90 protein-coding genes, 1 pseudogene, 1 riboswitch and 1 other annotated feature are annotated in these 104757 nt (G+C 37.4%); of the genes and pseudogenes, 14 read left to right on the top strand and 77 right to left on the bottom strand.

Annotated features, from left to right (window positions below):
- Nucleotides 1-660: 660 nt before the first annotated feature.
- The 21 genes from KTB61_RS10405 to KTB61_RS10310 form a co-directional block, all read right to left on the bottom strand.
- Complete coding sequence (locus KTB61_RS10405; protein WP_216697446.1) at nt 661-1191, bottom strand: DUF6597 domain-containing transcriptional factor; 531 nt, start codon at nt 1189-1191, stop codon at nt 661-663.
- Between the two features lie 14 nt (nt 1192-1205).
- The gene (locus KTB61_RS10400; protein WP_330656371.1) at nt 1206-1895 is read right to left on the bottom strand and encodes a Rossmann-fold NAD(P)-binding domain-containing protein; all 690 of its coding nucleotides are present in this window, start codon (nt 1893-1895) and stop codon (nt 1206-1208) included.
- Between the two features lie 11 nt (nt 1896-1906).
- On the bottom strand, nt 1907-2146 hold the full coding sequence (locus KTB61_RS13285) for a hypothetical protein (protein WP_330638176.1): 240 nt from the start codon (nt 2144-2146) through the stop codon (nt 1907-1909).
- Nucleotides 2147-2383: 237 nt separating this feature from the next.
- Nucleotides 2384-3691: an FAD-dependent oxidoreductase gene (locus tag KTB61_RS10395; RefSeq protein ID WP_216697445.1), complete on the bottom strand. Its 1308-nt coding sequence runs from the start codon at nt 3689-3691 to the stop codon at nt 2384-2386.
- Between the two features lie 181 nt (nt 3692-3872).
- The gene (locus KTB61_RS10390) at nt 3873-6929 is read right to left on the bottom strand and encodes a glycosyl hydrolase 53 family protein (protein WP_216697444.1); all 3057 of its coding nucleotides are present in this window, start codon (nt 6927-6929) and stop codon (nt 3873-3875) included.
- A 259-nt stretch (nt 6930-7188) separates the two neighbouring features.
- Nucleotides 7189-8295, bottom strand: a complete 1107-nt coding sequence (gene aguA, locus KTB61_RS10385; protein ID WP_216697443.1) for an agmatine deiminase — start codon at nt 8293-8295, stop codon at nt 7189-7191.
- Nucleotides 8296-8297: 2 nt separating this feature from the next.
- The gene (locus KTB61_RS10380; protein ID WP_216697442.1) at nt 8298-9665 is read right to left on the bottom strand and encodes an APC family permease; all 1368 of its coding nucleotides are present in this window, start codon (nt 9663-9665) and stop codon (nt 8298-8300) included.
- A gap of 15 nt (nt 9666-9680) precedes the next feature.
- Nucleotides 9681-10538, bottom strand: coding sequence for an N-carbamoylputrescine amidase (gene aguB / locus KTB61_RS10375; RefSeq protein ID WP_216697441.1), 858 nt, complete (start codon nt 10536-10538; stop codon nt 9681-9683).
- A 217-nt stretch (nt 10539-10755) separates the two neighbouring features.
- Complete coding sequence (locus KTB61_RS10370) at nt 10756-11499, bottom strand: helix-turn-helix domain-containing protein (protein WP_216697440.1); 744 nt, start codon at nt 11497-11499, stop codon at nt 10756-10758.
- 907 nt (nt 11500-12406) lie between these two features.
- Complete coding sequence (locus KTB61_RS10365; protein ID WP_044921757.1) at nt 12407-12715, bottom strand: hypothetical protein; 309 nt, start codon at nt 12713-12715, stop codon at nt 12407-12409.
- A 245-nt stretch (nt 12716-12960) separates the two neighbouring features.
- Entirely contained in the window at nt 12961-13089 is a 129-nt protein-coding gene (locus KTB61_RS10360) for a cysteine-rich KTR domain-containing protein (RefSeq protein ID WP_080786855.1), read from the bottom strand.
- Nucleotides 13090-13217: 128 nt separating this feature from the next.
- Nucleotides 13218-14582, bottom strand: coding sequence for an MATE family efflux transporter (locus tag KTB61_RS10355; RefSeq protein WP_216697439.1), 1365 nt, complete (start codon nt 14580-14582; stop codon nt 13218-13220).
- Nucleotides 14566-15015, bottom strand: coding sequence for a MarR family winged helix-turn-helix transcriptional regulator (locus KTB61_RS10350; RefSeq protein ID WP_044921762.1), 450 nt, complete (start codon nt 15013-15015; stop codon nt 14566-14568). Before KTB61_RS10350 ends, KTB61_RS10355 begins: the two co-directional genes overlap by 17 nt.
- Before the next feature lie 88 nt (nt 15016-15103).
- Nucleotides 15104-15478, bottom strand: coding sequence for a TnpV protein (locus tag KTB61_RS10345; protein WP_044921766.1), 375 nt, complete (start codon nt 15476-15478; stop codon nt 15104-15106).
- A 4-nt stretch (nt 15479-15482) separates the two neighbouring features.
- Nucleotides 15483-16898, bottom strand: a complete 1416-nt coding sequence (locus KTB61_RS10340) for a plasmid recombination protein (protein ID WP_278247770.1) — start codon at nt 16896-16898, stop codon at nt 15483-15485.
- Between the two features lie 243 nt (nt 16899-17141).
- Nucleotides 17142-17369, bottom strand: a complete 228-nt coding sequence (locus tag KTB61_RS10335) for a DUF5348 domain-containing protein (RefSeq protein WP_055066584.1) — start codon at nt 17367-17369, stop codon at nt 17142-17144.
- A gap of 117 nt (nt 17370-17486) precedes the next feature.
- Nucleotides 17487-18824, bottom strand: a complete 1338-nt coding sequence (locus KTB61_RS10330; RefSeq protein ID WP_044925412.1) for a virulence-associated E family protein — start codon at nt 18822-18824, stop codon at nt 17487-17489.
- Nucleotides 18769-19443, bottom strand: coding sequence for a CHC2 zinc finger domain-containing protein (locus KTB61_RS10325; RefSeq protein ID WP_044925415.1), 675 nt, complete (start codon nt 19441-19443; stop codon nt 18769-18771). The genes KTB61_RS10330 and KTB61_RS10325 overlap by 56 nt, the downstream gene beginning before the upstream one ends.
- A 186-nt stretch (nt 19444-19629) precedes the next feature.
- Nucleotides 19630-19800, bottom strand: a complete 171-nt coding sequence (locus KTB61_RS10320) for a hypothetical protein (RefSeq protein WP_216697438.1) — start codon at nt 19798-19800, stop codon at nt 19630-19632.
- Nucleotides 19801-19818: 18 nt separating this feature from the next.
- A complete protein-coding gene (locus tag KTB61_RS10315; RefSeq protein WP_044925418.1) occupies nt 19819-20871 on the bottom strand; it encodes a site-specific integrase in 1053 nt (350 codons plus the stop codon).
- Between the two features lie 13 nt (nt 20872-20884).
- Nucleotides 20885-21076, bottom strand: a complete 192-nt coding sequence (locus KTB61_RS10310; RefSeq protein WP_009243123.1) for a helix-turn-helix domain-containing protein — start codon at nt 21074-21076, stop codon at nt 20885-20887.
- A gap of 210 nt (nt 21077-21286) precedes the next feature.
- Here KTB61_RS10310 and KTB61_RS10305 point away from each other — a divergent pair, with 210 nt between their 5' ends.
- Both KTB61_RS10305 and KTB61_RS10300 read left to right on the top strand, forming a co-directional pair.
- A complete protein-coding gene (locus KTB61_RS10305; RefSeq protein WP_044925421.1) occupies nt 21287-21820 on the top strand; it encodes a helix-turn-helix domain-containing protein in 534 nt (177 codons plus the stop codon).
- Nucleotides 21821-21837: 17 nt separating this feature from the next.
- Nucleotides 21838-22665 carry a DUF2971 domain-containing protein gene (locus tag KTB61_RS10300; RefSeq protein ID WP_044925423.1) on the top strand — a complete coding sequence of 276 codons (828 nt, stop codon included), beginning with the start codon at nt 21838-21840 and terminating at the stop codon, nt 22663-22665.
- Between the two features lie 454 nt (nt 22666-23119).
- On the opposite strand, the gene KTB61_RS10295 is transcribed toward KTB61_RS10300, so the two are convergent.
- The gene (locus tag KTB61_RS10295; protein WP_083655179.1) at nt 23120-23950 is read right to left on the bottom strand and encodes a methyltransferase domain-containing protein; all 831 of its coding nucleotides are present in this window, start codon (nt 23948-23950) and stop codon (nt 23120-23122) included.
- 240 nt (nt 23951-24190) lie between these two features.
- The gene (locus KTB61_RS10290; protein ID WP_216697437.1) at nt 24191-25246 is read right to left on the bottom strand and encodes a radical SAM protein; all 1056 of its coding nucleotides are present in this window, start codon (nt 25244-25246) and stop codon (nt 24191-24193) included.
- A 1216-nt stretch (nt 25247-26462) separates the two neighbouring features.
- On the opposite strand from KTB61_RS10290, the gene KTB61_RS13380 reads away from it, so the two are divergent.
- The gene (locus KTB61_RS13380; RefSeq protein WP_142798928.1) at nt 26463-26633 is read left to right on the top strand and encodes a replication initiator protein A; all 171 of its coding nucleotides are present in this window, start codon (nt 26463-26465) and stop codon (nt 26631-26633) included.
- 111 nt (nt 26634-26744) lie between these two features.
- Here KTB61_RS13380 and ant(6) read toward each other — a convergent pair whose 3' ends face one another.
- From ant(6) to KTB61_RS10250, 7 genes are all read right to left on the bottom strand, one after another.
- Entirely contained in the window at nt 26745-27617 is an 873-nt protein-coding gene (gene ant(6), locus KTB61_RS10280) for an aminoglycoside 6-adenylyltransferase (RefSeq protein WP_002582178.1), read from the bottom strand.
- Nucleotides 27618-27670: 53 nt separating this feature from the next.
- Nucleotides 27671-28438: a nucleoside phosphorylase gene (locus tag KTB61_RS10275; protein WP_216697436.1), complete on the bottom strand. Its 768-nt coding sequence runs from the start codon at nt 28436-28438 to the stop codon at nt 27671-27673.
- Nucleotides 28439-28539: 101 nt separating this feature from the next.
- Complete coding sequence (locus tag KTB61_RS10270; RefSeq protein ID WP_075680049.1) at nt 28540-30123, bottom strand: plasmid recombination protein; 1584 nt, start codon at nt 30121-30123, stop codon at nt 28540-28542.
- 364 nt (nt 30124-30487) lie between these two features.
- Nucleotides 30488-30727 carry a complexin-2 gene (locus KTB61_RS10265; RefSeq protein ID WP_075680050.1) on the bottom strand — a complete coding sequence of 80 codons (240 nt, stop codon included), beginning with the start codon at nt 30725-30727 and terminating at the stop codon, nt 30488-30490.
- Between the two features lie 101 nt (nt 30728-30828).
- A complete protein-coding gene (locus tag KTB61_RS10260) occupies nt 30829-31776 on the bottom strand; it encodes an AAA family ATPase (RefSeq protein ID WP_216697435.1) in 948 nt (315 codons plus the stop codon).
- A 152-nt stretch (nt 31777-31928) separates the two neighbouring features.
- Nucleotides 31929-32996: a tyrosine-type recombinase/integrase gene (locus KTB61_RS10255; protein WP_216697434.1), complete on the bottom strand. Its 1068-nt coding sequence runs from the start codon at nt 32994-32996 to the stop codon at nt 31929-31931.
- A gap of 14 nt (nt 32997-33010) precedes the next feature.
- Nucleotides 33011-33199, bottom strand: coding sequence for a DNA-binding protein (locus KTB61_RS10250; RefSeq protein ID WP_154428383.1), 189 nt, complete (start codon nt 33197-33199; stop codon nt 33011-33013).
- 164 nt (nt 33200-33363) lie between these two features.
- On the opposite strand from KTB61_RS10250, the gene KTB61_RS10245 reads away from it, so the two are divergent.
- Entirely contained in the window at nt 33364-33855 is a 492-nt protein-coding gene (locus tag KTB61_RS10245) for a helix-turn-helix domain-containing protein (RefSeq protein ID WP_154428381.1), read from the top strand.
- 197 nt (nt 33856-34052) lie between these two features.
- On the opposite strand, the gene tuf is transcribed toward KTB61_RS10245, so the two are convergent.
- From tuf to rpoB, 8 genes and pseudogenes are all read right to left on the bottom strand, one after another.
- Nucleotides 34053-35246, bottom strand: coding sequence for an elongation factor Tu (gene tuf / locus KTB61_RS10240; protein ID WP_216697433.1), 1194 nt, complete (start codon nt 35244-35246; stop codon nt 34053-34055).
- A 151-nt stretch (nt 35247-35397) separates the two neighbouring features.
- A complete protein-coding gene (fusA, locus tag KTB61_RS10235; RefSeq protein ID WP_216697432.1) occupies nt 35398-37509 on the bottom strand; it encodes an elongation factor G in 2112 nt (703 codons plus the stop codon).
- 69 nt (nt 37510-37578) lie between these two features.
- Nucleotides 37579-38049 carry a 30S ribosomal protein S7 gene (gene rpsG / locus KTB61_RS10230; protein WP_192846105.1) on the bottom strand — a complete coding sequence of 157 codons (471 nt, stop codon included), beginning with the start codon at nt 38047-38049 and terminating at the stop codon, nt 37579-37581.
- Nucleotides 38050-38283: 234 nt separating this feature from the next.
- Nucleotides 38284-38700, bottom strand: a complete 417-nt coding sequence (gene rpsL / locus KTB61_RS10225; protein ID WP_075759918.1) for a 30S ribosomal protein S12 — start codon at nt 38698-38700, stop codon at nt 38284-38286.
- Between the two features lie 963 nt (nt 38701-39663).
- Nucleotides 39664-42189 (bottom strand): HD domain-containing phosphohydrolase, encoded by a 2526-nt coding sequence (locus KTB61_RS10220; RefSeq protein ID WP_216697431.1) that lies wholly within the window; start codon nt 42187-42189, stop codon nt 39664-39666.
- Nucleotides 42182-43816: pseudogene (locus KTB61_RS10215) on the bottom strand (GH3 family domain-containing protein). The gene KTB61_RS10220 and the pseudogene KTB61_RS10215 overlap by 8 nt, the downstream one beginning before the upstream one ends.
- Nucleotides 43817-44551: 735 nt before the next feature.
- On the bottom strand, nt 44552-48163 hold the full coding sequence (gene rpoC / locus KTB61_RS10210) for a DNA-directed RNA polymerase subunit beta' (protein WP_075759914.1): 3612 nt from the start codon (nt 48161-48163) through the stop codon (nt 44552-44554).
- 31 nt (nt 48164-48194) lie between these two features.
- Nucleotides 48195-51992, bottom strand: a complete 3798-nt coding sequence (gene rpoB / locus KTB61_RS10205) for a DNA-directed RNA polymerase subunit beta (RefSeq protein ID WP_075759913.1) — start codon at nt 51990-51992, stop codon at nt 48195-48197.
- Between the two features lie 473 nt (nt 51993-52465).
- Here rpoB and KTB61_RS10200 point away from each other — a divergent pair, with 473 nt between their 5' ends.
- The gene (locus KTB61_RS10200) at nt 52466-54049 is read left to right on the top strand and encodes a glucose-6-phosphate isomerase (protein ID WP_075759912.1); all 1584 of its coding nucleotides are present in this window, start codon (nt 52466-52468) and stop codon (nt 54047-54049) included.
- A gap of 112 nt (nt 54050-54161) precedes the next feature.
- Here the strand turns inward: KTB61_RS10200 and KTB61_RS10195 are convergent, their stop codons facing one another.
- The 19 genes from KTB61_RS10195 to KTB61_RS10105 all read right to left on the bottom strand — a co-directional run bounded on the left by KTB61_RS10195 (nt 54162) and on the right by KTB61_RS10105 (nt 70809).
- Complete coding sequence (locus tag KTB61_RS10195; RefSeq protein ID WP_075760577.1) at nt 54162-55109, bottom strand: 2-hydroxyacid dehydrogenase; 948 nt, start codon at nt 55107-55109, stop codon at nt 54162-54164.
- A gap of 159 nt (nt 55110-55268) precedes the next feature.
- Nucleotides 55269-55634, bottom strand: a complete 366-nt coding sequence (rplL, locus tag KTB61_RS10190) for a 50S ribosomal protein L7/L12 (protein ID WP_075759903.1) — start codon at nt 55632-55634, stop codon at nt 55269-55271.
- A 40-nt stretch (nt 55635-55674) separates the two neighbouring features.
- Nucleotides 55675-56184, bottom strand: coding sequence for a 50S ribosomal protein L10 (gene rplJ / locus KTB61_RS10185; RefSeq protein ID WP_075759902.1), 510 nt, complete (start codon nt 56182-56184; stop codon nt 55675-55677).
- Between the two features lie 39 nt (nt 56185-56223).
- Nucleotides 56224-56355: a sequence feature (ribosomal protein L10 leader region), on the bottom strand.
- Between the two features lie 32 nt (nt 56356-56387).
- Nucleotides 56388-57713 carry an MATE family efflux transporter gene (locus KTB61_RS10180; RefSeq protein WP_075759901.1) on the bottom strand — a complete coding sequence of 442 codons (1326 nt, stop codon included), beginning with the start codon at nt 57711-57713 and terminating at the stop codon, nt 56388-56390.
- 155 nt (nt 57714-57868) lie between these two features.
- Nucleotides 57869-58561, bottom strand: a complete 693-nt coding sequence (rplA, locus tag KTB61_RS10175; protein ID WP_075759900.1) for a 50S ribosomal protein L1 — start codon at nt 58559-58561, stop codon at nt 57869-57871.
- A gap of 92 nt (nt 58562-58653) precedes the next feature.
- Complete coding sequence (gene rplK, locus KTB61_RS10170; protein WP_075759899.1) at nt 58654-59079, bottom strand: 50S ribosomal protein L11; 426 nt, start codon at nt 59077-59079, stop codon at nt 58654-58656.
- A gap of 89 nt (nt 59080-59168) precedes the next feature.
- Entirely contained in the window at nt 59169-59717 is a 549-nt protein-coding gene (gene nusG / locus KTB61_RS10165) for a transcription termination/antitermination protein NusG (protein WP_075759898.1), read from the bottom strand.
- 15 nt (nt 59718-59732) lie between these two features.
- Nucleotides 59733-59930 carry a preprotein translocase subunit SecE gene (gene secE / locus KTB61_RS10160; protein ID WP_075759897.1) on the bottom strand — a complete coding sequence of 66 codons (198 nt, stop codon included), beginning with the start codon at nt 59928-59930 and terminating at the stop codon, nt 59733-59735.
- A 30-nt stretch (nt 59931-59960) separates the two neighbouring features.
- Nucleotides 59961-60125 carry a 50S ribosomal protein L33 gene (gene rpmG, locus KTB61_RS10155; protein WP_230973717.1) on the bottom strand — a complete coding sequence of 55 codons (165 nt, stop codon included), beginning with the start codon at nt 60123-60125 and terminating at the stop codon, nt 59961-59963.
- A gap of 565 nt (nt 60126-60690) precedes the next feature.
- A complete protein-coding gene (locus tag KTB61_RS10150) occupies nt 60691-61824 on the bottom strand; it encodes a hypothetical protein (protein WP_216697430.1) in 1134 nt (377 codons plus the stop codon).
- 231 nt (nt 61825-62055) lie between these two features.
- Nucleotides 62056-62553, bottom strand: a complete 498-nt coding sequence (queF, locus tag KTB61_RS10145) for a preQ(1) synthase (RefSeq protein ID WP_075760574.1) — start codon at nt 62551-62553, stop codon at nt 62056-62058.
- A gap of 83 nt (nt 62554-62636) precedes the next feature.
- Nucleotides 62637-63821 carry an MFS transporter gene (locus tag KTB61_RS10140; protein ID WP_216697429.1) on the bottom strand — a complete coding sequence of 395 codons (1185 nt, stop codon included), beginning with the start codon at nt 63819-63821 and terminating at the stop codon, nt 62637-62639.
- Nucleotides 63822-63843: 22 nt separating this feature from the next.
- Entirely contained in the window at nt 63844-64998 is a 1155-nt protein-coding gene (locus tag KTB61_RS10135) for a tyramine oxidase subunit B (protein WP_216697428.1), read from the bottom strand.
- 39 nt (nt 64999-65037) lie between these two features.
- Nucleotides 65038-65859: an ABC transporter permease gene (locus KTB61_RS10130; protein ID WP_216697427.1), complete on the bottom strand. Its 822-nt coding sequence runs from the start codon at nt 65857-65859 to the stop codon at nt 65038-65040.
- Between the two features lie 3 nt (nt 65860-65862).
- Entirely contained in the window at nt 65863-66735 is an 873-nt protein-coding gene (locus KTB61_RS10125) for an ABC transporter permease (protein ID WP_216697426.1), read from the bottom strand.
- Nucleotides 66719-67858 (bottom strand): ABC transporter ATP-binding protein, encoded by a 1140-nt coding sequence (locus KTB61_RS10120; protein ID WP_216697425.1) that lies wholly within the window; start codon nt 67856-67858, stop codon nt 66719-66721. The genes KTB61_RS10125 and KTB61_RS10120 overlap by 17 nt, the downstream gene beginning before the upstream one ends.
- A 91-nt stretch (nt 67859-67949) precedes the next feature.
- Nucleotides 67950-68291 (bottom strand): P-II family nitrogen regulator, encoded by a 342-nt coding sequence (locus tag KTB61_RS10115; protein WP_075759888.1) that lies wholly within the window; start codon nt 68289-68291, stop codon nt 67950-67952.
- Nucleotides 68292-68312: 21 nt separating this feature from the next.
- Nucleotides 68313-69389 (bottom strand): ABC transporter substrate-binding protein, encoded by a 1077-nt coding sequence (locus KTB61_RS10110; protein ID WP_216697424.1) that lies wholly within the window; start codon nt 69387-69389, stop codon nt 68313-68315.
- Between the two features lie 253 nt (nt 69390-69642).
- Nucleotides 69643-70809 carry an iron-containing alcohol dehydrogenase gene (locus KTB61_RS10105; protein ID WP_216697423.1) on the bottom strand — a complete coding sequence of 389 codons (1167 nt, stop codon included), beginning with the start codon at nt 70807-70809 and terminating at the stop codon, nt 69643-69645.
- A 408-nt stretch (nt 70810-71217) separates the two neighbouring features.
- On the opposite strand from KTB61_RS10105, the gene KTB61_RS10100 reads away from it, so the two are divergent.
- Genes KTB61_RS10100 through KTB61_RS10090 form a run of 3 tightly spaced genes read left to right on the top strand, consistent with a single transcriptional unit; the run spans nt 71218 to nt 73506 of the window.
- Nucleotides 71218-71472, top strand: a complete 255-nt coding sequence (locus tag KTB61_RS10100) for a TM1266 family iron-only hydrogenase system putative regulator (protein ID WP_075759885.1) — start codon at nt 71218-71220, stop codon at nt 71470-71472.
- 9 nt (nt 71473-71481) lie between these two features.
- The gene (hydG, locus tag KTB61_RS10095) at nt 71482-72900 is read left to right on the top strand and encodes a [FeFe] hydrogenase H-cluster radical SAM maturase HydG (RefSeq protein ID WP_075759884.1); all 1419 of its coding nucleotides are present in this window, start codon (nt 71482-71484) and stop codon (nt 72898-72900) included.
- A gap of 9 nt (nt 72901-72909) precedes the next feature.
- Entirely contained in the window at nt 72910-73506 is a 597-nt protein-coding gene (locus KTB61_RS10090; RefSeq protein ID WP_216697422.1) for an NUDIX hydrolase, read from the top strand.
- Here KTB61_RS10090 and KTB61_RS10085 read toward each other — a convergent pair.
- From KTB61_RS10085 to KTB61_RS10065, 5 genes are all read right to left on the bottom strand, one after another.
- Entirely contained in the window at nt 73471-75105 is a 1635-nt protein-coding gene (locus KTB61_RS10085; RefSeq protein ID WP_216697421.1) for a putative manganese-dependent inorganic diphosphatase, read from the bottom strand. The two genes, KTB61_RS10090 and KTB61_RS10085, sit on opposite strands and share 36 nt — an antisense overlap.
- Nucleotides 75102-76199 (bottom strand): sensor histidine kinase, encoded by a 1098-nt coding sequence (locus KTB61_RS10080; protein ID WP_216697420.1) that lies wholly within the window; start codon nt 76197-76199, stop codon nt 75102-75104. Before KTB61_RS10080 ends, KTB61_RS10085 begins: the two co-directional genes overlap by 4 nt.
- Before the next feature lie 25 nt (nt 76200-76224).
- Nucleotides 76225-76926 carry a VanR-ABDEGLN family response regulator transcription factor gene (gene vanR / locus KTB61_RS10075; RefSeq protein ID WP_216697419.1) on the bottom strand — a complete coding sequence of 234 codons (702 nt, stop codon included), beginning with the start codon at nt 76924-76926 and terminating at the stop codon, nt 76225-76227.
- Nucleotides 76927-76936: 10 nt separating this feature from the next.
- Complete coding sequence (locus KTB61_RS10070; RefSeq protein WP_075759879.1) at nt 76937-77962, bottom strand: hypothetical protein; 1026 nt, start codon at nt 77960-77962, stop codon at nt 76937-76939.
- 67 nt (nt 77963-78029) lie between these two features.
- Nucleotides 78030-78863: a patatin-like phospholipase family protein gene (locus KTB61_RS10065; RefSeq protein WP_216697418.1), complete on the bottom strand. Its 834-nt coding sequence runs from the start codon at nt 78861-78863 to the stop codon at nt 78030-78032.
- A 322-nt stretch (nt 78864-79185) separates the two neighbouring features.
- On the opposite strand from KTB61_RS10065, the gene KTB61_RS10060 reads away from it, so the two are divergent.
- From KTB61_RS10060 to KTB61_RS10050, 3 genes are all read left to right on the top strand, one after another.
- Nucleotides 79186-80001: a Cof-type HAD-IIB family hydrolase gene (locus KTB61_RS10060; RefSeq protein ID WP_216697417.1), complete on the top strand. Its 816-nt coding sequence runs from the start codon at nt 79186-79188 to the stop codon at nt 79999-80001.
- Between the two features lie 34 nt (nt 80002-80035).
- Nucleotides 80036-80147, top strand: a riboswitch (TPP riboswitch).
- 123 nt (nt 80148-80270) lie between these two features.
- Complete coding sequence (gene thiC, locus KTB61_RS10055) at nt 80271-81572, top strand: phosphomethylpyrimidine synthase ThiC (RefSeq protein WP_075759877.1); 1302 nt, start codon at nt 80271-80273, stop codon at nt 81570-81572.
- Between the two features lie 27 nt (nt 81573-81599).
- The gene (locus tag KTB61_RS10050; RefSeq protein WP_216697416.1) at nt 81600-82955 is read left to right on the top strand and encodes a sodium-dependent transporter; all 1356 of its coding nucleotides are present in this window, start codon (nt 81600-81602) and stop codon (nt 82953-82955) included.
- Between the two features lie 122 nt (nt 82956-83077).
- On the opposite strand, the gene KTB61_RS13275 is transcribed toward KTB61_RS10050, so the two are convergent.
- The 4 genes from KTB61_RS13275 to nadA form a co-directional block, all read right to left on the bottom strand.
- A complete protein-coding gene (locus KTB61_RS13275) occupies nt 83078-83578 on the bottom strand; it encodes a YcxB family protein (protein ID WP_216697415.1) in 501 nt (166 codons plus the stop codon).
- Nucleotides 83579-83648: 70 nt separating this feature from the next.
- Complete coding sequence (gene nadC, locus KTB61_RS10040) at nt 83649-84506, bottom strand: carboxylating nicotinate-nucleotide diphosphorylase (protein WP_330390910.1); 858 nt, start codon at nt 84504-84506, stop codon at nt 83649-83651.
- Nucleotides 84478-85782 carry an L-aspartate oxidase gene (locus KTB61_RS10035; RefSeq protein WP_075759875.1) on the bottom strand — a complete coding sequence of 435 codons (1305 nt, stop codon included), beginning with the start codon at nt 85780-85782 and terminating at the stop codon, nt 84478-84480. The genes nadC and KTB61_RS10035 overlap by 29 nt, the downstream gene beginning before the upstream one ends.
- A 43-nt stretch (nt 85783-85825) precedes the next feature.
- Complete coding sequence (gene nadA / locus KTB61_RS10030) at nt 85826-86734, bottom strand: quinolinate synthase NadA (RefSeq protein ID WP_075759874.1); 909 nt, start codon at nt 86732-86734, stop codon at nt 85826-85828.
- 151 nt (nt 86735-86885) lie between these two features.
- Between nadA and KTB61_RS10025 the strand changes: the two genes are divergently transcribed.
- Nucleotides 86886-87800 carry a nucleotidyltransferase family protein gene (locus tag KTB61_RS10025; RefSeq protein ID WP_075759873.1) on the top strand — a complete coding sequence of 305 codons (915 nt, stop codon included), beginning with the start codon at nt 86886-86888 and terminating at the stop codon, nt 87798-87800.
- A 92-nt stretch (nt 87801-87892) separates the two neighbouring features.
- On the opposite strand, the gene KTB61_RS10020 is transcribed toward KTB61_RS10025, so the two are convergent.
- The 6 genes from KTB61_RS10020 to mltG form a co-directional block, all read right to left on the bottom strand.
- Nucleotides 87893-88297 (bottom strand): 3D domain-containing protein, encoded by a 405-nt coding sequence (locus tag KTB61_RS10020; protein ID WP_075759872.1) that lies wholly within the window; start codon nt 88295-88297, stop codon nt 87893-87895.
- 280 nt (nt 88298-88577) lie between these two features.
- Nucleotides 88578-89402: an Mrp/NBP35 family ATP-binding protein gene (locus tag KTB61_RS10015; protein ID WP_216697414.1), complete on the bottom strand. Its 825-nt coding sequence runs from the start codon at nt 89400-89402 to the stop codon at nt 88578-88580.
- A 4-nt stretch (nt 89403-89406) separates the two neighbouring features.
- The gene (rpe, locus tag KTB61_RS10010; RefSeq protein WP_075759870.1) at nt 89407-90063 is read right to left on the bottom strand and encodes a ribulose-phosphate 3-epimerase; all 657 of its coding nucleotides are present in this window, start codon (nt 90061-90063) and stop codon (nt 89407-89409) included.
- A gap of 162 nt (nt 90064-90225) precedes the next feature.
- Nucleotides 90226-91866, bottom strand: coding sequence for a Na/Pi cotransporter family protein (locus KTB61_RS10005; protein WP_216697413.1), 1641 nt, complete (start codon nt 91864-91866; stop codon nt 90226-90228).
- Nucleotides 91867-92150: 284 nt separating this feature from the next.
- Complete coding sequence (nifJ, locus tag KTB61_RS10000) at nt 92151-95672, bottom strand: pyruvate:ferredoxin (flavodoxin) oxidoreductase (protein WP_216697412.1); 3522 nt, start codon at nt 95670-95672, stop codon at nt 92151-92153.
- Nucleotides 95673-95914: 242 nt separating this feature from the next.
- Entirely contained in the window at nt 95915-96805 is an 891-nt protein-coding gene (gene mltG / locus KTB61_RS09995) for an endolytic transglycosylase MltG (protein WP_075759867.1), read from the bottom strand.
- A gap of 251 nt (nt 96806-97056) precedes the next feature.
- Here mltG and KTB61_RS09990 point away from each other — a divergent pair, with 251 nt between their 5' ends.
- Together KTB61_RS09990 and KTB61_RS09985 are read left to right on the top strand one after the other, a co-directional pair.
- Nucleotides 97057-97542: a peptidylprolyl isomerase gene (locus KTB61_RS09990; RefSeq protein ID WP_075759866.1), complete on the top strand. Its 486-nt coding sequence runs from the start codon at nt 97057-97059 to the stop codon at nt 97540-97542.
- Between the two features lie 23 nt (nt 97543-97565).
- The gene (locus tag KTB61_RS09985) at nt 97566-98378 is read left to right on the top strand and encodes an HAD family hydrolase (protein ID WP_075759865.1); all 813 of its coding nucleotides are present in this window, start codon (nt 97566-97568) and stop codon (nt 98376-98378) included.
- Nucleotides 98379-98514: 136 nt separating this feature from the next.
- Here KTB61_RS09985 and KTB61_RS09980 read toward each other — a convergent pair whose 3' ends face one another.
- From KTB61_RS09980 to KTB61_RS09960, 5 genes are all read right to left on the bottom strand, one after another.
- Nucleotides 98515-101187 carry a YfhO family protein gene (locus tag KTB61_RS09980; protein ID WP_216697411.1) on the bottom strand — a complete coding sequence of 891 codons (2673 nt, stop codon included), beginning with the start codon at nt 101185-101187 and terminating at the stop codon, nt 98515-98517.
- Nucleotide 101188: 1 nt separating this feature from the next.
- Nucleotides 101189-102121, bottom strand: a complete 933-nt coding sequence (locus tag KTB61_RS09975; protein ID WP_075759863.1) for a glycosyltransferase family 2 protein — start codon at nt 102119-102121, stop codon at nt 101189-101191.
- A gap of 165 nt (nt 102122-102286) precedes the next feature.
- Nucleotides 102287-103147 (bottom strand): L-serine ammonia-lyase, iron-sulfur-dependent, subunit alpha, encoded by an 861-nt coding sequence (gene sdaAA / locus KTB61_RS09970; RefSeq protein ID WP_216697410.1) that lies wholly within the window; start codon nt 103145-103147, stop codon nt 102287-102289.
- Nucleotides 103148-103149: 2 nt separating this feature from the next.
- A complete protein-coding gene (gene sdaAB, locus KTB61_RS09965) occupies nt 103150-103821 on the bottom strand; it encodes an L-serine ammonia-lyase, iron-sulfur-dependent subunit beta (RefSeq protein ID WP_075759861.1) in 672 nt (223 codons plus the stop codon).
- 21 nt (nt 103822-103842) lie between these two features.
- A complete protein-coding gene (locus KTB61_RS09960) occupies nt 103843-104571 on the bottom strand; it encodes a copper homeostasis protein CutC (protein ID WP_216697409.1) in 729 nt (242 codons plus the stop codon).
- Nucleotides 104572-104757: the final 186 nt, after the last annotated feature.

Here is a 104757-nt window from a genome sequence, read left to right as displayed (position 1 = left end):
TTGTTTGTAATTCCATTGGTATCTAGCCCTTTCTACATTTAAGACTGATTTTATTATAAGGGAATTTTTTGAAAATTTCAACCAGATACTATACGTTTTTATTGCCGTTCGAGGTATAATTGTATATAAGAATATAATTTAAGGAGGATATGATTTGTGAATATTTGGAAGAAAACAAATATGACAAATCAAGACCAGAAACGCCCAAGGAAAACGTTTGCGAATATATTTATTTCAAGGTTGAATGATTATCATTGAGACGAACTTGAAGAGTGCGTAATGGATAGGGTGGGATTGCGAGAATGAGTTTGAGTTGGCAAAAGCTTTTTATAAAATAGCCCAAAATGAAAGAGAGGAATACTATAGACTCGAAATCTGTTGATAATTTAATTGATTCAGCCAAAACCCAAGCGCCAGCAACACGAGCAATGCAGCGTGAAATGGTGCGATGTGGGATTGGACGAGAGTAGGCGTATGAGCCGGAAATTCCGGCTCTATTTTCTACTAGGGCACGGCTTCGGCAATTCATCTCACCACTTATCCCTCTACGGGCTTGAAGTGGGAGTATTCTTGCTAGATCGTTTGATAAAATCACTGGGACTTCGTTTTGCCATTGTTCGAAATTCTCTAATCATATGGGACTGATCATAGTATTTTTCATTACATATTTCCGTAAAATGAATTCCTTTCAAATGCTGCTGTTCTAAATACTGGACAGTATTCTGAAACCTCATCATATTCCTTACCATATTGCTCCATAAAGATATAAATCTGATTTTCAAACGATTCAGCCATACAGATCCGTTTTTCCAAATACGGATTTTTAATCATCTCCTGCAAAGGTGAAACTAATTCGATCAGTTCTCCTAAACGAGCATCTACTACCAAAGGATTCATCCCCGGCAGAAAACGCAAACCAAAATATTCATATCCAGGATGGATTTCTACCGGATGCGGCGTCATCAGACTTCCATAAATCTCGGCCCCATATTTTCCACTTTTTTTATCACGAAAGAACATCAGATCCACACAGCCATCTGGAAAAGACGTGGGTATCTCATTTATATCTTCTTTAGCCTTAAAATAATAAAAATGTGATATACCATACTTTGCGATCACTTTTTTATAATAGTGATCTGCCACCATGACCATATATGGTTGACGTGGTATTAATATACTTTGTTCTTTCATGAAAAGCTCCTAACTTAAGCCATTGTCGGCTCATTCCATAAATTCAATTCTATTCCTATATGTTTTTCCTTCGCATTTTGATATACACGTTTTCCCCATGCAACATCTTCTACCGGCATTCCTCCCACAGAATATAAGATAATTTCATCATCACTGGTTCTGCCCGGCTTGTCTCCACTGATGATATCTCCTATATTGGTAATCTCATCGGGACTCATTTTCCCCTCGTGGATCATATCTGTAAATTTGGAACCTATAATTGTAATATCGCCAAATGTCGGATATGGAAATTCTTCTGCCCAGGCATCATATAACGCCTGATTATCAACAATTTTTGTGCATCTGTTTGCAATAAAATCATCATCGAAATTTACAGTTGCAGGAAGGCAGAATAAACAACCTGGTTTAATCCATTCTTCTTTGATAAATACATAATCTTTTACCAGCATAGGACTGGATGTTGCAACACCAACAATGTCACACTCTCTAACTGCATCTTCGTTACTGTCTACCACCTGGATCGTTGTAAACTGTGGACATTTTTCATTTACAAATTCCAGAAAAGCATCTATCGTTTCTTTTCTTCTTCCCTTAATCTTTAGGGTATCTAATGTAGGACATGCAATTGCAAAAGCCTCAACCATCGCCTTACTTACGGTTCCAGGACCAATAATCCCTAAGACTTTCGCATCTTTTTTTGCCAGATAACGAACTCCTACTCCAGGAACAGCTCCGGTCCGTTTTTTGGCATATTGGGAAAAACTGGATCATCTGGAAATGATACCATTGCTCCATGAGAATTATGATTGGATCCTGCCATCATATAATCCCCCTTTGCAAGTAACTGTAACACTTCTTCCATTGTGTCAATACAGCCTGCCATATCTGTGACCCCTGCTTTAATCATATCTGGCTCACTTAAATATAAAAAATCAATTTTCCTTTTATTATCCATAAATTATCCCTCCTGAATTTTTTATTGTATAAAGAATCTGACGGCATTTCTTATACAAAAAAAGAAGACAACAGCATCTGCTATCGCAGACACCATTGTCTTCCTGATATCTATTATTTTATTCTTTTTTTTACAAAATAATTGTAAAAAACGGACAATTATTATGAATTAACTTTTTTATTGAAGCTCCATTATATATCTTTGCAGATTTCACGTCAAGTTTTGCCTTTTTATGTTTTATTTTGAGATATGCAGCAAATCCCCGTTTGCCGGATTGTTCAAAAGGACCCCTGTTTCATCAAATCTGGACCCATGACAAGGACAATCCCAAGAATGTTCTGCAGAATTCCATTTCAACGCACACCCCATATGGGGACATCGTTTTTTAGAAATGGTCAATAAATTTTTTATTGATTCACAAGTGTTAAATAGTAATTGGGGCTTTACCATATTTCTGGAAGGATTATAAATCTCTTCATAAGGACTTTTCTTTTCTAACACCATATCCGTTAATATCATCGCCGCTGTCATAGCTGATGTAATTCCCCATTTACGAAAACCTGTTGCCACATAACATTCAACCATTCTATTGGAATATTTTCCAATATAAGGAACCTGATCTAAAGTCATACAATCCTGAGCTGCCCAAAAACTGTATTCCCTGGTCTCAGGATAATATGTTTCTGCAAAATTTCTTAATTCTATCCAGTTCCCTCCTTTTTTCCCTGTCCTATGGCCACCTCCGCCAATCAAAAGCAAATTTTTGTAATTTCGAAAAGACATGCCTTCTTTTGCATCATCTACATACATTCCATTAAATTCCTTTGCATTTTTTAAAGCAATCACATAAGACCGATGTTGATAAAGTTTCAAAAAGTACATACCATGTTTATTATCAATGGGAAAATGTGTGGCAAAAATAATTTTCTGAAATGTAATATTTCCATTTTCAGTAACTGCTTCTTTTTCTTTTAACTCTTTAACAAAGGTATGTTCATATATTTTTAGATTTCCGGAAATTTGAGAAAGAAACTTGAGAGGATGAAATTGCGCCTGATCAGGAAATCCAATAGCTCCTGCCACAGAAAAAGGAAGTTCTGTTGTCTCCGAAAATTCTATTGGATATCCCATAATTCCAAGAGCCCAGGCTTCTTTTTCCAGTTTTTTTCTATGATCCATAGAATAGACATAGGATGTTTTCTGCTGAAAATCACATTCAATATGCTTACAAAGTTCCGCATATCTTTTTACCGACTCCTGATTTGCTTCCAAATATAACTTTGCTCTTTCAATTCCGAAATTCTTTAAAAGTTCATGATAAATCAGACCATGTTGTGAAGTGATTTTAGCAGTTGTATTTTTTGTTGTTCCCGAGCATATAGTCCTGCCCTCTGCCAGTACATAGTCAATTCCGTGCTTCTGTAAAAAATATGCACATAAAATTCCAGTAATACCACCGCCAATAATCAAAACATCTGTCTTAATATTTCCCTTTAAAGTTTGAAAATGCGGCATATTAATATTCTCTGTCCAAATAGAATCCATAAATCAACCACCTTTTTTTGCATCTGCATACTTTTTCTGCGTCTAAGGCATAGTATATTTTAAGTATCCTAATAATATACAACAAAAAATGAAAGAACAAATCGAACAAGATCTTTCCTGATGAAATAAAAAACTGTCGTTTTATAGATGTTCCTCTATAAAAACGACAGTTTTTTTAACTTTATTTAATTGTTGTTACTGCTTTGGAATTAATATATCCAATCCATTTACCTTTGCTGGTATATAATGACAAATACTTATACCCATTTTCATGTTTATATAAATATTTTGCTACATAAGTTTTCTTATATGGCTTCGTTTTTGATCTACTCCATTTAAAATTCTTATATAATTTATATTTTGTCTTGGTAACACGGACCTTTTTCCCATATTTATACGCTTTTCCCTGCAAAGGATCTTTTGCAGGTCGTATTTTTTTAGCAGCTTTGGAATTGATGTATCCAACCCATTTTCCGCTTAATGTATAAATAGATAAATATTTACGCCCATTTTCATGGTTATATATATATTTAGCCACGTAGGTCTTGTTATATGGTTTTGTTTTTGACTTTTTCCATTTGAAATTTTTATAAACTTTATATTTCTTACTTTTTATTTTTACACGATAGTTATATTTTTTTGCAGGACCTTGTGGAGTTCTGGTATAGGTTATTTTCTTACGCAGTACCCCATCCTTGGTTCCTGTAATTTTTAATTTATAACTATTTTTCGGCGGTATATATCCATTAATTTTTGGAAGTGTTATGGTTTTACTTTTACCTACATCTATCTTTACAAATCTCTGATTGGTAATTACATTTCCCTTTTTATCCTGTATACAAAGTACTGTTGTCTGTTCCTTACCCTTTGAAACAGAATCTTTATAAAAATTTAAAGATTGCAATGGATATCCGTTCATATCAAATAAAGTCTGATTATCCCAGGATGTACCACCCCAGGCAGGCTGATCATTATAGTACAATTTACTATCTGAGAAGTATCCCACTGCACCTTTCGATGCCCATCCTGTACCATATATATCTGCCATTTCTTTATTATATTGCCAGTTATTCCATCCTGCCTTTACCGGAATCCATGCAGCCTCCCAGTAAAAAGCTCCCAGCCCGTTGGCTTGTGATGTAACAGTCTTATATAAGTCTGTCAGCTCATCCACCTGTCCCTGAGGCCCAACAGAATATGCACTTGTATTATGACTCTCTCCAATGGAATTTGGTGTTCCATCTGCATCTTTTAAGCTGTTCACCCATCCGGTCTCCAAAACAGCAAACATTTTTCCATAAGATGCTGCAAGATTCTGCACATCTTTTAATGTTTTTGGTGTATTAGCTTTAGAGGATGTGGACCAGTATGGATAGTAGGAAGAACCTAATACATCATAATCTACCTTATCCCTTTTCCATGCATTCATGATATTCGTATATTTTTTTACATTTGGAGTCTCAATATGTAATGCTACCAATGCATCGGGCGCACATTCCCGCACTGCTTTAATACCTGCGTTCAGGTAACTGTCTACCAAAGCAGATTTATTCTTGTCTCCCCAAACAGTATAATAGGAACCACCTTGATCTCTGTCTGTTATAACTCCAAGCATACCATTGGTTATTTCGTTTCCTACCTGAACCATGCCAATTTCAGCACCGGTTTCTTTGAATTTATTTATGGTATCCTTTGTAAAATTATAAACATTGGCACGCATTTTAGATGGATTCTTTTCATCATTTTCCCATGCCTTTGGTACAATCTGTTGTGACGGATCTGCCCAGAAATCAGAATAATGGAAATTTAAAAGAATTTTTATATCATATTTTGCTGCTTCTTGTGCAATTTCCAAACCTCTTTTTATGTCGTTTGCTCCACCACCATATGTTTCTCCATTTTCATTATAAGGATCATTCCATATTCGAATACGTACATAATTTACACCACTTTCATGTAATGTCTTCAGCAGTGGAGCTTCTTTTCCTTCATAATCATAAAATTTTACTCCGGCCTCTTTCAATGCAATATAGGAGGATATATCAATACCACGCATGGTAGAATCTGACATGGTGGATATTTTAGAAATTTTAACTTTTTGATCTTTTAATCCCGTTTCTCCACCAAACTGATATGGATCTCTGTAAGTGGTTACATCAACCTTATTTCCCTTAGCGAAAGCAAAAACTGCCAGAGAGGTCTCTGCAATTCCATATTCATCAAAAAATGAATTCCAGTCACCTACACATTCTGCTTTATCATAAATGATACCACCTGCATTATTTTCATCAATCGTACTTTTCAGCAATTGATAAATATTATCTGCCTGAGATTGTACAGAAATATTTTTATCAGAATCACTAATGCGAGGATAGCTTACATTAGATACAATCAATTGTGTATCTTTTTGAGCATTTTTCTCTACTCTTTCAAAGGTTGAACGTAATGTATTCATATATTCCAGAGTGCTTTCATCCGGATAAAGATTGACTCCCAGATAATCATACTTCACATTATTCCATTGATCATTTAATTTTTCCAGCACCCACTCAACATCTGCCGCTGAATCCGGTGCAGCAATACTAACTGCTGTCTTAACATCAGGATATTCATCTTTTACTGCATTGGTAATCTTTCCAATTACCTGCCAGCCTTTCCAGGCATCATCTCCGGTGAATCCAAGAAAGTTCCAGTTGAATTCATTTCCGATGGTAACCATCGTTGGCATCGCTTCGGCGTTTTTCAATGTCTCAATCGTATTCTCTGTATATTCCAAAGCCTTGGTTTCTACAGTATCTTTATCCCATCCGGCAGGAAATTTCTGCGCATTTGCATATGTCATCTCGTCAGAATACAGCAATACAACATTTGTATTAAGTCCTGCTTGTTTTGCTGCTTTTAATGTCTTCTTTGCATTTTCTAAAGATAAATATTCATTATCTCCCGTAGGATTCACTGCAACCTTTACAGAGATTGTGTTTATTCCCTGCGTTTTCATAAAAGTGAAAATATTAGATATCTTTTCATCTTTATAATTATAATAAATCTTATTCCACTCCAGATTCTGCTGGTAATGTGTGAAATCAGCTCCCAATACAGTATCCGAGCTTATACCATCAATTTTTTCGTATTCCTTGATTGACTGAGCTGCTTTGACTGTTTTCGGGCAATACAAAAAAAGATTGGCAATCATCATAATCACTAAACACAGTGATAAAAATTGTTTTACTTTTCTCATACTTTTCCTCCTTATATTATTTCAAGACTCGCTTGCGAGTCTTGGCGCGGAATTCGGGTCTGCATAGCAGACATACTTCCAATCCGAATTCCTGCGCATCCTCGCGGAGCGTATATCAGATGGGGGATTGAAACCCGCCACTGATACATAATTGTTGCTCACCGCCTACAGAGGCGGGAGTCATCCCTCATCTGATATAAATTTATTATAAAATTCATATATAATATGTCGAGCATATCCTCAAGTTTAATCTTTGAATCTATTTATTTTTCACTTTTGGCTGCTGCTGTGTAATACAGTGGATATTTCCACCACCATATGCAACTTCTTCTGTCCGTACTCCTACAACTTTTCGTTCAGGAAAGATTGCCTGAATCTGTTCCAGTGCCAGAGCATCATTTTCATCTCCATACTGTGGTACAATAACTCCTCCATTAACAATCAGGAAATTCATATAAGATGCGATAGAAATTTCACCGTCTTCTCTTGGAATGGTTCCTTCCATTTTATCAATGGTGTCTGCACCCTTTAAATATACAGGATTTTTAGTAACACAGACTTTATGTACCTTAAGCTTACGTCCTTTGGCATCCACTGCCTGAGACAGTGTTTCATAAGCAGCCCTTGCTTCTTTGTAAAATGGATGTTTTGGATCATCGCTCCAGATGCATGCCACTTCTCCCGGACGGATGTACTGTACCACATCATCAATATGTCCGTTGGTTTCATATGGATCCACACCATCTTTAACCCAGATAACCGTTTCACAGTTAAGATAATCTTTCAGCATCTGCTCAATTTCCTCTTTCGTCATATGTGGATTTCTTCCTTCGCTCAACAGACACATTTCTGTAGTAATAACTGTTCCTTCTCCATCCACATGGAAAGATCCCCCTTCCAGAACAAATCCTTCAGTACGATAAGAATCGATTCCTTCCATCTCACATACTTTCTGTGCAACCTGATCATCCTGATCCCATGGGAAATACAGTCCGTCCACCAGACCTCCCCATGCATTGAAAGTCCAGTCACATCCTCGGATCTCTCCATTGTCATTGATGACAAATGTCGGTCCACAGTCACGAATCCATGCATCATTGCTTGTCATTTCCACAACCCGGATGTTATCTGGCAGCTGCGCTCTGCAGTTTCCATACTGAGCAGGAGATGCGCAGACAGTCACAGGTTCAAACTGACGAATAGCTTTAGCTACTTCCATAAATGTTTTCTGGGCTGGTTTTGCCCCTTCTCTCCAGTTATCCGTGCGTTCCGGCCAAAGCATCCAGATTTGCTCCTGTTCCTCAAATTCTCCAGGCATACGGAATCCATCCTGTTTCGGTGTTGTATTTAAAATTCTTTTTGACATAACTAGCAACCTTCCTTTCTGCAGTTTTTTCGTTTCATACATACAATAATTTCTCCTATAAGAATACACAAAATAGCTCCTATGGTAATCGGCAGCACTCCTTCCAGAGTTTCCCTATCTAAAGATAACGGAACTGCTGTAAAAATTAATGAAATCACCAGCATAATCATAGGCACAATGGCAATGATGTGAATTGCAGCCGGTCCGCCCGGCACCTTAAACGGCCGCGGACGATCTCCATCTATGTTACGAAGCTTCAAAAATGCTGGAAATACCGGCACATAAGCCAGCAGGAACATAACAAGATTCAGTGCGAAGAAACACCAGAACAATTCCTGATTAGGAATAAACGGAGCAATGATCAAAATAAGACTTGCAACAATCCCGTTCATAATAGATGCCCCGACCGGCATATCATTTTTTGCACTGCGTATACCAAATACAGACGGCATATCACCATTATCTGCCGCATATGCTGCAACATTATTAACACCCAAAGACCAGGAAATCATATTTCCAAACAGAGTAAGCAGAAATGCTATTGCAACCACAGTTACAATAATTCCTGTAGGATGTCCGGTCAGCAGCTGAATACTATCCAAAAGTCCTGTGCTGGTACTGATCTGATCTGTAGGAATCGCTACTCCGATACCAAATGCCATAAAAATATAAATGGCAGCAATAGCAACTCCTCCAATAATGATTGCCTGTGGTATCTGCTTTTTGGGATTTTCCATATCGTCTGCAAAGGTACATACAACTTCAAATCCCAGACAATTAAAAATAATAACGGAAATATAAGATAAACTATCCAGGTCAAAGCTTGGCAACAAAGATTTCAACGTGTAGGTGTTGGCCATTCCATGATTGACAGCACCGTAAATTCCGAGAATTCCAAGGGTCAGTGCAATAAGTACCTTAATCACAGCTGCACCATTTAAAATCCATGTGCTGTCACAGACCGGGAAAAAACTGATAAATATGACAATCCATATAAAAGCCAGTTCAATAATCAATGACGGAATCACTCCCATCTGTATTCCAGTCAGCATGCCGATGGTATCCGGAAACATCATTGCCAGAGATGCCATCCATAAAGGGAAATTAATCCAGTAATACCAGGACACCCGTCCGCCCCAACGCTTTCCATAGGCCTTAGATACCCAATCATAAATTCCTCCCTCTCCTTCATAGGTTGTTCCAAGCTCTGCTGAAATCAATCCATACGGAAGAAGAAATGTAATCAATAAGAAAATCCACCAGAAATACTGTGAATTTCCAACGGCCGCCACCGGTGCTGCTGCCTCCGCAACAAACACAACGCAGATAACCGTCATAACCGCATCCATTAAATGAAATTCTTTCTTCATACTACTGTCCTTTCCTTATCTGCCGTGACTCATTAATGTCTGATACATTTCCGGACGACGATCTCTGAATACACCCCAGTTTCTTCTGGTTTCTGCAATCTCATCCAAATCAAATTCTGCAGTTAGAATACCTTCGGATTCTCTATCCATTCCTTCAATAATATCACCATGTTCATCGGCAATAAAAGAAGAACCATAAAATGTCATTTCCGTACCATCTTTTTCGGTACCAACTCGATTTGATGCAATTACCGGCATAATATTTGCTGCCGCATGTCCCTGCATGCAATGACGCCAGTGCGGCATGGAATCATGCTGAAGTATCGGTTCATTTCCAATAGCTGTCGGATAAAATAACATTTCTGCGCCAAGCAGTGCCATGCTTCTTGCACATTCTGGAAACCACTGATCCCAGCAAATACCTACACCAATGGTTCCGAATTTTGTCTTCCAGACCTTGAATCCTGTATCTCCCGGTGTAAAATAAAATTTTTCTGCATATGGAAGACCATCTGGGATATGGGTTTTACGGTAAATTCCAAGAACCGTTCCATCTGCATCAATAATAGCAATGGAATTGAATGCTGTATTTCCTGCTTTTTCATAAAAACTGACAGGAATTACTACATTTAATTCCTTTGCAACTTTTTTAAAACGGGCAATGGCCTTATTATCTTCTGGAGCAGAAGCAATATCAAAATATTTAAAATCCTGTCTCTGACAAAAATATGGTGTTTCAAATAATTCCTGCAGCAAAATAATATTGGCTCCACAAGCTGCTGCTTCTTTTACCATACTCTCTGCTTTATTCAGATTTTCTTCCAGATTCCATGTACACGCCATTTGTGTGGCTGCTACTTTAACTTTCCTCATGATTCCTTCCTTTCCTGTGTGATTTGCCGCGTCTGAAATTCTCAGGATGTTTCACTACGACAAAAAAGAGGCAGCTCTCCCCAGTAGGAAAAACTGCCTCTTTGCAATTTCATTTTGTTGATATTCTGATTATATGAAATTATCAATAGGTTTACAATTCTATATTTTGATCATTTTTTTCTATTTTTATCCAGTTATATAGAACTAAAGTTCTATTTTATACTTCAATCATATCATACAGCTGAATTCTCTGACCAATTCCCAGCTTTTGATAAATATGATGGCAATGCTTTCGCAAGGTACTGACCGAAATCTGTAATTCCTGTGCAATCTCTTCTGCACTGCTGTCATGTAGCAGCAGTTTCAACACTTCTGTTTCTCTTCCGCTTAAATTATACTGATCCACACATTGGACAATGGTCATCTTACTGGTTCGGTCTTTTTCAAATTCCTGATGAAGACGCAAAGCCAGATGCTCTTTCAGCATATCCAGTACAAAAAGATCTTTATACAAAAAATCTTCTTTTCCCTTTTCCCGGAAAAAAGACATAATCCCAAGGAACTGTTCCTGATAGCTTAAATTCAGATGCAGGGAAAAATGCCATCCCTGAACATCATATACTGACTGGTAGTAAGTGGTATTGACACGTATTTCCTCTGGAATCAAATCACTTTCCCGGTATGCAATATTCTTTCCCGTAAGCATCAGACCTTCTGAATAATCCAGATTCTTAAATTCATGAATATAATCCTCCATGTCTTCTAGAGTATAACCAATTCCCACTGGTCGTTCCAGTTCATTTTCCATAGAGACAGATGCCAGATAAAAAGATGCACTGTCAAAATCAATCAGATATCTTAAGTGCTTCATAACCTGCATCCGCATCTCGTCAATATCTTCCATACTATAAATTTTATAAATAATTGAATTTAGTATCATCCAGTCATTGTTTTTCAGCATATGTATGTCCTTCCTGCAAGACTATTACTTAAATGTCATTTACCCCATAATCTACTCTTTGATAATTTTGTTTTGAATGCCTTTAATGTACTGTTTTTCTCGAAAAAAGTCAATATATACTGATTTACATTTCCTCAACTAAAGTTTACAAGCCTATCTTTAAAGAATATGGTTTTTCAATGGCATATTTCATTATTTTCTTCTCTTAAAATGACATATTAATACATAAATTCAAGACTCTCTCGCGAGTCTTGGCGCGGAATTCGGGTCTGCATAGCAGACATACTTCCAATCCGAATTCCTGCGCATCCTCGCGGAGCGTATATCAGATGGGGGATTGAAACCCGCCACTGATACATAATTGTTGCTCACCGCCTACAGAGGCGGGAGTCATCCCTCATCTGATATATAGATCAAAGGAATATCATATCCCACAATAACTAATCCCAAGCAAAATTTATTTTAGACATTTCACGATCCTCTAATATATTTTATTGTATTTAAAAGAACAAAACGGACAAGTCCGCTATCAACTCCCTGTATCCTTCAATCATGAGGGACTTGCTCCGCTTTGCGTGCCGATGTGCAGCAGTTTTAACTGCTTTCCTTTGCACATCGTGCACATCCACGCGGAGCGTTTTTTATTACATAGGAAATTCAAAGAAATTTCCTATGTAATAAAAAAAGAGCTTCCCGATTTCTCGGAAAGCCCATAAAATCAATGTTTTTTATGATTATTCGATGATAGATGCTACTCTACCTGATCCTACTGTACGTCCACCTTCACGATATCAGACCGGTGTATTGCGGTATACGAATAGTGATTTTTTATGTGATTTGTGTGGAAAAATCCGGATTTTCCGTTGTGTCCGTGTGGTTTTCCGGAATTTTTGTTATCATGGTGTTATCACTGTATTTTTAGTTTTTCTGGCATATTTTTTCTTACATTCGTAATCTCTTTATTTAAATCTTTTATATATTCTTTACACACATCTATATATAATCCTGTTTTATATTCTGGTTTTTCCAAAAACTGTAATTCAATTGGATACTTTGTAATCTCCGTAAGTAACTTTACAAATATACTTTTCAAATTATTTTGACTCTCATCATCATTAAGACATACTTCTGCAACTTCTTCAAAGCCAAATACTAAATAATCTTTATTTTCTCTTTTCTCCAAATGTACATTAATCACTTTACTTTCCTGATTCATAAATATCCTTCCTATCATAAAATGCATTTTTACCGCCCTCAAGAGTATGCATACTTTCTTGAGTCCAGTTTTTAGTGTCTGTTTCATCATTTATATTTCTAAGTTCATCATAAAAAGGATTACCAATATACGTTTTATATACTCCATTCTCATGAGTTCTTAGTATACTAATATACGGAAGTGTGCCAACTGCAATATTAGCATTATGTGTTGCTATAATTACTGTTTTTCTCCGTTTTGCAAGATCAGTTAAGTGTTTGCTGTTTACACTTCGGACAGTAGAGTGGAAAGTTCTTTAATTCGGTATCTTCTTGCATTATCGTTCGGGTTTTATTTCCACAGATAGGACATAGAACCCATTTTATAGTTTCCATATTTTTCTCAATCCTTACTTCTAAATATTATCCTACTAAATTTATAAAATTTATCGCAACGGTTTTTAAGTTTTTGCTTCTTGATTACTTAACGGCGGAAAAAGAATGTTTTCACATAGAGCTGTTGTTTACATGTCATTTTTTTGTTTTTTTAATTCTATACCCACCAGTACAACAGATAGCATAAACGCTGAAAAATCAGCAACAGGTCCCGCAAGCAATACTCCCATAATTCCGAAACGAAGCGGGAGCAGCAGGGTAAGCGGAATCAACACAAAGGTCTGCCTTGTTAATGCCAACAGAGCACCTTTTAACGATTTTCCTATTGCGGTAAAAAAACTGGAAGAAAGCAACTGCACACCATTTACCAACACCATGAAAAGATAGGTACGCATGAACAAAACAGCAAATTCAAAATACAGCTCGTTCCCATCTCCGAATAGCGAAATGATAGATTGCGGGAAAAATTGAAATGCGATGAAAGCAATTGTGGAAACAACAAGGTTCCATTTTACCGCAAGCAGGTAAGCCTCCCGTACACGATGGTATTGCCTTGCCCCATAGTTGAAGCCGATAATCGGCTGTGTTCCCTGCGAGATTCCTACAACAATCGCAAGGATTATGGCATTTGTTTTCATAACGATTCCGCAAGCAGCTAAGGGAATATCTGTTCCATATTTTGTTAATGCGCCGTAATAAGTCAACGAATTGTACTGAATGATTTGAATCACGGTAACTGCAATCTGGTTTGAGCTGCTGCTGATTCCCATGCTGCAAATTTTCATACTTTCTTTGATGTCCAATAAAAACGACTCTTTTTCAAAATGGATTGTTTGGAAACGCCATAGATAACGGAGTGCGAGTATGAAGGAAAAAATTTGCCCAATAACTGTTGCCCAAGCTGCGCCGGCAATCCCCCAATCGCAAGCAAAAATAAAAATAGGGTCAAAAATGGTATTGATAATAGCTCCCATAACCATGCAAACCATTGAATACTTTGGTTTTCCATCTGCTCGAATCAAATTGCTCATACCATTCGTTACAATAAGAAACGGCATTCCAATCAATGTTATGCTGGCATACTGCTTTGCATATGGAAATACATCTGTCGTTGCCCCAAATGCCTTTAGGAGTAAAGACAGAAAAGCTTCACCAACCAATAAATAAATAATTCCGAAAATCCCCATCAGAACAATACCATTTCCCGCTGCTTTGGCGGCAGCTTTCGGCTCTTTGCGTCCAAGACAGAGGGAAACACGGGAAGCACTGCCAATTCCAACCAGCAGTGCAATAGCAAGGCAGATGGTAGAGAACGGGTAGGCAACATTGGTTGCTGCATTTCCCAGATAACCGACCCCTTGACCAATAAAAATCTGATCCACAATATTGTAGATTGAGCCGACAAGAGACGCCATAATACTGGGAATGGCAAAATCTTTCAACAGTTTTGAAATTTTTTCATATCCTAGGGGATTCTCAGTCATTAAATTCATCCCCCTTTCTTTCTATACGGAGTTCCGCTGTAATATTTTCACCTGCCTGAATCAGCAAATCAATAAAGAGGTTTTTATCAGATTCCCTGAAGCCTTGCAATAAAAGAGCTTCTGTCTTTTCACATACCGTCTGTATCTCATCAATTACAGACAGCGCACGTTCCGTAGGATACAGCTTACACGTCCGCTTATCCTTATCATTTGGGGAACGCATAATCATTCCCTGCTTTTCTAATGCCGCAACTGTCCGTACAATATTGCTCGGATGAACATAAAACATATCAATTAAAGAATCCTGTAAAATGCCAGGCGAACGACAGATTTTAATCAAAAACATATATTGGCTGTTGTTGATTCCAAAGGGGGCAAGCTGTTTATCCAAATAGATTTTGTAAAATCGGTCTGTTACTGAAAGCCATTTTAATAGTTTCATAGATATATTCCTCCTAACCACCAGTATTATAATACAATATGCGTGCGCACGCAACTACTTTTAACATTATATCTGCCGCTTTGTCCTCCTAAACACAAATCAATTCTACATCTATAATCTCTACTACTCTGCTACGAATATTATTCATTTTCCTAACCCATTCCATCTGATCCTGCATCTTCAGTTTTTCTGTCACGCCCCACTGCTCAGCCATCTGTTCCACCAGCATTTCAACTTTTTCTCTCGCTTCTTTATCGACCTGATTCAAATGCTCCGTCAATTTCCCGGTAAGTACCAGATACTGATACCTTGCACTCCTGTGTTCCTTCAGAAACTGTTTTCGCATTATTCCATATTTCCCATATGTAGGTTCTTCCTCATTGATTTCCAGATCCGGCAGATAATAATCTCCATGCAATGTGTAGCTCAGTCCGTTCTTTTCATCATAAATCTGTTTCTTCATATTCTTACAACTCCATTCCTCTGTATTTTGCTTTGTTCTTTTTTATCTGTGCATTGTATTCTTCACTTTGTTCTTTCGCCCATGGTATGCGATCACTTATTTTTTTCGGCATTTGTTCTTTCTGCTTTTTCGCTTCAAGTTCCGCCTGCATCCGGATATCGTCCTGCACCAGTCGTTCTACCATATCTTTCCCCAACATGCGTAAAAGTCGGTTATATCTGTCTGCAATTCCCTGCAGAATTTCTTTCTCACCGGATAATTTCTGATAATCCTTCTGAACTTCTGCCAGTTCCTTTTTAGTGTTCTCGTGCTCCTGCTTTTTCTTCTGAAACTTACTTTTCCACTTATCTCTTTCTCTGGTAAGTTCTTTAACCTGTGCAGCCATCGCACCAATTTTATTCTTCATTTCAATGAACAAGGGTTTTATTTTCTTATCCCGATAAGTTACCGCACGTTCCAATGCTGTAGCTTCCGGCAAAAATGTTTTGATCATTCCATATTCTTTTATTTCCTTACTGACATTATCCATCACCGGTTGCAGGAATTCTCTTCTGTCCTCCAGTTTTTTCAATTCCGTTTCTGCGTTCTCGGCACGTTTTTCTGCTATTTCTTTATCTTTCTGGAACTGAATTTTTTCTTCTTCCAGTAGTTTAATATCTGCCCTTGCGTCCGCAATCTGAGAAATCAATCCTTCGTTCTCTGCTGTCAGATTTTCTTTTTCCTGCTCCAGTTCCTGCACTTCCTTTTTACGTTCCTTTTTCTTGAAATTATAAACGTCCAGATGCTCTTCATGTGTACCTTTCTGTTCCCATTCAATTCCACGTTGCATTGCGATTTCTGCCAGCACTTCTTTTTCATGATTTATCCACTGATTCAGTTCTGTATCATGCTTATTTCCGCCTTGAAATCCAAGACTTTTTAATGCCTGCTTCAGTGAAACTCTAGTATCCATTCCTTTTCCCTTCCAGTTGGTCACATAAGGGACAAAATCGATATGCAGATGTGGAGTAGCTTCGTCCTGATGCAGATAGCAACTAAATACCCGAAGTGTCGGATTCCGCTTCTGGAAATCTTTCATATATTCGTCCAATACCTTTACAGCCAGATTTCCTTCTGTTGTTCCCACTGCCATATCCTCTCGATTTCCAATCTGGAATATCACTTCATGGAACAACTTTTCCTGTTTGCTCTGTCGGATTTTTTCATAATAATTTGCAATCTGCCGGTCCTTTCTTTTCCCGACATTGTATCTCTCCGTAGCATCGTCAAACAGTTCCTTATAAACTTCTTTCAGATTCTCATTCTTATAACAAATGTTCAATTGCACTCTGTCCGGATCTACATTTTCTGCTACAAAATCCCGTCTGTTATGAGCCAGTGAACCGGCTCCGATCATGCCACTGATTGTCCGTTTCATCATAAATTTTCTCACCTCTTTTCTACTCGAGTGCCAGACATGGCACATAATTTTTATTTACGCCAGTTATGGCGATATTTAAGAAATTTTCGCCGGATACGGCGGTTTTGTTACTTTTGTCAAAAGTAACGCAAAAGCACTTTCGACAGCCGTACCGTCCATCAAAAGTCCCCTTGCGCCCTGCCGGGGGCATAACGTCCTTATGGACGTCTGTTCTGCACCGACCGAAGTGGATCATAGATCTGTTTATTCTGGTATCCTCGCCTGCACATATTCCAAATCTCCACAATAAGGTGTTCCCACCAGATACCATTCTCTTGCCAGATTCATCTCCATTCTGGTCTGTACCCATTCATCATCTACCAGCACTTCCAGTCCTTCTCCGCAGTGAAATCCTGTATCAATCCATAAATCTGATGATAATAATCCATATCTTCCATTGCTGCTGTTATATCCTAATCTTCCCTGTTTCATCATTTTCTGCTCCTTTCCAGTCTGTAAACGAAATTTGTAAACGGAGTTCAAAAGATTTTAAAAGTTAACGTTTTAAGTTTTTTCTTCAAGTTCCGTTTACATCGTTTACAATAATCTTTACTCAAACGGTATTTCCAACTGTTCCGGTACTTCTATAAATCCGTCTTTATCTTTCTTCACCGAATCTTTCATCCGTTTCCATGACCGCTGTATTCCATATTCCTTTCCGAATCGATGTGTACCATGTGGTTTCCAGCCTACAATCGCATTGTTCATAATATTGGCAATTTCTTTACCTTCCCACTGTTTCATTTCTCCGGTTCGATGTAGCGCTTCATCGAACAGAATTCTTGTACATACATAATCGTCATCGTAGTCATCAAGAAATTCCTGTATGATTCCGGCATTGGTATCTTCCGGCATAAATTCTTTCTGCAGACGCTTTGCCTCTTCCTCAATTTCCTTTGTAAATCCTAAGAACACATTTCCCTGTCGATACAGTACCATTGCCTCTGCCCAAGCCTGTTCGATATAGGCTTTGCTCTCTGCCTCATTGTCCAGAATATGAACTTCTGCTTTCGACATATCTGTCATCACCGGAGCAAATCTTCTGTTTCCGGTTCTGTCCAGCGGAAGGAAATTCAAATCATTTGAAGTACCGCAAAATACACACTGTCTCGGTCTGTCTTCCGGGTGAACTTCATAAGGTACTTTATAAGTTTCTTTCTGTCTGCTCAGAAACGATTTTATCTGTTCAATATTCTTTGCTGTGATAGTTGCCTTCATTTCTCCCATTTCGATAATCCAGTGATTTTGCAGTTTTCTGTAAATATTTTCATCATCCAAATGATCCAGATTGTCGCTGAACCATTCTTCTTTTATCGCTAGATATTTGAAAAATGTGGACTTTCCGGCTCCCTGACTCCCAACCAAACACAACATAATATCATATTTTATTCCCGGTTCATAAATTCTTGAAATCGCTGCCAGCATGTGCATTTTCATTACTCCGATTGTATATTTGCTCTTTTCTGCTCCCAGAAAATGTGGAAGCATATTTTCTATTCTTGGAATTCCGTCCCAGACCAGACTCTCCAGATAATCTCTAATTGGGTGATATTTATTTTCATTGGAAACAATATCTATTCCTGCTTTGATCACACGCTCACTTGTCAGTTCATAATTTTCTTCCAGATACATCTTCAAATTATTTTCATCAGTATCTGTAACCGTAGGACTGTTATTCCTCCGCTCCCAGGGAACCTCTTTTACAATGTCCATCCTTCCAGAAAGTTCATTTCGTTTAATCGCTTTTTTCAATACCGGATCATTTTGAAGTACGGTTACACAATTTCTAATTGTCTGCTTTGTTCTTCCTTTATCCGTATGCTCCAACATATTATTGACATCTTCTGTTGTAAGCATTTCCTCGTTCACAATATCTTCTAATTCCATCAAGGACTTCTCGCTGATATTCGTTAATTCTTTCTTCAATTTTTTCAACCTCCCTTCTCTTCATCTTGAAAAACTCTACAATCTCTTCTCCTGTTCCAAACATCAGCACGTCCAGATAGTCATTTATCTTTCTTTCATTTGCCAATGCCTCCGTAAATAATTCGTGCCACTCTTCATCTGGTTCTGGTTTGTAAATCTCTTTCCAGAACTGAATCCATTTCAGATATCTGATCAGCACGTCTGTTGCATGTTTCAACCACTGCTCCAGTTTTTCTCTGATCATCACAACTTTAGGTTTCTTTGATATCAAAGTATTCCTGCTTTGGTGCATCCTTTTGTATTTGTTTCTGTCTTCGATTTTTATATCCAGTCCAAAATCTTCTATCATCTTTTTCGCAGCTTCATACTGTGATATTCCAAATAACCTTGCTGTAAAATCTATCGCATCACCGCCCACTCCACATGCAAAGCAGTGATATATTTTATCGGCCTTCATACTTGGGTGTCGGTCTTTATGAAACGGACAACACGCCATTCCATTTCTTTTTACTTTAATCCCGTAATGCTCCGCAGCCTGTCTGGCTGTCACACATTCTTTTACCTGTTCAAATAATGTCACTTCTACCTCCTGCCCCTCCGGACAAGTCTCTGATGAACAGATATTCGGGAATTGTTGTATCGTTCAATTCGTGATATACTGAATCTGCCAAGATGATATATCAGTGAATCTGATTATCAGAGAACTTGCTCAGATATTTTGTCTGGGCTTTTTCTTTTTGTCTGTTAGTAGCCATAGTTCCACTCCTTATACGAATCTCCTTGTTGGGATAATGATAATTTCAAATTTGCTTCCATCCTCTAATTCAAGAAGAATCGCATAATCCGAATCTCGATCCGATAAAATGGAACTTATCTTCAGCTTCTTACTATAATTGAGCGTATCAAATATTTTTCTGACTACTTTCTTTGTTTTCATGTGTCTTTTCCTCCATATTTAACGTTTGTTGTCCAACATCTCAGCTACCTTTTTTTGCTGTGACGGATACAGGTGACCATAAGTGTTTAATGTCATCTGAATATCTTTGTGCCCCAGTCTTTCCTTGATGATCAGTGGCTCTACACCCTGATAAATCAGATATGCTACATGGCTGTGACGGATATCATGCACTCTGATTGGTTTTACACCGGTCAATGCTTCATACTTCTTAAGCCGTTTCTGCAGTGTTCTCGCCACAATCGGAAATAACCGCTGATTTTCCGGAAATCCATAATGCTTCTTCGCATACTCCTGCACCTCTTCTTTAAGAAAATTAGGAATATCAATGGTACGGACTGAATTTTCTGTTTTTGGAGTATCAATCACATCTCTTTTCCTGATCCGGTTATAAGTCTTATTGATATGCAAAAGATTACCACTCATATCAAAGTCTGAAAGACTCAATGCCAGAAGTTCTCCTTCCCTGATTCCTGTCCAGAACAGGATTTCAAATATCAGATAATCCTCACTCTCTGGCTCAATCCCGGCGATAAAGCTGTCATATTCTGCTTTCGTCCAAAATTCCAGCTTATTAGCATCCGATTTCCCCATCTTTTTTACTTTCTTACATGGATTTTCCTTCAGATTGTAAATTTTCTGTGCATGATTAAACAGTGCATTTAACTGATTCTGAATCATACGCTCATAAGTCTTGCTGTAACCTTTTTCCTGAATGGTGTTCTGCCACTGGATAATCTCTGCCGGTGTGATCTCATTCATTTTTCTTGTTCCAAAATACGGAACAATGTGCTTGTTCATCATGTGCTGCTTGTTACGGATTGAATTTTCTTTCAGTTCATTCTTTTTATCTTCAAAATAGACTTGAATAAAACTGTTCATCTCCATTTTCATATCCGCTGCAGTCTTTCTTATGAATTCCTTTTCATAATTCAATGCTTCTTTCTTTGTCTTGAACCCTCTTTTCAGCTTCTGCGTTTTCTTACCTGTCCAGTCAATATAGCGGAAGCTCACATACCAGGTTCCCTGTGTTTTGTCCTTGTAAGCTGACATCTTAAAACCTCCTTCACACTGCTCTCTGAGAGCATCCATAAAATTTTGTTTCCCAGTAGGGACGTGGAATCTTTCCACGAACTGCCACATATCCTTCCTTTGCCAGTTCATCATTAAGCTGCTTCAGAATGGAATATGCTTTACTGCGTTTCACGCCTAATTCTTCCATGACATCATCAACAGTCATCATATAATTAGTTCTCATAGCGTCCTCCTTTCCAGTCACTTTTGTGACTCTTTCGTTGTTCTCTTATAATAATTCACTTTTGTGAATTTGTCAATAAACATTTGCGAATTTATTTTTTCCATTCCATACCTATTGCTTGCGTATCGGCAATTTGTTAAATCTCACTCTTTTGTATCATTCACTTTTGTGCTAGAATAGAAGCACAAATATTATTAAGGAGGCAGCATTATGGTTGGCAAAAAAATCCGGGCATTCCGGGAATTTAGAGGATACAGTCAGATACAGTTAGCCGAGCTGTCCGGCATTAACGTAGGAACAATCAGAAAATATGAACTGGGAATCCGGAATCCGAAACCGGATCAGTTAGAAAAGATTGCAACTGCACTGGGATTAAATGTAAGTGTTTTTCTGGATTTTAATATTGAAACAGTCGGAGATGTACTCTCTCTGTTGTTTTCTATTGATGATTCGGTGAACCTCTCACTTGCTGAAACACCTGAGCAGAAGGTTGCACTGACATTCGAAAATCCTACAATGCAGGACTTTTTCAGGAAATGGTGTCAATTTAAAAATGTCTATGAAAAGGAAAAAGCTGAAATATTAGCTATTGAAGATGAAGATAAAAGACAGGCAGAACTAGATAAGTTGAACGCTACCCAGGATGAATGGAAACTGCGTGCTATGGGAACCACGATAGGTTGTCATACCATCGTTAAGAAGGGTACTGAAGGCAATGACATCAAGACATATAATCTGACATAAGGAGGTATTAAATCATTTTGCAAAACACACCTGATTATTTATATCATTATACAAGTATTGAAACTCTTGCATTAATTTTAGCAAACCACACGTTTAGATTAACTTCCTTAGATCAAATGGATGATCTTCAAGAAAAAGAAGCATTTGATTTAAAAAATGCTGGTCAATTTTGCTATATAAGTTCTTGGACTGATGATGAAACAGAGAATATCCCTATGTGGAAAATGTATAGTTCTCTAAGTTCCGGAGTAAGAATTAAATTAAAAGCAAATCCATTTAAAGAATTTGAAAATACACCTTCGTCAATATCGGAGGTTACACATCAAACGGTAACTGATAATTCAAATGGATCTTATTTAAAATCTATAATTCCTATTGCAGATATGCTCAAAAACGGATTTATAGCTCCTGGAGCATTGGGTAATAACATTTTACATAAAGTTGAATATACTTCTGATTCAGACAAGCTATATCCTAAGTTATTAACCCAAGACGGTGATAAATTTAGTATTGCTTTAGGTAATCTTGGTAAGCATAAGAATATCCATTGGGCCTTCCAACACGAATGGCGATATATTTTATTACTCATGCCTCTAAATCTAAATCAGGCAGTTGATAAATCAATTCAAGAATTTCAAACAACCAGTACCAAGATTTTACTTGGTCAAGCCAAACAAACTTTTCCTTTTTATGATCTAACCCTAGACGAAAATGCTTACGCACAAATGGAAATTACATTAAGTCCCAAAATCAGTGCCGGAAATCGTCTAATTATAAATTCACTTATAGAAAAATATAATCCATCTGCAATACTTCACGAAAGTTCTTTAGTTGGTTTAATTTAAGATTTTGTTATCATTCTGTTATCACAAACGGTTGTCAGGATACTCTCCCGGCAACCGTTTTTCTACGCTGTTCGTTATTCTTTTCCGCCCTTTTATATATTTCCAGGCAACAGAAAAACCCGTAGAACCGAAGTTCTACGGGTATCGTACGTTTGGACACAACGTTATCTTACGATAACAAATCTATATTCAGATTGTATTACTCGATGATTGTAGCAACACGTCCTGATCCTACAGTACGTCCACCTTCACGCTCCCGGTTTTGGATTTGTCGCTATCTTCTACCATGCTTTTTGTTGATTTTATGCTATTTTTAGGCACTACATACATTATGTATTTTTATTTCCCAAAATTATTGGAGCCATTTTGGAGCCATCTAAACTCTAGCACATCAACCTCTATTTGTCTATCTTTTTATTGCAACAATTCTTATGAAAACTGAAAGTTTCAAGCGTTATAGACTTCCCACAAATATCTCTGCATCAATCGTCAAAGTTTTTAGCTTTTTGAAATCAATCTCAGTTTTATCTACATGGAAGAGCAGTGGGGTCATGTCTGCAAAAATTTTAATATCCTCTAACGGCATTTCATATGATTCTGAAACTCTTTTTTGGTAAATAACAGAATACTGCTTCTTGAATAAGTTAATCACATTCTCATTGGAATACTCTTGATTTTTCAAATGTTCTTTTGCAATGTTTCTGAACTCCATCAGATGTTTATTCCCAGGAATAACCTTTACAATATAGCCGCTATCCGTCAGAACTCTATTGAACTCCAAATAATTAGCTGGTGTAAATATGTCCAGTATACAGTCTACTGAGTGGTCTCTAATTGGCATATTTTCCAAATCACCCACAAACCACTTTATAGACTTACTACCGTCTCTTTTTGAAGCAAGGGAAATGGCATCTTTTGAAATATCAAAAGCAACTATATCTGCTTGAAATAGTTCTTTGATTTTTCTAGAATAATATCCTTCACCACATCCGACATCAAGAATAGTTGTTATGTTTTCAAGCTTGCTCAATATATGTGTTATCTCCGTAAGAATATGTGAATAGTATCCCTTTTCTAAAATATCCATTCTGCTTTCAAAAGAAGTTCTGCTATAATGCTTAGATTGCTTTTGATTTAATGCAAAATTCACATATCCTAATTTAGAAATATCGAAACAATGCTTATTACTACACAGCAAACTATTGCCTACCATCTTTAACTTTCGTTTACATATTGGACAACGAAAAAGCTTTTCGCTGTCATTAAATCTAATAATTTTATTCATGACATCCTCCATTATTACATTCTTGCCCGAAAGCGAGTTATGTAATACGGATGTACCGCAACACAACTCGCGGTATTATCTTAATCTCATATATGCTGTCATCTTATCACCTCCTCAAATTCAAGTTTGTATAACTATTTTATTGCATTATAGCATACTTTGGTCTGCTTTTCCCACTCCAGAGAAAATTTCTTTGTCGATAATTATCCTACCTATAGGAATATTTTTATTCACCAATACTTATCTCGGACAGAGATTTTTCTTTTGCGTAGAAGAAGACTTATTATTGTTTTGTTTATTCTTAGAAAATTTGTGAGAATTAAAGTCTGTTGGTTTTGAGCTGTTTTGTTTATTCTTTTTGTTTGTGTTACTAACTAACTGACCGCATGCAGCTTTGATATTATTGCCTCGTGATTCTCTCATTTTTACTTCTAAACCAGCCGCTTCAAGTCGCAATTTAAATGCAACTAATTGTTGTTTGTTTGGCCTGTTAATATTGCAATTTGCGGTATCGTTATATTGTAAAAGATTTATTAAAACATTTTTTTCACGAAACCATCTTCCCAACTGTCTTACATCAGCTGCTTTGTCATTTAGTCCGGGAATTAATAAATAAGCAATTGTAACTTTTCTATTATGTCTCTCAGAATATGATAAAACTGCCTCAACAATCTTATTTATATCATAACCCTTCATGTGGGGGATAATAATATCTCTTGTTCTTTGATTTGTTGCATGAAGAGAGAGGGTGAGTTGTATCTTCAAATGCTCTTCCCTTATTTTTTTTAATTGCTCTAAAGGACCTACAGTCGAAATATTGATTCCATCTGTGGGGAAATTAAGCCCATTTCTATCTCTTAATATATGAATCGACTTAATTACATTATCATAATTAAAAAATGGTTCACCCATTCCCATATATACAATTCTGTTGACTTTTTCTTTCAGTAATGTTACTTGCTGTACAATTTCTGAAGGAGTTAAATTTCTTATAAACCCATTACTTCCAGATGCACAAAAAATGCAACCTACAGGACAGCCTACCATTGTACTAACACATACAGTTACACCTGTTTTTCTCTTGATGCAAACAGTTTCAACGCAGTAACCATCCTTTAATTTGAAAGAGTATTTTCGTGTATCACCGCCATTATAAATATCATTAATGCTCATTGTTTGATATTTCTTCTGAGGTTTTTCTTTATAAAGGGCATGCATAAGTGATCGCGCCTTTTTTTCTCCAACACAATCACAAATTTCTTTATATGTATAACCGTAAGGGTCCGAATTTATCATTTCTTCAGTGATAATTATTGTGTTTTTGTTTTTTTTTCATATCATCATACCTTTCGAGAAATATAATAGCAAAATACGATAAACTACCATTATTATAATAACATTTCAAAAGCAAAAAATCAATATTCTACTCATTTATTTTACTTTTAAAAAACAAAATGGCTAAAACTTTCATAGAAAATATAAAAAAGAAATTTAATAATACTGTCTAAAACTTGTATAGAAATAAAATGAAATTATTGTTTTCTATACAAATCACATACCCTAAGTTGTGATTAATTTTTCGTGGTGTCGGTGAAAACCGACACCATCTTTTCTTTTTCGTAAAAGTTCTTGACAAGTAAACAAATGTTCTGTATAATAATAAATTGGTAAATAATGTATTTGCCTTACAACTAAATATAATCTGAAACACATATTTTTACTTATTGGCTTTATGCCAACACATATTATCTGACCGACCAAGTATAGTCCGATACTCGGTTAGTAACATACGGACAATCAGAGCTTAAAGTTTAAGCCGTTACATAGTTTCAGTGCAAACTGTGCGAGAGGATGAAATGCCCTCCCGCTATTTGTGCTATCTATGTGACGGCTTTTTTTGTTGTGCAATTTTAACGAAAATAAAAAAGTTTCATAAAAAGTCGTTTTTTCAGGCTTTCAAAATGCCTACCAAGTGAAGGGCGTTTTTGTGCAACGCTACAAACTTTCAACTTTTTGAAAAAAGTTTTGAAAAAACGTACAAAAATCGGCGTTTTAAAAGTCACCCCTTGAGGGATATTTTCTCTCGTGTACCTTGACAACTGAATGACCGTCCGAAAGTGATACGACTTTGCGATGATATGAGCGAGGCAACGCTGCGGTGAAATTCCGGGGCAGGAACTATTTCGGGTGAAACGGCAAAAAGAGGCTTTTGATATGTGGTTAATGAAATAATCCTACCGACAAAACAAAACGCATTACAGACGAAAAAATCATCAAAAATCAACCCGAAAAGCTACAGTAAAAAGGAGTGTGATAGTTATTCCGAGAATGAGTAAAAGTAAAAAATCAGAATTGAGCCTGTTCCTGAATGAACGAAACAGAATCTGCTACAACGAGCTTTGCAGAAGATGTGTCAAAAGCTGCAAGCAAAGTTTCAGAGCTGTGGTTATATCCTGCAATTATGTATCAAAAAGGAGCGTGAAAGATAGTGGATAACGAAGCCTTTTTCAAAATGCCGAAGGTGTTATTTACGGATAAATACAAAAGCTTGTCTGCCGAAGCAAAGCTTTTATATGGCTTGATGCTCGACAGAATGCATTTGTCAGCAATAAACGGTTGGTGTGATATAAACGGAGAGGTCTTTATATTTGTCTCTGTCCGAGATAAGTATTGGTGTGTATAACTGACCCTTTTATTCATTTTCTATGAATGCCCATAGGCAAATAAAAAGGAGCAAGGTGTATTTCAACCTTGCCCCTATGTGTCAGTATTCAGTTCACCAAATTGGAATTTGTCAATACCTATTACCATAAAGATATTTATTTGAAATTCTCTTTTGTGTTTCCAAATATTTTGTAACGTTTTCATCATAATCAGGATAATTATAACCAAGTGAATCTGCCACTTTTTTAGATATTTTTTTGAACAAACATAGACACAAATCAAACGATTTCCACATTTCTTCATACGAACTCATTGAATATGTATTTAGTAAGTTATCCCACAATTCTTTTGAAATATGCTTATCTAAAAATTTATAGTTTTTACCCAAACTGAAATTAAATCCTTTTTCAGTACCGACATACCAACTAATCATCCTAAGAAGCTCATGACGTAATACTTCATTCATATGGTCTATTGCAAATAGTATTTCACCACGAAGTAAGCCCTTGGATACATATGTTGCAACATTCCAAAATTCGTTACAACAGTCATCAAACTTTCTTTCTGTTGGACACTTAATGTAATAATCTTCATCTGTGGGAACTATTTCTGTTTTAATCATATTATCTTTATCTAACATGATTTTTACAAGTTTATCGCGAGTAAGATACTCCTCAAGCATTGAAACAGGTAACAAAGTTAAATCAATCTTTACACCATCATCAAAAAGCATTATATAAGAAAATCCTTTTTCTTCTGGAGGAAATAATTCCATATCTTCAGGTTTTTGCATCATAATTCTGTTACCAAAAACACTAAGCCAGTCATCGCTTTTCAAAAATTCTCCCATATCTATAACAAAAAAAGTAATATCATAATCTTGAAGATTGTCTTTTGGTATATTAACATTAGTGCGAGACCCCTCAAGAGTTACAATTCTAATTCTCTCATCTTGAAAAGCAAAATTCAAAACTAAATCGTATATTTCTTTTTCAGTCCTCATTTCATTCACCTCAATAAAATTATATCACAAAAAAAGATTGATTCTAACTGTTCTTATAATTTGATAACCGCATCAAGGCAGAGCGTAAGTGCATATTCGTATGCATTACCGCCCCAGTTTCTTTCGTCGTATTTGTCAACATCTGCAAGACTGTCTGCGGTATAAAGTATCATACCCCAGGTTGCCCCTCTGAAATCAGCACAGGCCGCCAGAGCAGAACATTCCATTTCTACAACTGCACAGCCTTCACTTTTGCGATAAGCCACCTTTTCTTTGGTTTCACGGAAAAATCCATCCGTTGACCAGGTTATAACCTCCTGATATTTCATACTATGCTCAAGAATGGTTTCTTCAATTGCTTTTCTTGCCTTCTCGCTGATTTCCACAAATCGAGTAGGGGGCGCATAGTGATAAGATGTTCCCTCATCACGCAGAGCCTTGTTTGGTACGAGGAATGTACTTTCGGGGAACTTTTCCAGAGCACCGCAACTACCTGCCGAGATTACCTCTCTTACACCATAACCAATCAGCCAATCAAGTATCTGTGTGGCTGCTGCCGCACCAACGGGTGCTTGACAAAGCACAATGTCCTCACCCTTGTATTTGGTGATGTAAATGGGATAATGCTTCGTTGCACTCTCAAAAGTGGATACCTGTTTGGTATCACTTTTACTGGCATATTCATCTATGTAAGCACCAAGAAATGCGAACACACATTTCTTGGGTAAGTTCAAACCAAGATTTTCATGAGTGGGATTAAGAACTGCTGTCTGCTCTGTATCAAACTCCAAAATCGGTATTTCGTTTTTAATAATAGCCATACTATCTCTCCGTCAAATTCAAGTTTGTCGAACTGTTTAACAGTTCTTTTTACACCCCTATTATACACGATACCATAAAAAATAGAAACCCTTTCGGATTTCTATCTTCCTCGCCCCCTGTATATTCTTTGTACTTCTTGCTCTATCTGATTTTCACTTGGCATATTCTCGCAAACATTCTCCTCTATCTTAGAGCCAATGTCCAACTTATCAACTAATCGGTCAACTGTTCTGTCTATTGCTCCGGTTAAGATTTTCTTATCATTGTCATTTAACTGAAACCAATGTCCACGCATCATTTCATTGATAGCTTTGTAAATTGGTTCTACAAGCCATTCTTTCAATGTGTCAAAAATCTCTCTTTTGATAAATCCAAGCATATTGGATACGAGGTTCTTTTGCACTGTCTCTACAATCTCCTCTTTCGCTTCTTCAAGAACCTGCTGACCTTCCTCTGTCTCTAATAATCTTGCAGGATCTTGAAGTAGCTCCTTATGTCGCTGCACCAGCTCATTATATCCCAAGATATGTTTTCCATCCTTATCTTTGTACCCATCTCTTAACGCCTCATACTCATCCCACATCTTTGAATACCTATCTTCGACACTTGCTACCTCTGCAGTCTTTTCTTCCTTTGCTTGCTCCAAGTCTTTTATATCAGCTCTTAATTCCGAGTGCTTTTCTTCCAATTCTGAAACACCCCTGAATATATCTCCCGAAAAGTCTGGGTCTCCGTTTATTAGGAATTCTTTTTCACACTTCAAATCTGCAATCGACCAATCTTCAAAAGGCATATCATACGCAGAGTCTTTTCCATTACCATTGATTAGATAATCCTTCTCCTCTTCCAATTCTTCGACCTCTTCACGAGCTTTCTCTACGATTTGTTCCGCTTCTACCTTAGCATCTTCTACAATCGCATCCTTTTCTGCCATTGCTCTTTTATACATCGCTACCGGCATATGCTGTTTTTCTCCATCCTTATAGGCTCTTGCATATTTATGACGTACCAGAATCGGTTCCATAATATTATCCTTAATATCATCTTGCCATCTTGTCATAGATAGGCGGTCTCCCTTTTTCTCTGAACGTTCAAAACCATCACAAGCTAATGCCTTTGTAAGTGATACCTGATGCGATAATCCCTGCTTATAGCCCTCTCCAATCGGCTGAACTAGGATATGCATATGTGGTGTTCCCTTGGGTTCATCCATATGCACCGTAGCAAGAATAATCCTCATATGAGGATAGGATGATTGATAAGATTGAATGAACTCCTCAAACATCGCATGCACTTCCTTACGAAGTTTAGGCTTCTTTACCACTTCGTTAACATCCATAGTTTGGTGGTCACCAAACTGTATTACATACTCATACGCAAGCTGACCGGCTGTGTAATTCTGTCTCGATTTCTGCATATTATTTTGCTCTTCAATGTAGTCCGCTGCATAATCATAAGACTTCATTCTATCACTTCTACGTTGCTTAGCATTGTATTCTTCAATATACGGTTTCATATATTCGTTTGTATATTCCGCAAGAGATTTCCCACCGAGTTCATTTATCAAAACTGCGTTGTATACCGACATAGATGGGTCAACATTGTTCGGCGTATATTCTCTTAGGTCATGTTCTATTGCAGTTTTTCCTCTGCTTACAGATACTGTTTGTGCACTTGCTGGCATCTAATTCCTCCTCTCTGTTCTGTAATTTTGGTGAGTCCATAACTGGCTCTGACAGTTATGGCTCAATACCAGACTTGACATCCTACGGACATCAAGTCGTATTTCGCTCCTATGCGGAGTGCACAAAGCTGCCGCCTTGACTGCATCTCATAGGGCGTTGCCCTGGCGATGCCTTACCCATTCTCAATGGGAGTTACACTCCCAGGCGAAGCCTTCCCTTGTGCAATCATTGCCTAACGACTATCAGTAAGCTGATACTCGAAGCCAATGATTTTGTCGTCGCACACCATCTGCTTTCTTCCTTGACTATACTTACAAGTACGTGCCACGTACTTGTTATATATCGCTCAAAGTGAAAATCTCTCTACCATCGAAAGCTCGTAGGCACTCCTTTTGCATCAAGATATTTTTGGCGTGCTTCCTCTTTCTCCGCATCCGTTGGAGCTGTTTTATATGTACTGTATAATTGTCGCAACGCCACAGCATCCAACTTCCTATTTAGTTCTTTCTTTATCTCTTCACAATCCACTTCCATATCAAGCACAAAACATTTTACGAGCGTAATAAAAAGCCTCTGTGATATCTGAATTTGTTTCTCTTTCATACGTTCCTCCCAAAATCAAGAATTCAAGGTTGCAAGATTGCAATGTTATATATACTTTGCATTCTTGCATTCTTGCACTCTTGCAATCTTCCCTACTCATATCAAAAACCCCAATGCCATTTATCGCCAACTTTGGTAGCTGTTATTTCCAACTCTTCTTTGGCGGTAAATAGCGTACGCCTTTTGATACCATCTACTTCTGCTGCTTCAAAGATTTCTGTACTAGGCTTTGGACCATCCGACAGAAACTCTGTTAGAAAATCTTTGGCTGCTTTCAGCTTTGTAACCTTTGGTTCTCCACTAAGCAATTCCTCTACGGTCAGTTCGATAGGCCCTTCCCACATAAAACCATTGTCTTTGTCTAATCGAAAGGCAATCGACTGTCCTTCCGGTGCAAGGCTACTTTTATCGTGTGCAATTACTCTGCAGGTTGGGTCATCCTTTACCCTACCGACAATCAGCACGCTTCTTGCAGTTGCTTGAAAGTCGATAGAGCCAAGTCCTCTGTACGTAGATTTACTACCGCTTGCTTTGTTCATATGCCCGATAAGGATGATTGCACAGTTGTATTTCTCCGCTATATCACCTAAGTGTTTCATTACCGGACGAATCTCATTTGCACGGTGCATATCCACTCCAGAGCCAAGATATGCTTGGATAGGGTCAAGAATCACAAGCTTCGCTCCAGTCTGCTTTATCGCCTCTTCGATGCGTAAATCTGACATGCTAAGTCCTTGCTCTGATTCATCAATAACAAGCACTTTAGAGCAATCTGCCCCTGCAGCTTCTAGTCTCGGTTTTACTGTGTCTGCCAATCCATCTTCCGCAGTCTGATAGATAACGTTCACAGGTTCACGTTCCTGATCATCCTCCGGAAGTTTCTCACCTTTAGTCAAAAGTGCTGCTATCTGCAATACCGCTGTTGTTTTACCTTCCCCCGGGTCGCCTTGTATAATCGTTAGCTTCCCGTAAGGAATATATGGATACCAAAGAAACTCTACTTTCTTGGTTTCCACATCTGCCATGTTAATAATCTTTAAATTGTCCATTGTTATTCCATCATTTCCTTCCTCTAAATTGCGTAAAATCCTTTAAAATCAACAAAAACGGTTGATAGACGGAATAACCTCTGCTATAATTATCTTGTTGAGAGATAACAGAGGTTATAGCGTTATCAGTTGAGTCTTTATGGTTGCCGCCATTAAGACTCTTTTTTATTTCTTCTGTTTGCATCAAGAAGCATCGCCACCTTCTTCTGTTCATTCGGATATAAATGTCCATAGGTGTTAATCGTAATCTTAATATCCCTATGCCCTAATCGTTCCTTAATCAAAATAGGTTCGATACCTTGGTTAATCAGATATGCGACATGTGAATGTCTAAGGTCATGCACACGAATATCCTTTACTCCTGCTTTTGCAATCTGACGTTTCAATTTATTCTGTACCGCTCTTGCACAGATTGGAAACAATCGCTCATCATCCGGAAATCCATATTTCTTATCACAGAACTCTTTAATCGCATCCCTTAAGAACTCCGGAATATCGATTGTACGAATTGATTCCGGTGTCTTTGGTGTCGTAATTACATCTTTTCCATCAATACGATAATAGGTCTTTGTGATATGCAATTTACAGTTCACGAAATCAAAATCCCCTTTTGTGAGTGCAAGCATTTCCCCTTCTCGAATACCTGTCCAAAATAAAATCTCAAACATTAGATAATAGTGGTCGCTTTCATCCATTGTCTCAAGAAATGTCTCATACTCATCCACCGTCCAAAATGTCAAACTTCTAGGAGCATCCTTTCCCATGCGTTTAACCTTTTTACATGGATTATTGCTCAAATCATAAACATTCATTGCATGAGTAAATAAACTCGTCAGCTGATTGTTAATCATTCGCAAATAGCTTTCTGAATACCCTTTCTTATACATCTCATTCTGCCACTTGATGATTTGAGGAGCCGTGATATCACACATCTTCATGTCTCCAAAGTATGGAATAACATGTCGCTCCATCATCTGCTTTTTACTTCTGACACTTCTCTCCTTAAGTTCGTTCTGCTTATCCTCAAAATACTGTTCCATGAAGTCCTTTAGGAGCATATTCATGTCGCCTTGTTCCTTTAAGGTTCTTTCGTTTTCATACAATTTAGCCTCTCGCATGGTTTTAAATCCACGTTTCTTACGTCTCTTCTTTTTGCCATACATGTCTACCTCGTACCACTGGGCAACCCATGTTCCCGTTGTTTTGTCTTTACAAGCCATAATCTTCCTCCTTTCTACGATGCTTCAAAGCCATAAAATTTTTCTGCGAAGAATTTGCGTGGCACTTTGCCAGCTTCTACTTCGTATCCCATGGATGCAAGTTCAAGATTCAATTTCTTGATAACCTTGTATGCATGGTCTCTGGAACATTCCAGATAGTCCTTAACATCATCTGCCGTTAATAAATACTTTGTACGATTCATGGTCTCACCTCCTTTTTAGAATGTACGATTTTCGTACTGTTTATATTGTCATTATAGTGTACGAATTTCGTACTGTCAATCATTTTTCGTACATTTTTAAATTTTCTATGTACTTTTTTCGTACACCATGTTATAATCCATAAGTAGAAAGGATGGTGTTAGCCATGGGAGACGGACAAAGATTAAAGGAAATCCTTGAACAGAAAGGTAAAAGTGTACGTTGGGTTGCGAGAGAAACCACTATAAGCCCAACGACTATATACTCAATCATTCAAAAAGATACTTCTATTCGTTTTGATTTCGCATTACGAATTGCCAATGCTTTAGGTATCGAAGTATCTGAGATTTGCTCAGATGCATCTCTCAATTCAGAGAATTGGGACAAAAACGATTCTATCACTCTACCAGAACTTCCATCCGGCATGGATGAAATTTTGGATGGGAACCGAATCAAACGATACCTCAAAAATACCTTATATCCACTTATGTGTTTGTTTGGGAAAAATAATATGCCTAAATTAGATGAACATCTGACAAACTACTATCAGTTATCAGATGAAGGCAGAAATGATGTAGACCAATATATCAAAGCACAGCTGTCTATCAAGAGAGACCCTGACCGTGCAGCTGATATAAAGAAAATAACAAAATGGTAGGAATTGAATCCCTTAAGTGTCAAAACTTAGGGGATTTTTTATGTCCAAAGATTGACGAACACAAGTATTATCACGTATCATGGAGCCATTTTGGAGCCACTAATCAAAATTTATTACGTGCAAACGTAAAAAAGGCTCTCCGTGTAAAAACACGGAAAGCCTTATAATTACTAGCTTTGTGACACTATCAATTGAAATTATTCAACGATAGTAGCAACTCTACCAGAACCTACAGTACGTCCACCTTCACGGATAGCGAAAGATAATCCCTGAGCCATAGCGATTGGGTGAATTAATTCGATAGTCATTTCTACGTTATCACCAGGCATGCACATTTCTGTTCCTTCTGGTAATTCGATAACACCTGTTACGTCTGTTGTTCTGAAGTAGAACTGTGGACGGTAGTTGTTGAAGAATGGAGTATGACGTCCACCTTCATCTTTTGTTAATACGTAAACCTGAGCTGTGAATTTTGTATGACATGTGATTGATCCTGGCTGACAAAGAACCTGTCCTCTTTCGATTTCATCTCTCTGAACACCACGAAGTAATGCACCAATGTTATCTCCAGCCTGAGCTTCGTCTAACAGTTTACGGAACATTTCTACACCAGTTACAACAACTTTTCTTGTTTCTTCTTTGATACCAACGATTTCAACTTCGTCAGATACGTGAAGTACACCACTTTCTACTCTACCTGTAGCAACTGTACCACGTCCTGTGATAGAGAATACGTCTTCTACTGGCATAAGGAATGGTTTGTCTGTGTCACGTTCTGGATCTGGGATATAGCTGTCAACAGCATCCATCAGTTCCATGATTTTATCTCCCCATTCTCCGTTAGGATCTTCAAGAGCTTTTAAAGCAGATCCCTGGATTACAGGAATGTCATCTCCTGGGAATTCGTATTCATTTAATAATTCACGAATTTCCATTTCTACTAATTCTAATAATTCTTCATCGTCTACCATGTCACATTTGTTCATGAATACTACGATGTAAGGTACACCTACCTGACGAGAAAGCAGGATGTGTTCTTTAGTCTGAGCCATAACACCATCAGTTGCAGCTACTACAAGGATAGCACCATCCATCTGAGCAGCACCAGTGATCATGTTTTTAACGTAGTCAGCATGGCCTGGGCAGTCAACGTGAGCGTAGTGACGTTTTTCTGTTTCATACTCAACGTGAGCTGTAGAAATTGTGATACCACGTTCTCTTTCTTCTGGAGCTTTATCGATATTTTCGAAATCAACTGCTGCGTTTCCTTCTACACGAGCTGAAAGAGTTTTTGTGATTGCTGCTGTTAAAGTTGTTTTACCATGGTCAACGTGTCCAATGGTACCAATGTTACAATGAGGTTTGCTTCTCTCAAACTTTTCTTTAGCCATTTTAAATGTCCTCCTTATTACGCCCTTAGGGCAATACAATAATGATTTTACTACTTCAAAATAGTTGCCCCCAAAAGGGCTGTCCTAAATTTGATTATATTTCATTTACTTAAAGATTTCAAGCCTATTTTCTTGAAAATAGGGTTATTTCTTATTTATCAGCAAGTACTTTTTCCTGAACATTCTTTGGTACTGGTTCATATTTTTCAAAGAACATAGAATAGTTACCACGTCCCTGTGTTCTTGAACGCAGGTCTGTTGAATAACCAAACATTTCAGAAAGTGGTACAAATGCACGAACCATTTTTCCTCCGGCGATGTCATCCATACCTTCAATACGTCCACGACGTGAATTGATATCACCAATTACATCTCCCATGTATTCTTCAGGCATTGTGACTTCGACTCTCATGATTGGCTCAAGTAAGATAGCTCCTGCTTTCTGCATAGCTTCTTTAAATGCCATAGAACCAGCGATGTGGAATGCCATTTCACTGGAATCGACATCATGATAAGATCCATCATATACTGTAGCTTTAACACCAAGTACTGGGAATCCTCCTAAGATACCAGACTGAGCTGCTTCTTCGATACCTTCTCCAACTGCAGGGATATATTCTTTTGGAATAGATCCACCAACAACTGTAGATTCGAACTTGAACAGTTCTTCTCCGTTGGCATCCATAGGTTCAAAGTGTACTTTACAGTGTCCATACTGTCCACGACCACCAGACTGTTTAGCATATTTAGAATCAACATCAACAGCTTTTGTAAATGTTTCTTTGTATGCTACCTGAGGAGCACCTACGTTAGCTTCTACTTTAAATTCACGAAGCAGACGGTCAACGATGATTTCCAGATGAAGTTCTCCCATTCCGGAAATAATTGTCTGTCCTGTTTCCTGATCTGTATGAGCTCTGAATGTAGGATCTTCTTCAGCCAGTTTTGCAAGGGCTTCAGACATTTTACCCTGATCTCCCTTAGTTTTAGGTTCGATCGCTACGTCGATAACTGGTTCTGGGAATTCCATGGATTCCAGAATAACTGGATGCTGTTCATCACAGATAGTATCACCAGTTGTTGTTGATTTAAATCCAACAACAGCTCCGATATCACCAGAATATACTACATCTAATTCTTCACGTTTGTTAGCATGCATCTGAAGGATACGTCCAACACGTTCTTTTTTGTTCTTTGTTGCATTCAGTACATAAGAACCTGATTTCATTGTTCCAGAGTAAACTCTGAAGAAAGCAAGTTTTCCTACGAATGGGTCTGTCATAATCTTGAATGCTAAAGCTGAGAATGGTTCATCATCAGATGAATGTCTTTCAACTTCGTTACCATCTTCATCCACACCTTTGATCGCTGGGATGTCTGTTGGTGCTGGCATATATTCAAGAATTGCATCCAGAAGTTTCTGAACACCTTTGTTTCTATATGCAGAACCACAGCATACAGGAACAGCTTCACATTCACATGTAGCTTTTCTTAATGTAGCTTTTAAAGCATCAATAGATGGTTCTTCACCTTCAAGGTATTCCATCATTAAATCATCATCCAGTTCACAGATTTTTTCAATCAGTTCTGTATGATAAAGTTCTGCATCTTCCTGCATATCTTCTGGAATATCAGTAATGGAGATATCTTCTCCCTTTTCATCATTGTAGATGTAAGCTTTCATTTCAAACAGATCAATGATTCCCTGGAAATCGTCTTCTTTACCGATTGGCAGCTGAAGTACAACTGCATTAGCTCCTAAACGATCTTTGATCTGGTCTACTGCACCGTAGAAGTTAGCACCTAAGATATCCATCTTATTAATAAATGCCATTCTTGGTACATTGTATGTGTCAGCCTGACGCCATACGTTTTCGGACTGAGGTTCAACTCCGCCCTTTGCACAGAACACACCTACGGCACCATCAAGTACACGCAGAGAACGTTCTACTTCTACTGTAAAGTCAACGTGACCTGGAGTATCGATAATGTTAATACGATGTTCTTCAGCTCCTGCTTTTGGTTTGCAGTTTTCCTGAAGAGTCCAGTGACATGTTGTAGCAGCGGAAGTGATTGTGATACCTCTTTCCTGTTCCTGTTCCATCCAGTCCATGGTAGCAGTACCTTCATGAGTATCACCAATTTTATAGTTAACACCAGTATAATAAAGGATACGTTCAGTTAATGTTGTTTTACCAGCATCAATATGAGCCATAATACCAATATTTCTGGTTCTCTCTAATGGATATTCTCTTCCAGCCAAGGTTTTTTCCTCCTATTGTTTTTACGTGGAAGCATCCACGACAATCGCACAATAAATCTTTGAAAAAGATTAGAATCTGTAATGAGCGAATGCCTTGTTTGCTTCTGCCATTTTGTGCATATCTTCTTTTTTCTTTACAGATGCTCCAGTATTGTTTGCAGCATCAAGAAGTTCTTTTGCAAGACGTTCTTCCATTGTTCTTTCTCCTCTTTTACGTGAGAAAGTTGTTAACCAACGAAGTGCTAAAGCCTGTCTTCTGTCAGGTCTTACATCGATAGGTACCTGGTAAGTAGCTCCACCGATACGTCTAGCCTTTACTTCAAGAACTGGCATGATATTGTTCATAGCTTCTTCGAATACTTCGAGAGCTGGTTTACCAGTTTCCTGTTCTACACGGGCAAATGCTCCGTATACGATTTTCTGAGCAACTCCTTTTTTACCATCTAACATAATGTTGTTAATTAATTTTGTCACAACCTTATTGTTGTAAATAGGATCTGCTAATACGTCTCTTTTCGCAATATGTCCTTTACGTGGCACGGTTCTTCCCTCCTTAATAATAATTAATTCATCGGTACTCATACATTACTATGCGAAGCATACCTGACCCAGAGTCGGTCATAAAATACGGAATACTCCGTGAGTATACTTTGATTGCATGTTCGTGCAGGACTTTTATATCTCCTGTAACCTTTTGTAGGAAACAATAAAGTTCCGGCACAACTATACAAGGTAGCGCATATTTACGCTGCTTTGTACCAATTTAGTTTTGTTCTATTTTTTCTTAGGTCTTTTTGCTCCATATTTAGAACGAGCCTGCATTCTGTTAGCTACACCAGCTGTATCCAGTGTACCTCTAACGATGTGGTAACGAGTACCTGGTAAGTCCTTAACACGACCACCACGAATCAGAACAACACTATGTTCCTGTAAGTTATGTCCTTCACCTGGGATATAACTTGTTACTTCGATTCCGTTAGAAAGACGAACTCTGGCAATCTTACGAAGAGCTGAGTTAGGCTTTTTAGGAGTTGCAGTCTTAACAGCTGTACAAACACCTCTCTTCTGTGGAGAGCTTGTATTTGTTGATTTCTTCTTCAAAGAGTTAAATCCTTTCTGAAGTGCTGGTGCTGTAGACTTCTTTACAGATGTCTTTCTCCCTTTTCTAACTAATTGGTTAAAAGTTGGCATTGATTTCACCTCCATACATGTTTTCTACTGTGGTTACTTAAATTCACCTGGTTTCCACATGTCTCTTTAAACCTCTAAAAAGACACGCTAGGATATTATAAATCTCTAGCGTGTCTTTGTCAATACTTTTCTCCGGAATTATTATTGTACTTTTTTTAATAATTTATTTTGCGGATATCGGGAAAATCTCTGCCATCTTTCCTGCTGCTAACAGAATGCTTTCTCGTCACACTCTGTCTTTCGCTTCCTGCAGCTTCTTTGTTTTCATGGCTATTTCCGTCTTCTCACTATTTTCTTATCATTGGATCGATTTCTTTACATCTGATCCTTCCAATAACATTATCCTTGGAGAATTGTTATGAGTTCTGATTTTAAATGCTCCACCGGTCAGTCGATACAATGATAAATCTTCTTTTCCTGATTTTCTGAATCCTGCTGATTCTCTATACTCTATTTATCTTTGAATCCTTTTTCATTCTCATAGAATCTTTCTTATCTGTTTGGATATTGTTTTGATTCTCCCTTGATTCTTCGACCTGCTCAAGTATCTGAAAATCTATGATTCTTATTCTCTTTGTATCTCCTTCTCCATGAGGTTGACTCCTTACCGTTCTATCCGTTCAAAGACTTGTATGATCCATCCTATGGATTACAATATCTTGTTAAGTCAGTCTCATCTTTCTCTATTCCAATACTCAGATGATCGACTGCCGGTTTTAAAGATTCTAACCACGAATCTCTGGGAGCACTCTAGGCAACTTCTCCTTTCTATAAAAACTTATCTCTTTTTGTTGTCTTTATTATATCAATTTCTGATTAATTTGTCAAATTAAAAGTATATTCAGATTATTTAAGATTTCACCTGGTAAATTCAATTTATTTGCATTCAATTGATATATAATTTATATGGTATTGAAAAATTTTTTACCGGCAAAAAAGACAGGTTTTGTAAACCTGCCTTTTCTATTCCATTAATTCTTCGTGCTTTTTCGCATTTGTTCTGCATTTAATTCTTCCATCTCTGACAGCCTGTATCAACAACTCTGACAATCTTGGATCAAACTGTTTTCCCGCTTCTTCTTCCACTATTCTTAATACTTTTTCAAGAGGGAAACCATCTTTATAACTTCTTTTTGACAACATAGCATCAAAAGAATCTGCAATGCACAGCATTCTTCCCATCAGAGGGATATCTTCTCCCTTCATCCTTCTTGGATATCCCTTTCCATCATATCGTTCATGATGCCCCAGAACGGCTGGTATTACATAATCAAGAGATGGCAGATGTCTTATGATTCCAATGGAATTTTCCACATGAGTTTTAATAATTTCATATTCATCTTCTGTAAGTTTGCCTGGTTTATTAAGAATATTTTCGGGAATACCTATTTTCCCTATATCGTGCAGTAGTCCCGCTTCTCGCACAATATCAATGCAATTTTGATCCAATCCGTATATTTTCGCCAGTTCACCGGCATAATATGCCACATTTTTGGAATGATTAAACGTATAGTGATCCTTTGTATCAATGGCAGCGGTCAGTGCATATATCGTAGATGCATATTCTTTATAAGCACTTTTTCTCTGTTCCTGTTTCCCTTCGGTTCTTCGTTTTGATTCTCCTTCTGTATATATAAATACACCGTTTTTCCCTGAACGTTTCACATTATATACAGCCATATCAGTATTATGAATCAATTCTTTTTCTGTAGCTGCTGAATACGGAATTGCACTGATTCCACAGCTGACTGTCAATACTCTGAAAGAATAATCCTTTCGATTGGAATTCATCTGTCTGATCTGCCCGCTGATATTTTCTGCCAGATGTTTTGCCTCATATAAATTCTTTCCCGGAAGAATGATTCCAAATCTTTTCCCCTCATATCGGGCAACATATCCATTTTCTCCAACTGTAGCCCTGATAATCTCAGAAACCCTTATCAGTGCAGCATCTCCTTCCTGGTTACCGTACAGCTGATTATAAAGTTTAAAATCATCAATATCCACCATAACCAAAGCCAGAGAATCTTTTTTACATTTCATATATTCACTGTGCAAAAGCTCATAGAAACATTTCCGGTTGTATAATCCTGTAAGCTCATCTTTTCTGGCTTCTTCATAGGCTTTTTCGTATAGCCTTGAATTCTTCACTGCAATGGCAGAAATAGATTCAACAGATTCCAGAAAATTAAGATCCTCAAATGTAAATTCTTTATACTTTTCTTTATGTTCCAGCATGACAATTCCAATAAGATCATCTTCATCTTTTAGCGGAAGAAAACACTCTATCTTCCATTCAGATAAAAGCCTTTTTTCATCTTCCCACATGGACTTATAGGCAGATGTACATTTAAAATCTTTCATAAGGAGACTTCCATCATGATTCTGTAAATATCGTACTACCGGATGATCTTCTGACATTCGCAACGACCTTCTGTCCAGTCTGCTGGTTGTATGAAATACTTCATAATTATGATTATCATCTGCAATACAGATATATACCTTTTCAACCTGTACCGTTTTCTGGATTACTTCAACCATGGCATCCAGAATTCCTCTGATATTAAGGGACTTAGATACCTGCATACTAAATTTTCTTAGATTTTCTGTTTGTGCCAGTTCTTCTTTTTCACAGATTTTATCAAAAAACATTTGAATTACATGATAAAATGTCATTGAAACAATCATGACGATCAATATAATAATAATTCCAGAATATTTTTCTGACACATTTTCCCCAATAAAATCTTTTAAAGGCGTTGCCATATAATAATACAAAATCACCACAAGACCCATAGAGAGAATATAGCAGTTTCCTTTTGATATTAAAAGAGTCAGCTTACATATCCTCTTAGCATATAGTGCATAAAAAATAAAAATGATATTAATGATTCCTGATAGCAGGTCTATAGGAAATCCTTGAAAAAATGGTAACAAAAGACAAACATGCCCCACAAAAAGAACCAGAATTCCTATCAAAATCGGAGTCAGCTGTTTTGTTACAAAATCGTTTCTCTTCCAGTAGAAAATCGTCACCTGCATCATTCTTAAAATTACAATGACACAAAATGCAAACAAAATCACAACCTGCCAATGCATCGTATAAACAAAAGTAATTTTTCCGTTATCTTCTATTGGTCTCGGTGTTGCCAGAATCCATTCTGTAGCTGCATTTACTACGAGAATCACAGTCGTTATTACAAATAAGATTTTCTTATTTGTCCGGTTAACTGCAAGAAATTCCTCAATAAAATTTAAAAAGCCTAGTGGCATAAATAACATTCCGGCCAGTGATATATGAAACCAGAACCTTACAGAAGGCCACATCATTTGCCTCATGGCAAAAGAACCACCGGTCCAGGCAATCATAACGATCAGGAGATAAATAAATGAGTTAATTAATTTTGTTTTTTTTGCTGCCACAAATGCCATTAAGAAGAATACATATCCTATCAGAGCAGTAATTGGAATAATCGAAAAACTATTCATAGCTGATACCTCCTCTTTCTGCTACATAATCTTCCAAAAGAACAGCTGTTTCCTGATAAGGAGGATTCACTCTCCTGACCAGCTGTTTTCCACGGCTTTCAAATTTATCAAAAATCCCGCATTTTAAAATCGTTATTTCCAGTGGGTCTATTCCTAAAATTCTCTTTAAATCTTTATAGTCCTGATCCAAATATTTAAAATATACACTTAAATGATTTTTTAAGATTTCTTTGTTGATCGCAATAGTTTCCAGACTTTCTTTTTCCATTTCCACATATAAATGCAGATATGGACGATTGTTTTCTGTATATTCTTTCAAAGCCACCCAGTTTTTAATCGGCAGACCAGATAACTGAATCACATCCGAAATTGAATTTTCTGAAATTCGTGTAAACCCTCCAATGTCAATGATTGTAGGTATACGATCCACATACTGAAAACGAGGAATAACTGTCTCATCTTCTTTATTCTTAAGCCCTACACACCGATACACATCGCCTACACGATACCTCGCAAAAGCTCCGCCCTTTAAAACTGTAATAGCAATCTCATATTTTTCTCCAGGTATAACTTCATCCATTAAAAATGTTTTTGGCTGGTATTCCGGATCAATAAAACTTTTTTCCATTTCACTTTCCGGAATAAATTCATAAAAACATGCATCCGGAAAGAAATACATGCCATTGCGCGTCCAGGTTTCCGTCCCGATACAGGTTGGCTCTGTTCCTGCAAAGAGTTCCATTGGTCGAACTCCCCATAATTCTTCAAGATCATCTTTATAACAGTAATTATCTGTTCCTGCACACATAAATCCTTTCAGCTTAAATAAATCCTTTGGTTTCAGCTGACGATTTTCTTTTCGGCATTTTTGTTTTGCACGAATTAGCTTTATTATCATTGATGGAGAAAGTTTAGAAAGCGTTTCGATCATTCCCTTTTTTTCTCCACCCTTTTTCTGCATGTCTGCAATACTCATACTTACGAAATATGCTACACTGCCAAGTCCAAAGAAAAATTCAATTCCTTCGCTTAGCCCCATTTTAAATCCTTTTACATTTCGTTCTCCAAAAGACATTTTTACAGCATCTTTCACCGGTGGCAGAAAACCAATATTAATCTGATCTTTTAATGCGAGAGGAAAAAGACCTGTAGCATATGGAAGAGGTGCCAATGCATATAGAATATTATCAGTTACTTTAACATCAAATTCACCCTTTTGATTACTTGTGGATAAAATCAGGCAGGCAAGTACGTTATGTGTATAAGTATCCAGCATACTCCTTGTATAAGGAGCAACTTTTATAGGATGTTTTCCGCCTTCCCATGTGGTCTGAATCCATATAATCGGCTCATCCGGCAGCATTTCTTTCTGTTTCGACAGTAAAACATCTGCATAATCCTCATAAGTGGTTAAAGGAACCATTTGACGAAATTCATCAATATCACGCGGCATTTTACCGTCTAAAATATCCTGTCCAAGTTTTGAATTGCACCACAAAGACATCTATTCCATTAACAGACGTTTTTGAATGTGCATATAATCTTCCATAGAAAGATCAAGAAATCCACAATATTCATCCCAGATTTCCTTTCTATCCCTTTCTCTTAACTTTTCTTCGAACTTCATCATCTCTCCCCTTTCCGGAGTATATTGTATTCCAGCATTTTTTTATGCTATCCTTCGTCGGAATAAGAAAAGGTGTTGTGTTTTTATATTCATCATATCCGGCAAGTGTTTTGGGAAAAGTCCAGCAATCCTGAAGCACTACATATGCTATATTCAAAATGCTGTATACAATTCCAATTAAAATAACTGTGAAAGAATTTAAAAATCCTCCCAGAAAAACATAAAAGAAAAACATCCAAAGGACTCCTGGATGCCTGCATAACGAATAAATCCCACCTGTATATACACAAGCAGGACCTTCCATCTCCCTATAGGTTTTATCAAAAGGAAGGGCAAAAAAAAGTGTATAAATAAATAGCAGAAATGAAATAATCGTGAGCAATAAACATATCCACTGTATCATATGAATCCTTTCACTGGAAAAAAACTTGATGGTAAATAAAACAGTAGAGACTGCCAATATCATACAACCGGCAAAAAAACTTTTATGCAAAACCTTATCCTGCCATAAAACACTGTTTATATCGTACAGAAAAAACAGTCCAAATGCCAAAACGCCTAATATCATGTATATCATATTTTTATTTATCCTTTGTCATACCTTCCGAGTCTCATATAAATTATCAATTTAACCTTATCATTTTCATAGTTTTTTTGCAATAAAAAACAAGAAACAGAGTAAATTTCTGGAATTATACTCTGTTTCTAATTTTATTTCTTATTTTTTCAGTTAACTTATTCCTGGAAATCTAATTCTTCGTCAAAACTGATTTCGTCATCAAAATCAAATTCATCACCAATTGTGAAATCTTCCACATCTGTGCTGATCTTAACGTCACGATAACGTTTCATACCAGTACCGGCCGGAATCAGTTTTCCAAGAAGTACGTTTTCTTTCAGACCTACCAATGGATCGACTTTTCCTTTGATTGCTGCATCTGTCAGAACCTTTGTTGTTTCCTGGAAAGATGCTGCAGATAAGAAAGAGTTTGTTGCCAGAGATGCTTTTGTAATACCAAGCATAATCTGTTCTGCCTGTGCAGGCTCTAATCCTTTTTCTACCATTTCCTTATTTGCTTTTTCCAGTTCCAGAACGTCTACCATTGCTCCTGGCAGATAATCTGTATCTCCACCATCTTCAATGCGGACTTTCTTCAGCATCTGACGTACGATAACCTCAACGTGCTTGTCATTGATATCTACACCCTGCAGACGATATACTCTCTGCACTTCACGGATCATATAATCCTGAACGGCACGAATACCTTTGATTTTCAGCAAGTCATGAGGGTTGATAGAACCTTCTGTTAATTCATCTCCAGCTTCCAGAATCTGTCCTTCCATTACTTTCAGTCTGGATCCGTATGGAATCAGATAAGTCTTAACATCTCCAGTTTCTCTGTTGGAGATGATAACTTCACGTTTTTTCTTTGTATCCTTGATCTGTACTTCTCCACCGAATTCAGCGATGATAGCCAGACCTTTTGGTTTACGTGCTTCAAACAGCTCTTCAATACGTGGAAGACCCTGTGTGATATCATCACCGGCTACACCACCGGCATGGAATGTTCTCATTGTAAGCTGTGTACCAGGCTCACCGATAGACTGGGCAGCAATAATTCCGACAGCTTCTCCAACCTGTACTGCCTGACCTGTTGCCATGTTGGAACCGTAACATTTTGCACAGGCTCCAATTGGTGATTTACAGGTAAGCATTGTACGAATCTTAACTTTTGTATGTCCGGCTTCCACAACAGCTTTAGCACGTTTTGGTGTAATCATATGGTTTGCTTTTACCAGAACATCTCCTGTTTCAGGATCTTTGATTTCTTCTGCTGCATATCTTCCTGTAATACGTTCTTCAAGACTTTCAATAACTTCCTGTCCATCCATGAATGCTTCCACATACATTCCAGGAATTTCATTTTTATCTTCACAGCAATCCTGTTCACGAATGATCAGATCCTGTGATACATCTACCAGACGACGAGTCAGGTAACCTGAATCGGCTGTACGAAGAGCTGTATCGGACAGACCTTTACGAGCACCATGAGCAGAAATGAAATATTCCAGTACATCCAGACCTTCACGGAAGTTAGACTTGATTGGAAGTTCAATGGTACGTCCTGATGTATCGGCCATCAATCCACGCATACCTGCCAGCTGTTTAATCTGCTGGTTAGAACCACGGGCACCAGAGTCAGCCATCATGAAGATATTATTCAATTTATCCAATCCTGTGATCAGTTTGTCTGTCAGAACTTCATCGGCATCAAACCATGTTTTAACAACTGCTTTGTAGCGTTCTTCTTCTGTCATTAATCCACGTTTGTACTGTTCTGTAATAAATTCTGCCTGATTCTGAGCATCTTCCAGAATCTGAGGTTTTTCAGGTGGCACTGTCATATCAGAAATGGATACTGTCAGGGCACCTCTTGTAGAGTATTTATATCCGATGGCTTTAATGTCATCCAGCACTTCTGCTGTCTTTGTTGCACCATGAATATTGATACATCTGTCCAGAATCTGTTTTAACTGTTTCTTTCCTACATGGAAATCGATTTCTAAAGCTAAAGCATTTTCCGGTTTACTTCTATCTACAAATCCTAAATCCTGTAAAATAATTTCATTAAACAGGATACGTCCCAGTGTACAATCAACAACCTGAGAAATAGGATTTCCATCTTTATCTACTCCTGTACGTCTTACTTTAATACGTGCATGAAGCGTAATAACTTTATTTTCATATGCAAGATATGCTTCATTTTCAGACTTAAAGTATTTTCCTTCACCTTTATCTCCTTCTTTTTCCAGAGTCAGGTAGTAAATACCAAGTACCATATCCTGTGAAGGAACGGCTACCGGACCACCATCTGAAGGTTTCAGAAGGTTATTTGGTGATAACAGAAGGAAACGACACTCTGCCTGTGCTTCCACAGATAATGGAAGATGGACAGCCATCTGGTCACCGTCAAAGTCGGCATTGTATGCAGTACATACCAGCGGATGAAGCTTAATTGCTTTACCTTCTACCAGAATTGGTTCAAATGCCTGAATACCAAGTCTATGAAGTGTAGGGGCACGGTTTAACATAACCGGATGTTCTTTGATAACATCTTCCAGTACATCCCATACTTCCGGCTGCAGTTTTTCAACCATTTTCTTAGCAGATTTAATATTGTGAGAAAGCTTTCTTTCTACCAGTTCTTTCATAACAAATGGCTTAAACAATTCAATTGCCATTTCTTTTGGAAGACCACACTGATAAATCTTCAGTTCCGGTCCAACGACGATTACAGAACGTCCGGAATAGTCTACACGTTTTCCAAGAAGGTTCTGACGGAAACGTCCCTGTTTACCTTTCAGCATGTCAGATAAGGATTTAAGAGCTCTGTTTCCCGGTCCTGTTACAGGACGTCCACGTCTTCCATTATCGATCAGAGCATCTACTGCTTCCTGCAGCATTCTCTTTTCGTTTCTTACGATAATATCTGGTGCTCCCAGTTCCAGAAGTCTTTTCAGACGATTATTTCTGTTAATAATTCTTCTGTACAGATCATTTAAGTCAGATGTTGCAAAACGTCCTCCATCCAGCTGTACCATAGGACGGATATCTGGCGGAATAACCGGCACAACATCAAGGATCATCCATTCCGGACGGTTGTCAGAGTTGCAGAATGCTTCTACAACTTCCAGTCTTTTGACGATTCTTGCTCTTTTCTGTCCAGTTGCTGTTTTAAACTCATCTTTCAGTGCTTTTGCTTCTGCTTCCAGATCAATAGCTTCTAACAGTTCTTTTACTGCTTCTGCACCCATACCTACACGGAATGCATCACCATATTTATCATAAGCTTCTCTATATTCTTTTTCTGTTAATACCTGTTTGTATGCAAGATCAGTATCTCCTGCATCCAATACGATATAGCAAGCAAAATATAAAACTTTTTCCAGAGTTCTAGGTGAAATGTCAAGCATTAATCCCATACGGCTAGGGATTCCTTTAAAATACCAGATATGGGACACTGGCGCTGCCAGTTCAATATGTCCCATTCTTTCACGACGTACATTTGCCTTTGTAACCTCTACGCCGCATCGGTCACAGACAACACCTTTGTAACGTACTTTTTTGTATTTTCCACAGTGACATTCCCAGTCTTTGGTTGGTCCAAAGATCTTTTCACAGAAAAGCCCGTCTTTTTCAGGCTTTAATGTACGATAGTTAATCGTCTCAGGCTTCTTTACTTCTCCTCTTGACCACTCACGGATCTTTTCTGGAGAAGCCAACCCGATTTTAATTGCATCAAATGAAATTTTGTTGCTTGAATATTCATTGCTTGATTCTATCATTAAGGCTGCTCCTTCCTAATTGCACATCCATCTATAAGATCGTATCATCTTCACCTTCTGAAAGTTCTCCCTGTTTGTATCCCAGGGCACCTAAAGTTGCTTCACTTTCTTCATAATTGTTAAAGACGCTGTCTCCTTCAATCATTGGTGCCAGATCCTGATCAACGTCTCCGCCATCAATATCTTCTCTGATTTCAACTTCAGAAGCATTTTCGTCTAATACTTTCACATCCAAAGCCAAGGACTGGAATTCTTTCAGCAGTACTTTGAAAGATTCCGGAATACCAGGTTCTGGAATATTGTCACCTTTAATAATTGCTTCGTATGTTTTAACTCGTCCAACCACATCATCAGATTTTACAGTCAGGATTTCCTGAAGTGTATAGGATGCACCATAAGCTTCCAGTGCCCAAACCTCCATTTCTCCAAAACGCTGTCCACCGAACTGTGCCTTACCACCCAGAGGCTGCTGAGTAACTAATGAGTAAGGACCTGTAGAACGGGCATGAATCTTATCATCAACCAGATGATGCAGTTTCAGGTAATGCATGAAACCGATAGTTACAGGACTGTCAAATTCTTCTCCTGTACGTCCGTCACGAAGTCTTACCTTTCCTGTTGTATCAATCGGAACACCTTCCCATTCTTTTCTGTGGTCTCTGTTTTCATATAAATACTGCATAACATCGTCATTAACTTTGTCACGCCATTTTGCTTCAAATTCTTCCCATGAAGTATTTGCATAATCATTTGCCATCATAAGAGTATCTGCAATATCATTTTCATCGGCCCCGTTAAATACTGGTGTTGCCACATTAAATCCTAATACCTTTGCAGCCAAAGATAAGTGGATTTCCAGCACCTGTCCGATGTTCATACGTGATGGCACACCCAGTGGATTCAGTACGATATCTAGTGGACGTCCGTTTGGCAGATAAGGCATATCCTCTACTGGTAAAATACGGGAAATTACACCCTTGTTACCATGACGACCAGCCATCTTATCTCCTACGGAAATCTTTCTCTTCTGTGCAATGTAAACACGAACACTCTTGTTTACTCCTGGTGGAAGCTCATCTCCGTTTTCTCTTGTGAAGATCTTTGTATCCATAACAACACCATATGCTCCATGAGGAACTCTTAAAGATGTGTCACGGACTTCTCTTGCCTTTTCACCAAAGATTGCACGAAGCAGTCTTTCTTCTGCTGTTAATTCTGTTTCTCCTTTTGGAGTTACTTTACCAACCAGAATATCTCCGGCACGCACTTCTGCACCAATACGAATAATACCATTATCATCCAGATCTTTCAGAACATCTTCACTTAAACCGGCAAGATCTCTTGTGATTTCTTCCTGTCCTAATTTAGTATCTCTAGCTTCTGCTTCGTATTCTTCAATATGAACAGATGTGTAAACATCTTCCTGTACAAGACGTTCACTTAACAGTACCGCATCTTCGTAGTTATAACCTTCCCATGTCATAAATCCGATCAGCGGATTCTTACCAAGAGCCATTTCTCCATTACATGTAGAAGCTCCGTCAGCTAAAATGTCACCTTTTTCTACTCTGTCTCCAACAAAAACAATCGGTCTCTGGTTCATACAGTTACCCTGGTTGCTTCGTGCAAACTTGATAACATTATACTCATCTCTTCCACCATCATCATTTTTTACAACGATTTTAGTACTTGTGGATCTTTCAACTACACCTGAATTCTTTGCAGTAATACATACTCCTGAATCATATGCAGCTTTTGACTCCATACCTGTTCCAACTACAGGTGCTTCTGTTGACAGAAGTGGAACTGCCTGACGCTGCATGTTGGATCCCATCAGCGCACGGTTGGCATCATCATTTTCCAGGAAAGGAATCATGGATGTAGCTACAGAGAATACCATCTTTGGAGAAACGTCCATTAAATCAAGATTTGCTTTATCAAACTCAGATGTTTCTTCACGGTAACGTCCGGATACATGAGTATGAACAAAATGCCCTTCTTCATCCAGAGGTTCGTTCGCCTGTGCTACAATAAAATTATCTTCTTCATCAGCTGTCAGATAAACAACTTCATTGGTAACAATCGGATTTTCAGGATCAGTTTTATCAAGCACACGATATGGAGCTTCAATAAATCCATATTCGTTGATTCTTGCATATGTTGCCAAAGAGTTGATCAGACCGATGTTAGGACCTTCAGGTGTTTCGATTGGACACATTCTTCCATAATGTGAGTAATGTACGTCTCGAACTTCGAATCCGGCACGGTCACGGGACAGACCTCCTGGTCCCAATGCTGATAAACGTCTCTTATGAGTCAATTCAGACAGCGGATTGTTATGATCCATGAACTGGGATAACTGAGAGCTTCCAAAGAACTCTTTTACTGCCGCTGTTACAGGTTTGATATTAATCAGAGACTGTGGTGAAATAGATTCAATATCCTGTGTTGTCATCCTTTCACGAACAACTCTTTCCAGACGGGACAATCCAATACGGTACTGGTTCTGAAGCAGTTCTCCTACAGAACGGATACGACGATTTCCCAGGTGGTCAATATCATCATCATTTCCAATTCCATATTCTAAATGAATATTATAGTTGATAGAAGCTAAAATATCTTCTTTTGTAATATGTTTAGGAATAAGTTCATGAATATTTTTCTTAAGAACCTGTTTCAGTTCCTCTCCTTCATATCCTTCTTCCAGAATCTTTTCCAGAGCAGGATAAAATACATGTTCATGAACACCGATTTCTTCCGGATTGAAATCTACATATTCTGCAAGATTAACAGCCATATTAGATAACACTTTTGTATTACCGTTTTCTGTCTGAATCATCACACTTGGCACTGCTGCATTCTGGATCTGATCAGCCAGTTCCATACTTACAACTGTTCCTGCTTCTGCGATAATTTCCCCTGTTGTTGTGTCCACAACATCTTCTGCCAGCATAAATCCGGCAATACGATTACGGAATGCCAGTTTTTTATTAAATTTGTAACGTCCTACTTTTGCCAGATCATATCTTCTTGGATCAAAGAACATACTATTGATCAGGCTCTGTGCACTATCGACAGATAATGGTTCACCCGGACGGATTTTCTTATATAATTCAAGAAGTCCATCTTCATAATTATCAGAAGGATCTTTCTCGATACTTGCAAGAATCTTTGGTTCTTCTCCAAATAATTCTTTGATTTCTGCATTCGTTCCGATACCTAATGCACGGATCAGCACTGTGATCGGTACTTTTCTTGTTCTGTCTACACGAACGTTGAACACATCATTGGAGTCTGTTTCATATTCCAGCCATGCACCACGGTTCGGGATAACAGTTGCTGAATATAACTTCTTACCGATCTTATCATGAGCAATTCCGTAATAAATTCCAGGAGAACGAACCAACTGGCTGACAATAACACGTTCCGCACCATTAATAATGAAAGTACCAGTTTCTGTCATCAGTGGAAGATCGCCCATAAAAATGTCATGCTGCTTAATTTCATCTGTTTCCTTATTAAGAAGTCTTACCTTCACTTTTAAAGGAGCTGCATATGTTGCATCTCTTTCTTTACATTCTTCTATAGAATATTTAATATCATCCCTGCATAACTGATAGTCAACAAATTCCAAGCTCAACTGATCACTATAATCTTCAATTGGAGAGATGTCTTCAAAGACTTCTGCTAATCCTTCATCTAAGAACCAATTATATGAATCCTTCTGAATTTCGATCAGATTCGGTACTTCAAGGACATCTTCCTGCCTGGCATAGCTGATTCGCATCCCGGTACCTGATTTTATTGGCTGTATTCTGTTCTTTTCCATGGACGTTTTTTCACCTCTTGATCTAAAGCTGGTTTATATACTACATATTGTGTAAAACCCTCATATTTGCCAGGTTTTAACACAATTTAAAAATGAATTTCCTAAACACCATGGGCATACAAACCCACAGTAAAGCATTTTCTTATATTATCATAGTGATTTTGCCATGTCAACAACTTTTTTCCATTTTTCCCTTGACTTTTTCCACATTTAGTGATAAGAGTTTATTTTCTACCATATTTCCAAATTAAATATGTTATCAGGTTGTGTATGAATAACTGTCTCTTTTTGTCGCATATGGTCTAAATCCAAAAACAATTTAGTAAGTACAATCCATTGAAAAAAGAGACTATTTCTAGTATAATAAATTTAGAATTGTGATGGAAAAACATCCTTTGTTTGGGACTCACCATTGGTATTTGCATCTATTCATCCAATCAATGAACAACCATATTATTAAGGAGGAACTATTTATGGCAACATGGAACAATCTTGACACATTAGGGTCTTATGAAAAACTTACCGGTCTGAAAGGTCGAGTAAACATTATCGAAGCAATGTCCGGTGAAGAAGGTGCTGACCGCGTATCCCGTTATAATGCACCTATGGCAGCTGGTCTTAATTTCAACTATGCTGCAAAAGAAATTGATGACACTATTCTGGATGCACTTGCTGAACTGGCAGAAGAACAGCAGTTAATTGAAAAATTCCAGGAATTATATAATGGTGCAGTTATCAATACCGGAGAAAAACGTCTGGTTCTTCATCATTTAGCTCGTAGACAGTTAGGAAATCCTGTTATTGTTGATGGTGTAGACAAGCGTGATTTTTATGTTTCCCAGCAGGAAAAAGCAGCTGAATTTGCAAAGAAAGTTCATTCTGGTGAAATCACAAATGCTGCCGGTGAAACATTTACAACCGTTGTACAGATTGGTATCGGAGGAAGCGATTTAGGTCCTCGTGCTTTATACATTGCTCTTGAAAACTGGGCAAAAGCAAATGATACATTTAAAATGGAAGCAAAATTCATCAGTAACGTGGATCCGGATGATGCTGCTGCCGTTCTTAACTCTATTGATGTATCCCGTTCTCTGTTTATCGTTGTATCAAAATCAGGAACAACATTAGAGACCCTTACAAATGAAGCTTTTGTAAAAGAAGCCTTAAAGAAACAGGGACTGGATCCTAAAAATCACATGCTTGCCGCAACAAGCGAAACATCTCCTTTGGCACAGGGTGATGATTACCTTGAATCATTCTTCATGGATGACTTTATCGGAGGTCGTTATTCTTCATCTTCTGTTGTTGGTGGAGTTGTTCTTTCACTGGCATTTGGTCCAGATATTTATGCAAGAATCCTAAACGGAGCAGCAGATGAAGATGCACTTGCAAAGAACAAAGACGTTTTGAAAAACCCTGATATGTTAGATGCTTTAATTGGTGTTTATGAACGTAACGTTCAGGGATATCCTTCTACCGCTGTTTTACCTTATTCTCAGGCATTAAGCCGTTTCCCTGCACATTTACAGCAATGTGATATGGAATCAAATGGTAAAAGTGTAAACCGTTTTGGAGAACCTGTAGATTATGTAACCGGACCAGTTATCTTTGGAGAACCTGGTACAAACGGACAGCATTCTTTCTATCAGTTATTACATCAGGGAACAGACATCGTTCCATTACAGTTCGTTGGATTTAAAAAGAGCCAGTTAGGTACAGATGTTGTAATCGAAGACAGCACTAGCCAGCAGAAACTTTGCGCTAACGTAGCAGCCCAGATCATTGCATTTGCCTGTGGTAAAGATGACGAAAACCCTAATAAGAAATTTGCCGGTGGACGTCCTTCAAGCATCATTATCGGAGATCAGTTAACACCAGAATCACTTGGTGCATTATTAGCTCATTTTGAAAACAAGATTATGTTCCAGGGATTCCTGTGGAATCTGAACAGCTTTGATCAGGAAGGAGTTCAACTTGGTAAGATTCTTGCAAAACGTGTTCTTGCCCATGATACAGACGGAGCATTAAAAGCATTCAGTGACTTATTGGATATCTAAACCGATAACAAATAAAAAAGATGAAAAACAGGAGATGTTCCAAGTACACATCTGTGCGGAACATCTCCTGTTTCCTTTTTAACTTTTTTAGAAAACTTTTATGTCTATTTCTTTAGAATGACTGTACATTCACCGGATTTCCTTCTAACCATTTTTTCACATTATCAAAATTCATAACCGCCCGTTTCTCCAAAGCTTCCTTTGTAGCAAATGCCACATGAGGAGTTGCAATAAGATTTTTGGCATGGAATAATGGATGATCTTTCGGTACGGGTGGTTCTGTCTCAAAAACATCAACTGCTGCTCCGGCAATTTTCCCTTCATTTAGTGCATCAGCCAAAGCCTCACTATCCACCACAGGTCCTCTGGCAGTATTGATCAGTACCGCACTCTTTTTCATTAATGCAAGATTCTCCTTATGAATCAATCCTTTCGTACTTTCATTCAAAGGCACATGCAAGGATACGATATCACATGTGGAAAGCAACTCTTCTAATGAAAGATATGTAATACCATCTAAATCTTTCTTTGTTCTGGAATATGCATATACTTCACATCCAAAGGCTTTGGCAATATTGGCTACATTTGTTCCGATCGCCCCTGTTCCTACAACACCAAACTTCTTTCCTTCCAGTTCAAATCCCACCAGACCTTCTTTCGTTCCTTCTTCTCTTACTACCTGATTACATGGAATAATATTCCGGTACAACGAAATAAGCAGTCCGAACACCAAATCTGATACAGCAGCAGTAGAATATCCTGCACAATTGCAGACAGTAATATTACGTTCTTTACAGGCTTCCATTGCAATATGATCAATTCCGGTAAATGCCACTGCCAGTAATTTTAACTTCTCACATCCGCGGATTACTTCGCTATTTAATGGCAGGTTTGCCACCATAATAATATCTGCATCTTTTCCTCTTTCAATCAGACTTTTCGTATCTGTAGTTCTGGTTGGATAAGAAATAATTTCTACAGATTCCCCTAAAGCTTTTTTTGCAACATCCATCAAAAAAGCTTCTTCTACACCCAATGGTTCAATAATAACTAGTTTCATAATCTTCATACTGTACCTCTTTCCCCTTTGTTAGCCTTTTTCTTTGCTGTACCATATTTCCTATTATAGTATAATTCATTAGGTAAAAAAATGCCGTACCAACTTACGTCAGTACGGCATTTTTAACCTTCTAAATCAATCGGAAGTTTTTTCTCTTAATTATTTAAGAGTAACTTTTGCACCCTGTTCTTCTAATTTAGTCTTGATGTCTTCAGCTTCTGCTTTAGATACAGCTTCTTTAACTACTTTAGGAGCTCCGTCAACTAATTCTTTAGCTTCTTTTAATCCTAAACCAGTGATTTCACGAACAGCTTTGATGACTTTAACTTTAGCTCCACCAACTTCTGTTAATTCTACATCAAATTCGTCTTTTTCTTCAGCTGCTTCTCCAGCTCCAGCTGCTCCAGCTACTACAACACCTGCTGCTGCAGATACACCGAATTCTTCTTCACAAGCTTTTACTAATTCATTTAATTCTAATACTGATAAACCTTTGATAACTTCAATAATTTCCTGAGTTGTCATTATAATTTCCTCCTAATATTATTTAATTCTTTGCTGATAATTATTCAGCTGCTTCTTCTGCAACTTCACCGTCTTTTTCAGCGATCTGCTTAATAACACGAGCAAAGTTTGTAATTGGTGACTGGATGCTTCCAAGGAATTTTGCAAGTAATTCGTCTCTTGATGGAATGCTTGCGATAACCTGGATACCATCTTTGTCATAGAATGTTCCTTCTACTACTCCAGACTTTAATTCTAAAGCTTCAACACTCTTTGCATATTTAGCAAGGATTCTTGCAGGAGCTGTTGCATCTGTCTTAGATATAGCGATAGCAGTAGGTCCTGTTAAATCTCCAGATAATGAATCAAATTCAGTATCTTTTACAGCAAAACGAATCATAGTATTTTTATATACTTTGTATTCTACGTCTGCTTCTCTTAATTCCTTACGCATAGCTGTGTCTTCTTCTACAGTAATTCCACGGTAGGATACTAATACTGCGGACTGAGCATCTGTAAGTAATTCTTTGATTTCGTCTACAATTGGTTGTTTTAATTCAACTTTTGCCATTTTATTGGTGCACCTCCTTGATTTATTTTCGTGTACCGCTCGAATATAAGAAAACCCTCTGTCTGCAAAGACAAAGGGCATAATTAGCTTCATACTAATATTCTCCTCGGTAGGTTGTTCTACGTTACGCCATATGGCACCTACTGTCTTCGGCAGTAATACTTTAATAAGATATCATATTTGTTCTTTTTTGTCAACTACTTTTAATATTTTTTCAATTCTTTTTTCCCACAGTAAATCGATACACAGGTTCCGATAAACCATCCTACCGGCCAAGCCCACCAGATTCCTATATATCCAAATGGTATTGAAAACAGAAAAGATAAAACTACTCTGGCAATTAAGTCCGCAAATGTAGATGCCATAAATCCTTTCATCGCTTCCATTCCACGTAATGCTCCGTCATAAATAAATTTTATACAGATTATCATATAAAACGGTGTTACAATATGCAGAAATCCTACACCTACTTTAATACCATTTAACGATTCCTGTGTCTTTCCATCCATAAATAGTTCCATTAATGGATTTGCCATGAAATAGCAGACAAGGAAAAATATTACCGACATAGAAAAAATCATTTTTAAACCGATTTTAATTCCATCCCGCATTCTCTCTGTTTTTCCAGCACCCAGATTCTGGGCAATGAAACTGGATATGGCATTGGATACCGTACTTAATGCTGCAAGAATAAATATCTGTATTTTAAATGCTGCAGAATATCCTGCAACTACGATAGCTCCAAAACTGTTGATCCTTCCCTGTACAAACAGCTGTCCGATAGACACAAATGACTGCTGCATAATACTTGGAACCGCAATCGTCATAACCTTTCTTAATAAAAGAGTATTAAATTTCTTATATGCAGGAGTTTTGATTTTCTTAACTTTTATAAACACTGTTATAACAGCTAATACCGAAGCAATTCCCTGAGCTATAAATGTTGCCCAGGCAACTCCTGATACTCCCATATGAAAACAGGTTACAAACACTACATCAAGAATAATGTTCAGTACAGATGAAAATATAAGGAAAACCAAAGGGGTCATGGAGTCTCCCAAAGCTGTAAAAATTGAAGTTGCCGCATTATACAGCATCAGAAAAATAATCCCCCAGATATATATTTTCAGATATAATGCCGCATCTGAAAATATATCTGTCGGCGTTGACAGAAGTTTCAGCATTCCATTACATCCAATGCTGCCCAAAACAGTTAATATCACACTCATAATGACCACTGTTATGACAGAAGTAGAAATGGTACTTTTGACCCTTTTATATTTCCTGGCTCCAAAAAAGTTTGATATAACAACATTTATTCCCATACCGGTTCCAACAGCAACAGCAATAAATATTGCTGTTATAGGCTGAGAAGCGCCTACGGCTCCTAAGGCATTGACACCTATGTACTTTCCGGCAACAATACTGTCTACAACACTATATACCTGTTGAAAAATCATGCTGAAAAGCATTGGAAGGGTAAACCTTAGAATGACCTGAAACGGATTTCCTGTAGTTAGATCCTTCATTTTTTTCCTCTCATTCTTTTTTCGTTTTTAATTTAAAATATCTCTGGATACAGAATAAAGCGGACAAGTCCGCTTTTTATATCTAACATTTCTTAGTATTTTTATGTAACAATAAACCCCTCTATAAAACTTATAGAGGGGAAAATCGTTAAGATTTAAGCAAATTTTGTTGAATCTACTTTCACTCCAGGTCCCATTGTTGAAGAAATTGTTACATTTCTGAAATACTGACCTTTTGCTGCTGCAGGTTTTGCTTTGATAATTGCATCGATTAACGTTTGGAAGTTGTCCGCTAACTGTTCTTCACCAAATGAAGCTTTTCCAACTGGTACGTGGATAATATTAGCTTTATCTAATCTATATTCGATTTTACCTGCTTTGATTTCTTTAATGGCTTTTGCAACATCCATTGTTACAGTTCCAGCTTTAGGGTTTGGCATTAAACCTTTTGGTCCAAGGTCACGACCTAAACGACCAACGACACCCATCATGTCTGGAGTAGCTACAACAACATCGAAGTCATACCAGTTTTCTTTCTGGATTTTTGGTACTAATTCTTCAGCACCAACGAATTCTGCTCCTGCTGCTTTTGCTTCTTCAGCTTTTGCATCTTTAGCAAATACAAGAACTTTTACTTCTTTACCTGTTCCGTGTGGCAGTACAACTGCACCACGAATCTGCTGGTCAGCCTGACGTCCATCTACTCCAAGGCGGATGTGAGCTTCGATTGTTTCATCGAATTTCGCATTCGCTAATTTTTTAACTAAAGAAATTGCTTCCTGTGGATCATAAGCTGTTGATTTATCCACTAATTTCTTAAGTTCTACGTATCTCTTTCCTTTTTTCATTCTAAAATACCTCCTGTGGTAATATCGGGAGCAAGCCCTCCCACTTTTTTTACTATTATTTAAGGTAGTTACACCTGACTGGCATTCAATGCCTATTCTTCTACAGTGATTCCCATACTTCTTGCTGTTCCGGCAATCATGCTCATAGCAGCTTCAATAGATCCTGCATTCAGGTCTTTCATTTTTGTTTCAGCGATCTTCTGAATATCTTCTTTAGAAATAGTAGCTACTTTCTTTCTGTTTGGTTCACCTGATCCAGACTGAATATTACAAGCTTTCTTTAATAATACTGCTGCTGGTGGAGTCTTTGTTATGAAGCTAAAGCTTCTGTCCTGATATACTGTAATAACTACAGGAATAACCACATCTCCCTGATCAGCTGTTCTTGCGTTAAATTCTTTTGTGAACTGTACAATGTTTACACCATGCTGTCCAAGTGCTGGTCCAACTGGTGGTGCTGGTGTTGCCTTTCCTGCTGGGATTTGAAGTTTAATATAACCTTCTACTTTCTTTGCCATAATCGTTAACCTCCTGATTATTGTGGTAATTACGGGATAGCCCTCCCACTTTGTCTCAAACAAAAAATATCATTACTTTTTGCTTTTCGTTACACTTTCTTAATATCTAAGAAATCAATTTCCACAGAAGTAGCTCTTCCGAACATCTCTACTTCAATGGTAACTGTTTGCTTGTGTTCATTGATTGCAGTGACTGCACTTGTTGTTCCTTCCCAAGCACCGGAAGTTACAACGATCATATCACCAATTTCTACATCAATTTCAACTTTTTCACGTTTTGGTGCTTCTTCCTGTGCTCCTCCACTGACCTGGATTCCTAATGGTTTCATTTCAGCAGGAGTAAGCGGCACCGGTTTTGATCCAGGACCGACAAATCCTGTAACACCTCTGGTATTTCTTACTACATACCATGTGTCATCATTCATTACCATATGAATTAATACATATCCCGGAAACATTTTCTTAGAAACTTGTTTTTTCACACCATTTTTCAGCTCTACCACATCTTCCAGCGGTACACGAACCTCTAAAATCTCATCTTGAAGCTTTCGATTCTCAATGGTTTTTTCAAGGTTTGCCTTAACTTTGTTCTCATATCCTGAGTAAGTGTGAACAACATACCAATTTGCTTCTGCCATATATTCTCCTTACCTCTATCCTACCAATGCCTGAATTCCATATTGGAGTCCCATGTCAAGAACTGCAACAATGATTCCGATAATAATAGCACAGATAACTACAATTGCTGTTTCTCTTACGATTTTTTCCTTTGTTGGCCAAATGATTCTTGCAAATTCTGCTTTTAATTCTTTAAACCATTCTGACTTTTTCGCTTTGTTAGTTTTTTCCATACTCCACTTCCTTAAGCTATTACCGGGAAACTATTTAGTTTCTTTGTGTAATGTGTGTTTCTTACAGAATTTACAGTATTTTTTTGTTTCCATGCGTTCTGGATGAGTTTTCTTATCCTTAGTCATGTCATAGTTACGCTGTTTACATTCTGTACATTCTAATGTGATTTTTGTGCGCACAACTTCCACCTCCATTATTATTGTTAATTAAAATAAGGCATAAAAAAAAGACCTTCTTCCAACGCTAAAGTCTAGCATATTGAGTATATCATGGTCTTTTTCTCACGTCAATACTTTTTTAATTTTTGAACAATTTAAAAAAATAGCTTTGTAATCAAACAAAGCTATTTCAAAAAGAGAGGATTAAAAAATATATATGAAAAACTATGGTTTAAGTATAATCATATACGCACTTCTAATCAATATACTATATATAAACATTTATAAACAAAGTATTAAATTCTATAAAAAACTCTTGAACAGGTCTTTTTTGCAAAACTTCCTATAAAACAAAAATGACCCCGCTTTCGTTGCGGGGTCTAAATGAAAAGAGAGGATTAAAATATATATATGAAAAACTATGGTCTTATTATATTCCCAACCCTCTCCTTAATCAATGTACTGCTTATAAACAATTCTAAAGAAAAAATAAAATTGTGTTAAAAATGCAAAAACAACATATATCCGGAACACCTTTTTCTTTTTATTTCGGATTATATACTTGTTTAATCTTATTAAATTGTTATTCAATATCTAAAAACTATTTTGTGTATTTTATTTTATATCCACCTGTGGTGCTCTTAGAATATTTGTACATCTTAATATAGTATGTTCCCTTTTTTGCTTTTGCATAAAAACGTTTTCCATTTTTTATGTTTTTAGTTTTAAAACGCGTCCTTCCAGAAATCTGGCAATAAATGGTGCCTTCCTGCCCTAAAGATGTAATATCAATATAAGTCGTTCTAGCCTTCGATTTTTTAGTACCATATGAACTATTGGCTTTCTTTCCTGCATAATGAAGAAATACAACATTTCCTGTCGGGCACTTTGTTTGTAAACGGTATGTACCTGCACTTAATCCTGCATATGTCATATAACTTTTATTTGAACTTGTGTATTTTGGTGAAGTTATATTTCTCCATGCACCATTACTGTACTTTTGAATCACATATTGTACAGAATATGGACCACCATAATAAGCCTTTCTATACATTCCAAGTGCTGCAACTCCACGATTACTTAATTTAAAATACTCATAATTAAATGCTCCATTTCCACCCACTGCAATGCCTAAGCTATTAAGATACCGATTATTATTTTTAGGAACAACACTTGTTAAAAATCCTGCATTAATTGTACTATTTGCATCATATGGCTTTGATGTAACCATTGCGTAAGTACCTGCCGGGACATTAGATACCCATAATTGTCTACCATTCCCAATTCCTTTTTGGAAAACTTCAGCATTTGCAATATTACTTCCATCTAAATTAACCAACGTAAGTAGAGTATCGGAATTATTAACTTTGCAATAATATTTGATAATGGCAGTTCCAGAATAGTTTACCTTGACTCTACCAGCAATTATATTTCCTGCACTAGTTGAAGATCCCAGAACACCATCTTGTGGCTGTTTATTGTTCATAAAAGAATACCAATCTGATACATTCCATATATTTCTAGCAATGACCGGCTGAGACTCTCTTACAGATTTTGTCTTATTCTCATCCACTTTTTTTAAAGGAATGCTAACATCATTATGTTGTTCTTCTGTTGTAAAAGGAGTATTAATTGCTATAACTGACTTTTCACTTGCTCCTACAATGACCGTTCCCAGCGCCATCGACACTGCCAATGCCGCACAAACTGCTCCTTTTAAAAATCTTTTTACCATACCTTTCCTCCTTAAAATAAATATCCTTAAAATATTTGTTCCCTCTTTTTAATTCAAGACTCGCTCGCGAGTCTTGGCGCGGAATTCGGGTCTGCATAGCAGACATACTTCCAATCCGAATTCCTGCGCATCCTCGCGGAGCGTATATCAGATGGGGGATTGAAACCCGCCACTGATACATAATTGTTGCTCACCGCCTACAGAGGCGGGAGTCATCCCTCATCTGATATACTATCGATTATCGATCTTCTCCGGATACAAGTCATGGTTTGCCAGTCGATTCCAGGCTACTTCTTCCCATTTTGTCCCTGGTTTTCCATAGTTGCAATAAGGATCGATAGAAATTCCTCCTCTTGGAGTAAATTTACCCCAAACTTCAATATATTTTGGTTCCATTAACTTTATTAGATCTTTCATTATAATATTCATACAATCTTCATGGAAATCTCCATGGTTTCTGAAACTGTACAGATATAACTTTAAGGATTTACTCTCAACCATCTTCTCTCCCGGTACATAGGAAATATAAATAGTTGCAAAATCCGGCTGTCCGGTTATAGGACAAAGACTTGTAAATTCCGGTGCATTAAATTTGACAAAATAATCATTATCCGGATGCTTATTAGGAAACGTTTCCAGAACCTCCGGTGCATAATCATCTGGATATTTCGTTTTCTGATTTCCCAGTAAAGTGATATCCCCCAGTTCCAAATCATTTCTTCCGCTCATTGTTATATTCCTTTCCAAATTTCTGATATTCTGATTAATCTCATTATAACAAAAAAAGGCCATAATGCCATCTTAAAATGACATTATGGTCTACTTTTTTCTGACATTGCAAGACTCATAATAAAAATTCCTGCAGCACCAAACATAATACCGGATCCAAGTAGTGCTTTTAGTCCTAATACAGACATGATCCATCCACAAATCATAGAGCCTACTCCCGTTCCAATCCCATTTACCGCAACCGTAATCAAAGTAGTACCCTTTACAACATCTTCCGATGGAAGCTGTTCCATGACAAAAAAAACACTTCCTGCATAAAACAAACCAAATCCTAACATCTCAAAAATCTGATCAAAATAAATAGCATAAACATTTGTGGCAAAAAATAAAACTGCTGCTTTCAACGTATTCGAAATAGTGAAAATCATCAATAACCGGTTTAATCCAACGATTTCTTTCATCTTCATAAAAAAGACAGCGGTTGGAATCTCAACAATAGCCAGTACAAAACACACAATTCCGTATTCACTTTCTCCACCCCCGGTTGCTTTTACAATATCAATCAAAAAACAGCTTCCCGTATTATAGCAGATGGTCGTTAAAACACAAGACAGGAGAAATAATGTATATCCAGGATAATTTTTTAATAAATATCCAATACTATGGGCTTCCACTTTCTGTTTTTTATGATTTGCCTGCTCTACTACTTGAGCCGGTTGGATGGTTAAAATAATCATGAACAGCAGAAAAGAAATTCCCATTTGAACGAGAAGGAGTTTTGCTGCACCGTACTGATCAGCATATCTGCCTAGAAAGATACTGGACACTGCCCATGTAAAAGAACCACATCCTCTTGCCATTGTATAGCTGATATTCTTTCCTGAATTTATATATTGAATAGACATTGCATCAATAAAAGAAACAATAATATTGATCGTTGAACCAAAGATTAAAAACAACAAAACTGCTGCCATAAAATTTTCCGGACAGAAATAAAATACACCGGTCGCAAAAATTCCTATTATCAGACCTACACCGATAATGTACTTTAAAGGAATCTTATCTGCATGGCGGTCGGAAAAATCTGCAACCCACATCTGTACAAATATAGAAGAGATATGCTTTACCGCAAGCAAAATTCCAATTTCCATACTGGAAAATCCTTTTGCCTGCAGAATTGGTGTCATAAATCCGGACATGATCGCTGCAAGTATCCAATACGCCCCTTGCACGCAACAATAATGTACCTGTAATCGTTTATTAATCACTTTTTCCCTCTTCTTTATATGATTATGCAAAATACGGCTGATCCCATAATTTCAAACTTGTTCCATATCCTAATTCCACTGCCCGGTCATAACAGGTCTTTCCCCAGGCTACATCAAGGATTGGCATACCACCAACACTAACTAAAAACATTTCGTCTTCTGAAGTTCTTCCCGGAACAATACCACGTATGATATCTCCCAGATGTCTTACGTCTTTTGGTGATATTTCCCCATCCTCAATCATATTTACAAAATACATTCCCGGAATACCTGAGGATAATCTCTTTCCTGTTTTTTCATCAAATTCTTCAAACTCATCCACATATTCTTCGTACATTTTAATATTATCCACAACTTTCGTCATATGATCCCTGGCGAATGTTAAGTCTGTCAGTCCCATACTTCCAGAAGAAATAAATACCACGCCCGGTTTAAACCATTTTGGATCATATACCGGCCATTTTCTGATTGGTGTGGACACTCCCTCACTGATGATATCCGCATTTCTTACCGCTTCTTCCAGTGTTGCACATACCGTTACTTCCTTCACATCCGGATATTTCTCTTCAATAAATACCTTCAAGTCCATAGCCGTTTTGGATGTTGGGGTACTTCCTTTGATCTTTACCGTCTCTATTCCCGGAAATTTTGATAAATATGCCATAATACTTGTTTTATTTACCACACCTGCTCCAATCAGTGCAATGACTTTGGAATCTTTCCTTGCAAGATATTTTGCCACCAGCCCGGGCATTGCACCTGTTCTCACAGCACTTAAAAGATTGGCTGACATATAAGCAATGGGCTGCCCTGTCTCCAGGTCATTTAAAGTTACCATTAATATGGATCTTGGAAGCCCTTTTTTTGCATTTCTTCCGTTGGAACCATACCATTTTTCACCACATAAATGATATTTCCCTCCAAGATATGCAGGCATAGATACAAAACGTCGATCTCTGGAGTCATTTAAAGGGAAATTTTTAATGTTAGACTCATCCGGAAATGTTACATATAACCCATGGGAGTTATTTTCTTTTCCTCCCATACGGTAGTCACCTTCACTTAATAAGGTAACTACATCCTCCATAACATCCACACATCTTCCCGCATCCAGTACTCCGGATTTGATCATATCTTCTTCGTTTAAATATAAAAACTCAATTTTTGTATCACTCATATCCAAACCTCTTTTCTGTCTCATTACGTTGTCAATGTTCTAGTTATAAGCTAATTTATTTTTTCTTCCCTTCACAAACAAAATAATTCCATAAACCAATAGAGCAATCAGAAATGCTGCCAGGACTACAGTAGAAAGTGCGTTGATTTCCGGCTTAATTCCTTTTTTCAGCATAGAGTATACTCTCATTGGAAGTGTTACAGTGGTGGCATCTGCCAGGAAACTTGATACAATCAAATCATCCAGTACCAGTGTGAAAGACATAAATGCTCCAGACATTACTCCAGGCATTACAGCTGGCAGTATAACGTGCAAAAAGGTATAGGCTCTGTTTGCTCCCAAATCAAGGGATGCTTCTTCAATAGAAGGATCCATACCGACCAGTCTTGACTTAACTGTAATATATACATAAGGAAGTACCAATGTTGTATTTCCCAGAATCATAGCTGTAGGTCCCAATTGAAACCCGCCCATCTGCAATGCTATAAACGTTGCAATAGCAAGTACGATTTCCGGGACAACGATTGGCAGATACATGGAATTTGTAATCAATCCCTTACCATGGAATTTTGCCTTATGTAACCCTACAGCTCCCAAAGTTCCTATAATGATAGCAAGAACTGTAGAAACAATGGCAATCCATACCGTAGTTCCAAATACACCCCACAATTCTGTATCTTGAAACAGTTCTGTATACCATCTGGTTGTAAATCCACCCCAGGTGTTATTATTCTTTCCGTCATTAAAAGAGTAAATTACCATTACGATAACCGGAATATAAAAGAATGCAAGCATTAGCAGTGCATAAAAATGTCCAAATCCGGCAAATATTTTTTTCTTCAGCATTCTTGGATTTTTCATTTCCTACACCCCCAAATCATCCAGATCTCCGCCCATCTTACTGTAAATTGCTACCATAATCAGAATAATAACCGCCAGAATAATTGATAATGCTGATCCGAATGGCCAGTTTCTGGCTACTGTAAACTGATTATAAATAATATTACCAATCATAATATTGGTACCTCCTCCTAACATGTCAGTAATCATGTAATATCCAATAGAAGGTATAAATACAAGAATAACTGCAGCAAACATTCCAGGCGCTGTTAAAGGAAGAGTTACATTTAAAAATGTTTTAACAGGTCCTGCTCCAAGGTCTTTAGAAGCTTCCAGAAGGCTTTTATCCATTTTCTCAATGGAAGAATACATTGGAAGCACGGCAAATGGTAACAGTGAGTATACCATACCTACAACAATGGCAAACTTGTTATACAATAGATTTAGTGGTTGCTGAATTAGTCCAATATTTAAAAGAAATGTATTAATGATTCCTGTCTTATTAAATAATGTAACAAAGCTGTATAAAATAACCAGCTCGCTTGCCCAGAACGGAATCATCATCAACATAAGCATGGCATTAGATGCACCGGGTTTTTTTCCTGCCACATAGTATGCCAACGGATAGCCTGTAAATACTGTTGCAATGGTAGAAATTGCTGCAATCACCACAGAATCTTTTACAACCTTCCAGTATACCGGTTCTAAAATTGTCTTATAATTATCCAGTGTAAATTTATACTGGATTGTTCCAAGCGGTCCTTTAGTCATGAAACTCATAAACAGCAGTACAAGAAATGGAATAATAATAAAGATAACAGCATAAATACTAATTGGCCCTGCCTGGACAAATTCCGCAACTCTTGCTGCAACTGTTTTTTTACTTTTCTGCTTCATTCCAATCGCCTCCTAAATCTCTGACAGTATCTGTGTCAACGATGCTTCGGCTCTGATTTTCTACGGCTACACATTTATTCAGATGCCAGTATAGATAAACTTTATCTCCGATTTCTGCAAGATCTTCGGCATTGAAACGATTGATTTTAATCTCATCTCCATTATTTAACTGAACCATCATTTTAATAAGATTTCCTACATAAATCGTATCCTTTACGATTCCTCGTAATGAAAAGCCTTCCATTGGCTCTTTGGAAAACATCATATGTTCAGGACGTACGGAAATAGAAAATGTATCTCCGGATTTGTAGTTTTCTGTTTTAACCAGACCATTTCCTGCTTCTGAACCTACTTTCAGTACACCGTCTCCCATATCTTCCAGTGCTACAACATCAAGAATATTAGATTCTCCGATAAATCCTGCAACAAATTTTGTTTTTGGCTCTTCATAAATTTTTCTAGGTTCATCAATCTGCTCCAAAACACCCTGATTAATGATTGCAATTCGGTCACTCATAGTCAAGGCTTCTTCCTGATCATGCGTAACATATACAAAAGTGATATTTAATTTTTTCTGCAAACGTTTTAATTCAATCTGCATCTGCTTTCGAAGTTTCAAATCCAGCGCACCTAAAGGTTCATCTAAAAGTAATACTTTCGGACGATTGATCAACGCTCTTGCAATGGCAACACGTTGCTTTTGGCCACCTGACATCTGGTCTATTCGACGTTTTCCGAAGCCATCCAGTTCTACCAGCTTCAGCATTTCATCTACTCTTTCTTTAATTTCAGCTTTTGGCACTTTTTTGACTTTTAAACCATATGCCACATTGTCAAAAACATTCATATTAGGAAACAATGCATAGTTCTGAAATACGGTATTTACATCTCTCTGATAAGGCTCTTTCTTCTCAACACTTTCGCCCTCGACTTTAATAGAACCTGATGTCTGAGATTCAAATCCGGAAATCATTCTTAAAGTTGTTGTTTTCCCACATCCGGAAGGACCCAACAAAGTCAGGAATTCTCCTTCTGCAATTTCCATATTCATATTTTTTACAACGTGGTTATCGCCATACCATTTTTCCACATTTTCCAGTGAAACAATTATTTTATCCTTCATATCAATCTCCTCCTTGCATTAAATCAGCCATAAAAGGCAATGAGGCCAATCCCCTTAAGGACTGACCTCATTGCCAGAATTTGATATATTTTTAATTTAATGCAGCATCTCCACGTTCATTGGTTCGGATTCTTAAAGCATCACATACATCATAAACAAATACTTTTCCGTCACCAGTTTTTCCAGTTCCCATTGCACTTGTGATATCTGCCATAATATCAGTTAAAGCTGAATCTTCCACAACAGCAAACACCATGATCTTTGGAAGCAGATTAATATCATCTCCGGTGATATTCAGTTCTTCTATATATCCTTTCTGTCTTCCACATCCCATAACTGACATAACGGTCATTCCCTGACTGTTATGGACTGTAAGGACTTTCTTTAAATCATTTAATTTTTCAGGTCTTGTAATAATTTCAATTTTCTTCATAACGACTCTCCTTGCTGTTTATTATTTTTCACTCATGAATTTTGTGTAGTACTTATCCATAAGCTCAATCTGTTTATCATTTACCGGTGCCATCCACATAGCTTTCTTGAATTTAGATGGAAGATTAAATGCCGGATTATCCATATATCCATCTGGCAGATATTTTTCACAATCCATACATGGCATATCGCCCCATTCCTGTATACTGACTGCCTGAACTTCCGGCTCACTTAAATAGTTCATTAGCAAATGAGCTTCTTTTGTCTTTTCTGTTTCTTTTGGTATTGCCAGTGTTTCCATAAAAGATTCAGATCCGGTTTCAAGATCAGCAATAGCAAATTTATCCCAGTTTTTCTTATCCTGCATCAGCAATGTGTAGTCCCACAAGAATCCTACAGAACATTCTCCCTTTAACATCTGATTTTCACCTGAAGATCCAACAAATGTTTTTACATTTGGTTTAATCTTTGTCAGTATATCAGCTGCTTCTTTAATTTCTTTCTCATTATTTGTTCCTGCACTGTATCCCAATGACTGAAGCGCCATACCAAACAGGGAAATAGTTGAGTTAACCATACATATCTGATTTTTTAATTTTGGATTTGCAAGATCAGAGAATTTTGTAATCTTAATCGGACATGTTTCTTTGTTATAAATAATTGTTGTAAAACCTTTTCCAAAAGCAGGTATTGTATATTCGTTTTTCTCATCACCTACAACACCCAGACACTCTTTGTAAAAATTCTTATAATTTGGAATCTGATCTTTGTCCAGTTTCTGTACCAGATCATTTTTAACAAATGATTCAACATAGGCTGATTCAATATCAATCAGATCATAATCTGCTCCACCATTGAGCATTTTAGATAATAATTCATCTGTATTATTGATATAAGTTACGTTAACATGGATTCCATATTTTTTCTCAAAATCCTTAAATACCTGTTCAGAATACTGAGAATCCCAGGTAATAAAATTGATTTCTTTTGCATAACCATCTTTTGTTTTTTCTTCCTTTTTCCCGCATCCTGCCAGACCTCCAACAGCCATCGCCATGGTCATGGTAAGTGCAAGAATTTTCAACATCGCTTTTTTCATCTTATTCTCCTCCTTGCTGTCTGTTAACACTATGTCTCTCGCCTTGTCTTTGGAATTTAGAAGAACCAAGCGGAGCGATTTTTATTTCATAGTTATATTGCAAAACAATTTTTTAATGAAATAAAAAAGACGCCAGAGAAGACTTATGTCTCCTTTGACGTCTGTAAAATATCTATGCCTTATTTTATATTCTCTTTATCAACTTTTGTCAAGGTATTTTTTTATTTTTATTATACCAATCTATGACCAGCCATTAAAAACATTCATCATAAATATGAATTATATCTTCTTTTGTTAAAGGCACAATATAATCATCCAGTCCATCTCCCAGTGCCTTTTCTGCCATTACTTCAAAGTTCTCTTTTGTCTCAATACCGATAGATCGCAGTGTATCGCTTAATCCCATAGAATCAAAGACTTCTTTTGTTTTTTCAATGGCCTTATTGGCAATTTCCATTTTATCCAGTTCCCGATCAATACCAAACACATTGATTCCATAATTTACAAAGATATCCACAGTCTTATCGTTGAGAATGTGTTTCATCCACACAGGGATTAAAATTGCCAGTCCATGTCCATGAGTAACATCATAATATGCACTTAACTGATGCTCCATGGCATGTATCGGCCATGCTGCAGATTTTCCACATGCGATCATTCCATTGATTGCCCAGCTGGAGGTCCACATAAGATTTGCTCTGGCATCATAATCATCTGGTTTCTCACAGGCAATCGGTCCGTAATGTATACAGGTTTTTAATAATGCTTCCATAATTCTGTCCTGCATAAAAGTACCCTGGATTCCACAGAAATATACTTCAAAAATATGTGCCATTATATCTGCCGTTCCTGCTGCTGTCTGATATTTCGGCACAGAGTATGTATATTCAGGATCAAGAATAGAGTATTTTGGATAAACCAGAGGGCTTCCGATTCCTATCTTGTCTTTGGTTTCTTCATTGGATATAACCGCAAATAAATCCATTTCTGAACCTGTAGCTGCCAGTGTCAATACAGAAATAATCGGTAAAATTTCCGTTGCCTGGCTAAAATCACAGATAAGATCCCATGGATCACCGTCAAAATAATATGCCGCTGCAATTGCTTTAGCACAGTCAATTGTGCTTCCGCCACCAATAGGAAGAACAACCTGAATACCGTGCTCCCTGCACATGTCAGCCCCTTTTGCAACTGTTGTAATTCTCGGATTAGGTTCTACACCTGATAACTCTTCATGAGAAATATCATTTTCATCTAACAGATGAATCACTGTATCATACAATCCTGTTCGTTTGATACTTCCTCCTCCATATACGATCAATACTTTATTGCCAAATTCTTTTACAAATTTGGGAAGCTTCGCAATTTCACCTTTTCCAAAGGCAATTTTTGTTGGAATATCATAATAAAAATTCTGCATAGATCCTCCTAATAAATAAAAAAGTGAGCGCATACTATGCCCCCATTGACCTCTGATATCTATAAAGCTTTAACCAGCTTTTATTGAGATTGAGTATAACATACAAATTTTCCAAAGACAATAAGTAAATTGACTTTTTGCACATCTTCCGATACAATAAATGATAGCAAAACAATCATTCTGAAGCCAAGGTTTTTCCTGATGCCAAGTTTGATTTCCATACTGATACATGGACCTTTTCAGGTCTTTTTCCAGTATCATTATAGAAAGATTTCACATGGCATATCCTCTTGGGATATGCCTTTTGTTATTACACAGGAAATTCCCTTGAATTTCCTGTGTAACAACAAACGCTCCGTGAAAGATGCGACCAGGTGTCCGGGAAAAATAAAAATGGAGGATTTTACCATGAATGAACCAACACGTATTGCTCTGATCGGTATTATTATCGAACAGGCAGACGCTGTAGAACCAGTTAACAAGACATTGCATAAATACAGTGAATATATTGTAGGACGTATGGGCATCCCATATCGTGAGAGAGACATCAATATTATTTCTGTAGTATTGGATGCACCAGAAAAGACCATCAGCACCTTATCAGGACAGCTTGGCATGATTCATGGTGCCACTGTAAAATCAATGTTCACCAAAAAAAGATAGGAGAGGAAAATGTATAAACCAGAATCCGGCGTTGCTGAAGAATTTATTGATGATCAGGAAATCAAAGATACAATAGCATATGCTGACGCCAACAAAGATAACAAAGAGTTAATTTTATCTATTATTGAAAAAGCAAAAAAACTAAAAGGAATTTCTCACCGTGAAGCTTCCGTGCTTCTTGCCTGTGAAGATCCTGAATTAATACAAAAAGTTTATGACCTTGCCATTAAGATCAAAGAAGAATTTTACGGTAACCGTATTGTTATGTTTGCCCCACTTTATCTTGCAAACTACTGTGTTAACGGATGTACTTACTGTCCATATCATTACAAAAACAAAAATATCCGAAGAAAAAAACTGACCCAGGAAGAAATCAAAAAAGAAGTTATTGCTCTTCAGGATATGGGACATAAACGTCTGGCTCTTGAAACCGGTGAAGACCCTGTAAATATTCCTATTGAATATGTTTTGGAAAGCATTAAGACTATTTACAGTATTAAACACAAAAATGGTGCTATCCGACGTGTCAATGTGAATATTGCCGCAACAACAGAGGAAAACTACAAGAAACTAAAAGATGCTGGAATTGGTACATATATTCTGTTCCAGGAAACTTATCATAAGGATACCTATGAAGTCCTTCATCCTACAGGGCCAAAACATGATTATGCATATCACACAGAGGCTATGGACCGTGCCATGACTGCCGGTATTGATGATGTAGGTATTGGCGTATTATTCGGACTGGATATGTACCGCTATGATTTTGCAGGTCTTTTAATGCATGCAGAACATCTGGAAGCTAAATTTGGTGTTGGTCCTCATACTATCAGTGTTCCACGAATCCGTCCTGCAGAAGATATCAATCCTGATGATTTTGAAAATGCAATTAACGATGATATTTTCGAAAAAATCGTTGCTATTCTTCGTGTTGCCGTTCCATATACCGGAATCATCGTTTCCACCCGTGAAACCCAGGAATCCAGAGAAAGAGTTCTTCGTGTCGGTGTATCCCAGATTAGTGGTGCTTCTTCCACAAGTGTCGGAGGATATGCAGAAAAAGAAAAACCAGAAGATAACTCTGCACAGTTTGAAAGAAATGATGAACGTACATTGGATGAAATCATTGGATGGCTTATGGATCTTGGACACATACCTAGTTTCTGTACCGCATGCTACCGTGAAGGACGTACCGGGGATCGTTTCATGACCCTTGTAAAATCCGGTCAGATTGCCAATTGCTGTGCTCCAAATGCTTTAATGACTTTGAAAGAATATCTTGAAGATTATGCTTCAGATGAGGTAAAAGAAAAAGGAGAAAAATTAATCAGACAGGAACTGGCGAAGATTCCAAATCCGGTAGTAAAACAGAAAGCAACCGAATATATTGAAAATATCCATGAAGGTAAACGTGATTTTAGATTTTAGGAGATAGCTATGTTTGAACATTTAAATATGCATGTTCCAAAACGAATAGAAGAAGATCTTGAGAGGGTATCTGCAGTGCTCATACCTCTCATAAAAAAAGAAGACGGATATCATATTTTGTTCGAAGTCCGCTCCCATAAATTAAATCATCAGCCAGGAGAAGTCTGCTTCCCTGGCGGCCGTCTGGAAGAAGGAGAGACATCTCTGGAAGCAGCTATAAGAGAAACCAAAGAAGAGCTTCAGATTGATTCTTCCAATCTGAAGCTCTATGGTCCTCTGGATTATTTTATATCTCCTTCCAAGATACGAATTGAACCGTTTCTTGGTGAACTTATCCATTATCATGGACAGTTTAGCTCTGACGAGGTTGACTCTGTTTTTACTGTCCCTCTGCGATTTTTTCAGAAAACACAACCGGCTCTTTATTACACAGATATTCTCACTGTTCCAGAAAATAATTTCCCTTTTGAGGATATTCCTGGCGGAAAACATTACCCATGGGCAAAAGGAAAATACCAGGTTGCCTTCTATCACTATGAAAATCATATCATCTGGGGACTTACCGCCAAATTACTGCTGAATAACATTCAGTACATTAGGAATTAACTGTTTCTTTCTGGACATAACTCCAGGAAGAACTGCTACTTTTCCTTCAATCTCTGTCTCAAATGCCCGTTCAATAATTTCTTTACTGTCATCTCCTGTAACTGCAAGATATGTGGTTTCTTCCAGAATATTGGTGAGCATAAAGAATACCATATTTAATCCCTGCTCTTCTCTTACAGATTCCATATATGGCAGAATCTTCTCCTGAATTTCTTCTAATTCTGACTGATCAAGAGATGTAATCTGTCCAACTCCGAAAGTAATATCATCTGCTGTAAACTTCTTATAATCCTGATAAAAGATTTCATCTGCAGCTTTTCCTTTCAAATCACTTCCTGCACGGAACATGGATTTTGCATGCTCTTCCACATCAATTCCTGCAATTTGTGCAAGCTCTTTTGCTGTCTGTTCATCTACCGGTGTACATGTTGGTGAACGGAACATCAGTGTATCAGAAAGAATCGCTGAACAAAGCAGACCTGCAATTGGTTTTGTGATCTCAACTCCCTGCTCTCTATACATCTGGGTTACTATAGTTGCTGTACATCCAACCGGCTGGTTGCGGAAATAAACAGGTGATACAGTCTCAAGATTTCCAATTCTATGATGATCGATAATTTCAAGAATTTCACACTCTTCCAGTCCTTCAACTGCCTGAGATACTTCATTATGGTCAACCAGAATCATCTGTTTTTTATCGAATTCCAATAATCTACGACGAGATGCCATTCCCACAAATTCATGATCTGCATTCATTACAGGGAAATAACGGAATCTTTTCTTAGTCATTTCTTCCTTAACATCATCAACATAATCATTAATACAAAATGATACAATATTTTCAGATGCCATAACATAAGAAACCGGAATAGCCTGACAGATCAGACGGCTGGCAATAAATGTATCATATGGAGTTGCAATAACACGACATCCTTTTTCTTTTGCAAGATCAAGAACTTCTGTGTCAACTTCTGTACCCATACATACAACGATACACTGAACACCAACTTCAATTGCCGCTTTCTGAGCATCTGGACGGTTTGCCAAAATTACAATATCTTTTTCTTTTACAAACTCTTCCATTTTGTCAACACTTGCAGCAGAAACTGAAAGTTTTCCTTCTAAAATAACTCCTTCTTCATCTCCCACCAGCATTTTACCTTCCAGTGTGGACAAAAGATTTTTATATGGTGTTTTAGATTTAGCAAGAATTTCATTATCATAAACATCCATATCTGCATGTGCGATATCACTGATGGATACCAGTCCCTCCAGTTTTTTTCCATCTAAAACCGGCAGTGCCACGATCTTTTGTTTCTGCATCATATCCCTTGCAGTTTTAATGGAGTTATTGCTTTTCACTCCATCTACAATATGAAGATTGATATCTGTCATTTTAGGACGTACATCACTAACATAAACCGGAGCTTTTACACCAAACTGTTTTAAAACATATTTGGTTTCTCCGTTAACATTTCCCGCACGACGTGCTTCATATCCTCCGCCATTTACCTGATTCTTTAAATTGGCATATGCAAGTGCAGAACAGATAGAATCTGTATCTGGGTTGCGATGACCGATTACGTATACTTTTTTCATGTTTCCTCCTTTATTCTTGGTAGCCAGATGGAAAAAGTCGTATAACCATTCTGACTGTCAACCTTTATTGTTCCGTCATGAAGCTCCACGATCTCTTTTGCAATGGCAAGCCCAAGTCCTGCTCCTCCTGTTTCTGAAGATCTTGCTTCGTCCAGACGATAAAATTTTTCAAACAGTTTTTCTAATTGATGAGGCGGAATCGTCTTCCCCTGATTTCTTACAAGTATCCTTGCCCCTTCACCTTCCACAATTCCATGTACATTTATAGTACTGTTGGGATAGCAATAGGCTACTGCATTTTTTAAAAGATTCTCAAAAACCCTTGCAAGACGATCCGGATCTCCATTAATTAAAATCCTGTCATCTACATCAATTGTATATTGTAAACCTCTCTCCTTTAAAATAGGATTAAAGGAATCCAATACCTGCTCCAGTAAAACATAAAGATAAAATTCTTTTTTTTCCAGTGTGATATTCTGCAGATTGTATCTGGTAATTTCAAAAAATTCATTAATCATTTCTCCAAGTCTTTTTGCTTTTTGCAATGAAATCCCTGTATATTTTGCCCTCTGTTCCGTCGGCATATCCGGTGCCTCATTTAATAATGTCAGATATGCAATCACTGATGTAAGAGGTGTTTTCAGATCATGTGCCAGATACGCAATCAGATCATTCTTCCTTTGCTCATTTTCCTCTTCATTTCTCCTCTTCTCTTTCAGAGTTCTTTTAATTTCATTTAATTTGTTCTCCAGAGGTTGTAATGGTTCCGGAAGGAGAATCCTGTTACTGGATTCATCCAGAATCATCTGAATCCCGCTTTCAACCTGTCTTAAATACGTTGTAAACTTAGACATTCCAAGGTAAAAACTAAACAAAAGCAAAGTCATGAAAAAGCCGCCAACAATCAGGACTTTATTTTTCCAGAAAATCAAACGATATAAACGAATTGCCTCCACTTCATTCATGCCTATTCGCTGAAACATATAGACCACTGTTTTAGCAAATGGATCCTGAAGGACACCATCCACAAAAATATCAAGTATAAAATATCCTATCAGTGCTACAATGATACTGATTCCCAGAGTCTGCAACATTATTCGTATTTTCAGGCTTCGATATTTACTCCTCAACTTTATATCCAACTCCCCAAACGGTTTTGATCAGTTCTTTATGGCCCATAACTTCTCCCAGCTTTTCTCTTAAATGACGAATATGCACCATAACTGTATTATTATTATTTTTGAAATATTTTTCTTTCCATACCTGTTCAAACAGATTTTCTGAACTTATTACTTTGCCGCGGTTCTTTGTTAAAATCCATAAAATAGAAAACTCAAGAGGTGTCAAAGTAATTTCTGCTTCACCATAAAGACACTGATGGGTTGAACGGTTTAAAATCAAGCCTGCAATCTCCTGAGTATCTTCCTGATTCATCCCGGCCCCATCATTATACCTGATAAACCTGCGGAGCTGAGCCTTAACCCTTGCCATCAGTTCCAATGGTTCAAAAGGTTTTTCGATATAATCATCTGCTCCCAGTGTCAGTCCGTTGATTTTATCCATCGATGAAACTTTTGCTGTCAGCATAATAACAGGAAAATTATATTCCAGCCGAATCTGTTTTAAGATTTCAAATCCATCAACATCCGGCAGCATCACATCCAGAATTGCCAGATCAATGTTTTCCTGCTTGATGCACTCCAAAGCGTCTGTTCCATTGTAAAACTTATACACTTGATAATCTTCATTTTTAAGATATAATTCAATAAAATCAGCAATTTCTTTTTCATCATCTACTACTAATACTGTTGATTGCTTCATATCTTCCTCCTCAGCACTTTCCTCCATCTATGACTTGAAATATCCTATCATGTTTATCTTTTAATTCATTTCGTGAATAACCCTTTTGTCCATATACAGGTATACTGTAATAAATTCTTTCAACAAAATCACTAATTATCTGCTTTTTCTCTCTGGACTCTTCATCCAGCAGACTGATAACCTGAAGTACAATATCAGGATAGGCTGATCCATTCTGAACCATTAATACAATGGATTTCATAATTAACATTGCCTTATACCGGTCATCTTCTATTTCATCCAAAACAAAAGAAAAGAATTCTGGAATTCCATCCCAGCTGATGATTCCATTTCCCATTGCCAGATTAATATATTCATCTTTTGTATATTCCCTAAACTTAAGTTCAGGCCGCTGATTCCACTGATCAAATATCTCATTTCGATTGGTCACTTCACGGCTGGCAAAAAAAAGCCTCATATCTGTTTGATTCCTCAGCATCAGACCACTATTCCAGAAGATAATACGAATCATAAAAAATTCTTCCATCTGGTCATAGGTGATATCAAGATTCATGATTTTTTTAAATATCTGATAACAATAATAAATATCAAGTATTCCATAAGAAAACAACATTCCAAATATAACTTTTTCCCATTGTGTATACTTTTCAATATCAGACTTCATACGATGCCCTTTCATTGAAAAGAAAAAGATATCTTTCGCCTCCATGTTAACAAACAATGTTTCTTCATCCATGGATATAAATCCAAGATATCGAAGCTGCTGTAATTCTCTGAGATACGACTCCTTCATTATATTGGATTCTTCCATATCCCACAAATGAAACAGACATTCCACTGCCTCTTTCTGGAGCATGATTCCAAGCAGTTCCGGCTCATCCTGAAGCTTATTTGCAATCTTTTTTGCCATTTCATCTGCCTGACTTTCCTCATTAAATTCCAGAAACAGACGCTCACATATGACCATAAGATTTCTCAGCTGATTTGTTGCTAATTCTTCAATATATGTTTTTTCAGATGCCTGTATCTGTGTCATAGCTGCCTCCTTTATTTTATACAGGAATATACTTCCTTATATGATTATATCATAAGAATTGACAGCTTTAAAATAATTCCTTTATTTCTTTCATATGTTCTTTCGCCAAACGATACCCCATGTCATAAGTCTGTTTTAATACATCGATATCACTTTCCAGACTATCTAATGGATATTCAGGTCTTAACACAACTGCCTTTCCTTGTTTTTCCAGACGTTCACAAAATTTTACTGTATAATTGTAGCGTTTATAACGAGTCAGCAACTGTTGCGGCAGCTTCGGATATTTTTTATGAAATAAAAATGCTGTTACTTTATTACTTTTACTGAGTTTCTTTCGATATCCCTTTGGCTGTGTTAAAATAATCAGATTTTTTTCATTTCCATCCATAATGGATTTGCGAATCGGAATCGGATCCGCAATTCCTCCATCGAAATAAGGCATACCGTTCATTTTAATTGACGGAAAAATAAGCGGCAGTGCACAGCTTGCTCGAAGCATAGTACATTTTTTATCTATTTTTTTCCCATCTTTATATTCAATCTGTCCTGTAACTGCATTGGTTACTCCTACTAAAATTTTTCCCTTATATGCATAAAATGTATCCCAGTCAAAAGGATATAATTTATTAGGCATAATGTTATAAACAAAATCTAATCCTATCAGACTCTTTTCTTTTAACAGATTTCTTTTCCCCATATATCTTGGATCGTTCCTATGATTGAGCAATACATGAAGGTTCCTTTCCTTTTGTTTTGATATATAGGAAAAGCCATTGGAAATTCCAGCTGAAACACCAATAATGTAAGGGAACATTATGTCTTCATCCAGCAATGCGTCCATTACACCTGCACTGAAGATGGGACGAAATGTTCCTCCTTCTAATATTAAACCAGGCATATATTCTATCTCCTTTTGTTCCCTTTTCTCCAAACCTCCAAATCCTTCGGATTTCTCGGTCACGGGCTTCGCCTTCTCTGGCTCTCCTCGCCCTGTCTTCCCTCCAAATCCTTCGGATTTCTCGGTCACGGGCTTCGCCCTATAGTCTGATGTAGATTTAACATGAATACCTCTTTTGTAAACAAAAGGTATTCATGTTAAATCTACATCTTCCTGCATGGCTCGGCTCTTACGTGTACATTATAGCATGTTTTTGTGCTTGTATGATATAATAGATTACATTAATTTATTGTGAAGAAAGTGAGAATTATTGATGAAAAATGTGAAATTAATTGCCTTGGATCTTGATGGTACTACTTTTAACAGCCGCAAGGAAATTTCCTCTCGTACAAAACAGGTTATTGCTGATGCCATTTCTCATGGTGTTTGTGTTCTTCCTGCTACCGGTCGTCCTCGGTCTTTTTTGCCTGTTGAGTTACTGGATATTCCTGGTATTCGTTATGCTGCCGTTTCTAATGGTTCTTCTGTTGTTGACCTGACACAGGATAAACCTCTTTATGAAGATTTAATGTCTGCTTCTAAAATTCCTGATGTTTTAAAGAAACTTCGTGATCTTCCGGTGATTATTGAATTGTTTTTTAACGGAAGCTGTTATGCTGATAAAGGTCATTCTGAAAAGATGCAGAGCATTTTAGATGCTTTTCCTGATATTGCCCGTTTCCAGACTCCTAGAATCTTTAAAGAGAATCTCCTTGATCAGCTGATTTCGAATCCTTTTCCTTTAGAGAAAATCCATTTGCTTTTTGCTGACTTATCACTGCGCCAGGAGATTCTTGATTTTTATAAAGAAGAAGATTTTTGGGATGTTACATCTGCCTTTCGTGGAAATCTTGAGCTTACTTCTAAAACTGCAAAAAAGGGAAATGCTATTTTGAAACTTGCCCAGATACTGGACATCAAACCTGAAGAGACTATGGCTATTGGTGACAGTTTTAATGACCTTGATATGTTAAACGCTGTTGGCTTTTCTGTTGCTATGGGAAATGCTGAACCGGAAGTTAAAGAAATCGCTGATTTTATCACCAAATCCAACGATGAAGATGGCGTTGCATATGCCATCGAAAAGTTCGCTTTTTAGTTGATATCGTTCTTTTACAATGATACAATATTCTAGTAACTGAAATGGGAGCTTAAAAGACTTTTGTCTTAGCTGAGAGGAAGCATTGCTTCGACCATAAACCTGATGCGGATAATGCCGCCGTAGGGATTTGGATGCTATGATAATGGACAAATACTGAAAACATGATAATCGGTGTTTTTGTTTGTCTTTTTATTTAATGGATTTTTCAATTAAATAATATACAAAGAGTCTCCCAAAATATTTTTATCATTTTGGAGGTTAATATTATGACTTACACAACACAGATGAATGCAGCCAGACAGGGAATTATTACTGAACAGATGAAAGCAGTTGCTGCATATGAAGGACTTGATGTACAGGAGATTATGAAAGAAGTTGCTGCTGGAACAATTGTTATTCCGGCCAATAAAAATCACACCTGTTTAAAACCTTTTGGTATTGGGAATTCTTTAAAAACCAAGATTAATGTTAATCTTGGAACTTCCAGAGACTGTCTGAATCTCGATGTTGAAATGGAAAAGGTCAACAAGGCTGTTGCCATGGGAGCAGAAGCAATTATGGATCTTTCTTCTTTTGGAGATACTCATACTTTTCGTAAGAAACTGGTCAATGAATGCCCTGCCATTCTTGGTACCGTTCCAATTTATGATGCCATTGTCTACTATAACAAAGCTTTAAAAGATATTACATCCAGAGAATGGATTGATGTTTTTAAAATGCATGCAGAAGATGGTGTTGATTTTATGACTATCCATTGCGGTATCAATCGAAACACAGCGGATCGTTTTAAAGCTATGAAAAGAAAGATGAATATTGTTTCCCGTGGTGGTTCTTTAATTTTTGCATGGATGGAGGCAACTGGAAATGAAAATCCATTTTTTGAATATTATGATGAAATCCTGGATATATGTAATGAATATGATGTAACTTTAAGTCTTGGTGATGCATGCCGACCTGGATGCCTTCAGGATGCCAGTGATATTTCTCAGATTGAAGAACTGGTTACTTTAGGTGAATTAACTGCTCGCGCATGGAAAAAAGATGTTCAGGTTATGATTGAAGGACCTGGACATATGCCAATGGACCAGATTCAGGCAAATATGAAGATTCAGCAGACTATTTGTCATGGTGCTCCATTCTATGTTCTGGGACCTATTGTTACAGATATTGCCCCTGGATATGATCATATTACATCTGCCATCGGAGGTGCTATTGCCGCAGCATCCGGTGCAAGCTTTTTGTGTTATGTAACTCCTGCAGAACATCTTCGCCTTCCTAACGTTGATGACGTAAAAGAAGGTATTATGGCTTCTAAAATTGCTGCCCACGCAGCTGATATTGCAAAAGGTATCAAAGGAGCTATGGACTGGGATAACCAGATGGCTGCTGCGAGACAGAAACTTGACTGGGAAAGACAGTTTGAACTGGCTCTTGACCCTGAAAAAGCGAGAAGATATCGTGCAGAATCTACTCCTGAAAGAGAAGATACCTGCACCATGTGCGGAAAAATGTGTTCCGTACGCAACATGAACGCTGTTTTAGCCGGCGAAGATGTTGATGTTATATAAAAATATGTATGAAGGAAGGTAATATTTATGTCAAATGAAAGAAGCGGTTTCTCCAGCCGAATCGGCTTCGTCCTGGCAACTGCCGGATCAGCAGTAGGACTTGGTAACATATGGAGATTTCCGTATCTGGCAGCAAAGTATGGCGGTGGAAGTTTCTTATTAGTATATTTAATCCTTACTGTGACTTTTGGTTTTACATTGATGATCACAGAAGTTGCTTTAGGAAGAAAATCAGGAACCAGCGCTATTAATGCTTTTGGATATTTTAATAAAAAATATAGTTTTATCGGATATTTAACCAGTTTTATCCCATTTATCATTTTCCCTTATTATTGCGTTATTGGTGGATGGGTAACAAAATTCCTTTTGGTTTCCATAAAAGGTCAGACACATGCCGCAGCATCTGATACTTTCTTTACCGGATTTATCAGTCAGCCAGCAGAACCTATGATTTGTCTACTGGTTTTCCTTGCAATTACGACTGCCGTGGTAATTCTGGGTGTAAAAGGCGGAATTGAACGTGTCAGTACTTTTATGATGCCGATCCTGGTACTTCTTTTAGTTGGCATTTCCCTGTTCTGTATCACCAGACCAGGTGCAATGGAAGGTGTGGCTTACTATCTCAAACCGAGTATCAAACATCTTGGGCCAACAACATTTTTGGCAGCACTGGGACAGCTGTTTTATTCCATGTCACTTGCCATGGGTATCATGATTACTTTCGGTTCTTATATGCCTAAGAAATCTGACCTTGAAAAGTCTGTCAGTCAGGTGGAGATTTTTGATACCGGTATTGCATTTTTGGCTGGATTAATGATCGTTCCTTCTGTTTTTGTATTTTCCAATGGAGATTCTTCCATGCTGGCAAAAGGACCTTCTTTAATGTTTGTTATGCTTCCCAAAGTATTTGACAGTATGGCATTTGGAAATGTTCTTGCAGCCGTTTTCTTTATTCTGGTGTTCTTTGCAGCATTAACATCTGCGATCTCACTACTTGAGACTCTGGTTGCTGTAATTATGGATAAATTCCATGTAAAACGTATGACTGCATGTATTTTAATGTTTATCATTGCCTGTTTAATGGCTATTCCTTCTTCCTTTGGATTTGGAATCTGGAGCCACATTACGATTATGGGATTCAGTTTTCTGGATTTCTTCGATTTCCTGAGCAACAGTGTTCTGATGCCGATTGCTGCATTCCTGACCTGTATCTTCGTTGCATATATCATCAAACCTGATGTTATTATCAATGAAGTAGAAAGTTCCGGAGAATTCAAAAGAAAACCTTTATTCCTGGTAATGATCAAATATCTTGCACCAATTTGTATTATTGCAATCCTTGTATTTTCTATTATGGAAGGTTTAGGATTCATTACAGTATAGTGATTCAAGACTCGCTCGCGAGTCTTGAAAAAATGTAATTTAAAAAATAGCCATGTTTCCCGATTTACACTCTGATCAACAAATCAAAGTATTTGGGTCACATGGCTATTTTTCATGTCTGATCAATTCCTGATCTTTTCTTCTATAAACTTTTCAAATTCCTGGCTGGTTCCTTTTACAAATCCATCTTTCGCTGCGATTATGGACTGGCTTCTCCCAATCACCAATACATACAAATTTGGCAATTTATGCATTTTTATAATTTGTCCATATTCAAATTCCATATGGGTCTTTCCTTCATCCATTTCAATAGTATCACCAAATTTTATGATCGTTTCCGGAAGTACTTTGCCATGCAGATTCTTTGACTGTTTTTTCATCACTCCTATGATTAAATAATAATAGCTATAGATCAGCAGACCACCAAGAAAGCACAAAATGAACAACATACTTTCTGATACCGTAAATCCTGCAAAAAGACTTAACCCAAAAGCGCATAACGAAAGAATCATCAATATGATTCCCATGATCCGTGTTACCTTACAAAATACATGCTTTATATACTCTTTCATCACTGTATAATCTTCATAATATCTATTTTCAAATTTCATTGTTTTTTCCACAAGATTTCCTTTCTATAGACAGAAAGAATCCCGTCATAAAACGAGATTCTTTCTGCTTTTCATGTTTAACTTATTCTATTGGCACTAAATTCTTTAAAGAAATGTCAAGAATCGGTGCTGAGTGTGTCAATGCTCCACTGGAAACATAATCAACTCCTATTTCACGAATGGCTGCCAGACGTTCCTTGGTAACATTTCCGGAACACTCTGTTTCCGCACGTCCATCAATGATTTTAACAGCCTCTTTCATTGTTTCATCATCCATGTTATCCAGCATGATAATATCTGCACCAGCTTCCACTGCTTCTTTTACCATCTCAAGATTTTCTGTTTCCACTTCAATCTTACGAACAAATGGCGCATATTCTTTTGCCATGGCAACAGCCTTTTTAATACTTCCTGCTGCCCCAATATGATTATCTTTCAGCATAACACCGTCAGAAAGATTATATCTGTGGTTATATCCTCCTCCGACAGTTACCGCATATTTTTCAAAAGGTCTCATATTCGGAGTTGTTTTTCTGGTATCAAGAAGTTTTGTGGAACATCCTTCCAGCTCTTTTGCCAAAGAGTGGGTAAATGTTGCAATACCACTCATTCTCTGAAGATAATTCAAAGCAACCCTTTCTCCAGATAATAAAGCTCTGATATCCCCTTTGACAACTCCCATCAGATCTCCATATTTAACCTCATCGCCATCTTTCAGCTGTGTTTCAAAAACCACATCTGAATCCAGGAGTTTAAACACCCGTTCAAATACTTCCAGTCCACAGATGATTCCATCTTCTTTACAGATTAAATCTACTTTTCCCTGTCTGGCTTCTGGCATAACTGCATTGGTACTTACATCTTCTCCTGTAATATCTTCTTTTAAGGCATTCATTAAATATTCATCAATATTAATTGCCATCGTTACACCATTGATCATAAAAGCTCCTGTCCTTTCTCTTAATTTCATCTAATACCAGACGCTGATTTTCTTTCATCAGCTGTTCTTCCTGGCTGTACTTTTCATAATCCACATAAATATCCATATCCATATGTGCAGGATTCTTCTGTATATCTTTAGCAGCAGCTTTGGCAAATACTAACGCTTCCAATAAAGAATTACTTGCAAGACGGTTTTTTCCATGTACCCCGTTACAACTTGTCTCTCCAACAGCATATAAATGTTCCATAGTAGTCTTACTGTTTAGATCAACCTTTATTCCACCCATAAAATAGTGCTGTGCAGGAGTTACAGGTATCCAGTCTTTTGTCATATCATAACCTTCCTCCAGACACTGCCTGTATATATTCGGAAAACGCTGTTTTATTCTGTCTCCATCCAGATGAGTAACTGAAAGATACACATGATCCGTTCCATCTTTTTTCATCTGTTTCCGAATCTCACCTGTCACTACATCTCTCGGTTTCAATTCATCTGTGAATCTTTCTCCATCTTTATTCAGTAAATACGCACCCTCACCACGAACAGATTCAGAAATTAAAAATCTTCTTCCCGGTTTTTTTGAATAAAACGTAGTTGGATGAATCTGTATATAATTTATATTTTTTAACTCAATATTATGTCGAAGACAAATTGCCAGACTGTCTGCTGTTAAATGGCGGAAGTTTGTAGAATTTTTAAATAAACCACCCAGTCCACCTGTTGCAAGAACCGTATTAGGTGCAAACAAAGACGATACATTACCCTGTTCATCTTTATATATGACACCTTTACATTCTCCATCCTTTTCTATCACATCCAGCATAGTACAATGGGTCATAATCGTAATATTGGAACGTTTCTTAACTTCTTCGTAGAGATGACTGGTAATCTCTCTGCCTGTCATGTCCTCATGATGCAGAATACGGAAAGTAGAATGACCTCCTTCTCTGGTAAACTCAATCTCTCCGTCTTTCTTGTCAAACTGTACGCCAAAAGCAATCAGGTCATCTATAATTCCTGGAGACTCTTCGATCATTTTCTCCACTGCATCTTTATCATTTTCATAATGTCCGGCTTTCATTGTATCTTCAAAATAAGAATCAAAATCATCCTTATTCTTTAAGGCTGATATTCCACCCTGTGCCAGAAAAGAATCACTGTCTTCAACTTCTTTTTTTGTTATCATAATAACTTTGTAATCCTGAGGTAAAAATAGTGCGTGAAACAATCCCGCCGCGCCAGTTCCAACAACGATCACATCTGCTGATTTCATATCTCTTTAGTTCCTTTCTTAGAACCTCTGTCTCTTATTTTAATTATCCGGCAATTCGTAACATCTCATCCAAAGCTTTCTTTGCATTAAGACGCAGTTCTTCCGGAAGTTCTACCTGATTCTTCATTTCTTTTAATGTGTCTCTCACATTCTCCAGACTGATTCGTTTCATATTAGGGCAGAATTGACGATGTCCTACTGAATAGAATGTTTTTTCTGGATTCTTCTGTTTCAGTTCATATAACACACCCATCTCTGTACAGATAATAAATGTATCCTTATCAGATGCTGTTGCATAATCGATAATTCCAGAAGTACTTCCAATATAGTCTCCCAATGCAACAACATCAGGTGTACACTCCGGATGTACCAGAATCTCTGCTTCCGGATGTGCTTCTTTTGCTTTTTTAACATTATCTGCTGTGATGCTCTTATGTACATGACAGAATCCGTCATTGTAAATAAAGTTTTTCTCTGGAAGCTGTGATCCAATATATCTTCCCAGGTTCTCATCTGGAATAAAGAAGATATTCTTCTGAGGAAGTGCTTTCACAACTTTCAGGGCATTGGATGATGTCACGCAAACATCAGAATAAGATTTGATTTCTGCAGTTGAGTTAATGTAACATACAACAGCAAGATCATCATATTCTTCTCTCACCTTCTGAATCTTCTCAACATCCACCATATGTGCCATAGGACAATCTGCCAGCTGATCCGGCATAATAACAGTTCTTTCCGGATTCAGAATCTTAGCACTCTCACCCATGAATTTAACACCTGCAAAACAGATAACATCCTTTGACTCTTTCAGTGCAACTTTTGCCAGATAATAGGAATCTCCCACATAATCAGCAATTGCCTGCACCTCGTCATCTACATAATAATGTGCCAGTAAAACAGCATTTTTTTCTTTTTTTAATTGTTCGATTTCTTTCTTTAATTCTTGCATCCTTTTCTCCTTACTATTAATGTTTAATATACCACTTCAACCATTTTGAATCAAGTATTTATGGGGTTTTTTCTCCTCATACTAGACTCATGTTTTTTAATAATGTATACTATTTTTATATAATAGAAATTAACAGGAGGTTGAAAATAGAATGAAAAAACCAGCTTTAGTTATCCTTGCTGCCGGTATGGGCAGTCGTTATGGAGGCTTAAAACAAATGGATCCTATGGATCCACAAGGCCATGCTATCATTGACTATTCCATTTATGATGCCAGACGTGCCGGATTTGGAAAAGTTGTCTTTATAATCAAAAAAGCTATTGAACAGGATTTCAAGGAGACCATCGGAAAACGTGTCCCTGATGACATGGAAGTATGCTATGCTTTCCAGGAGGTGGATGCACTCCCTGAAGGTTATTCACTTCCTGAAGGCCGTGTCAAACCCTGGGGTACTGCTCACGCTGTTCTTTGTGCCAAACCTTATATTAATGAACCTTTTGCTGTCATCAATGCTGATGACTATTATGGAGTCCATGGTTTTCAGGTAATGGCAGACTTTCTTATGAAAGAATCTAACGAGGAAAAATCTCCTTTTGCCATGGTCGGTTACCACCTTGGCAATACAGTAACAGAAAACGGCTATGTATCCCGTGGAATCTGTGAAGTTGATGATAACCATCAGCTGATTTCCATCACAGAACGTACCCACATCGAGAAACGAGAAGATCATGCAGAATTTACTGAAGATGATGGCACAACATGGAATTCCCTTCCTTTTGATAAACTGGTGTCCATGAACTTTTTCGGATTCCAGCCAATGATCATGGATGAGCTGGAAAAGGGCTTCCCTCTGTTTCTTGATAAAGCATTAAAGGAAAATCCTTTAAAAGGTGAATATTTTATTCCTAGTGTTGCCAGCGATCTATTAACTCAGGGAAAAGCAACCATGGAGGTTCTTGTTTCAAAAGACCAGTGGTATGGAGTCACTTATCCTGAAGATAAGCAAAATGTAATGGATGCTTTACAGAATTTTAAAAATCAGGGAATCTATCCTGAAGAATTTTAATTAAATATAGTTAAAATAGAAAGGCTGTCTTCCTAAGAAAGAACTGAATTAAATCTTTCATTATTCTTAGGGCGACAGCCTTTTATAAATTCTTATTTTTTAATCTTGTATACTTTTACTCCGGTTTTCTTTCCGAATCTCTTTGTCTGACTGTGGGATTTGAAGTAAATATCAATATGCTTACCTTTTACTCCTCCTCCAACATCTTCAGCCACATATGTCTTTCCATTAATTCTTACTTTTGTTCCAAGTTTGATTTTTTTTCTGTCTACTGCAATAGTTCTTCCCTGTTTTGCCTTTTTACCAGATGCAGTACGGTTTCCCCATTTCCCACTGCATTTTTTACAACCACAATAAGCTGTTAATTTATATTTTCCTAAGTACTGTACTTCTTTTGCTTTTGCATTGGTTGAAGCAGATCCTGTAAATAAGAATCCTGATGCCACGACTAACATCATTACTACTAATAACACTTTCTTCTTCATTACTTTTAACATAATAACCTCTTTCTAATTGTTTCCCTTTTTTTAAATTTTGAAACATTTTTGTAACATCTTTGTGATGTATGTTACGATTTTATCTTGAAATATTCTTTTTGTCAACCTTTGTATTAAAAAAAGAACAGTTTATTTCCATATTTTTCCAATTATTTTTTACAGAAATGTTAACTAGCATTTTATGATTGTATACAAAAAAAGAGCAGAAATAACATAATTTCTACTCTTTCTATTCTTATTGCTATATTTTTCAGACTCTAAAGTCTATTAACTGACAAATTTAAACAAGCATGTCAATAATCCCATCAAGGTAAATATTTTCCACATCTTCAATCAATCCATTGTCACATGCTTCTGTTAATTTTGGATCGATTGGCAGTTTTCCAAGAACAGGAATGTTAAATTTATCAGAAATCTCTTCTATATGACTGTCTCCAAATACTTTAATTTCCTTTCCACAGTCCGGACATTGAATGCAACTCATATTTTCAACGAGACCTAATACCGGCACATTCATCATATTTGCCATATTTACCGCTTTCTCAACGATCATTCCTACCAGCTCCTGTGGTGTTGCCACAACAATAATTCCATCTAAAGGCACAGACTGGAATACTGTCAAAGGTACCTCTCCTGTTCCTGGAGGCATGTCTACAAACATTACATCAATATCTTTCCATAATGTTTTACCCCAGAACTGTTTTACCACATCTGCTACTACCGGCCCTCTCCAGATTACCGGCTGTGTTTCTTCTTCCAGCATCAGGTTCAATGATACAATTTCAATTCCAAAATTAGTCAACGCCGGCAGAATAATTCCTTCACTGTTTCCCAGAAGTCTTTCATGCAGACCAAATGTCTGTGGAATGGATGGTCCTGTAATATCTCCATCTAAAATTCCTGTGTGAAGACCTTTTCTGTTGGCTGCAACAGCTAAAAGAGATGTTGTCATAGATTTACCAACACCACCTTTTCCGCTGACAATTCCAATAACCTTTTTTACACTGCTTTCTCCATATAAAGGTTCCAGAAAATCTGTTTTACTGTTTGCTCTGCTATCACAGTTTGCGCTACAGCTTCCGCAATCATGATTGCACTCACTCATTTGTCTAATCCTCCATTAATTTTAATAATTCTTTCACATTGGCCGTAATATCGCCATTAAATACAGCAGATCCTGCTACGAAAACATTAGCTCCGCATTCTTTTATTGCCTGAATATTATCTGCTTTCACTCCACCATCAACCTGAATATCAACATTCAGCCCTTTTTCTGTTATGATCTTTCTTAAATCGCGAATTTTCTGATTCATTCCCTGAATATAGGACTGTCCTCCATATCCTGGGTTTACTGTCATAATCAGGACCATATCAATTTCCTCCAAAACATGATCCAAAGCACTTAACGGAGTTGCCGGATTTAAAGAAACTCCTACCTTGCATCCGTGAGCCTTCACCTGCTGAATTGCTCTGTGAAGATGTTTTGTTGATTCGGCATGAAGTGTGATTAAATCTGCTCCGGATTTTACAAATTCATCAACATATCTTCCTGGTTCTTCAATCATTAAATGTACATCAAAAACAATATCTGTCAAATCTCTGATGGATTTAATAACCGGAAATCCAAAAGAAATATTTGGCACAAATGTTCCATCCATAACATCAATATGAAGCCACTGAGCACCTGCATCTGCAGCTTCTTTAACATCTGCACCGAGTTTTGCAAAATCTGCGGATAAAATAGATGGGGATAAAATATATTCCATAATGCTTCTCCTTCTGTTTTCTTAATGAATCTTTCCTAAAACAAGGCAGAGACCTGGAAAAGTAACTTTCCCAGGTTCCCTATCTACCTTTGTATATTATTATATCATAGCTTGTTCAAAAAGTAAGTTCTAAAAATAAATATAAAACATTTTATGTAAATATCAGTTTCTCTCCTTGATTTTGCCTATCTGCTTTGCCACATTCCAGATATGATCTCCAATTCTTTCAAAATCCGTTAACATTTCAGAGAAAATAATACATGCTTCGTCATTGCATTCCCCTCTTTTAATTCTCTCCAAATGCTTCTGATAAAATTCTTCTGTTTTCTCATCCACATAGTTTTCTGAATCATGAATGGCTTCCAGCCATGTGGCATCATCCGTTGTTATTTCCTGTACCGCTCGGAACATACCTGCACATATCATTCTCATTTCTTCTATTTCTGCAAGAGATTCATCTGAAAATTTAATATTATTTTCTTCTATCAGTTTTGTATAGTCACAGATATTTACTGCATGGTCTCCTATTCGCTCAATATTTCCTGTGATATCAAAATATGATCCAATATTTTTAGAGTTTTTCTCATTGGTCTCATGAATCATCATTTTAGAAATTGCTCTGGAAATTTCTTTATTTAAATAATCAATGTATTCTTCTCTTTTTTCAACATCATCAATAGACTGGCTATTTCCCTGAAGACATGCCTGGAAACTCTTTTCAACATTAATTCTTGCCATTTCAAGCATTCTGGAAATTTCTTTTTTCATTCCTTCCATATATATAGCAGCTGTACCGATTGTTGCATCTACACTGGTGTCGACTTCTTTCATATACTTAAGATGCTTATGGTGCTCTTTCTCTTCTTCTTTTTCCGGAAGAATTTTTACAGCCAGTGCTGCCAGCTGATTTCCAAACGGAATCAGCAGAATACTTGTTGTAATATTAAATAATGTATGCATATTGGCAATCTGTCTTGTAATACTTGATCCGCTAAACGCAGCCACATAATCTGTTAACGGGAATACCAGGCAGACCACAGTGAATATCACCGTTCCGATAATATTAAACAGTAAGTGAATGATCGTTGTTCTCTTTGCATTTCTTTCTGTTCCAATGGAAGCCAGTACTGCTGTAATACAAGTACCGATATTTTGTCCAAACAATACAAAAGCTGCATTTCGCAAACTGATAACACCGCTTAACGCCAGTGCCTGCAAAATTCCTACAGATGCAGATGAGGACTGAATCAATGCTGTAAAGACCATTCCTGCCAGAATACCTACTGCCGGATTAGAAAATCTGGTCATTAAATTAATAAATGGCGGAAAATCCCTCAGCGGCACCATTGCATCACCCATCATATTCATTCCGATAAATAAGATTCCAAGTCCTGCAAATATCTGACCGATATACTGGATTTTGGGATTTTTCATGAATACAATCATTGCTACACCGATAAAAGCAATTAATGGTGCCATGGCTCCCACGTCCAGGGCAATCAGCTGTCCGGTAATTGTTGTTCCTATGTTTGCACCCATAATTATCCATACAGCCTGATTTAATGTCATCATCCCTGAGTTTACAAATCCAACAGCCATAACTGTTGTCGCAGAAGATGACTGAATAACTGCTGTAATAACAGCACCCACTAAAACACCTAGAAAACGATTGGAAGTCAATCGTTCCAGAATTTCCTTCATTTTATCTCCTGCCGCAGACTCTAATCCTGCACTCATCATCTGCATTCCATACAGGAACAATGCCAGGCCCCCTAACAGCCCTAATATTATTGTACTGTTCACTTTTTTCTCCTTTTGATTTTTAACTAAAATTTAACTACATTTTTACGACATCTATATTTTACACGATTTTATAGTACTGTAATGTTAAATTTAGGTAAAATGTTCGTTAACTATAAGAGGAAAGGGCAAAGCGGACAAATCTGCTATCAACTCCCTGCATCTCTCACTCATGAGTGACTTGCCATACAATGAAAAAAATCCCCAGTAGATTAAATTAATCTACTGGAGATTTTATATACTTTTCAAACTTCGTCTACGACTCGTTTTCGCTAAATGCTTAATGCCTATTTGTCAGACATTTCTTTTAATTTAGCATATTTTTCTTCAGCATTCTTCTTAGACTGTGCGAACAGTTCTTTTGCTCTTTCAGGGTTCTGACGAGCAAGAGCGTTGTAACGAACTTCACCCATGATGAACTCTTCATAATCTGTTGAAGGAGCTTTAGAATCTAAGTGGAATGGATTCTTTCCTTCTAATGCTAATGATGGGTTGAATCTGAACAGATTCCAGTATCCAGAAGTAACAGCTTTCTTTTCTTCTGTCTGAGCAATCTTCATACCACCTTTGATACCATGGTTGATACATGGAGCATAACCGATAACTAATGATGGTCCTGGATAAGCTTCAGCTTCTGCGATAGCTTTTACTGTCTGGTTGTAATCAGCACCCATAGAAATCTGAGCAACGTATACATATCCGTAGCTCATTGCAATTGCTGCAAGGTCTTTCTTCTTGGTTGGTTTACCAGCTGCCTGGAACTGAGCGATTGCACCTACATTAGTAGCTTTAGATGCCTGTCCACCTGTGTTAGAGTAAACTTCTGTATCAAATACGAAGATATTTACATCTTCTCCAGATGCTAATACATGGTCAACACCACCGAATCCGATGTCGTATGCCCATCCGTCACCACCAAAGATCCACTGAGATTTCTTAGATAAGTAATCTTTCTTAGCAAGGATTTCTTTAGCAGCGTCACATCCACAAGCTTCAAGAGCTGCAACTAATTTTTCTGTAGCTGCTCCGTTCTTGCTTCCGTCTGTATATGTGTCTAAGTATTCAGCTGCTGCTGCTTTAACATCAGCGTTTTCTGTTGTTTCAGCTAATGCAACAACTTTTTCTTTTGTCTGTTCTCTTAATGTGTTCTGTCCTGTGAACATACCTAAACCAAATTCAGCATTGTCTTCGAACAGTGAGTTAGCCCATGCAGGTCCCTGTCCTTTAGCGTTTGTTGTATATGGTGTAGCAGGTGCAGAACCACCCCAGATAGAAGAACATCCTGTTGCGTTAGCGATGTACATTCTATCACCGAATAACTGAGTAATCAGTTTAGCATATGGTGTTTCACCACAACCAGCACAAGCTCCTGAGAACTCAAGTAATGGCTGTCTGAACTGGCTTCCTTTAACAGAATCAGCTTTGAATTTAGCTAATACTTCTTCTTTTGCTGGTAAGCTCTGTCCATATGTGTAAACTTCCTGCTGATCTCTCTGGCTGTCTAATCCTTCCATAGTAAGAGCTTTTTCACCCTTCTTACCTGGACATACATTGACACAAGATCCGCATCCTAAACAGTCAAGAACTGTAACTGTCATAGCAAATTTATATCCTAGCATTCCTGTCATGTCAGCTGCTTTTGTAGCTGCTGGAGCTGCTGCTAATTCTTCTTCAGTCATTGCAACTGGACGAATTGTAGCATGTGGACATACATATGCACAGAAGTTACACTGGATACAGTTATCTGGATTCCAAGAAGGAACGTCTACTGCAACTCCACGTTTTTCAAATGCAGATGCACCGTGTGGCATATGTCCGTCAACGTATGGTAATAAATCACTAACTTTCAGTGAGTTACCAACCTGTCCGTTTACTGGATTCTGAATATTGTTGATGTAATCAACAAGTTCTTTTCTTCCTTCTTTTGCTTCAATGAATAAGCTTTCTTCTTCACAATCAGCCCATTCTGCTGGAACTGGAACTTCAACGATTGCTTTTGCACCAGCATCAATTGCATCATGGTTCATCTTAACGATGTGATCACCCTTCTTGCTGTAAGAAGCTGTTGCTGCATCTTTCATATATTTGATTGCATCTTCTTCAGGGATGATTCCTGATAATTTGAAGAATGCAGACTGAAGTACAGTATTGATACGTCCACCAAGTCCGATTTCTTTACCGATCTTAATACCATCGATAATGTAGAATTTGATGTTGTGCTGTGCAAGGTAAGCTTTTACCTGTCCTGGAAGATGATCTCCTACTTCTTCTGGAGCCCAGCTGCAGTTAAGAAGGAATGTTCCACCATCTTTTAAGTCCTGAACCATATTGTATTTTGTTAAATATGGTGCACAGTGACAAGCAACAAAGTCAGCTTTGTTGATCAGGTATGTAGATTTGATTGGGTCATCTCCGAAACGTAAGTGGGACATTGTAACACCACCGGATTTCTTAGAATCATAATCAAAGTATGCCTGAGCATATTTGTCTGTATGGTCACCAATGATCTTGATAGAGTTCTTGTTAGCACCAACAGTACCGTCTGCTCCAAGACCCCAGAATTTACAAGATACAATGCTGTCTGGAGCTGTTACAGGAATTTCTCCTCTTTCAAGAGATAAGTTTGTAACGTCATCCACGATAGCTAATGTAAATTCATTCTTGTCAACATTCTTGAATGTTGCAATGATATCAGCTGGTGTAGTATCTTTAGAACCTAATCCGTAACGTCCACCGTTGATTGTGCAGCTTTCGAATTTTGTTCCTCTTAATGCATTAACTACATCTAAGTATAATGGTTCTCTTGCACCAGGTTCTTTAGATCTGTCTAATACATTGATAACTTTAGCTGTATCAGGGATAGCTTCAACTAATTTTTCAGCAACAAATGGTCTGTAAAGACGAACTTTAACAACACCAACTTTTTCTCCCTGTTTCATTAAGTAATCGATTGTTTCATCGATTGTTTCACAAACAGATCCCATAGCGATGATAATGCTTTCAGCATCTTCAGCACCATAGTAGTTGAATAATTTGTAGTCTGTTCCAATCTTAGCATTTACCTGATTCATGTAATCTTCAACGATTGCAGGGAATGCGTTGTAAGCAGAGTTACAAGCTTCTCTTGCCTGGAAGAAGATATCTGGGTTCTGAGCTGAACCACGAAGAACTGGATGTTCTGGGTTTAATGCTTCTGCTCTGAATTTTTCGATTGCATCATAATCAACCATATCAGCAAGGTCGTCATTATCCCACATTTCAATCTTCTGAATTTCATGAGAAGTTCTAAATCCATCGAAGAAATGTAATACTGGAACTCTTCCTTTGATTGTTGCCAGATGAGCAACTGCTCCTAAGTCCATTACTTCCTGAACACTGGAGCTACAAAGCATTGCAAAACCTGTCTGACGACAAGCATATACATCAGAGTGATCTCCAAAAATATTCAATGCATGAGATGCAAGTGCACGAGCAGATACATCAAATACACAAGGCATCATTTCACCAGCAATCTTGTACATATTAGGGATCATAAGTAACAGACCCTGAGATGCTGTATAAGTAGTTGTTAATGCACCAGCAGCCAAAGAACCGTGAACAGTTCCTGCAGCACCTGCTTCAGACTGCATTTCAACTAATTTTACAGGGTGTCCAAAAATGTTTTTCTTACCCTGTGTTGCCCACTGGTCAGTTGATTCTGCCATTGGTGAGGATGGTGTAATAGGATAAATTGCAGCTGTTTCAGTAAACGCATAAGACACGTGTGCAGCGGCTGTGTTACCATCCATGGTTTTCATTTTTCTTGCCATGTTTCTCTTCCTCCTAAAATAATCTCGTATGATGGTTGTCATACATTTGTTGCATCCTACATATAGTGGTAGGAACTATTGTAACAACTATAAGTTGCTTAAAACATAAACAAAGCCGTATACATTATCTGCATACAGCTCTATTTTACAATATTTGCATAATTTTTTAAAGGAATTTCTTATATTTTCGGGTATTTTTTTTTGTACGTTAGAAAATTAACAATTCCTTTAAAATCCATTTTTTATTTTTGTTTTGCGGTTGTTGCAGCAGCTTTGTGTTCCTCAAATGTTTTTGTAAATATATGGGTTCCTTTTCCGGATCCATCTGTCCTGTAATATAAATACTCATGTTTCTTTGGATGCATCGCTGATTCCCACGCTGAACTTGCTCCGTTGCAAATCGGTCCAACCGGAAGTCCTTTATTTTTATAAGTATTATAAGGAGAATCAACTTTTAAATCTTTATTGTATACTCTCTTGGCATCATATAATCCATCTGTGGTTACATAGAGTACTGTAGGATCAATCTGAAGCCTCATATTACGGGCAAGTCTATTCTCGATTACACCTGCGATCACCGGTCGTTCCTTTGTGACGCTGGATTCCCTCTCAATCATGGAAGCTATAATTGCCAGCTCATACATTGTATGCTTGCCTTTATAGGTTTTTGACAATGTTTTATATTTCTGTTCAAAATTATCCAGCATTTTCTGAATCAGATCTTCCGGCTTAGATTTCTTGTATATTTCATAGGTATCCGGATACAAAAATCCTTCCAGCTGATATTTTGTACCTTTTACTTTCGGGATATCCTTTATCCATTTGTTCTCATACAAACTTGTATCTTTTACAGCTGCTACAAAATCCTTTGCCTTAAAAATTTTCTGATCTTCCAAACGTTTTGCCATCATATCAATAGAATAGCCTTCTGGAAACATAACCTTCACTACCCGGTTTTGTTCCGCAATCCGTCTTGCCTCTTCTTCCTTTTTCTTCTTATACTGCAGTCCCAGAACAACACCGGCAGTAATCAACGCCAAAAGTATAATTCCAATAATAATCGGTAATTTAGATTTTCGGTTTCTTCTGCCTCGTCTTCTATGATTTTTTTCATAATCCAAATATAAATCCATAAGAACCTCCATTTTCGACATAATCCGATATTGTCATTATACTTAATAATTTCACAAAGTACATCCCTTTTTTAAATTTTCTTAATATTTTTAACGAACTTGTAACTTTTTATAATATTTTTTATCATTTCTTTTACCTAACTAATTTCATTCTCTATTCTGTACTTTTTATAAACTTTCTATTATAATCAAATCATACCGCTTAACGGTAATATCTGAATTTATTATAAATTATAGAAAGGAAAATTGTTATGGCAAATCCAATTGTAACCATCACTATGGAAAATGGTGATGTAATGAAAGCAGAATTATATCCGGAGATTGCTCCAATTACTGTAGAAAATTTTGTAAATCTTATTAAAGACGGTTTTTATGATGGTCTGACTTTCCACCGTGTTATTGAAGGTTTTATGATCCAGGGCGGTTGTCCAAAAGGAGACGGAACAGGAGGACCAGGTCATACCATCAAAGGTGAATTCAGTGGAAATGGCGTAATCAATAATCTGAAACATACACCTGGTGTACTGTCTATGGCTCGTACCATGATGCCGGATTCTGCTGGTTCCCAGTTCTTTATCATGCACAAGACTTCTCCTCACTTAGACGGACAGTATGCTGCATTTGGTAAAATAATTGAAGGTATGGATGTTGTAAATAAAATTGCAGAAACTGCAACAGATTACTCTGACAGACCTTTAGAACCTCAGATTATGAAAACTGTAACTGTAGAAGAATAGATTTTTAAGAACAGAGGATAAAAATGAACGGTAAATTGATTTTTGTTGATGTGGATGATACTTTATTCAGCAATACCACATCCAGTGTTCCTGATTCTGCCGTTAAGGCAATTAAACAAGGGCAAAAAAACGGTCACAAATTCTTTATTAATACAGGCCGGCCATTTTCTTATTTTGAAGACGAGATCCTTGAAATTGGATTTGACGGTCTCTTATGTTCCAATGGAGCTGATTTGAGAATCGGAGGAGAAAGTGTTTTCCACAAAACACTTCCTGATAATGTCAGCCGTGAACTGGAACATCTTGCTATAAAATATGGTATTTCCGGTTGCCTTCAAGGTTCTGAATGCCTTTACTTCAAAGATCATGACAGAAATTTTCATCCTCACTACACTTATATGATTGATTCTTATGACCGGAATCCGCAGATGCCTCATCAATTTACCTGGGACAATCCTAAACCATATGAAAAAGGCAGTTTTTTCTCAAATAATTCGGACCCTTCCAGTGACATGGCTGCATTTGTTCATGCTGTAAATGATATGGAGTTTGGCTTTGACTGTGTACGCATTCGTGATGACCATTATGAAATGCTTCCAAAAGGATATCACAAAGGAACCGCCATTGAATTTACTGCAAAATACTTTGGGAAGACTGTGGAAGATTGTTATGCTTTTGGTGATAGCAACAATGATACAGAAATGCTCATAACAGCTGCTCACGGTATCGCCATGGGAAATGCATGTGATGAACTGAAAGAAGTTGCTGACTATATTACTACAAGTGTAGATGATGATGGATTATATCATGGATTAAAACATTTTCAGCTGATATAATCACAAGAAATGTATCTTATGTGCAACCCTATGCCTTTGGTAAGCTGAAAGAAAAAACATCCCTTCGGAAACCAGGATTCGATTCTCCGAATCTCAACATGTTTCCTCTGGGATGTTTCTTTATTTTACCTATATGTTATTTCTCAAATTTTTTCTTCCGAAGCATTAGTACAAGAAGCAATCCGCTGCTTGCCACAGATATTAGCGCTCCAAGCCTTAGTCCCGGTGTTATATAATCCAGCTGTATATGATGCTTACCGGAAGATAGTTCAATTCCCATAAACATTCTCTGTATTCTCTTTATTTTAACCGGTTTTCCGCAGTCAAATGCTTTCCATCCTTTTGAATAAGGAATAGGTATGCAAAGGATTTTTTTATCCTTTACTGTAATATCTCCTGAGAAATGGTTTCCTTTATCATACTTAATATTCTTTAATACCGGTTGATCTTTCCGCTCTTTTACAGTTGTTTTTAACTCTTTTTTATTTACTTCTATCAGAGAGATCCTATCAATTGAATATGTCCCTGGCACATGAAATCTAATGTTTATATTCCCTTCTTTTTCTCCATGTCTTCTTTCTAGCTTAATTATATAATTTCGTTTTCCAAAATAATATGAAGAACCTTTTTCCTGAAGAATAACAGAATATTTCCTTCCATTTGCCCAAATCCTCATTCTTATCTTATTTTCAGGGGATGACAGCTTCCATTTTTTGTTCTCATGATTTTGGGCTGTAACACCTATTCCTTCTATTCGAATATAGCTTTCTTTTTCAGGATTCAATGGTATATTTATTTTTTCCCACTGTGCCTTCCCCTTTTCAGAAACAAATCTGGAAGTATGTTTTCGTAATGTTTTTGTTTCTACTGAAATTTCAGGAGTTACAACCGGAAGGCTGCTACCTTTCTCTTCTACAACTGCATATTTCAGCAACGCCTCTTCTTTTTCCAGCGGATTCAGTTTTTCGTATTCTGATTCTGTTATACAACTATCATATGTATAACCAAACGGAAGAGCATTTTTATTTTCATACAATACACAACCATTCATTTCCTTTATTTTCTGATAGCTGCCTGAATCCGCAGGTGGATCGCTTTTCTTTCGTATCTGGTATTTTACAGAAAAGAGACTTAACAGACCTTCTCTTTCATCAAGTTTTCGAAAACGGAATAAATATCGGTAATCTGTGCTTTCTAAATCTCTTACTGCCTGAGATACATTTTTGTCTGTAATGCTAAAGTAGTTGGTTGTATTTGGAATACAATCAATCATGCCCCAATTATAATTCCTTGTAGATTTTGCTTCGGTACGATACAGTTCTTTAGTGCTGTGCTGGTCCAGCAATCCCACTTCCTTACCACATAGCACATTATATGCCTGTCCCCTCTGCAAATACTCTTTTAATACCATAGACTTCTTTGGTGAAAAATGGTAGATTCCTGCCACTCCTATAGAACCACATACTACAGACAATATAAGCCAATGTCTGACAGCACTTTTTTGAATATTTTTCATATAATTAACAAGTAAAACCATAATCAGTGTGCCCGTCAGAACAACTGCTGCCGCCTTTACTCCTTTTCCTGCTGCAGCCAGCAGATTTTCCCGTCTGGCTGCCAGAATAACAGCTAAAACATATCCTTCTGTTATCACAATTATTCCTGCCGCCTGAATCCTTGATAAAGATAGCAAATCCGTATACATTTCCGTTACAGTAATTGCCACCAGAAAAGTAACACTAAAGATCCACCGGTTCATTGGATAAGAAAAACCATGTAATACATAACTGCACATTGGAATACTTAAAAACAAAATTGCCAGTATAAATGCAATTTTATAATCTGTTCTTTTCTTTTTTTTCTGTAAAAATAATGTCGTCACTGCCAAAACCGATAATGGAACAAAGTTTAAATTCGTACCTCTTTCCACCTTATCAAATCCAATAAACTGGAACAGTCCCCTAAGGTAATATGACAATGAATAGCAAAAATACATACCGGAATTTCCTGAAGCTCCACTTCTGGCATTTCCTAAAAATCCAAGAATCACAGGAAGTAATATTATAGCCGAGATCCCTACTCCAAGAAGATACCATCCTGCAAATTTCCCAACAATTCTGATAAAATTTTCTTTTCGTTCATAGTGCCGGAACCGAATCAATGCATAAATAACCGCAAAAACAGTTAGCATATAAAAATAGTAAAAATTACTAACTGCACTTATAGTTACAGTAAAAATAAAACAATATGGTTTTTCTTTACGAAATATCTTTTCAATTCCTATAAACAAAATCGGAAGATAAATCATAGGATTTAGGAAAAACGGATGACGCATTGCTGATTGAAATAATACACCACTGAAAAGATAAATCAGACTTCCAATAAGAATCCCATTATTGTCTTTCTTCATATATCTTCCATAACAGATAAAACTGATCCCCACCAGATACATTCGAAGTATCAAGCCAAAATCATAAAAATATTCTGCGTTATATTTATTGGAAAATATATAAATCAGATTTAAAGGATCCCCGATGGCATAATAGTTTAAAGTTGTCAGAACATCTGCACCATACCCTATACTCATATCCCACATAGGCAATTTCATATGTCCTTCCAGCAGATTCCCAAAAAACTCTCTTATATATTGTCCCCAGTAAATTACTGCATTCAAATGCTGTGCCATACCATCTTGAGCACCAATCCCCCATACAAAAGATTTGCCGGAAATATAAAATGGATAAAACACAATCATACACAATATTACAAAAAGAAATGAATATGCCAAAAATAAATATTTCTTTTTCATATTAACATATCTCCTTTGCAATATAGATCGGGCGGTGTTTTGCTTCCAGATATGTTTTTGAAAGATAGAGCCCAAGCACTCCGATTCCCATTAACTGTATTCCACTTAAGAATGTAATCAGACAGACCAGTGACGGCCAACCGGCAACCGGATCTCCAAAAATAAGAGCTCTCATCAGAACAAAGATAAAAAAAGCAAATGCTGCAATGCAGACAACCACTCCAATTAAAGAAACAATGGTCAAAGGTACTGTTGAAAATGCAATAATTCCCTCCATAGCATATTTAAACAGCTTCCAGAAAGACCACTTTGTTTCTCCGGCAATTCTCTCAACATTCTCAAATTCTAACCATTCTGTTTTGAATCCAACCCATCCGAAAATTCCCTTGGTAAATCGGTTGTATTCCTTCATAGACAAAATCGCATCTACCATTTCCCGCTTCATCATACGAAAATCTCTGGCTCCATCTACAATATCAGCATCAGAAATTCTATTGATAATACGATAAAATTTCCTGGCAAAGAAAGATCGTATCCGTGGTTCTCCTTTTCTGTTCACCCTTCGAGTTGCAACACTGTCATATCCTTCTTCCTCAATCAGCCGGACCATTTCCGGAATCAGACATGGCGGATCCTGCAAGTCAACATCCATCGTAATAACATAGTCTCCCTGTGCATGTTCCAGACCTGCATAAAGAGCAGCTTCCTTGCCAAAATTTCTGGAAAAAGAGATATACCTGACTCTATGGTCTTTCTCTTTCAGTTTTTTTATCTGCTTCAGAGTATGATCCCTGCTTCCGTCGTCTACAAAGAGCAGCTCAAAGTCTATCCTGTTCTTTTCCTGTTCCATCACCTCGCACATTGCATCGTAATATAGTATCACTGCTTCCTCTTCATTAAAACAGGGGACAACACATGTACACCTTTTCTTCATCTTAAGTCCTTCCCTTTCCGTTCTCTTATTATCTATATGATCAAAAAACATTTTCATATCCGGTCATAACACATAAATGCTTTACCTATATAATATATACAAATGAAACAGCTCTTTTATCTCATTTTTTTTGAAAAACATAAAAAAACTGAAGGACTCTTTAAATTACTGCAAAAAGTATCTTTTACCCGTCTCTGTCTGCGCCAGTCCTGCCTGACTGGTTTCTTTCAATGCACATGGCATAAGATCTCCTACTTCTGCCATTGCATCAATTACTTCATCTAATGGTACTTTACTCTCTATTCCAGCCATTGCCATATCAGATGCTGTTATCGCATTGACTGATCCAATAACATTTCTCTTAATGCAAGGAACTTCTACCAGTCCACCTAAAGGATCACATACCAGTCCAAGAAGACTTTTTAATGCAAAAGCTCCCGCATCCATAATCTGCTGAACTTTTCCACCTCTTATATAAGTGATAGCCGCTGCTGCCATACAGGATGCAGATCCTATCTCTGCCTGACATCCTCCCTGAGCACCGGCTATACTGGCTCTGCTGGCTATAACCTGTCCGACACCTGCTGCCACATACATACCTTCCAGCATTTTTTCTTCCGGAATCCTATGAAACTCTTCATAAGTAAGCAAAACTGCCGGCAGCACCCCACAGGCACCTGCCGTTGGAGCTGCCACGATTCTTTTCATGCAGGCATTGGACTCTCCCATTTTCAATGCATTTGCCATTACTGTCCCAACAAATTCTCCTGTGAGATTCTGTTTTCTTCTGACTTCTTCCATCATTTTTTCTCCATCGCCCCCAGATAGACCGCTGGCAGATTTGAGATTTTTATCATAGCCTAAATTGGCTTCTTTCATAGCCAGATACATTTCACTCATTTTCCCTATGGATTCAAGTCTGGTCACCTGACGTTCCTGCATATCATCTTCTAAAATCACCTGCCAGAGACCCATATTTTTTTCCTGTGCAATGGACACCATTTCCTTCACAGATGTAAAACTCATAATCAGACCTCCTTATCTTTCTTTGGAAGATACGTTACTTTCTGAATTCCCTCTAAATGACTTAACCATTTGATAGACTCTTCAGGGATTTCCTGATCACATTCAATGATCATAACCGCATCTCCTCCCCGGTGGTCACGGTACAGCTGCATGGTTGCAATGTTTACTGATTTATGTGCAAGCATTGAAGTTACTTCTGTTACATGACCCGGCTGATCAATATTGTGTACGACCAATGTGGTATATTCTCCTGAGAAATTAGCATCCAGACCATCAATGGTACATATTTTAATTCGTCCTCCGCCAAGGGAACATGCCACAATTTCCAGTTCTCGCCCGCTTATCCCTGTTAAAAGTAGTTTTACACTGTTTGGATGGGCATGTTTTAATTGAATGGTACCAATATTAAAATCCATTCCATTTTCCTTTGCCAGCTGAAAACTATCTGGAATCCTTATATCATCCGGTTCCATATCCATAAGCCCTGCAACCAGTGCTTTATCTGTTCCATGTCCCTTCCCTGTTGCAGCAAAAGAACCATGGAGCAGAATCTCTGCTTTTTTTACTTCTTCTCCTAAAAGCTGTCTGGACACCTGCCCGATTCGCACCGCTCCAGCCGTATGGGAACTGGATGGTCCGACCATTACCGGCCCAATTATATCAAATAAATTCATATGCTCACCTTCTGTCTAATCTTAAAATGTCACTAAGTTCTGTACCTTCTCTCTGGAAACAATATCATAAGAAGTTTCCAGTTTTCCTTCCATATATCCAAAAGAAACCGTTTCTCCTTTTGTTGTTGCATCAGTTATCCACTCTTTACAGGAACTGTGCAACTGGATAATTCCCGTTTCTCTTCGAATCTTATCTGCATTTTCAGGATTTATGCCCGATCCTGCCATCAGTTCTATCTGTTTACCGTATTTTGTCTGCAATTCCTTTAACAACGAAATCCCTTCTTCGGCAGTTCTTTGTAACCCACTGGTCAAAACCCGGTCAATTCCTATCTCAATAAGTTTTTCCATGGTTTCATATGGATCTTTCACACAATCAAAAGCTCTGTGAAAAACAGCTTTCCCACCTTCATCATGAATCAGTTCTGTAAATTCCTTTACCTTTCGCTCATCCAGACTACGATCTTCCTGTAAAAATCCAAATGCAATTCCATCTGTCCCATAAGCCGCCAGTAGTTTTGCATCCTCAAGCATCTGTTCATACTGATAATCGCTATAACAAAATCCTGCACCTCTGGCACGTACCATAGAAATTACTTCCAAATCTGTATATTGTTTTACCATGATCAGACTTCCCAGGGAAGGAGTCAGTCCCCCAACGGAAAGGGCACTATTTAATTCAATGCGGTCTGCGCCGCCTTCATATGCAGCCATTGCATCTTCAAAGCTTCCACAGCATATTTCTATCATAAATAATTCCTCCTATATTTATTCAAAATCATCACACTGTTTTTGTATTATTATATTTCGTGAACTACCCACCACTTATAGAAGTGGGGGCTTCATGAGAACAGCGCATGGCAATTAAGCCATACGTATTCTCATAGGCGTTGCCACGACGCCTCTACTGTATAGTGCATCTAAGCACACAACATT

The organism is Anaerostipes faecalis, assembly GCF_018982945.1.
Taxonomy (GTDB): Bacteria; Bacillota; Clostridia; order Lachnospirales; family Lachnospiraceae; genus Anaerostipes; species Anaerostipes faecalis.
The sequence above is the reverse complement of the archived record's forward strand: the minus strand, read 5'-3'. Positions and strand labels throughout refer to the sequence as shown.

Coding starts and splice junctions, on each gene's coding strand:
- KTB61_RS10295 (WP_083655179.1), bottom strand. CDS start 23,950: ATGAATAAAATTATTAGATTTAATGACAGCGAAAAGCTTTTTCGTTGT.
- KTB61_RS10115 (WP_075759888.1), bottom strand. CDS start 68,291: ATGAAGAAAATTGAAATTATTACAAGACCTGAAAAATTAAATGATTTA.
- aguB (WP_216697441.1), bottom strand. CDS start 10,538: ATGAGGAAAGTTAAAGTAGCAGCCACACAAATGGCGTGTACATGGAAT.
- mltG (WP_075759867.1), bottom strand. CDS start 96,805: ATGGATTTATATTTGGATTATGAAAAAAATCATAGAAGACGAGGCAGA.
- KTB61_RS10245 (WP_154428381.1), top strand. CDS start 33,364: ATGGGAGACGGACAAAGATTAAAGGAAATCCTTGAACAGAAAGGTAAA.
- KTB61_RS10150 (WP_216697430.1), bottom strand. CDS start 61,824: ATGGTAAAAAGATTTTTAAAAGGAGCAGTTTGTGCGGCATTGGCAGTG.
- KTB61_RS10315 (WP_044925418.1), bottom strand. CDS start 20,871: ATGTCAGCTTACAAGGACAAAACACAGGGAACCTGGTATGTGAGCTTC.
- aguA (WP_216697443.1), bottom strand. CDS start 8,295: ATGTCAAAAAGAATTTTAAATACAACACCGAAACAGGATGGATTCCGT.
- KTB61_RS09980 (WP_216697411.1), bottom strand. CDS start 101,187: ATGAAAAAGAAATATTTATTTTTGGCATATTCATTTCTTTTTGTAATA.
- KTB61_RS10025 (WP_075759873.1), top strand. CDS start 86,886: ATGAAAAAACCAGCTTTAGTTATCCTTGCTGCCGGTATGGGCAGTCGT.
- KTB61_RS13380 (WP_142798928.1), top strand. CDS start 26,463: ATGCCGAAGGTGTTATTTACGGATAAATACAAAAGCTTGTCTGCCGAA.
- nifJ (WP_216697412.1), bottom strand. CDS start 95,672: ATGGCAAGAAAAATGAAAACCATGGATGGTAACACAGCCGCTGCACAC.
- KTB61_RS10035 (WP_075759875.1), bottom strand. CDS start 85,782: ATGAAATCAGCAGATGTGATCGTTGTTGGAACTGGCGCGGCGGGATTG.
- KTB61_RS10305 (WP_044925421.1), top strand. CDS start 21,287: ATGGTTGGCAAAAAAATCCGGGCATTCCGGGAATTTAGAGGATACAGT.
- KTB61_RS10050 (WP_216697416.1), top strand. CDS start 81,600: ATGTCAAATGAAAGAAGCGGTTTCTCCAGCCGAATCGGCTTCGTCCTG.
- tuf (WP_216697433.1), bottom strand. CDS start 35,246: ATGGCTAAAGAAAAGTTTGAGAGAAGCAAACCTCATTGTAACATTGGT.
- nadA (WP_075759874.1), bottom strand. CDS start 86,734: ATGCAAGAATTAAAGAAAGAAATCGAACAATTAAAAAAAGAAAAAAAT.
- vanR (WP_216697419.1), bottom strand. CDS start 76,926: ATGAAGCAATCAACAGTATTAGTAGTAGATGATGAAAAAGAAATTGCT.
- KTB61_RS10065 (WP_216697418.1), bottom strand. CDS start 78,863: ATGCCTGGTTTAATATTAGAAGGAGGAACATTTCGTCCCATCTTCAGT.
- KTB61_RS10015 (WP_216697414.1), bottom strand. CDS start 89,402: ATGAGTGAGTGCAATCATGATTGCGGAAGCTGTAGCGCAAACTGTGAT.
- rplK (WP_075759899.1), bottom strand. CDS start 59,079: ATGGCAAAGAAAGTAGAAGGTTATATTAAACTTCAAATCCCAGCAGGA.
- rplJ (WP_075759902.1), bottom strand. CDS start 56,184: ATGGCAAAAGTTGAATTAAAACAACCAATTGTAGACGAAATCAAAGAA.
- rplA (WP_075759900.1), bottom strand. CDS start 58,561: ATGAAAAAAGGAAAGAGATACGTAGAACTTAAGAAATTAGTGGATAAA.
- KTB61_RS10085 (WP_216697421.1), bottom strand. CDS start 75,105: ATGAAAAAAGTATACGTAATCGGTCATCGCAACCCAGATACAGATTCT.
- secE (WP_075759897.1), bottom strand. CDS start 59,930: ATGGAAAAAACTAACAAAGCGAAAAAGTCAGAATGGTTTAAAGAATTA.
- KTB61_RS10260 (WP_216697435.1), bottom strand. CDS start 31,776: ATGGACAATTTAAAGATTATTAACATGGCAGATGTGGAAACCAAGAAA.
- KTB61_RS10390 (WP_216697444.1), bottom strand. CDS start 6,929: ATGAGAAAAGTAAAACAATTTTTATCACTGTGTTTAGTGATTATGATG.
- KTB61_RS10070 (WP_075759879.1), bottom strand. CDS start 77,962: ATGACACAGATACAGGCATCTGAAAAAACATATATTGAAGAATTAGCA.
- KTB61_RS10200 (WP_075759912.1), top strand. CDS start 52,466: ATGGCAACATGGAACAATCTTGACACATTAGGGTCTTATGAAAAACTT.
- KTB61_RS10320 (WP_216697438.1), bottom strand. CDS start 19,800: ATGAAAACAAAGAAAGTAGTCAGAAAAATATTTGATACGCTCAATTAT.
- KTB61_RS10125 (WP_216697426.1), bottom strand. CDS start 66,735: ATGAAGCAGAAAAGTAAAAAAACAGTTGCAGCAAGAGTTGCGGAATTT.
- nadC (WP_330390910.1), bottom strand. CDS start 84,506: ATGATCAATGGTGTAACGATGGCAATTAATATTGATGAATATTTAATG.
- KTB61_RS10270 (WP_075680049.1), bottom strand. CDS start 30,123: ATGCCAGCAAGTGCACAAACAGTATCTGTAAGCAGAGGAAAAACTGCA.
- thiC (WP_075759877.1), top strand. CDS start 80,271: ATGACTTACACAACACAGATGAATGCAGCCAGACAGGGAATTATTACT.
- rpsL (WP_075759918.1), bottom strand. CDS start 38,700: ATGCCAACTTTTAACCAATTAGTTAGAAAAGGGAGAAAGACATCTGTA.
- KTB61_RS10135 (WP_216697428.1), bottom strand. CDS start 64,998: ATGAGTGATACAAAAATTGAGTTTTTATATTTAAACGAAGAAGATATG.
- sdaAA (WP_216697410.1), bottom strand. CDS start 103,147: ATGAGTTTTACATCTGTGAAGGAAATGGTGTCCATTGCACAGGAAAAA.
- KTB61_RS10090 (WP_216697422.1), top strand. CDS start 72,910: ATGTTTGAACATTTAAATATGCATGTTCCAAAACGAATAGAAGAAGAT.
- KTB61_RS10350 (WP_044921762.1), bottom strand. CDS start 15,015: ATGAAACTATTAAAATGGCTTTCAGTAACAGACCGATTTTACAAAATC.
- KTB61_RS10100 (WP_075759885.1), top strand. CDS start 71,218: ATGAATGAACCAACACGTATTGCTCTGATCGGTATTATTATCGAACAG.
- queF (WP_075760574.1), bottom strand. CDS start 62,553: ATGAGCGGAAGAAATGATTTGGAACTGGGGGATATCACTTTACTGGGA.
- rpe (WP_075759870.1), bottom strand. CDS start 90,063: ATGGAATATATTTTATCCCCATCTATTTTATCCGCAGATTTTGCAAAA.
- KTB61_RS10250 (WP_154428383.1), bottom strand. CDS start 33,199: ATGAATCGTACAAAGTATTTATTAACGGCAGATGATGTTAAGGACTAT.
- KTB61_RS09990 (WP_075759866.1), top strand. CDS start 97,057: ATGGCAAATCCAATTGTAACCATCACTATGGAAAATGGTGATGTAATG.
- KTB61_RS10020 (WP_075759872.1), bottom strand. CDS start 88,297: ATGTTAAAAGTAATGAAGAAGAAAGTGTTATTAGTAGTAATGATGTTA.
- hydG (WP_075759884.1), top strand. CDS start 71,482: ATGTATAAACCAGAATCCGGCGTTGCTGAAGAATTTATTGATGATCAG.
- KTB61_RS10405 (WP_216697446.1), bottom strand. CDS start 1,191: ATGAAAGAACAAAGTATATTAATACCACGTCAACCATATATGGTCATG.
- KTB61_RS10255 (WP_216697434.1), bottom strand. CDS start 32,996: ATGGCTTGTAAAGACAAAACAACGGGAACATGGGTTGCCCAGTGGTAC.
- KTB61_RS10120 (WP_216697425.1), bottom strand. CDS start 67,858: ATGAAGGATAAAATAATTGTTTCACTGGAAAATGTGGAAAAATGGTAT.
- KTB61_RS10380 (WP_216697442.1), bottom strand. CDS start 9,665: ATGAAGAAAGAATTTCATTTAATGGATGCGGTTATGACGGTTATCTGC.
- KTB61_RS10335 (WP_055066584.1), bottom strand. CDS start 17,369: ATGAAACAGGGAAGATTAGGATATAACAGCAGCAATGGAAGATATGGA.
- KTB61_RS10080 (WP_216697420.1), bottom strand. CDS start 76,199: ATGTTGCAGACTCTGGGAATCAGTATCATTGTAGCACTGATAGGATAT.
- rplL (WP_075759903.1), bottom strand. CDS start 55,634: ATGACAACTCAGGAAATTATTGAAGTTATCAAAGGTTTATCAGTATTA.
- KTB61_RS10105 (WP_216697423.1), bottom strand. CDS start 70,809: ATGCAGAATTTTTATTATGATATTCCAACAAAAATTGCCTTTGGAAAA.
- KTB61_RS10275 (WP_216697436.1), bottom strand. CDS start 28,438: ATGGCTATTATTAAAAACGAAATACCGATTTTGGAGTTTGATACAGAG.
- KTB61_RS10330 (WP_044925412.1), bottom strand. CDS start 18,824: ATGGAATTAGAAGATATTGTGAACGAGGAAATGCTTACAACAGAAGAT.
- KTB61_RS09985 (WP_075759865.1), top strand. CDS start 97,566: ATGAACGGTAAATTGATTTTTGTTGATGTGGATGATACTTTATTCAGC.
- KTB61_RS10180 (WP_075759901.1), bottom strand. CDS start 57,713: ATGAAGGATCTAACTACAGGAAATCCGTTTCAGGTCATTCTAAGGTTT.
- KTB61_RS09960 (WP_216697409.1), bottom strand. CDS start 104,571: ATGATAGAAATATGCTGTGGAAGCTTTGAAGATGCAATGGCTGCATAT.
- KTB61_RS10370 (WP_216697440.1), bottom strand. CDS start 11,499: ATGCTGAAAAACAATGACTGGATGATACTAAATTCAATTATTTATAAA.
- rpoC (WP_075759914.1), bottom strand. CDS start 48,163: ATGATAGAATCAAGCAATGAATATTCAAGCAACAAAATTTCATTTGAT.
- KTB61_RS10195 (WP_075760577.1), bottom strand. CDS start 55,109: ATGAAACTAGTTATTATTGAACCATTGGGTGTAGAAGAAGCTTTTTTG.
- KTB61_RS10290 (WP_216697437.1), bottom strand. CDS start 25,246: ATGATAAATTCGGACCCTTACGGTTATACATATAAAGAAATTTGTGAT.
- KTB61_RS10110 (WP_216697424.1), bottom strand. CDS start 69,389: ATGAAAAAAGCGATGTTGAAAATTCTTGCACTTACCATGACCATGGCG.
- KTB61_RS10365 (WP_044921757.1), bottom strand. CDS start 12,715: ATGAATCAGGAAAGTAAAGTGATTAATGTACATTTGGAGAAAAGAGAA.
- KTB61_RS10310 (WP_009243123.1), bottom strand. CDS start 21,076: ATGAGAACTAATTATATGATGACTGTTGATGATGTCATGGAAGAATTA.
- nusG (WP_075759898.1), bottom strand. CDS start 59,717: ATGGCAGAAGCAAATTGGTATGTTGTTCACACTTACTCAGGATATGAG.
- sdaAB (WP_075759861.1), bottom strand. CDS start 103,821: ATGAATTTATTTGATATAATTGGGCCGGTAATGGTCGGACCATCCAGT.
- KTB61_RS10395 (WP_216697445.1), bottom strand. CDS start 3,691: ATGGATTCTATTTGGACAGAGAATATTAATATGCCGCATTTTCAAACT.
- KTB61_RS10360 (WP_080786855.1), bottom strand. CDS start 13,089: ATGGAAACTATAAAATGGGTTCTATGTCCTATCTGTGGAAATAAAACC.
- KTB61_RS10220 (WP_216697431.1), bottom strand. CDS start 42,189: ATGAATAGTTTTTCGATTATTCCAATTACTGCTCTGATAGGATATGTA.
- rpmG (WP_230973717.1), bottom strand. CDS start 60,125: ATGGAGGTGGAAGTTGTGCGCACAAAAATCACATTAGAATGTACAGAA.
- rpoB (WP_075759913.1), bottom strand. CDS start 51,992: ATGGAAAAGAACAGAATACAGCCAATAAAATCAGGTACCGGGATGCGA.
- KTB61_RS10340 (WP_278247770.1), bottom strand. CDS start 16,898: ATGATGAAACGGACAATCAGTGGCATGATCGGAGCCGGTTCACTGGCT.
- KTB61_RS09975 (WP_075759863.1), bottom strand. CDS start 102,121: ATGAAGAAAAGGTGTACATGTGTTGTCCCCTGTTTTAATGAAGAGGAA.
- KTB61_RS13285 (WP_330638176.1), bottom strand. CDS start 2,146: ATGGATAATAAAAGGAAAATTGATTTTTTATATTTAAGTGAGCCAGAT.
- KTB61_RS10345 (WP_044921766.1), bottom strand. CDS start 15,478: ATGAAGAAACAGATTTATGATGAAAAGAACGGACTGAGCTACACATTG.
- KTB61_RS10355 (WP_216697439.1), bottom strand. CDS start 14,582: ATGAATTTAATGACTGAGAATCCCCTAGGATATGAAAAAATTTCAAAA.
- KTB61_RS10265 (WP_075680050.1), bottom strand. CDS start 30,727: ATGAAAGAGAAACAAATTCAGATATCACAGAGGCTTTTTATTACGCTC.
- KTB61_RS10130 (WP_216697427.1), bottom strand. CDS start 65,859: ATGAAAAATCCAAGAATGCTGAAGAAAAAAATATTTGCCGGATTTGGA.